Here is a 115343-nt window from a genome sequence, read left to right as displayed (position 1 = left end):
GAGCTGGGCAAGTACCCGCCCGGCCAGGCCCCGGCGGAGTTGCAGGCCCGCGCCGCGAAGGAGGTCGGGCTGCCCGGGCTCGCGACCGTGCAGAAGGCCCAGCCGCAGCTGAAGGTGCTGGAGGAGCACGGCGCCGACGTGCAGAAGGCGTCGGAGGAGGGGCCCGGCCAGTGGCGGACGTGGTGGTACGTCTGCCTGGGCGGCCAGATCGTGTTCCTGCCGTTCATCTTCATCATGACGGGACGCTGGAGCCCGAGGCGCGCCCACGAGGACGCCGAGGCGCACCGGCAGGCGATCGACAGGGAGCTGGCGGCGCTCGCCAAGGACTGATCGCGGCAGACCACCCCGGAGCGCGAGCCCCCGGCCGGGCCCTCCCCCCGGCCGGGGGCTCGCGGCGTCCGGGCCGCGGGCCCGGCCAGATTACTTAGCTTGGCAAATATATAAGCCTGTGATACACCGGAGGGCATGGAACCGCCGAACCCCGCCGGCGAGCTGGAGCTCGCCGCGGGCCTCGGGCGCGTGTACTCGCTGATGCGCTCGCTGTCCCTGCCCCGCGACCTGTCGATGACGACCGTCTCCACCCTCGCCACGCTGGAGCGGCTCGGCCCCCGCCGGGTGACCGAGCTGGCCGCGTTCGAGGGCGTCACCCAGCCCGGCATGACGCAGCTGGTGTCCCGGCTGGAGCGGGAGGGGCTGGCGGAGCGCCGCGCGCTGCCCGGTGACCGCCGGGTCGTCGCGGTGCACCTCACCGAAGCGGGACGCGCCGAGCTGGCGCGGCGGCGGGCGGCGCAGGCCAAGCGGCTGGCCGAGCTGCTCGCCGGACTCCCCGCCGCCGACCGGGAGGCGATCGCCGCCGCGCTGCCGGCCCTCGACCGGCTGGCCGGCGCGGCCCTCGGCGTCCCCGGAACCCCGAACCCCGGAGAGCACGGATGAGATCGGTCACCGAAGGGCGCGCGGCGGCGCAGAGCCCGTTCCGCCAGCCGAAGGCCGTCTGGGCCGTCGCGTTCGCCTGCGTCATCTCCTTCATGGGCATCGGGCTCGTCGACCCGATCCTGCCCGCGATCTCCGAGGACCTGAACGCCTCCCCCAGCCAGGTCACCCTGCTGTTCACCAGCTACCTGGTGGTGACGGCGGTCGCGATGCTGGTGACGGGCTTCGTGTCCAGCCGCATCGGCGCGAAGCGCACCCTGATCGCCGGCCTGGCCCTGATCGTGGTGTTCAGCGCCCTCGCCGGGACGTCCGGCAGCATCGGCGGGATCATCGGCTTCCGGGCGGGCTGGGGGCTCGGGAACGCGCTGTTCATCGCCACCTCCCTCGCCGTCATCGTGTCGTCGGCGAGCGGCGGGCTCGGCGGCGCGATCATCGCCTACGAGTCCGCGCTCGGGCTCGGCATCGCCGTCGGGCCGCTGCTCGGCGGCGTGCTCGGCGACATCAGCTGGCGCGGCCCGTTCTACGGCGTCGCCGCGCTGATGGCCCTCGCGCTGCTGGCCACCGCCGTCCTGGTCAGGCCGCAGCCGAGACCGGCGCGCAGGACCTCGATCGCCGACCCGCTCAAGGCGCTGCGGCACCGCGGGCTCCTCGTCATGAGCCTGACCGCGCTCTGCTACAACTGGGGCTTCTTCACCGTCCTCGGGTACGCGCCGTTCCCGATGGAGCTGAGCGCGATGAGGCTCGGCCTCGTGTTCACCGCGTGGGGGCTGCTCGTCGCGGTGTTCGCGGTGTTCGGCGCGCCCCGGCTGCAGCGCCGGTTCGGCCTCGCCCGCACCCTCTACGGCAACCTCGCGCTGTTCGCGGTGAACGTGGCGGTGATCGCGGTCTTCGTGGACTCGCGGGCGGTGCTGGTCGCCGCCGTGATCGTCGCCGGCGTCTTCATAGGCGTGAACAACACGGTGACCACGCAGGCCGTGATGATGGTCGCGCCGGTGGAGCGTCCGGTGGCGTCGGCCGCGTACGGGTTCGTCCGGTTCATCGGCGGCGGCCTCGCCCCCTACGCGGCGGGACGGCTCGTCGAGCACACCAACATCCACGTCCCGTTCGCGATCGGCGCGGGCGTGGTCGTCCTCGGCATCGCGATCCTGACCCTGGGCCACCGTGACCTCGTGAACGCGGAGCGCGCGCAGGCCGAGGTCGACGCGCACGCCCGCCGGGGCGAGCCCGGCGCGGAGATCACCGAGGCGGCGGAGACGGGCTCCGGATCCGGTTCGTAACGGTCCGTTTTACGCACCCGGCCACAAAAAGACTCTGATCTTTTCCGCACGCGGATGTCTAGCCGCGGCGGCGCGGCCAGGGTTGGATCGGCGCTATGAAGATCGCCGCGCGGGCGGCGACGATCGCGGCGCTGCTGGCCGCGCTCGTCGCCCACCCCCTGCCCGCCGGGGCGTCCGAGGACGCCCCCGGAACGACGAAGCACACCATCGCCATGGGCGGCTGGGACCGTCCCTACCTCCTGCACCTCCCCCCCGGCGCCCAGGCCGGCAAGCCCCTGCCGCTGATCGTGACCCTGCACGGCGGCCTGAACGACCCCGAGTACGTCCGCAAGCAGAGCGGGCTCGACGAGGTCGCCGACGAGCAGGGCTACGCCGTCGCCTACCCCGAGGGGTTCCTCGGCACGTGGAACGCCGGGGCCTGCTGCTCCTTCGCCCGCTGGGCCGGGATCGACGACATGGCCTTCCTCGACACGCTGATCGACACGCTGGTGAAGGAGGGCGTCGCCGATCCGCGCCGGGTGTTCATGACCGGCTTCTCCAACGGCGGCGGCATGGCCTACCGGTACGCGTGCCAGCGCGCGGAGCGGCTCGCCGGGATCGCCGTCGTCTCGGGCGCACTCGCCATCGGCTGCACGCCGTCGCAGCCGGTGTCGGTGCTGGCGTTCCACGGGACGTGGGACCCGTCCGTCCCCTACACGGGCGGCGGGAACATGGACGCCGACGTCCACTTCCCGTTCTTCGCCGTCCAGCTCGTCATGGAGTTCTGGCGCTGGGTGGACGGGCTGGGCCCGCTGTCGTGGCCCGTCCCGGGCGGCCCGGAGGGCTGCGTCGGCACCGGGCCCGGACGGCTCGTGGTCGCGCTGTGCACCGAGCAGCAAGGCGGGCACGAATGGCCGTCCTACGCGAGCGGGATGATCGGCCGGTTCTTCGCGGAGCGGCCGTCGCTCCCCGCGGGCTGACGAGGACGGAGGGGCGGGCGGCGCGGGGAACGCCGCCCGCCCCGGGCTCATCGGACGGTCAGCCCGCCAGGCTGCGCGGGCGGATGTCCTTCCAGTTGGCCGTCACGTAGCCGATGCAGTCGGACCGCGGCTCGGGCCCGAACACCGTCGTCCACCCCGCGGGGACGTCGGCGAACGCCGGCCACAGCGAGTGCTGCCCCTCGGCGTTGACGAGGACGCGGAACTCCGCGTCGCGGTCGTCGAACGGGTTGGTCATCATGCCTCCCTGCTTCCTGCTGACCGACACTTCCTGCTGACCGACGCTTCCTTCCAACCGACGCTTCCCGCTAGCCGACGGGGGTGACGCGGGCCGACCGCCGGGCGATGGACCGGACGATCTCCCCGGTGCGGACGGCGGTCATGGACAGCAGCGACGACGCGATCCCGTGGCTGTGCTCGGTCGCGCCCTGCAGGTAGACGCCCCACGCACGACCAGGATCGGTGGCGATGCGGTAGTCGCGCTCGACGACGGGGCGCCCGTCCGGGCCGGCGAGGCAGTCGGCGCCCGCCTCGCCCAGCAGGTCGAACGGGTCGCGCTCGCGGTAGCCGGTGGCGTAGACGACGGCGTCGGCGTCCAGGTCGGCGACCTCGCCGGTGGGCAGGAACGCCACCTTGACCCGCGCTCCCCCCGCGTCGCCGCGGACGTCCAGGACGCGCGAGACGTTGAGGATGCGCAGCCTCTCGGCGCCCGCGACCTTCTCGGCATAGGCGCGCCGGTACAGCTCGTCGATGAGGTCGAGGTCGACCACGGAGTAGTTGGTGTTGCGGGAGTACTCGAACAGCATCCGCTTCACGTCGTCGGGGGCCGCGTAGTAGTGGTCGACGGCCGCCGGGTCGAAGATGCGGTTGGCGAACGCGCTGTCGTCGGCGGGCGAGTACCCGTACCGGGCGAAGACCGCGCAGACCTCGGTCTCCGGGAAGGTGCGGTGCAGGTACTCGACCGCCTCGGCGGCGCTCTGCCCGGCGCCGACCACGACGAGCCGGCGCGGGTTCCAGTCCGCGCGCTCGCCGAGCCGGGTGAGCAGGTCCTCGGTGTGCCAGATCCGCTCGCCCGCCCGGACGCCCTCGGGCAGGACGGGTTCGAGGCCGACGCCGATGACGACGTCGCGCGCGAGGTGCGTCTCCAGCCGGTCGTCCCGCCGCACGACGACCTCGAGCGTCTCGTCGTCGCGGGGACGGAGCCCGACGACCTCCGTCCCGTAGCGGACGCGGTCGGCGAACGCGGCGGCCGTCCATTCGAGGTAGTCGTGGAACTCCACGCGCGTCGGGAACATCGTCTTGTGGTTGACGAAGTCGACGAGCCGGCCCCGGTCGTGCAGGTAGGCGAGGAACGAGTACCGGCTGGCGGGGTTGCGCAGCGACACCAGGTCCTTGAGGAAGTGGACCTGCATGGTGGCGCCGTCGATCAGCATGCCCCGGTGCCAGCCGAAGCGCGGCTGCTTCTCGAAGAACACCACGTCCACGCCGGTGCCGGTCTCCCCGGGCCCGCCGTGCTCTTCGGCGAGCGCGACGGCGAGCGCGAGGTTGGACGGGCCGAAGCCGATCCCGACCACGTCGTGGACGCGGGGCTGCATGGGCTCCTCCGGCATCAGGCGGGCTTCGCCGCGCTCGCGGCCTTGGCGATCTTCGGGACGACCTGGTCGACGACGTACGGGACGGCGAGCGGGGTCGGGGTCCGCAGCGGCCAGAACGACTTCAGGTCGAGGGCCACATAGGAGCCGCGCTTGACGGCGCCGAGGCCGGCGAACAGCTTGCCGCCCTCGATCTTCTTCTGCGTGGCCGGGTCGTCGTTGTAGTGGCTGAGCAGGACGTCCACGTCCAGGACGGACACCTTCTCCATGCTCAGCTCGGCGGCGAACCCGTCGCCGGGCAGCTTCGCGATCTGCTCGGGGAGCCGCATGCCGAACTGCCGCAGCAGCTTGACGCTGGTGTCGTCCTCGGACTTCATCACGCCGATGTTGCCGTTGGGGAAGACGCTGGTGAACGCGAAGCCCTTGCCGTTCAGCCCGGGGTACGCGGTCTTCACCGAGGCGATCTCGGCCTCGACGTCGGCGACGAGCTTCTTGCCGTCGGCCTCGCGCCCGACGGCCTTGGCGGCCTGCAGGGTGATCTGCTGCCACGTGTCCTCGGCGGGGCCGGTCTCGTACGCGACGGTCGGCGCCAGCTTGGCGAGCTTGTCGTACTCCTTGTCGATGGAGAAGTCGCCGCCCGCGAGGATGAGGTCGGGCCGCAGCGCGGCGATCTCCTCCAGGTTGAAACCGGCCTCGCCGGCCTTGAGCAGCTTCGGCTTCTCGCCGGTCAGCTCGGGCGCGGTCCAGGGGGCAAGGCCGTCGGGCTGGACGCCCGTCAGCTCCGCCATGCCGACGGGGGTGATGCCGAGCGCGAGGAGGGTGTCCTGGTCGACCTCGCCGAGCGCGACGATCCGCTTCGGCGCGGATTCGATCTTCGTGCTGCCGAGCTTGTGGGTGACGGTGACCGGGAACGCCCCGGCGGCCTCGCCGCCGGGGGAGCCGCCCGCGGGCTCGTCGTCGCCGCACGCCGCTACCGTGCCGAGGCTCAGGACGAGCGCGGCGGTGACGGCCAGGCGCCGCATCATGGTGCGCATAGAGGACCGGTGTCCTTCCGAGTCATGCAGAGATCTTCGGGGGATGTGATCAGCGATCTTAGGTTAGCCTCACCTAACTACACAATGGGCGGGCCGGTATGAGCCACCTCACCCCCGTCACCCCCCTCACCCTCGTCACCCTCGTCACCCTCGTCACCCCGCCCCGCGGGCCCGAGCCGGGCGAGGATTCCCGCCACGGTCGGCGCGCCCATCAGCGTCGCGATCTTCAACGCCTCGCAGCCGGGCTCCCTCCTGATCCGCCGGACGACCCTCATCGCGAGCAGCGAGTGGCCGCCGAGGTCGAAGAAGTCGTCGTCCGGGCCGACGTCCGGGACGCCCAGCTCCGCGGCGAAGATCCGGCACAGCACGGCCTCCCGGCCGTCGTCCCGGCGCACCGCCTCGGGAGCCGCCTCCCGCGTGACGGCGCGGGCCGTCAGCACGGCCGGCAGCGCCCCGACCCTCACGCCGGGATCGTCGGCGACGGCCTCCAGCAGCCGGATCAGCCCCTCCGCCAGGGCGGCGATCGTGCCCCGGTCGAACAGGTCGGCCGAGTAGTCCACGATGAGCCGCAGCTCGCCGGGCCCCTCGCGGAAGATGAAGTCCAGGTCGAACTTCGCCGCGCCCGGCCCGAACAGCGCCTCCCGCTGCTCCAGGCCGGGGAACCGCACGTCGCCGACGCCCTGGTTCTCGTAGCCGACCATCACCTGGAAGAGCGGGTTGCGTCCCGGCACCCGGCGCGGGCGGAGCGCCTCGACGACCGCCTCGAACGGCAGGTCCTGGTTGGCGAGGCCGGCGAGGCCGGCCTCCCGGACGCGGGCGAGCAGCTCCGCGAACGCCGGATCGCCGGACACGTCGGCGCGCAGGACGAGCGTGTTGACGAAGAAGCCGACGAGGTCCCGCGCGGCCTCCTCGGTGCGCCCGGCGACGGGGCTGCCGAGCGGGACGTCGTCGCCGGCGCCCGTCCGGTGCAGCAGCGCGGCCACGGCGGCCTGGCAGACCATGAACATGCTGGCGTTCCCGTCCCGCGCGACGCCGCGCAGCCTGCGCGTCAGGCCGGGCGGCAGGCCGGCGGACAGGGTCCCGCCGCGCTGCCCGACGGTGCCGGGGCGGGGCCGGTCGACCGGCAGCGGGATCTCCTCGGGGAGGCCCGCGAGGGCGCGGGCCCAGTGGTCGAGCTGCCGGGCGTGGACGCTGCCGGGGTCGAGCGGGTCGCCGAGCAGCTCCCGCTGCCAGAGCGCGTGGTCGGCGTACTGGACGGGCGGCGGCTCCCACGCCGGGGCGCCGCCGTCCAGCCGGGCCGCGTACGCCTCGGCGACGTCGCGGGCGAACGGCCCGAACGACCATTCGTCGAAGGCGATGTGGTGGAAGACGGCGAGCAGCAGGTGCTCGCGGTCGCCCTCCGGGAACACCGCGGCCCGCAGCGGGAGGTCCTCGGCCAGGTCGAACGGCCTGGCGATCACGTCCTCGGGCGGGCAGGTCGCGACCTCCAGGACGGGGCGCGCCTCGTCCGGGTCGAGGATCCGCTGGCAGGGCACGCCGTCGTGCTCGGCGAAGACCGTGCGGAGGCTCTCGTGCCGGGCGACGACGTCGCCGATCGCCGCCTCGAGCGCGGCGAGGTCGAGGTCGCCGCGCAGGCGCACCGCGAGCGGGAGGTGGTAGGCGCCGCGCGGCCCGTCGTCCTCGCGGAGCAGCTGGTCGAGCAGCCACAGCCGGCGCTGCGCGGACGACAGCGGGACGCGCTCGGGCCGCTCCTTCGGCTCCAGCACCGGCCGGTCGGCCGCGCCCGCGCCGCGGTGCACGCGTTCGGCCAGCTCCGCGACGGTCGGCGCCTCGAACAGGTCGCGGATCGCCAGCTCGGCGCCCAGCACCGCGCGGACCCGGCCGACGAGCCGCGTCGCGAGCAGCGAGTGCCCGCCGAGGTCGAAGAAGCCGTCGTCGATGCCGGCGCCCGGCGCGTCCAGCACCTCGGCGAACAGGGTGCACAGCAGCCGTTCGACAGGCGTGCGGGGCGCGCGTCCGGCCTTGCGCGGACCGTCCTGGCCGGGGTCCGGGAGGGCGCGCCGGTCGAGCTTGCCGTTGACGGTGAGCGGCAGCGCGTCCAGCGTCATGACGGCGCTCGGCACCATGTACCCGGGGAGGCGGGCCTTGAGGCTCTCCCGGACCCGCGCGGCGAGCACCCCGTGGTCGCGGGCGGCGACCGGGTTGCCGGCGTAGGACGCGGGCGCCCGCCCCGGCTCCGCCGGAAGGCACGCCGCTCCCCCGCCGAACACGGCGTCGTAGTACCCGACCTGCTCGGACGGCGTGAGCACGACGTCCGGGAACAGCGCGTGGAGCGTCTCCGGCTCGATCCCTTCGAGGACGTGGAGAGCCTCCCGCGCCTCGTCCGCCGACCCGCCGTCGCGCAGCACGCGCAGCGCGGCGGCCTCTCCGGAGAGCCTCGGGTCGGGAATCCCCCGCACCCGCACCCGCCCGGCCTCCTCCGTTGATCCGCGGCGTGTCGTTGTTTTCGGCGCCTCCATAAGAACGACTCGCCGCAGATCAACGAGACCGTCGAGGGTCGCCCAGTCGATGACAGGGGTGTCCGGGGCGGGTGGGGCGTCCTTGTGGAGGACGACGTCGTAGCGGTGGCGGGTCAGTTCGTTGTGGTGGGTGCCACGCTTGGTGAGGGCGTCCACGCGGGACGGTCCGTCGAGGGCGGAGAAGAAGGCCGGGTCGAGGAGGAGCTCCTTCTCCATGCGGACGGCGCGGTCGACTGCGTCCAGGTCGCCGGCGCCGCGTCCGGCCTGGATCGCGGCGTGCAGGAGGCGGATGGTGCGCAGGTCGCGGACGTCGCCGATGAACAGCGCCCCGCCCGGGGCGAGGAGCCGCATCGCCTTGCCGATGACGTCCTGGAGGTAGGCGGCGCCCGGGAAGTACTGGACGACCGAGTTGATGACGATCGTGTCGAAGTGCTCCTCCGGCAGGCCGGCGGTGTCGTGGGCCGGCCTGCAGCTCAGCCGGACGGGCGAGTCCGGGCCGAGATCGTGCCACCCCTGGGGGGACGACCCCCCAGACCCCCCGGCGGCTCCGCCGAGGTCGCGCCACCCCTGGGGGGACGACCCCCCAGACCCCCCGGCGGCTCCGCCGAGGTCGCGCCACCCCTGGGGGGACGACCCCCCAGACCCCCCGGCGGCTCCGCCGAGGTCGTGGCGGAGCTTGTCGATGACGGGCGCGGAGAAGTCGGTGCCCCAGTACTCCTCGCTCTCCGGGGCCAGGCGGGTGAGGAGGAGCCCGGCGCCGACGCCGATCTCCAGCACGCGGCGCGGCCGGAGCGCCCGGATGCGGTCGACGGTCGTCTCCCGCCATTCGCGCATGTCGTCCAGCGGGATGGGGGCGCCGTCGTAGCTGCTGTCCCAGCCGGCGAACTCCTCGGCGTGGACGACCGTGCCGACCTCGGTGTACTCGGCGTCGTAGATCTGCCGCCACTCGGCGAGCTGCTCGTCGGCGGCGCCCTCGCGGGTGCCGTCCGGGACGATGTAGCCGACGAGCCGCTTCACTCCGGGGACGCCGGTCTCGGCGGCGACGACCGCGGCCTGCCCGACGCCGGGCTCGGCGGCGAGCGCGGTCTCGATCTCCTCCAGCTCGACGCGGTAGCCGCGGATCTTGACCTGGTCGTCGGTGCGGCCAAGGAAGTCGATGTTGCCGTCCTCGCGGACGCGGACGAGGTCGCCCGTCCGGTACATGCGGCCGCCCGCCCGCGCGCCGGCGGCGAACGGGTCGGCGACGAACCGCTCGGCGGTCAGGTCGGCGCGGCCGAGGTAGCCGCGCGCGAGGCCGGCGCCCGCGATGTACAGCTCGCCCGGCGCGCCCGGCGGGACGGGACGCAGCCAGCCGTCGAGGACGTAGCCGCGGGTGTTCCAGATCGGCTTGCCGACGGTCGGGGAGGCGCTGTCCGCGGTGCCGCCGCCGAGCGTGTTGATCGTGTACTCGGTCGGCCCGTACAGGTTGTAGCCGAGGACCCCCTCGGCGCGGGCGAGCCGGTCCCAGACGGAGGTCGGGACGGCCTCGCCGCCGAGGAGGACGAGCGGCGGCCGGTGCCCGCCGTCCAGGAGGCCCTCGTCGAGGAGCTGCTGGGCGTAGGTCGGCGTCACGTTGATGACGTCGATGCGGTGCCGCCGCAGGTAGGCGGTGAGCGCTTCGGCGTCGCGGCGCAGGTCCTCGTCGCAGACGTGCACCTCGTGGCCTTCGATGAGCCAGAGGAGCTCCTCCCACGACATGTCGAAGGAGAAGGAGACCGTGTGCGCGATGCGGAGCCGCCGCCCTGCGGAGGCGACGACCGGGTCGAAGATGTTGGCGCGGTGGTTGAACTGCATGTTGGTGAGGCCGCGGTACGGCGTCACCACGCCTTTGGGGCGTCCCGTCGAGCCGGACGTGTAGATGACGTAGGCGGGGTGGTCGAGCCGGTCCTGGGAGCCAGGGGCGAAGTCGCCCAGTTCGGCGGCGGTCAGGTCGGCGCCGGGCAGGCCCGCGAGGGCCTTGGCGGTCTCCGGGTCGTCCAGGGCGAGGGTCGCGCCGCCGAACGTGAGCCCGGCGGCGATGTCGCGGTGGGAGACGAGGCAGGCGGGGGCGGCGTCCCGCAGCATGAAGTCGAGCCGGTCGGCCGGATAGTCGAGTTCCAGGGGCAGGTAGGCCGCGCCCGTGCGCAGGACGGCGAACAGCGCGACGACCATCTGCGCGGACCGGGGCAGCGCGAGGGCGACGACCTTCTCGGGGCCCGCGCCGTTCGCGAGCAGGAGGCGGGCGAGGCGGTTGACCTCGGCGTTCAGCTCCCCGTAGGTGAGGCGGACGCCGGGGAGGGAGACCAGCGCGAGGTCGCCGGACTGCTCGGCGGCGCGTTCGGCGAGCAGTTCCGCGACCGTCAGCTCGGGGACGGGGTGCAGCGCCTCGTCCCAGTCGCGCCGGAGCCGGTCGTGCTCTTCGGGGAGGAGGAGGTCGAGGCGGCCGCAGGCCGTCTCCGGGGCCTCGGCGAGCCGCCGCAGGACCGTGACGTAGCGGTCGGTGACGCGTTCGGCCTCGGCGCGGGTGAACGCGTCCCCCCGGTACATGACGCGGAGTCCGGCGCCCGGTTCGACGACCATGGTCAGGGGGTAGTGGGTGGCGTCGCGGACCTCGCGGCCGGTGACGCGCAGGTCGCCGTCCGGGCCGAAGCCGCGGCCGGTCGGCATGCCGGGGAAGTTCTGGAAGACGAACAGCGTGTCGAAGAGCGTGCCGAGGCCAGTGGCGCGCTGGACGTCGGCGAGCGCGACGAACGCGTGGTCGAACAGCTCGGACCGGGCCGTCTGGACGCGGTCGAGCACGGCCGCCAGGGTGTCCGCCGCGCCGGCCCGCACCCGGACGGGGACGGTGTTGAACAGCAGGCCGACCATGGACTCGACGCCGTCCACGTCCGGGTGGCGCCCGGAGACGGAGGCGCCGAAGACGACGTCGTCGCGGCCGGTGAGGCCCATCAGGACGAGGCCCCACGCGGTCTCGAAGAGGGTGCTCGGGGTGACGCCCCGCTCGCGGCCTGCGGCGTCCAGCCGGTCGGCGAGCCCGGACGGCAGCGGCCGGTGCAGCTCCCCGGCGTCCGCGAGGTCGGCCGGGGCGCCGACCAGGCCGGGACGCAGCAGGGCCGGCTCGTCGAAGCCGTCCAGGGCGCGGCGCCACGCGTCCGCGGCGGCGGCCTTGTCGCGGGTCGTGACCCAGTCCAGGAAGGCGCGGAACGGCCGGACGGGCCGGGCCGCCTCCGCGGCGGCGTCGGTGTACGAGCGGAGCAGCGAGGTGACGAGGAGGCCGCCCGACCAGCCGTCCAGGAGGATCAGCTCGGAGGTCAGGATCAGCCGGTGGTCGTCGGCGGAGAGGCCGGCCAGCGCGAACCGGATCAGCGGCGGCTCGCCGGGACGGAACGGCTCGGCCCGCTGGGCGTCGGTGAACGCCTCCAGGTCGTCCGGGGCCACGACGGCGTGCGTCCACGGCACCTCGAAGTCGCCGGGGACGAACTGCACGGCGCGGTCGCCGTCCGTCCGGAACCCGGCGCGGAGGTTGGGGAACTTCTCCAGGACGGCGCGCGCCGCGGCCGCCATCCGTTCCGGGTCGACCGGCCCGGACAGCTTCACCACGGCCTGCTGGACGTAGACGTCGCGGCCCTCGCCGGCGAGCATCAGGTGGAAGAGGAGCCCTTCCTGGAGCGGGGAGACTGGCAGTTCGCCGGCCGGTTCGGCCGCCTGTGCGGGTGCCGCGGCCGCGGCGGGCGCGGCGGCCGCGGCGAGGGCCTCGACCGTCCGGAGGCGGAAGACGTCGCGGACGGTGAACGACAGCCCGGCGCGGCGGGCGCGGGCGACGAGGAGCGCCGCGCCGATGCTGTCGCCGCCGGTGCGGAAGAAGTCGTCGCCGGCGCCCACGGCGTCGCGCCCGAGGACGCTCGCGGCGAGCCGGGCGAGGACGCGTTCCGGCTCGGTCGTCGGCGCCCGCCCTCCGGCGGGGCGGCCCGGCTCGGGGAGCGAGCGCCGGTCGACCTTGCCGTTCGGGGTGAGGGGCAGCTCGTCCAGGACGACCAGCTCGGCCGGGACGAGGTAGCCGGGGAGCAGCCCGCGCAGCGACGCGTGCAGCGCCTCGGGGTCGGCGTCGCCGGCGACGTATCCGACGAGGCGGGATCCGTGCGCGGCGACGGCGGCCCCCCGCACGCCGGACTGCGCCGCGAGCACGGCCTCGACCTCGCCGGGCTCGATCCGGAAGCCGCGGATCTTGAGCTGGGCGTCGGTGCGGCCGAGGAAGTCGAGCCCGCCGTCCGGGCGGCGGCGGACGCGGTCGCCGGTCCGGTAGAGGCGGGAGCCGGGCGGGCCGAACGGGTCCGCGACGAACCGCTCGGCGGTGCGGGCCGGGTCGCCGAGGTAGCCGCGCGCCAGCCCGTCGCCCGCGAGGTACAGCTCGCCGACGGGGACCTCGCGGAGCGCGGCGTCCAGGACGTGGGCGCGCGTGTTGGCGATGGGCGCCAGTCCCCCCGGCCCGTCGCCGGGCAGCGCGACGAGGCTGTCGCCCGCGGCCTCCGAGCACCCGTACAGGTTGACGAGGCGGGCCGGGACCCGCTCGGCGAGCGCGGCCGGCAGCGCCTCGCCGCTGCTGATCCAGGTGGTGACGGACGGCGGCAGCCCGTTCTCGGCGAACGCGGCGAGCAGGCTGGGGACGAGCGTGACGAGCCGGGCGTCGTGCCGGTCGATGAAGGCCGCGAGCGCGACGGCGTCGGCCGCGGTCGCGTCGTCGGCGACGGCGACCGTGTCGCCGGCGGCGAGACCGCCGAGCAGCTCGGTCGTGCCGTCGATGAACGCGGGCGAGGACTTCGCGACGCGGACGCCGGGCGCGGCGAGGTCCGCGCCCCAGGCGAGCCGGTTGGCCAGCGCGCGCTGGGTCCCGGCGACGGCCTTGGGGGTCCCGGTCGAGCCGGAGGTGAAGATCACGTAGGAGAGGTGGTCGGGCCGGACGTCCGGGCGTTCGCGGCGGGGCGCGTCCCGGGGCGGCTCGTCGCGGCCGAGGACGAGCAGCGGCCGGACGGCGTCCAGCATCGCCTCGATCCGGGCGGCCGGGTACGACAGGTCGATCGGCAGGTAGGCCGCGCCGGTCTTGAGGACGGCGAGCAGCGCGACGGCGAACCCGGCGGAGCGGGGCAGCGCGAGCGCGACGACCTTCTCGGGGCCGGCGCCGGCGGCGGCGAGCCGGTCGGCCAGCGCCTCGGCCCGGGCGTCCAGGTCGGCGTAGGTCAGGGCGGTGCCGCCGAAGACGACGGCGGTCCTGCCGGGGGTCCGGGCCGCCTGCTCCTCGATGAGCGCGGCGGCCGTCGGGGCGGGGAGGCCGCGGGCGGTGTCGGGGTGCTCGACGGGGGCGCCGAGGGAGGAGAGCCGCCGCCCCGGGTCGGCGGTGACCTGGGCGAGCAGCTCGCCCAGGCCGTCCAGGAGCCCCTCGACGGTGGCGGCGTCGAAGAGGTCGGTCGCGAACGCGGCGAACCCCTCGACCTCGTCGTCGCCCTCGGCGAAGTAGAGGTCGAGGTCGAACTTGACGCCGTCGGTCTCGGGGAGGAACGGTTCGGCCCGGACGCCGGGCAGCGCGAGGCGGACGTCGTCCAGCCTCTGGTGGACGATCATCACCTGGAACAGCGGGCCGCGCGCGAGCGAGCGCTCGGGGGCGAGGCGGTCCACGACCCGCTCGAACGGGACGTCGGCGTGGGAGAACGCGGCGAGGTCGGCGCCGCGCACCCGGTCGAGCAGTTCGCCGAACGTCGGGTCGCCGGACAGGTCGGTGCGCAGCACGAGCGGGTTGACGAAGACCCCGACCAGGTCGGCGAGGTCCTCGTCGGCGCGGCCGGCGATGGGCGAGCCGAGCGCGATGTCGTCGCCCGCGCCGGACCGCTGGAGCAGCGCGGCGACGGCGGCGTGCAGCACCATGAACACGCTGGTCCCGGTGTCGCGGGCCAGCCTCCGGACCCCGGCGGCGGGGAGCCGGAAGGGGACGAGGCCGCCGCGGTGGCTCGCCTCGGCGGGGCGCGGCCGGTCGAACGGCAGGACCGTCTCCTCGGGCAGGCCCGCGAGGGCGTCCGCCCAGAAGTCGAGCTGCGGGGCCGGGTCCGGCGCGGCCTCGCGCTGCCAGGCCGCGTAGTCGGCGTACTGGACGGGCAGGGGCTCCCAGCCGGGCGCGCGCCCGGCCAGCCGGGCCTCGTAGGCGCGCGCCAGGTCGGCCAGCAGCGGCGTGAACGACCATTCGTCGGCGGCGGCGTGGTGCAGCAGCAGGACCAGCGACCAGTCGTCGTCGCCGGTGCGCAGGAGGGTCCCGCGGACGGGCAGGTCGCGGCCGATGTCGAAGGCGTGCGCGGCGGCCTCCCGCTCCAGGGCCGCGCGGCGTTCCGGGGTCTCGTCGCGCGCGTCGGCGACGGCGAGGCGGACGCGGGCGTCCGGTCCCTGGACGCGCTGGACGGGGAGGCCGTCCGGTCCTTCGACGAGCAGCGTGCGCAGCGCCTCGTGGCGGGCGACGACGTCTTCGAACGCGGCGCCGAGCGCGTCCGCGTCCACGGGTCCGCGGAGGCGGAGGCCGAGCGGGAGCGCGTAGGACGCGGACGGGCCGCGCAGCCGCTCCTCCAGCCAGAGGCCGCGCTGCGCCGCCGACGCCGGGACGGTCTCCGGCCGCTCGACGTCGCGGACCCGCACCGCGTCGGTCCGCACGAGCCGGGGCGCGAGCGCGGCGACGGTCGGGGCCTCGAACACGTCCGCGATGGACAGCGTCCCGCCCAGCTCGGCGCGGGCCCTGGCCGCGACGCGGGTCGCCAGCAGCGAGTGCCCGCCGAGCGCGAAGAAGTCGTCGTCGACGCCGATGCCGTCGACGCCGAGCAGGTCGGCGAAGATGGCGCACAGCGCCGCCTCGCGGGCGTCGCGCGGGGCGCGCCCGGAGACGCCGGCCTCGGGGGCGGGCAGCGCGGCGCGGTCGAGCTTGCCGTTGACCGTGCGGGGCAGCGCGTCCAGGGCGATGAGGGCGGACGGCACCATGTACTCGGGCAGCGCCCTGGCGAGCCCGTCGCGGATGGCCGACTCGTCCGCGTCTTCTGAGGGGACGTAGTAGCCGGCGAGCCTGGGCTCGCCGGGACGGTCCTCGCGGACCACGACCGCGGCCTGCGCGACGCCCGGCTGCGCGGCGAGGACCGCCTGCGTCTCGGCCGGCTCGATCCGGAAGCCGCGGATCTTCACCTGGTCGTCGGTGCGGCCGAGGTACTCGATCCCCCCGTCGCGGGTGCGGCGCGCCAGGTCGCCCGTCCGGTACATGCGGGTGCCGGGCGGCCCGAACGGGTCGGCGACGAAGCGCTCCGCCGTGAGGCCGGGGCGGCCGGCGTAGCCGCGGGCCAGTTGCGCGCCCGCCAGGTACAGCTCACCGGGCACGCCCGGCGGGACGGGGCGCAGTCCCGCGTCGAGGATGTGCGCGCGGGTGTTCCAGAACGGGCCGCCGATGCCGGACGCGGGCAGGTCCGCGGACGTCGCCCAGATCGTCGCCTCGGTCGGCCCGTACATGTCGGTCGCGAGCGCCGCCGTCTCGGCGAGGGACGCGGCGAGCGCGGCGGGCAGCGCCTCGCCGCCGACCAGCACCCGGAGCCCCTTCAGCGCCGCCGGGTCGAGGCTGCCGAGCAGCGACGGCGTGCCCTGCACGATCGTGGCGTCCCGCAGCAGCCCGGCGAGGGCGGCGGGGTCGCGGACCTCGGCGCGGTCGGCGAGGACGACCGTCGCGCCGCCGATCAGGGGCGCGAACAGCTCCAGCGCGGCGATGTCGAACGCGATCGTCGTCACCGCGACCAGCCGGTCCCCGGGGCCGAGCCGCAGCTGCGCCCGGGTGCAGAGCAGGAAGTTCGCCAGCGCGCCGTGCGGGACCGCGACGCCCTTCGGACGTCCGGTCGAGCCGGAGGTGTAGACGACGTAGGCGAGCTGGTCCGCGGCCGGTTCGGCGGGAGGCGCGGCCGGCGGCCGGAGGGGGCCGTCCAGGGCGAGGAGGTCCGTGGTGTCCGGGAGGAACCGCGCGGTCTCCGGGGTGGCGATCGCGCAGAGGGGCCGGGCGTCGTCCAGCATGTGGGCGAGCCGGCCGGCGGGATGGTCGAGGTCGAGCGGCAGGTACGCGGCGCCGGCCTTGAGGACGCCGAGCAGCGCGACGACGAGGTCCGGCGTGCGGGGCAGCGCCAGCGCGACGACGCTCTCGGCGCCCGCGCCCCTGGCCCGGAGCTCCGCGGCGAGCGCCGACGACCGCTCGTCCAGGTCCGCGTACGTGAGGGAGCGCTCCCCCGCCTCGACGGCCGTCGCGCCGGGGGTGCGGGCGGCCTGCTCCGCGAACAGCGCGACGACGTTCGTGCCGGGCACCGGGTGGCCGGTGGCGTTGGCCGCCTCGACGAGCGCGCGCTCGTCCGCGCTCATGAGGTCGAGTGCGCCGATGGGGCGGTCCGGGTCGGCGAGCGCGCCGGCGAGCAGGGTCTCCAGGTGGACGAGCAGCGCGTCGATGCGCTCGTCGTCGAACAGCTCGCGCCGGAACGTGGCCTCCACCGTCATGCCCTGCGGCCGGACGAACGCCTCCAGCGAAAGGTCGAAGTGCGTGGTGCCGTTGTGGATGTGCGTCCAGCTCGACGTGATGCCGGGCAGGTCGAGCTCGCCGATCTCCTGGGCGAGGAAGAGGAGCATCGTGTCGAAGAACGCCGACCGTCCCCGTCCGCGCGCGGGGCGGAGCTCCCGGACGATGCGGTCGTAGGGCAGCGCCTGGTGCGCGAAGCCGCCGGCGACCGTCCGGCCGGTGCGCCGCAGCGCGTCCCGGAACGTGGGCGCGCCCGACAGGTCGGTGCGGAGCACGAGCGTGTTGCCGAAGTTGCCGACGAGCCGCTCGATCCCGGCGTGCTCGCGGTTCATGACCGCCGACCCGATCGCCACGTCGTCCGCGCCGGTGTAGCGGTGCAGAAGGACGGCGTAGGCGGCGAGCATCACCGTGTACGGGGTGACGTTCTCCTCGGCGGCGAGCCTGCGCATCCCCTCGGTCACGGCGGCGTCGAAGCGCCGCGCCCGCCGCCCGCCGCGCTCGTCCGCGACGGCGCCGCGCGGGCGGTCGGCGGGCAGGTCGAGCGGCGCGGGCGGCGGATCGAGGCGCTCCCGCCAGTAGGCCAGGTCGTCCTCGTCGTCGGCGCGGCGCCGCTCCCACTCGGCGTAGTCGGCGTACTGGACGTCCAGCGCGGGCAGCCCGTCCGGCTCCCCGGTGACGGCCGCGCGGTAGAGGGCCGACAGGTCGCGCGACAGCGAACCCCACGTCATCCCGTCCCACGCGATGTGGTGCACGACCAGGACCAGCGCGTGCCCGTCGTCGCCGAGCCGGAGCAGCTGGAGCCGGATCGGCCGTTCGTCGCGCAGGTCGAACGGCGTCGCGGCGAGTTCGGCGGCCCGCGCCTCGGCGTCCTCGCAGTCGAGGGGCGGGAGCTCCAGCGTGTCGTCCGCCCCGACGACCTGTACCGCCTGGACGGGGTCCCCCGTACGGTGACGCTCCGCCTCCGGTGAGGGGAGGGGCTCCGGCGCGTCCGCGTAGGTCGTCCGCAGGACGGCGTGGCGGCGGATCAGCCCGCGCAGCGCCTCCCGGAGGGCACCGGTGTCGAGCGGCCCGTCCATGCGGATGAGCAGGCAGACGTTGTAGGCGGGGCTGTCCGGAAACGCGCGGTGGTGCAGCCACATGCTCTGCTGCGCAGAAGACAGGGGCGCGGGTCCGTCCGATCCGCGAGGGGCGATCCCGGCGGCGCCGGAACCGAGCCCGGCCTCGGCCATCATCCGCCGCATCAGTTCGCGTCGCCGCTCCGTCGTCGTCTGCACGCCCGCTCTTTCGTCCGACTCCATGATCGCGAGTTAGGTTAGCCTTGCCTATGGCGAGCACACAAGGTTAGCCTTACCTAACTTGATCTTCCCGGTCGTGAGAGGGAGTTGGCTGCCTTGTCCATCGGTCTGCGCACGGATGCCGAACCCGCGGAGCACGTCCTGGAGTGCGCCGCGGAGCCGCTCGCCGCCATGGCCCGGCTGGCCGGCTCCGGCCTGTTCGGCGACTACGTCGTGTACGAGCGGCCCGGCTCCTGGACGTTCGCGGGCGGTGTGCTCGGCGAGGTCGTCCTGGAGGCCGGCACCGTCCACGCCCGCTGGCACGGGCTCCCCCCGTCCGCCCGGCCCTGGTCGGGCCGCCCCGCCGACGCGCTCCGCGACGCGTTCGCCGAGGCCCCGCCCGGCTGGAACGCCTACGGCTGGATCGCGTTCGAGTTCGCCGCGCCCCACCCCGCCGGCCGCCTCGCGCACCTGATCGTCCCGCGCACGGAGGTGCGGGTCTCCGGCGGCCGCGCCCACGTCACCGGCCCCGGCGCCGAGCGGGTCGCCGACCTCCTCGCCGAGGCCGGGCCGGTCGCCGGCGCCCCCTCCCCCGTCGACGTCCGGGTCGGCGGCGACGCCTACCGCGCCAAGGTCGCCGAGGCCGTCGCGGAGATCCACGCGGGCCGCTACCAGAAGGTCATCGTGTCCCGGCGCCTGGACGTCCCGCACCCCGTCGACGTCATCGCCACCTACGTGCGCGGGCGGGAGGCCAACACGCCCGCCCGGTCCTTCCTCCTCGACCTCGGCGGTCTCCAGGCGGCCGGGTACAGCCCGGAGGTCCTCGCGACCGTGGACGCCGGCGGCCGCGTCATGACCCAGCCCCTCGCGGGCACCCGCGCGTTCGGCGCCGGCGCCGACGCCGACGCCCGCACCCGCCGCGAACTGGAGAACGACCCGAAGGAGATCTTCGAGCACGCCGTCTCCGTCCGCACGTCCCTGGAGGAGCTCCGCCGCGTCTGCGACCCGGCCACCGTCCAGGTCACCGACTTCATGACCGTCAAGGAGCGGGGCAGCGTCCAGCACCTGGGCTCCCGCGCCGTCGGCACCCTCGCGCCGGGCCGCTCGCCGTGGGACGCCCTGTTCCCCGGCGTGACCGCGTCCGGCATCCCGAAGCCCGCCGCGATCGAGGCGATCACCCGCCTGGAGGACCGGCGCGGCATGTACTCCGGCGCCGTGGTCGCCGTCTCCCACGACGGCGCCCTCGACTCGGCCCTCGTCCTCCGCGCGCTCTACAGCGAGAACGGCCGCGCGTGGCTCCGCGCCGGCGCCGGCATCGTCGGCGCCTCCACCCCCGGCCGCGAATACGAGGAGACCTGCGAGAAGCTCTCCAGCATCGCCCCCCACGTCGTCCCCCTCGCCTGACCCGGCGCACGGGCGGGTAGGGACCCGCCATGCCGGAACTTCCCGACGTCGAGGGATTCCGCCGGGTGCTGTCCGAGCACACCGGCGAGCCGATCGTGTCGGTGTCGGTGCTCGATGGCGGCGTCCTGCGCGGCGTCACCGCCCGGCGGCTGTCCGCGGCGCTGCGCGGCCACCGGTTCGAGGAGCCGCGGCGGCACGGCAAATGGCTCCTCGCACCGGCCGGCGGCCCGGTCCTCCTGCTGCACTTCGGCATGACCGGCTCGCTCACCTGGCACGGCGCGGCCGAGCCGCAGCACCGCCACGACCGCGTCGTCTGGCGCCTCCCGGACGGCGAGCTGCGCTACCGCGACATGCGCAAACTCCAGGGCGTCCACCTGGACGACGCCGAGAGCGTGCTCGGCGACCTCGGCCCAGACGCCTTGGACGTCTCCCGCCGCGACCTCGCCCGCCTCCTCTCCCACCGCCGCGGACGGCTGAAACCGGCCCTGACCGACCAGACGGTGATCGCGGGCCTGGGCAACCTCCTGGCCGACGAGATCTGCTGGCGCGCTCGCGTCAACCCGCTGCGCGCCGCCTCGGACCTGGACGCGGACGAACTGACGGCCCTCCACCGCGCGCTCCGCCGCGTCCTGCGCGACTCGATCAGGGCCGAACGCGTCCCGCCACGCGACACCTGGCTCACCGGAGCCCGCGACAAGCCCGACGCCGCCTGCCCCCGCTGCGGCGCCCCCCTGAGCAGCCGCCGCGTCTCGGGCCGCCGGACCGTCTGGTGCCCCAACTGCCAGCCGGAATGACGCCCGGCTGGGAGCCGAGGCGCGTCGGCTCCCAGCCGGGAGCGGAGAGTGCGCTCGACGTCCCCTATGACGCAGATCACACAAAGGGTGTGCGCAGCCGCCTTCCCGCCCGTTGATCGACACCGGCAAGGCCGATTTCCCCGCACAGGCCACCGACTACGTCGACGTCCGCTGACCGGCCGCAGCCGAGGCGAGGGGATGACGCGCGTCCCTCGTCGAGGGCGTCGCTCGACGGCCCGTGTCGAGTGAGGGGACCTCCCGGAAACCTCGGTGGCACAAGGCCGGCTGGATCGGCACCGGAACCGGCCTCGCCTCCGCTGCACGGCTGCCAAGGCCGCCGTATCACGTAGGCCGGCCGAGGGAGAAGCGGTACGGGCCGGGAACGTCCGGCCTGAACGCTATGGTGCGTCTTCATGAGCACACTCCATGCCAGCCCTGATGAGAAGGTCCCGGCGTGAGCCGCTACAGAGGACCCGCCACCCTGATCGGCAGCGGCGGAGCCGAGGTCGAGGTCTACGTCGACCTGCGCTCCAAGCAGCGGGAGTGGTCGGGGACGGCGACCATCGACGGCTTCGACGCCGACGACCCGCACGACCGGACGCTGAGACTTCCCGACGGCCGCGAGGCACAGGTCACGCTCGGTGATTCCCCGGTCTGGTCTGACGTCATCACGCTGGTCGGAAGCGGTCCGCCGCCCTTCGCCTGAACCACCGTTTCGTCCGCGTCCCGGGGCCTCGACGTCATCCGCCGGCTTCCGGGGCGGGCGGCCGGGCGGGGCCGCAGAGGGCCGTGGGGAGGGCGTCGTCCATGGCCTCGTCCAGGGCCGGCCCGCCGCCGGGGTTGAGGTTGACCATGACGGTGGCCTGCCGGCCGTCCATGGTGGCCGCCGTGCGGACGCTGAAGCCGAGCATGTCGCCGTCGTGGCCCCAGAAGCCGTGCGGGCAGCCGGGACGGTCGGTGGCGGGGAGCCACTGCAGGCCCAGGCCGTACGCGGAGCCTGACGCGCGCCCGGTCGGCCGGGTGTGCAGCATCTCCCGCAGTTGCGCCGGCTTCAGCAGGCGTCCGCGCAGGAGGGCGGCCAGGAACCGGTCGAGGTCGGCGGCGCTGGAGATCATGCCGCCCGCGGCTCCGGCGACGGACGGGTTGAGGCGCGTGATGTCCACCAGATCGGACCCCGGACGCACGTATCCGCGAGGGTGCGGCCCGGGGATGCCGGGGGCGTCGCGCGGCACGAACGTGTCGTGCAGCCCGAGCGGGACGATGACGCGCCGGCGGACCTCGTCCCCGTACGGGTGCCCGGTCACCCTCCCAATGATCATCCCGGCGAGCAGGTAGTTGGTGTTGGAGTAGCCCCATCCCTCGCCCGGAGTGAACTCGCGGGGGTGCGGCAGGGCGATGTCCACGAGCTCCTGCGCGTCCCAATGCCGCAGCGGGTCCTTGAGCACCTCCAGCGGGGACAGGTGGTCCAGGACGTCCGGCAGGCCGCTGGTGTGCTGGAGCAGCTGCCGGACGGTGATCCGCCGTCCGTCGTTGTCGGCGCCGCGCACCACGCCGGGCAGGTACCGCTCCACCGGGGCGTCCAGGTGGATCCGCCCTTCGCCGGCGAGTTGGAGGACGACGGCGGCGGTGAACGTCTTGGTGGCGCTGCCGATCCGGAAGCGGCTGCGGGGGTTCATCGGCGCGCCGGTCCGCACGTCGGCGACGCCTGCGGCGGCGACCTGGCGGCCGTCCCGGCCGTCGACGCGCGCGAGCGCCCCCGGGGCGCCGTCCGGGCCGGTGAGCCGCTCCACCACCGGCCGCAGCCCGCCCCCGCCGGCCGCGACCGCCGGGCTCGCCGAAGCCGCCACCGCCGCCGCCGCGATTCCCGACACGACGGGCCCGAGCACGTTTCCTGTGATCATGGCCGTCACGATAGGGAGCGGCGCGGCGGCCGCACATCCGCCGCATGAGCCATCCCCGCCCTCACTCCCAGCGGGGAGCGGCCAGGCGTCAACCCATACTCACTACGTGCGGGCTGGTGCCGCGCCGGAGTCCGTCTCGGCGTCCCGTGCGGGATCATGTCCGGGTGACCAGCGAGATCCGCATGAGCGGCACCGGTTCCGCGGAGGCCGCCGATGCCCGAGCGTGAGCTGTACATCTCGGTCGACGTCGAGGCCGACGGGCCGATCCCGGGCCCGTACTCCATGCTGAGCTTCGGCATGGCGGCATGCGGCACCTACGACGGGCACGACTTCGCGCCGCGCGACCCGGCCGAGTCCACGTTCTACGCGGAGCTGAAACCCGTCAGCGACGACTACATCCCCGCGGCACTGGCGGTCAGCGGCCTGGACCGCGACCGGCTCGCCGCCGAAGGCCGCGAACCGGCCGAGGCGATGAACGCGGCCACCGCGTGGGTGACCGGGGTGACCGCGGCGGCGAACGCCTCCCCGGTCCTGGTCGCCTACCCTCTCGGCTTCGACTGGATGTTCCTGTACTGGTACTGGACGCGCTTCGCCGACACCGGCTCCCCGTTCGGGCATTCGCGGCACCTGGACGTGAAGAGCCTGTACGCGGCCAAGGCCGGCGCCATGGTCACCCGCTCGACCAAACGGCAGATGCCCCCCGAACTGCTCTCGGACCGGCCGCACACCCACAACGCGTTGGACGACGCGATAGAACAGGCGGAACTCGTCCAGAACCTCATCCGGTGGCCCGGACGGTGATGTCGTCGCGGGTGGCCGCCGGCCGGCCCCCAATTATGCCCGATGCCAATTCTCCTTTTATGGGCGGCTAAAAAGGAGAACCGGACCCCGCTGATCGACTTATCCGGATGCGGGACCGCCGGGCGCCCGACCGTTCGCACGAGGAGAATACCAAGGTCACCGGCATCCCAGGGCGGCGAATGAAGGACGAGGGCGGCATGCCCCGGACCGTTACCGCCTCCATTGCGGGGGTATCCCCGCCAGTGATCTTGTGTAACGATGCTACGGCCATTGGGAATGGCGGGCCTGCGTTGACGGGGACGGGGGGCTTCAGGGTGCGCACCAAAGTCCGAAGAACGATGCCTGAAACGGACAGGACGAGTGGCTTCCCAACCGTTCCCGCGATGAGGCCGCCCGAACCGGGCATCGAGGCGGCACCCGTCGAACCGCCGGGGTCACGAGGTCGTCAGCCGCTCATGCCACTTGTCCCCGCCGTACCGGCGCAGGACGTCCAGGATCTGCGCAGGCTCGACGGTCATGGCGTCCACACGGCAGAGATGGAACAGGCCGCGCCGCGCCTCCCACACCGGGGCGGGCTTCCGGGTGCGCGGCCGCCCGTATTCGGCCCGCGGTTCCACCGCGATCGTATGCCGCCCCGGATCGAATCCGATGCGTTCCACCGCGGACCACGGAATCTCGATCGTCGATTCGCGGACTCCCACCCCCAGGCCGCCGGAATCCACGGCGAGACGGTAGCCGTCCTTGACCTGAAGTACGCCGCGGCCGATGCCGATGGCCCCCGCCAACCCCACCAAACCCAAGATCAGCAGGCCCGGACTCTCGGTGAGGCCCCCGTAGATCCCGCCCGCGCCTATCACCAGCGAGAACAGCGCGGCCGCCACGCCCACGGGCAGTGTCCCGGACTTACGGGAGTGGAAGACGATTGTCTCGGACATTGCCCACCCTCTCTATGACGCCGCGATGCTAGCACGCCCGATCGGCGAGATAGGAGATTGTCGCCATGAGTGAAGAGACAAAGCACAGTGCCCAGGCGATTAACCGTGCGGCGAGCTTCGTCGCAACCGAGCCGAAAACATATCTCAACGGCGCGAAGACACTCGTCGAACAGCACACGAGCATGTCGCAGATCGCCTTCGGTGTCATCGGAATGCCGGCGATGTCGGCCTACGACTCCGCCCGGCAGAGCCAGGCGACGAATCTTCAGGACGGCGCCAAGAAGCTGGACGAGATGATCGCCGGAATGCTCGAGGTGGCGGGCCGGTTCGACGCGGCGGAGCGGGCCAACACGATCGACCCCGCACGCAAGTTCAGCGTGGACACCAGCGCACCCAAGCAGGGCACGGACGTGTCGGTGCGGGAGGCCGTCGAGTCCGCGCCGGCCACCGCGGGCGTCGGGCTGGGCGCCGCCTTCATGGCGGTGGCCGGCGCGCTCGGCGCGGCCAGCTTCCTCGCCCCCACCGCCCTGATCGCGGCCACCGCCTGGTGGCTCGTCAGACCCGACGACAACGAGATCGCCCGCGCCAAGGGTACCTGGGAGAAGGCCTCGGACTACTTGGAGAAGTTCAGCCTGGACAATTCGCTGAGCATCCTCGGCGACGAGGAATGGTCCAACGCCAGCGCGAGCAGGCACGCATTCAACGAATGGGTGAAGGCGTTCGGAACGGAAGCGGGGCAGGCCAAGGCGAATGCCGACTCGATGGCGACCACCATGGAGTCGATCACCAATTCACTGCACACGATGATGGACATGACCGCGGCGATCGCGTTCGCCGCGCTGGCCTATCTGATCTATCTGACGCTCTTCGACGCGACCCCGGCGGCGCCCGCGGCCGAGGCCGCCAAGGAGATGCTGGGCTCGGTGCTCGGGGTCACCGTGGCCGGCGGGATCGTCGTCACCATCGGCTACTTCCTCTGGCAGGCGTGGGGCGTGCTCAGCACGGCGATGCAGACCGCGCAGGGCTTCAAGAAGCTGGAGATCGGCGTGGGCGGGCCGGAGACGACGTTCATCGACCTGAAGGTCGACTGGCAGGGCCTCGATATCAAGCCTCCGAACGACTGAGCCCCAAGGAGCCGGAGATGTCAACGGGAAACCCAGAACTCGACCGCTTCATCTCGAGCGCGATGGAGCAGGCCCGCAAAGCGACGGAGATCCGCGAGCAGATCAGCGAGATCACCGGCGTCGGGGAGGCGTCCAAAGGGCAGATACGCGTCGAGGTGCAGTCGAGTGGCGCCCTGCGCGGCATCACGATCGACCCGCGTGCGATGCGCATGGGCTCCGAAGCCCTCGGCGAGGCGATCCTGGAAGCGGCCCAGAACGCGTCCCAGAACGTCCAGCAGCAGATCTCCCAGCTGATGGAGCCGATCACGGCCGCCAATCCGATGCTCCAGAAGGTGATGCGCGGCGAGACCCCGCAGATGCCGGAAGGCTTGGAGGACCTGCCCGACCGGATCGGCCGGTCCGGCGACCCCATGAAGGAGGTCACCGAGCAGCTCGAACGCGTCCGCAAGATGTTCGGCGCCTGACCGGACCGGGGCCGGTAGCGTCCGCCCCATGGACATGCCCGACCTGCCGGACCTGATCTGGCTCGTCGAGGACGAACCGGCATCGGAGTACGAGGCCTGGTCGTCCGCTTCAAGAACGACATGGACCCCTTCGCCCTGCAGGCGGGCCCCGTCACCCGCCTAACGTGGAACGTCACGTCACTCGGAATCTGGTGACCTCACGAAACGACGCGGATATTCTCCTGGTCGGCGCCGGGCTTCCGCACGGTCGACCGGGCGGGATCGTAGGTCGTCGCATGGTTGTGCGCGTTCGCGGTGAAGACCTTTTGCGGCGCGTTGCTGTGGTTGCATGTGTCCTCATGGGTTCTCCTGTGTATCTCCCGGCTGGGACTCCCCCTCGGCACGGAGAGGACGAGGATGGGCGTGGCGTTCGAGTCTTGGCGAGTACGCGGCAGCGCGTCGCGGCTCGGGCCGTCGACTTCCTTGTGGCCGTGCTGGTGCTCCTGGCGGCCGTGTCACCTGTCTACGCGTTCGTCTTTCTGGCCGAGGGCTTTTCTTCCTCGCAGATGCTGTGGGTGGCCGTTCCGGTCACGCTTCTCGCCATGGTGGGACCCGCGCTCCTACGCGTCGGGGCGATCGCGCGGTGGGGGTGCACGCTCGGGCAGCGGGTCGCCGGGATCCGGGTGGTGTGCGTGGAGGACGGGACGCGGCCGCCCGGGTGGCGGCGGTCCTTTCGCCGGTACACGCTCCCCCGGGCGTCATCGTCCGTCCCGCTGATCACGGACCCGTGGGCGCACAGGAAGGACGAGCGCCTCGGGCAATGCCTGCACGACCGCCGGGCCAAGACGGTGGTGGTCCGGGCGGAGGCGCCGCCCGCACCCGTTGAGGCCGGTGGTTTGGCGGCGCTCAAGCCTTCCGGTTCGGTCGCCTCGAGTACCGACCATGTGCGGCGCTGGGAGAGGCGGGAGCTGCGGTGGCGCGTCGCGATCGGCTCTGTTGCGGGGGTTCTCGGGGTGACCGTTCTGGCGGCGCCGGTCGGCATCCCGCTCATGGCCGCCGGATCGTCCGCCGAGGGCAGTGCGGCGTTCGAGGTGAACACCTTCTACGACGATGACGTCCGGTTCACGAACGCCTTCGGCGGGCGTTCCGAGACCTACGAGCGTACGGCGGCCGAGGTTCTGGACGATGAGGACGGCTGCCGCGCCGGTGCGACCAATGAGCGGGCCCGCGGTGTCCTGCGGCAGAGAGGGTGCGAGGGGCGGATCGAGATCGCGTTCAGGACCGCGGGCGGGGTGCTGGTCAGCAGCCACGTCCTCAGATTCGGCGACACGGCCGCGGCGCGCGACGCCGCGCGGCTGTTGCGGCACACCGATCTGCGGTTCGTGCCGGGTGGTGGCGTCGATCCGCCGGGCGGCGCCCAGGTCGGGCAGGTGGGGAGCGAGGATCGGTATGTCGTCGCGACCACCGCCGTGTCGCCGGCGCAGCCGGACGCGGCGGGGAAGGCGAAGAACGCCTTCCGGTTCATCCACGTCCCTACCCTCAACGTCATCCTCTGGCTGTGAAGGCGACGGGGATCGGGCCGGAATAGGGCGCTCGGTGCGCTCGGACGGTGAAAGCTCGTGTTCGCCTGGCGGGCCAGGTCAGGAGGGCGCCACTCGGGCCGCCAGGGTCTTCTTGCTGATCTTGCCGACGGGGGTGCGGGGGAAGGCGTCGGCGGTCTCCAGGCGGTCGGGGAACTTGTAGGCGGCCAGGCCGCGGGTGCGCAGGAACTCCTTGATCTCGGCGAGGGCCGGGGCCTTCCCGCCGTCCCTGAGGATGAGGAAGGCGCACGTCCGCTCGCCCATCATCGGGTCGGGGACGCCCACCACCGCGGCGTCGTGGACGGCCGGGTGGGCGAGCAGGTGGTTCTCCAGTTCCTCGGCGGAGACCTTGTCGCCTCCCCGGTTGATCTGGTCCTTCTCGCGGCCTTCGACGATCAGGTGGCCGGACGGGAGCCGCCGGACGAGGTCGCCGGTCCGGTAGAAGCCGTCCGGGGTGAAGGAGCGGGCGTTGTGCTCGGCGGCGCGGTAGTAGCCGCGCAGGGTGTACGGGCCCCGGGTCAGCAGTTCGCCGACGTCGCCGGGGGCCACCTGCTCGCCGTCTTCGTCGACGATGCGGATCTCGTCGGCGGGTGAGAGCGGGCGGCCCTGGGTCTGCTCGACGAGGTCGCTCGGGTCGTCCAGGCGGGTGTAGTTGAGGAGGCCCTCGGCCATGCCGAAGACCTGCTGGACCTGGCAGCCGAGGGTGCCCGGGACCTCGGCGGCGCGTTCGGCCGCGAACTTCGCGCCGCCGACCTGGAGGAGTTCGAGTGATGAGATGTCCTCCTCCTGCCAGGACACCGCGTCCAGCCAGAGGAGGGCGATCGGCGGGACCACCGCGCAGACCGTGGCGCGTTCGCGTTCGATGAGGGGGAACGCCTCGTCGGGCGAGCCGGACGGGGACAGGACGACCGTGCCGCCGGTGGCGAAGACGCCGAGGATGCCGGGGCAGGCGAGGGCGAAGTTGTGCGCGGCGGGCAGGACGACCAGGTAGACCGTGGCGGGTGTGAAGCCGCAGACCCCGGCGCTGGCCTCCAGGTTGTAGACGTAGTCGCGGTGCGTGCGGGGGATCAGCTTCGGCAGGCCGGTCGTGCCGCCGGAGAGCAGGAAGACGCCGATGTCGGCCGGTGACGGGGGCGTGGACTCGACGGGGTCGGCGTCGACGGAGGCGAGCGGGGTGAACTCCCCGGCGTCGCCGTCCACGATCACCCGGTCCACGGGGAGGGTGCGGGCCATGGCGCGGTAGTCGAAGTCGCCGTCGCGGTCGGCGCAGATGTAGGCGCGGGCCTCCGACAGCTCGCACAGGTAGCGGATCTCGCTCTCGCGGTGGGCGGGCAGGGCGAGGACGGGCGCCGCCCCGATGCGGACGAGGGCGAGGAACGTGACGACGAAGGCGGCCGTGTTCGGGAGCTGGACGACGACGCGGTCGCCGCGGCCGATGCCGAGGGCCAGGCAGCCGGCGGCGGCGCGGGCGGCGCGGGCGTCCAGTTCGGCGTAGGTGAGGCGGTCGTCGCCGGCGACGAGGGCCGTCCTGGACGGGTCGCCGCGCAGGACGTCGCCGAGGAGGCGGTCCTTCCAGTAGCCCTCGGCCTTGTAGCGGGCTTCGAGGCCGGCGGGCCAGGGGGTGAAGCCGTCCATGGTCACCGCCCGGCCAGCTGGGCTGGGGCGCCGGGGACCGGCTCGGCCGGGTCGGAGCCGAGGGCGACGATGCGGTTGCCGGCGTCGACGTGGACGACGCGGGGCTCGTGCCGGTCCCGGTCGGACTCGTCCACGGACGCGTAGGTGATGATGATGACCATGTCGCCGGGCTGGACCTGGCGGGCGGCGGCGCCGTTGATCCCGATGACGCCGCCGCCCGCCTCGCCGGTGATGGCGTAGGTGACGAGGCGGGAGCCGTTGGTGATGTCGACGACGTGGACCTGCTCCCCCTCGACGATGTCGGCCGCGGCCATGAGGTCCGCGTCGATCGTCAGGGAGCCTACGTAGTGCAGGTCCGCCTGGGTGACGGTTGCGCGGTGGATTTTTCCGTTCATCAGCATCCGCTGCACCGGTGCGTCCCCTTCTCCACGATCAACTAAGGCTAGGCTTACCTTAGCTACTCCCCCGGCAGAGGAGAACCCCGAGGATGCTCCGGCGACTGGCCATGGACATCAGTCCGCTGCGCGACAGCAGGCCGTTCCGCGACGTGTTCATCGCCCGCACGGTCTCGGTCTTCGGGATCGGGATGCTGGCCGTCGCGCTGCCCGTCCAGGTGTACGACCTCACCGGTTCCACCGTGCACGTCGGCGGGGTGTCGGCGGCGGAGGGGTTCGCGCTTCTCGCCGGGGTCCTGTGGGGCGGCGTCCTCGCCGACCGGCACGACCGGCGGCGGCTCATGCTGCGGGCGCGCGCGGCCGCGGGCGTCGGGTTCGTGCTGCTGGCGCTCAACGCCTTCCTGCCGTCGCCGTCGCTCGCCGCCCTGTACGTCCTCGCGGCGTGGGACGGCCTGGCGACCGGCGTCAGCGTCACCGCGCTCCTGGCCGCGACGCCCTCCCTGGTGAAGCCGGACAAGCTGGTCGCGGCCGGGGCGCTGAACGCGCTGACCGTCCGGCTCGGGTCGATGGCGTCGCCGGCGCTCGGCGGGCTCGTCGTGTCCGCGTTCGGCGTCGGCTGGAACTACGCGGCCGCGGCGGCCGGGACGGTCGGCACGATCGGGCTGCTGACCCGCCTCCCGGCGCTCAGGCCCGCCGCCGCCGACGAGCCGCCGGAGAACCCGCTGAAGGCCGTCGGGGACGGGTTCCGGTTCGTCGCGTCCCATCGGGTCGTCGGCTCGCTGATGCTCCTCGGGCTGCTGTTCATGGTCGCGGGCGGCATCCCCGTGCTGATGCCCGCGTTCGCGACCCGGAGCCTGGACGGCGGCGCCACCACGGTCGGGCTCCTGTTCGCCGCGCCCGCGTGCGGGGCGGTGCTCGCGTCGGTGACGAGCGGCTGGGCGGGGTCGGCGAGGGCGCCGGGGCTGGCGCTGCTCGTCGCGTCCGTCACCGGGTTCGCGGCGCTCGCCTGCCTCGGCCTGGCCCGCCATCCGGCGCTCGCGGTGGCGATCCTGTTCGTGTACGGGTTCGTCGAGTCGATCGAGGAGATCCTCCGGTACGGGCTGATCCAGTCCCATACGCCCGACTCGCATCTCGGACGCGTCAACGCGCTGTGGGCGGCGCAGGAGACGGGCGGCGGCGCCGTCGGGTCGCTGGGGGCGGGGGCCCTCGGCCGGTACCTCGCGCCGGGCGCCGCCATCGTCGTCTACGGGACGGTCAGCGCCGTCCTCGCGCTGGCGCTGGCGCTGACCCTCACCGGGCTCCGGACGGCGACCATGCGCCCGGAGCCCGAACCGGGCTGATCAGCCGAGGCGGGCGGCCAGCTCCTCCTCCGTCATCGCCTCGACCTCCAGCCAGATGGCGGCGACGGCCTCCAGGCGTCCCGGCGCCTCCTCCAGCTCGGTGAAGCGGCGGCAGGCGCGCGCGACGGTCCGCTCCGCGAACAGCACGCGGACGGGCAGCGCGGTCGTGTCGAGCGCGTCCCGCAGCCGGGCGATCACGGTGGTCGCGAGGACGGAGTCGCCGCCGAGGGCGAAGAAGTCGGCGTCGGCGCCGACGCGCTCCTCCCCCAGCACCTCGGCGACGATCCGGGCCAGGACCCTCTCCAGCGGCGTCGACGGCTCGACACGGGGCGCCTCGCCCCGCTCGGCCGCGGCCAGCGCGGTGAGGGCCTCGCGGTCGACCTTGCCGTTCGCGGTGAGCGGCAGCTCGTCGACGCGGACGAGCAGCTCCGGGACCATGTGCGGCGGCAGGAGGCCGCAGGCATGGTCGCGCACCGCGTCGAGGTCGCCGGACGCCACGAGGAGGGCGGCGAGGCGCCCGCCGGCCAGCAGCGCCACGGCCCGCTCCACGGCGGGATGGTCCCGCAGCGCGGCCTCGACCTCGCCGAGCTCGATCCGGAAGCCGCGCACCTTCACCTGGTGGTCGCGGCGGCCGAGGAACTCGAGGGTGCCGTCCGGGCGGTAGCGGGCCAGGTCGCCCGTCCGGTACCAGCGGACGCCCTCGTGCACGACGAACCGGTCGGCGGTGCGCTCCGGGTCGCCGGCGTAGCCCTCGGCGACCCCGGCGCCGCCGATCCAGAGCTCGCCTGTCACCCAGTCGGGCCGGTCGCGGCCCAGCTCGTCCACGACCCGGCATGCGACGCCGCGCAGCGGCACCCCGTACGGGACGGCGTGCCAGTCGGCCGGGACCTCGCCCGCGACCTCCTGCACCGTGGAGTGGATCGCGGTCTCCGTCGTCCCGCCCAGCGCCACGAACCGGCATCCCGGGGAGCGCTCCGCCAGCAGCGCGGGCAGGTGGGTGCCGACCCAGTCGCCGCCCAGCAGGACGAGCCGCAGGCTCTCGGGGCGGCCCGCCCGCAGCAGCATCTCCAGCACGGACGGGACGCAGTTCAGGACGGTCGCCGACCAGCGGCGCACCAGCTCGGCCCAGCGCGCGGCGTCGCGGCGCTCGTCCTCGCCGGGCAGGACGACCGCGCCGCCCGCCGACCAGGGCGCGAACAGGTCGAACACCGAAAGGTCGAAGTCGAGCGCGGAGACGGCGAAGGTGATGTCGTCCCCACCGATCGCGTACCGCTCGACGAGGTCGCCGATGGTGCTCATCGCCGCGCCGTGCGACACCTCGACGCCCTTCGGCTCCCCCGTCGACCCCGACGTGAACAGGACGTAGGCGACCTGGTCGGGACGGACGGCCACCGGTTCCGGCATCGGCTCGGCGTCGGCGGGCCCGGCGGCGAGCACCGCGCCTCCGACGCCGACGCCCACCGCGAGTCCGTCTGCCCCCGGCCGGTCACCGGGCGCTACGGGGACCAGGGACGCGGCGACGCCGGCGTTCGCGCGGATCCTGGCGCGGCGGGCGTCCGGCTGCTCGGTCCCGATCGGGACGTAGGCGGCGCCTGCCGCGAGCGCGCCGAGGACGGCGGTGACCTGCGCGGGGCCCTTAGGCAGCTCGATGGAGACGCGGTCGCCCGGCCGCACGCCGCCGGCCGCGAGCGCGGACGCGACGCGCAGGGCGCGGGAGGCCAGTTCGCCGTAGGTCAGGGTGCCGCCGTCGCCCCAGTGCAGGGCCGGGGCGTCCGGGCGGCGCGCCGCGTGCTCGAAGAACCCCCCGGTGAGCGTGCGCGGCGGCGGGGCGGGGGTCGCGTTCAGCCCGCGCCGGACGCGGAGGTGGGACGCCGGGGCCGCGAGGCCGAGGGGCTCGGACCAGTCGGCGCCCGCCGCGCCCAGGCGGGTGATCGCGGACGTGTAGGCGTCGAACATCGCGGCGGCGACGCCGTCCGGGAACGCGGGGACGCGCACGTCCCAGTTCAGCAGCAGGCCGCCGGACACCTCGGTCACCTGCGCGTCCAGCAGCACCTGCGGGCCCTGCGAGATGATCCACCCCGGTTCGCCGAAGTGCTCGCGCACGCGCTCGCCGAACAGCTCGCCCAGGTTCAGCGCGCTCGTGTAGACGATCGGGGCGAGGACCTGCTCGCCGCGCAGCCGGGACAGGTCGCGCAGCACCTCCAGGCCGGAGTAGTCGCTGTGCGCGCCCGCCGTGTGCAGGTTGGCCTGCAGGGCCCGCGCCCGCTCGACGAACGGGAGGTCCGCCGTGAGGTCGGCCTCCAGCATGATCGAGCCGGTGAAGTCGCCGACGACCGCGTCCACGTCGGGGTGGACGGGCTCGCGGTGGAACAGCGGCAGGTTCAGCAGGAAGCGCGGTGTCGCCGACCAGGCGCCGACGACCTCGGCGAACACCGCCGCGAGGGCCATGGCGGGGGTGACGCCCTCGGCGTGCGCGCGGGCGATGAAGCGGTCCTTGTCGTCCGGGGCCAGCCAGTGGTGCCTGCGCTCGACGCGGTCGCCGGGCTCGGGGACGACGAGCGGCTCGGGCGGGCCTGGCAGGTCGGCCAGGCGCTCGGCCCACCAGCGCCGGTCCTGCTCCCGTGCGGCGGCGCGCGGGTCGTCGGCGAGGTAGCGGGCGTAGCCGTAGCGGATCGGCGCGAGGGTCTCGCCCTCGTACAGCGCGGCGAGGTCGGCCAGCATGACGCGGTAGCTCATCGCGTCGGCGGCGACCATGTCGACGTCCAGGTGGAGGCGGGCGGTGCCGCCGGGCAGCAGGCTGAGGCGGGCGTCGAAGACGCGGCCGTCCTCGATCGGGAGGCGCTGCTCCGACATCTCGGCCCGGATCCGCGCAAGCTCGGCCTCGGGGGCGTCCGAGGAGCGCAGGTCGTGGACGGCCACGGCCGGTTCGGGACGCTCCGGCAGGATCCGCTGCGTGCCGTCGTCCGACACCGCGACCCGCAGCATGGGGTGCCGCCGGGCCAGGCCGCGGACGGCGTCCTCGAACCGGGCGGGATCGATCGCGCGGCCGTCCAGCTCGGCGTACAGGTGCGCGGCGACGGAGCCGAGCGACTGGCCGGAGTCGCGGCCGATCCAGTACGCGTGCTGCATCAGCGCGAGGGGGAACGGGCCGTCCGGCTCGATGTCCGACGGGTCCAGCGGGGGCGGGTCCAGCGGGGGCGGTCCGGGAGCGGGCGGCCCGTCGGCCGCCTCCACCTGGCCCTTCTCGGCGAGCAGGTCCCACCACTCGGCGAGCGTCGGGCGCTCGGCCAGCTCGGCGAAGCGGATCTCGATGCCGCGGCGGCGCAGCCGGCCGGTCAGCCGCATGAGCCGGATCGAGTCCATCCCGAGCCCGATGAGGTTGTCGTCGGCCTCCGCACGCTCGCCCAGCACGTCGGCCAGGGCGGTGTGCAGCTCGTCCCAGGTCAGCACGGAACCCCTCTCGAATTAGGTAAGGCTAACCTAAATCAGAGGGTTTTCGCCGTCAACGTCCGCCGCCCGGCCGGGACGATCAGCGGCGTCTCGGTCTCCGGATCCGGGATGACGCGGCACGGCAGCCCGAACACGCGCTCCACCAGGCCGGCCGTCACGATCTCGGCGGGCGGGCCCTCGGCGAGCACCTCGCCGCCGCGCATCGCGATCAGATGGGTCGCGTACCGGCAGGCGTGGTTGAGGTCGTGCAGCAACGGCTCGCCGTCCAGGTAGACGGTCCCCTCGCGGGGGCGCAGCAGCCGGGCGAGGGCGCGCAGCAGCGTCGACTTCCCGCACGCGTTCGGGCCGACGATGACGGTGAACGACCCGTCCGGTATCTCGACGCCGAGGCCCTCGGCGACGACGCGCTTCTCGTAGGCGAGGGTGAGGTCCTCCGCGCGCAACCGGGTCATGTCGTGCCCTTCCGTCCGGTGGTGGACAGCAGCCAGGCCAGGTACACGCCGCCGAGGACGCCGGTGACGACGCCCACCGGCACCGCGACCGGCAGGTGGAGCGAGATCAGGTCGCCGCAGGCGAGCAGCGCGGCGCCGGTCAGCGCGGCGGGCAGCAGCTGCGCGCCGGGGCGCCGGGTCAGCCGGCGGGCGACCTGCGGCGCGGCGAGCGCCACGAACGGGACGGGCCCGGCCGCCGCGGTCGCCGCCGCGACGAGCCCCACCCCGGCGACCGTGAGCAGAGCGCGGGTCCGCTGGACGGGCACGCCGAGCGCCTGCGCCGCGTCGTCGCCCAGCTCCCCCATGCCGAGCGGGCGGGCGAGCAGCAGCGCCGCCGGGACGAGCACGGCCAGCGCGATCGCGAGCGGGACGGCCTGGTCCCAGTCGCGCCCGCTGAGGCTGCCGGTCAGCCAGAACGCGGCCTCGTAGCCCTCCCGCAGCTCCGCGCGGGTGATGAGGTAGGAGTTCAGCGCCTCCAGCATCGCCGCCGCCGCGACGCCGATCAGCACCAGCCGGACGCCGTGCACGCCGCCGCCGCGCCGGTAGGCGACCAGGTAGACGGCGAGGGCGGTGAGCACCGCCCCCGCCACCGAGCTGCAGGTGATCGCGACGGCGCCGCCGCCGAACACGAGGATCTGCAGCAGCGCGCCGGACGCCGAGCCGGTGGTGAAGCCGATCAGGTCGGGGCTGCCGAGCGGGTTGCGCGAGATGCCCTGGAAGATCGCGCCGCTCAGCCCGAGCGCGAGGCCGGCGAGCAGCCCGGTGACGGCGCGCGGCAGCCGCAGCGTCTGGACAATGAACTCGGTGGCGCGGTCGCCCTGCCCGGCGACGGCGCGCACGACGTCCGGCGGCGAGATCGGGAACTCCCCCGAGCCGACGACGAGGACGGCGGCGGAGGCCGCCACGATCGCCAGCACGCCGCACACCGCGGCGGCCCGCGGCTCCCAGCGCAGCGAGACGCCGCCTGCGCGCAGCACTCTCACAGGTCGCGCGTCCTTCCCCGCCGGACCATCACGGCGAACAGCGGCGCCCCGAGGAACGCGGTGACGATCCCGGTCTCCAGCTCGCCCGGGGTGATGACGCGGCCGACGACGTCCGCGCCGAGCAGCAGGACGGGCGCGAGCAGCAGCGAGAACGGCAGGACGAGCCGCTGGTCGGGGCCCAGGGCCGTCCGTGCGATGAACGGGACGGCCAGCCCGAGGAACCAGACCGGCCCGGCCGCCGCCGTCGCCGACCCGCACAGCAGCACCACCGCGAGCGCGCCGAGCGCCCGCGTCCGGCCGGGGCTGGAGCCGAGGGCGCGGCCCGCGTCGTCGCCCATGCCGAGGGCGTTCAGCGGGCGGGCGAGCAGCAGCGCCAGGGCCGTCCCCGCCAGGACGAACGGGAGGACGCGCCAGAAGACCGCCGTCTCGCGGCCGCCGAGCGAGCCGACCTGCCAGAACCGGAAGCCGTTGAACGTGCCCGGAGTGAGCAGCATGACGCCGGCCGTCAGCGCGCTGAACACCGCGTTGAGCGCCGCGCCGGCGAGCACCAGCCGGGCGGGCGACGCGCCGCCCCGCCCGCGCGCGCCGATCATGTAGACGAGGGCCGCCGCTCCCGCCGCGCCCGCGAACGCCGCCCAGACGTAGCCGAGCACGTCGTCCACCCGGACCGCGGCGAGGACGAGGACGACCGCGAGGGCCGCGCCGCCGTTCACGCCGAGCAGCCCGGGCTCGGCGAGCGGGTTGCGGGTGAGGGCCTGCATGACCGCGCCGGCGAGGCCGAGCGCCATGCCGACGGCGATGCCGAGGAGGGTGCGCGGCAGCCGCAGCTCATGGACGATCAGGTCGGGCCGGGACCCGCCGTCCGGGGCGAACACGCCGGGCAGGACCCGCCCGAGCGGAACGTTCCCGGCGCCGATCGCGAGGCTCGCCACGACGGCGGCGAGCAGCGCCGCCGCCAGCAGCGCGAACCAGAGCCGGTGGGAGGCCCGTCCCCCCTTGGTCGAGGGGCGCGGCGGCCGTGTTCGCACGGGGGACAACACAAAGTGAGGCTAGCCTAAGCTAACTCCCCCTTCAAGGGCGGCGGGGGCGGGGTGGTCGGGGTGGGAGAGGAGCCAGGCCCAGATCTCGGCGGGGTCCTGCGCGGTGCGCCGGGCGCCGCAGTGGCAGATGCCGGTGAGGGTGTCGGAGCCCGGTGACCACTCGACCCGCAGGCGTCCCGCGCTCATCGGGGGGCCGTCTGGCGGGCCAGGATGCGGCGGGCGGCCAGGCCGCCGGTGTCGATGTTGATGGACAGCTCCTGGTAGCCCTCCGGCTCGGACGCGATGACCTTCTCCAGGACGTTCAGCGCCTCCACGTCCTGGAGGACGACCGTGCGGTTGCTCTCGGCCAGGAACGCCGAGACCTTCGCGTCGTCCAGGGCGAAGTCCCGGGCGACGAGCCAGAAGTCGTGCGTGGTCGTCTCGGTCTCGGGGGTGATGGCGTAGCCGACCTCGACGTGGAACGCGGACGAGTCGTCGCCGTCCGGAGACGGTTCCACGCCGGTGGGCGCGATGCGGCTGTGCAGGAGGTAGAGGCACGGCGGGTGGTACTCGATGTCCTGCCAGCGGTCGATGCGGCCCTTGACACCGGTGGACTCGGAGTAGAAGGACGGGCACTCCACGTCCTTCATGCGGCGGCTCACGTAGACGATGCCCGCCTCCTCGTCGACCTCCGTGTTGATGGGCGTCTGCGCCACTTCGGGCGTCCCGATGTAGCCGGCGTGCAGGTAGGTCTCGTGGGACAGGTCGAGGAGGTTGTCGACGAGCAGCTCGTAGCGGGCGGCGAGCGGCTCCATGCCGCGCACCGTCGTGTACTCCGCCGAGTCGAACCACGCCGCGCGCGGGATCGCGGCGGGGTCGCCCTCACCGTCGCCGATCCACACCCAGACGAGCGAGTCCTGCTCGACGACCTGGTAGGCGGGGACGCGGGCCGTGCGAGGGACGCGGGACTGCCCCGGCACGGCGACGCACACGCCGTCGGGCGCGTAGGTGAAGCCGTGGTAGCCGCAGACGATCCGGTCGCCGTCCCGGTTGCTCTCCGACAGCGGGAAGCGGCGGTGCACGCAGCGGTCGGCGAGCGCGACCGCCTCTCCCGCGGTGGTCCGGTACAGGACCAGCGGCTCGCCGCAGATCGTCCGGGCGAGCAGCTCGTCGCCGACCTCGCCGCCGTAGGCGGCCACGTACCACTGGTTGCGCGCGAAGACCATGGGTCGCTCCTCCATGTGCCGGGGTCACGACCGACCATCGCGGTGCGGCCGTGACGCGGGCCACACCGATTCCGTCCAGCGGAAGGACCCGCCGTCAGCGGTCGTGCCGCGCCGTCTCCGGGGAGCGCAGCGCGCGGGGCGCGCCGAGGGCCCGGGAGATGCCGCGCGCGCTGGCGCGGACGACGGGGATCAGCGCCCGCGCGTCCCACCCGTCGGACGGGACGACGATCGCGACGGCGGCGGCGACCGCGTCGTCCGGCCCGTAGACGGGCGCGCCGACCGACAGGGCGAACGTCTCGACCTGGCCGTCGCTGATCGCCACGCCGGTGCGGCGGACCTCGGCGAGGACGCGCCGCAGCTCCGCGCCGGTGGCGATCGTCCGGTCGGTGAAGCGGCGCAGCGGCGCGGCGATGGCGCGCTCCTGCACGTCGACGCCGGCGTGCGCGAGCAGCGCGAGGCCGACGCCCGTCGCGTGGGCGGGCCACCGGCCCCCGACGCGGGAGAAGACGTGCACGGCGTCGCGGGCGGAGATCCGCTCGATGTAGACGACGTCGAGGCCGTCCAGGACGGCGAGGTGCACGTTCTCGTGCGTCGCCTCGTACAGGTCCTCCAGGAACGGCATCGCCGCCGTGCGCAGGGCGGGGCCGCGCGGCGCGAGCGCGGCGACCTCGAACAGCCGCAGCCCGACGCGGTAGCGGCCGTCCGCGTCGCGTTCGAGCGCGCCCCAGCGGGCCAGCTCGCCGACGAGGCGGTGCGCGGTGGACAGCGGCAGGCCGGCGCGGCGGCCGATCTCGGTGATGGTGAGCGCGGCGCGGTCGGCGGAGAACGCCTCCAGGATGTCCAGGACGCGGCTGGTCACCGTGGGCCGCCCGCCGCCGGTCGCCGTCATGCGCCGCCGTACTCCTCCCGGAGCCGCGCCTTGAGGATCTTCCCCGCCGCGTTGCGGGGGATCTCCGCCGCGAGCACGGCCGACTTGGGGATCTTGTAGCGGGCCAGTCTGCCGGACAGGGCGGCGAGCACCTTCTCCGGGTCCAGGTCCGCGCCGGGACGCGGCACGACGACGGCGCGGCCGACCTCGCCCCAGGTGTCGTCCGGGACGCCGATCACCGCGCACTCCACGACGTCGGGACTGGCGGCGAGGATGGCGTGCTCGACCTCGGCCGGGTACACGTTCTCGCCGCCGGAGACGATCATGTCCTTGATCCGGTCGACGATGAACGCGTAGCCGTCCCCGTCCAGGCGGGCGGCGTCGCCGCTGCGGAACCAGCCGTCGCTGAACGCGGCGGCGGTGTCGTCGGGCCGTCCCCAGTACCCGCGCATGACGTGCGGGCCCTGGACGACGATCTCGCCGGTCTCGCCGGGCGCCGCGTCCGCCATGTCCGGCCCGACGACGCGGACGTCGCTGAAGAAGTGCGGCACCCCGGCCGAGCCGGCCTTGGACACCGCGTGCTCGGCGTCGAGGAAGAGCGCGCCGGGCGCGGCCTCGGTCATGCCGTAGCCCTGCAGGAACGTCAGTCCCCGCCGCTGGTAGGTCTCGATGAGGGACGGCGGGACCGGGGCGCCGCCGCATGTCAGGATGCGCAGCGACGACAGGTCGGCGCCCGCCCAGCCCGGCTCGCGGGCGACCCGCTGGAACATCGTCGGCACCCCGAACATGAACGTGACCCGGTGCTCCTCGATCAGGGAGAGCGTCGCGGCCGGGTCGAACGCGGCGACGAGCACGCACGTCCCGCCCTTGAGCAGCACCGGCAGCGTGAGCATGTTGAGCCCGGCGGTGTGGAACAGCGGCGCCGACACGAGCGCGACCTCCCCCGCGACCAGGTCGTGGTCGATGAGGACGTTGACCGCGTTCCAGGTGATGTTGCCGTGGGTGAGCGTCGCGCCCTTGGGCGGGCCCGTCGTCCCGGACGTGTACATGATCATGCAGGGGTCGTCGAGGGCGACGGGCAGGTCGAGGGGGTCGCCGTCCGCGGCGGCCAGCAGCTCCTCGTAGCCGCCGCCGAGCGCGACCCGCTCGCGGGGGCCGGGGAGGCCGTCCACCAGTTCCGCGTGCGACGGCGCGTGGACGAGGACGGACGCGCCCGAGTCGTCGAGCTGGTAGGCGATCTCCGGCCCGGCGAGCCGGGTGTTGAGCGGGACGAAGATCCCGCCCAGCATGCCGGTCGCGAACAGCGACTCCAGGAACGACGGATGGTTGGGGCCGAGGTAGGCGACCCGGTCCCCGGGCCGCACCCCGAGGCCGCGCAGCGCGCGGGCGAGGCGCGCGACGCGGCCGAGCAGGCCGGCGTAGGTGAGCGTCGTCCCGTCGTGGACGAGGGCGGGGAGCCGCGGGGTCTTGCGGGCGCGGCGTGCGGGCCACGAGCCGAGTCCTTCGTTGCGCATGCGCGTCACCCCTCCGTCGGGTCGGCCGTCGGGTCGGAGGCCCTGCGGCGATCCCACCACGCCGTGGCGGACGGCACGAGCCCCTTCGGCAGGAACAGCACGACCACGATGAGCAGCAGCCCGTAGACCGCGTAGGACAGGACGGCGGGCGCCGACGCGGGCATCCCCTCCCGCGTGCCGATGTCGTTCAGCAGCTGGAGCAGCAGCGTGATCGCGGTGGCGCCGGCGAGCGCGCCCCAGATCGTCCCGGCGCCGCCGACGACGACCATCACGACGTACTCGAACGACAGCAGGACGGGGAACGAGCCGGGCGCGACGTAGCCGATGTAGAAGGCGTAGACGCCGCCCGCGAGCCCGGCGAACCCGGCGGACAGGCTGAACACGGCCTGCTTGTACGCGGCGACCGGCACCCCGGACGACGCGGCGGCGACCTCGCTGGTCGCGAGCGCCCGCAGGCCGCGCCCGGGACGGGACGCCACGATGTTCCGGGTGATCAGCACGGCCGCCCCGAGCGCGCCGAGCGCGAGGTAGGCGTAGGAGACCTCGCCCGCGAACTCGTACCCGGCGACCTCCAGGCGCGGGACGCCCTGCAGGCCGATGTCGCCGCCGGTCCACTCCTGCCGCCCGACGAGGCTCAGCAGGATGAGCTGGATGGCGAGCGTCGCGAACGCGAGCTGGTGGCCGCGCAGCCGCAGCAGCGGGACGCCGACGAGCGCCGCGCACGCCGCCGCGGCGACCGGGGCGAGCAGCAGGCCGAGCCACGTCGGCAGGCCGTGCGTCGCGGTCAGCGCCGCCGTGTAGCCGCCAATCATGGTGAAGGACGCCTGGCCGAGGGAGACCTGCCCCGCGTATCCCATCAGCATGGACAGCCCGACGACGACGGTCGCGGCCAGCAGGAGCAGCACGTACACCGACACCTGCGTCTCCGGCAGCAGCAGCGGGACGAGCAGCGCCGCGACGGCGGCGGCCGCCGCGGCGAGCGTTCCGGGGGCGGGCCGCCGCCGCGGCGCCGGTTCCGCGGCCGAGGCCGCCGCCCGGTTCTTGCGGACGGACACGCTCATCGGGCGGCCTCCTCCTGCAGCGCGGTCCTCCGCGAGGCCCGCACCATCATGATCGCCAGCATCAGCGCCAGCGCGACGACGGTCTGGTAGGACGCCTCGCCGTAGCCCGCGACCATCGCCTCGGCGACGCCCAGGGTCAGCGCCCCGGCGAGGGCGACGACCGGGCGGTTCAGGCCGCCGAGCACGGCCGCCGCGAACCCGTTGGTGATCAGCAGGACGTCGCTGTTGTAGGAGATGGGCTGCAGCGGGGTGAGCAGCACCCCGGCGAGGCCGCCGAGCGTCCCGCCGAGCGCGAACGCGACCAGGCCCATCCGCAGCGGGTCGATGCCCATGGCGCGCGCCGCGTACGGGTTGGACGCGCACGCGGTGAGCGCCTTGCCCGTGTAGCTGCGCCCGAAGAACAGCGCGAGCAGCGCGAACACGGCCGCCGCGACCCCGATGACGAGGAACGACTGCTTCTGGACGTGCGCGCCGAACAGCGTCACGGCGCCGCCGAGCCCGGCGTGGGAGCGCGGGGTGTCGCCCCAGATCATGATCTCGACGGCGTAGGCCAGGAAGCCGACGCCGAGCGTGACGATCAGCGCCGACTGCGGCGAGGTGCCGCGCTTGCCGGTGGCGGCGATCCCGACCGCGAGGCCGGCGGCGCCCGCCACGGCGACGGCGGCCGCCTCGGCGGCGCCGTGCGGCAGCCCCGATGCCAGCATCGACCCGGCCGTCATCCCGCCGGCGACGGCGAACATGCCCTGCGCGAAGTTCACCACCCGGGTCACCCGGTGGATCACGACGAGGCCGCTGGCCAGCAGCGCGAAGCCGCAGCCGACGGCGACCCCGGAGACGAGGTACTGCAGGAAGGCGCTCATGTCCCCCCTTCCCGGCCGCCGCGCCCGCCGAGATAGGCGTCGGCGACGTCGGGGCCCGCCGCGAGCTCGGCGGCGCCGCCCTCGGCCCGGATGCGGCCGGCCTCCAGCACGTAGCCGCGCCCGCACAGGTCGAGCGCCAGCCGCGCGTTCTGCTCGATCAGCAGGACGGCGAGGCCGCGCTCGGCGTTCAGCGCGCGCAGGTGCTCGGCGAGGTCGGCGGTGACGAGCGGCGCGAGGCCGAGCGACAGCTCGTCCACGACGATCGCGTCGGGTTCGGCCATCAGCGCGCGCCCGAACGCGACCATCTGCTGCTGCCCGCCCGACAGCGACCCCGCGCGCCTCCTGCGGAGGTCGGCGAGCTGCGGCAGCACCGCGTACACGTGCGCGGTGTCGCGGGCGCCCTTGGCGCGGCGGCGGCGCCAGGCGCCGAGGGCGAGGTTGTCCTCGACGGTCAGGTCGTCGAACATCTGCCGTCCCTCGGGGACGAGCGCGACCCGGCCGCGCCGCTCCACCCGTCCCGCCGCCGGGCGCAGGACGCCGGCGATCGCGTTGACGAGCGAGGTCTTGCCCGCCCCGTTCGGGCCGATCAGCGCGACCAGCTCCCCGGCCCGCACGGTCAGCGCGACGTGGTCGAGCGCCGTCGCCGTCCCGTACCGGACGACGAGGTCCTCCACCTCGATGACGGGAGAGGTCATGCGGCCTCTTCTCCCAGATAGGCGGCGATGACCGCGGGGTCGTCGCGGATCTCGTCGGGGGTGCCCTCGGCGATGAGCCGGCCGAGGTCCAGGACGCCGACCCGGTCGGCGAGGCGCGCGACGAACGCGACGTCGTGCTCGACGAGCATCATCGTCATCCCCTCCTCGCGCAGGCTCTCGACCAGCTGGGCGAGGGCCTCCCGCTCGGCGGCGCGCAGCCCGGACGCCGGCTCGTCCAGCAGCAGGAGCCGGGGCCGCGCGCACAGGGCACGCGCCACCTGCAGCGACCGCTGCTGGCCGAGCGGCAGGACGTCCGCCGAGCGGTCGGCCCAGTCGCGCAGCCCGACCCGGTCGAGCGCGGCCAGCGCGTCCGCCCTGATCCCGGCCTCCTCGCGGCGGTGCGCGGGCAGCCGGAGCGTGGCGGACAGGAAGCCGTGCCGGGTGCGGGCGTGCGCGCCCACCATCACGTTCTCCAGCGCCGTCATCCCGTGGAAGAGCCGGGCGCCCTGGAACACGATGGCGATCCCGAGCCGGGCGCGCGCGTGCGGGGGCAGCCGGTCGATCCGCCGGCCGGCGTAGGCCAGCGTCCCGTGGTCGGCGGCCAGGTGGCCGCTGATCAGGTTGAACAGGGTGGACTTGCCCGCGCCGTTGGGGCCGATCACGGCGCGGGTCTCGCCCTCGGCGACCGTCATCGCGACGTCGCGGACGGCGTACACGCCGCCGAACGCGCGCCCGACGGCGCCGATCTCCAGCAAGGTCGTCATCCGGCGGCCTTCGCGGTCTCGGCGAGCTGCTTCACCGACCACTCGGTGGGGACGAGCCTGCCGTCCTTCACCTGGTTCATCGAGATGTCGGTGGGCTTCAGGCCGGAGTGGTCGGTCTTGGAGTAGGTGTACTTCCCGCACGGGGTGACCAGGGTGAGGCCCTCCAGCGCGTCCCGGATCTTCTCCCGGTCGGCGCCGGCCTTGTCGATGGCGGCGGCGAGCAGCTTGACGCCCGCGTAGCCGTCCATCGCGAACTGCGGCGGCTCGTAGCCGTACTTCTGCTTGAAGGGCCCCGACATCTCCTGGACGGACTGCTTGAGCTTCCCGTCCGGCAGGGAGTCGGCGACGACGCCGATCGCGGACTGCACGTACACGCCCTCGGCGGCCTTGCCGACGGGGTCGATCCACAGCTTGCTGGCCTGCGCGCCCGTCATGTACAGCGGCAGCTTCAGCCCGGACGACGGGAACTGCTTGGCCAGCGTCACGCCGGGCGGGCCGCTGGCCCACGCGACGAGGGCCTGCGCGCCCGAGTCCCGGACGTGGGTGAACAGCGGGCTGAAGTCGGAGGCCGTCGTCTCGAACGTCTCCTCCTTGATGATCTGCACCCCGTGCTGGCCCGCGTACTTCCGCATGCCCGCGAACCCGGCCTTGGCATAGGCGCTCTTGGTGTCGTAGGCGACCGCGACCTTGGTGATGCCGTGCGCCTCGAAGTACGCCAGCATCGCCTGCGCGTAGGTGGAGGAGATCGCGGGGACGACGAACGTGTACGCGCGGACCGGGTCCACCTGCTCGTCCGCCGGGCTGAGCGAGATGTAGGGGATCCGCTCCCGCTCGGCGAGCGGCTCCACCGCGAGGCCGACGTTGGAGAACGTCGAGCCGATGATCGCGGTGACCTTCTCGGACTTGAGCTTGTTGAAGTGCAGCACGCCCTGGTCGGGGGCCGTCCTGTCATCGAGGGTGATCAGCTTGAGCTTGCGGCCGTCGATGCCGCCGGCGGTGTTGATCTGGTCGACGGCGAGCTCGACGGTCTTCTTCGCCTCGCCGCCGAGCGGAGCGTAGTTGCCGGTCAGCGACTCGATGAAGCCGATCTTGAGGGTGGAGCCGCCGTCGGACCCGCCGGACGAGCCGCACGCCGCGGCAGTGAGAAGGGCGGCGGCCAGAAGCGGGACGAGTTTGCGCACTTGGGACCTCCCGGGGTGGGCGTAGCCCGAAGTTAGGCGTATTCTTCACGGCAGTCAATGATTTGCCCAACATCAGCCACGACGCGGGTCCGGAGAATCCCGGCGCCGTCGTTACGCTGACGGGATGACGGGAGCCGAACGGGTGAGTGCACAGAGCGGGGGCGGGGCGGGGCCGGCCGGCGATCCGTCCCCGAGGCTCCGGCCGCAGTCGCTGATGCTGACTTACCTCGGCAACTACGTGCTGGGCCGCGACATCGCGGTGTTCTCCGGCAGCTTCATCGACACCTTCGCCCGGCTCGGGGTGGGCGAGCACGCCGTCCGGTCGACGCTCACCCGCATGGTCGGCCGGGGGCTGCTGGCGCGGCACCGCGAGGGGCGCCGCATGCACTTCGGGCTCACCCCCCGCTCGGAGGGCATCCTCCACGACGGCGAGGACCGCGTCTGGCGGCGCGGCGTGCTCAACACCGACTCGGACGGCAGCTGGACCGTCCTCGCCTTCTCCATGCCCGAGTCGTGGCAGCGCGTCCGGCACGACCTGCGCGCGCGGCTGACCTGGGCCGGGTTCGGGTCGCTCGGCAACGGCACGTGGATCGCGCCGTCCCGGGTGGACGTCCGCCCGATCGTCGCGGGCCTCAATCTGAACGGGCACCTGAAGGTCTTCGCGGGCCCGGCCGAGGAGCCGACGGACGTCCCGCACATGCTCCGCGAGGCGTTCGACCTCGACGGGCTGGCCAACGGCTACCGGGCGTTCCTGGAGCGCTGGGACCGCCCGGACCCGCTCCCCCACGCCCCCGACGACCTCGCCCGCTACCTGTGGATGACGACCGAGTGGCTGCAGCTCGTCCGCACCGACCCCCGGCTGCCGGTCGAGCACCTGCCCGCCGGGTGGCCCGCCGTGCGCGGCCAGCAGGTGCTGCTGGAGCTGCGCGACCGCTACGAGGCCACCGCGCGCCGCCTCGCCGACGCCGCGATCGAGTACGTCCGGGTGGGCTGACCACCTGGTCAGGCGGCATGACCCGCCCTTTCGGGGGTACGCCGGGTGCCCGGCGACCAACGGAAGGTGATCACCATGTCTCTCGGCGCAGGCGACCCGGCGGACCCTCCGGCCGACGCGTTGCACGTCAGCAGCGAGGTCCGCGGCCCCTGCCTGCTCGTGGAAGCGGACGGGGATCTCACCATCCTCACCGCCGACCTGCTGCGCGAGCGCGTCCTCGCCGACATGCGCGAGGCGGCGGCGCCGCCGCTGGTCGTGCTGGACGTCGGCGAGGTCGGCTTCTGCGACTCCTCCGGCCTCAACGCGCTCATCATCCTCTGGAAGGCCGCGCACCGGGCCGGCGGCGAGTTCGTCCTGGCCCGGCTGGACCGGCGGTTCCGCACGATCATCGAGCGCAGCGGCCTGGACCGCCACCTCGTCTCCCACGCGACCGCCGAGCAGGCCCTCGACTCGCTGGCCGCGCACTAGCGCTCCCGCCGCCGCACGGATACGGTGATACGGAATTCGTATTGTCGTCTCACGAGGGCGAGGGTCCATGCCACACCTCGACACCGCCGCCCCGGCCCGTCCGGCCGGCGCCATCCCCGGCCCGTCCTCGCTCACCTGGCGGTACGCGGGCGACTGGCGCGGCGTGTTCTCCAGCCGCTCCACACTGCTGCTGCAGGTCGCCCACCCCGTCGTCGGCGCCGGCGTCGCCGACCACTCCGACTTCCTCAACGACCGGTGGGGGCGGCTGGTCCGCACGATGGAGTCCACGTTCGCCTTCCTCGGCTACCGGGGCGAGGACCGCGGCCGCACCGAGGCGGCCCGGCTCCGCGAGATCCACAAGGGCATCAAGGGCGTGGACGCCGAGGGCCGCCGCTACCACGCGCTGAACCCGGAGGCGTACCTGTGGGTCCACGCGACCCTGTACCACGGCATGGTCGAGACCCAGCGGGTCTTCGGGCGCGCCCTCGGCCCCGTCAAGGAGGCGGCGCTCTTCGGCGAATGGCGGGACCTCGCGCTGGCCCTCGGCATCACCGAACGCCACCTCCCGGACTCCCCGGCCGCGTTCCGCGCCTACTTCGACGGCATGGTCGAGGACCGGCTGGAGCGCAACGAGACCGTCGACCTGCTCATCCGGCTCGACCGGGAGCCGCTGCCGCCGCCCCCGAACTGGCCGCTGCCGCGGGCCGCCTGGACCGGCCTCGCCCTCCCCCCGGGGCGCCTCCTGCGCAAGACCGGCATCGGCACGCTCCCGGCCGTCCTGCGAGACCGGTTCGGCCTCCCCTGGACGCCCGGCGACCAGCGGCGCTTCGCCGTCTTCGCGCGCGGTGTGCGGCTCGCCGGGACGGTGACGCCGGAACCGCTGCGCTACTCCCCCGTCGCCGCCCGCGCCATGCGCAGGGCCCGGCGGTCCGGCGGCGGCTAGAGTCGGCCGCACGATGAAGAGCGACGACGAACTGCTGCGCAGCCTTCTCACCGGCGGCCCGGAGAACGAGCCCCAGACCGACCGCATCCTGGACGCGGCCCTGCGCTCCTTCGAGACCTACGGGCCGCGCCGCACCACGATGGACGACGTCGCCCGCGAGTCCGGGCTCGGCCGCGCCACCATCTACCGCCGCTTCCCCACCAAGGGCGACCTGGTCACGGGCGTCCTGCTGCGCGAGGCGCGGCGCTTCTTCGCCGAACTGGACGACGCGGTCGCCGCGCTCTCCACCCTGGAGGAGCGCCTCGTCGAGGGCTTCGCCGTCACCCTGCGCATCAGCCGCGAGCAGCGGCTGCTGTCCCGCCTCATGGTCGTCGAGCCGGAGCTGTTCCTGCCGCACTCCACGATCAAGGCCGGCCCCCTGCTGGCCGCCGCCCGCGGCTACCTCGCCGGCCGCCTGCGCACCGCCCAGCGCCTCGGCGCCGCCCCCGCCGGCGTCGACCCCGAGGTCGTCGCCGAGATCCTCGTCCGCCTCACCCACTCCCTCGTCCTCACCCCCGAAGGCCACATCCCCCTCGACGACGAGGGCGCGCGCACCTTCGCCCGCCACTACCTCCTCCCCATCATCCGCGGCGGCGGCCCGGGCTAGGGCCCGGCGGGGAGGGTGATGGTGAGGGTGGTGCCGGCGCCGGGCGGGCTCTGGATCGTCACGTGGCCGCGGAGGGCCCGGACCCGGTCGGTGAGGCCGGCGAGGCCGCCGCACGGGGACGGGGACGCGCCGCCGGCCCCGTCATCGCGGATCTCGGCCACGATCTCGGCGGGGCCGGAGCGGACGGTCAGCGCGATGGAGCCGGCCCCGGCGTGCTTCACGGCGTTCGTGAGGGCCTCGCAGAGGGCGAAGTAGAGGGTCGACTCGATCTCGGGGCGGAAGCGGCCCGCGGGGAGGTCGAGGTGCACGGGCACGGGGGCGCGGGCCGCGACCATGTCCATGGCGGGGGCCAGGCCGGCGTCGGCGAGGATGGCGGGATGCACGCCGCGGGCCAGGTCGTCCAGTTCGGCCACGGCCTCGGCCAGCTCGCGGCGGATGGTCCGGGCCTGCTCGCGGGCCGGCGGGTCGGCGGCGGCCTCCTCCAGGCGGGCGAGGGTCAGCTCCAGCGAGCGGAGGCGGGCCCGGGCGCTGCGCTGCAGCTCGGCGGCGAGCCGCTCGCGCTCGGCCGCCTGGACGCGGACGAGGCGCTCCTGCGCGTCGCGGGCGCGTTCGAGGTTGGCCTGCGCGGCGGCCTGCAGCCGGACGGTCTCCAGCGCCCGGCCGCCCGCGGTCAGCGCCGCCTCCACGAGCGCCTCGTGGTCGCGGAGCGCGGCCGCGACGTCGATGGTGGCGAGGGGCTCCCCGGTGGACGTGCGCACCCGGTTCCGCCAGCGGCCCGCCTCCAGCGGGACGTCCATCGGGCGGCCGTCCACGCCGACGTAGCCGCCGTCGGCCCACAGCCACAGGTCGAGGGTGTCGTCGCCGAGGACGCTGCGCAGGGCGTCGCGGACCTTTCGCACGGAGACGGGGGCGGCCAGGCGGTGCATCCGCTCGACCACGGTCAGCTCCGACAGACGGGCGCGCAGCGCCGTGAAGAGGAAGACGATCGGCAGGGTCGTGGCGCAGAAGCCCTGCACGAAGTAGACGCCGAGGACGTCGTCGAGGGTGACGGCGGTGCCGAGGAGGGTGCCCTGGACGGCCAGTGCGGTGCTGACGCCGACCGTCACGGCCGCCGCGACGGGCACGGTGAACGCGCGGTCCAGCCGCCCGGTCCGCGGCAGCCGCGCCAGTAACAGGATCACCAGCGCGCCGGCGAGCACGACCATCGCGACCGTCACCGCCCGCTGGGCCCAGCGGAAGACCTCCTCGTCGGGGTGGACGGACGGCCATACCGCCGAGGCGGCGAAGCCGTTCCAGCGGGGCCGCGACACCGCGCACAGCAGCGCCTGCCCGCCGACCATGATCACGGCGGCGGCGGCGGTCCAGGTCCGGGCGGCGGCGCCCACCAGCCGTCCGCCCGGGTAGAGCACGACGCCGACGCCGATCGCGACGAAGAACACCGACTGGGCGAACACCGACAGCAGCGGCGCCGCGCCAGTGTTCCAGGCCGCCGACCAGGTGACCGCCCAGGCCGCGGCGGCGAGGACGAACGCCGCGCCGGTCCGCCGCCCGAGCCGGCCGGCGGCGAGCAGGCCGCCCGCGAAGGCGAACCCGCCGCAGCAGGCCAGCGTGATCACGGCGGCGGCCGGATGCCCGCGCCAGTACGGCCAGCCGCACGCGAGCACGGCCGCCGCGACCGCGGCGCCCGTGCCGAGAGCGCGGCGGACCCGCGCGCCCAGCCACAGCGGCCAGCGGGGGACGGCCCTCAAGGCGCTCCCTCCGTGTCGTCCCGGGAAACCACCGTCCGGGAGTGGGGTTTTCCCGGATGTGCGCGGACCGCGTCACCGGGAGCATGGGAGCGTGCCGGACGCGGCGCCCCGCACGGGACGGCGGCGCGTCCCGGTGGCGTGCGGGGGCCACCACCGGACCGGCCCGCGCGACCCGACTCCCGCGGTCAGTTTTCCGCACCCGGAGCAGAAAGCGGGAGGGCCCGTTACCCGATTGATGCGCGCGGAACGGGGCCGTCAGCGGGTCTCGGCGGCCCGCAGCCACGTGAGGACGGCCAGCACCCGCTTGTTGCTGTCCTGCGGCCCCGGCGGCGCCCCCGTCGAGGCGATCTTCAGCTTGGTGAAGATGGCGCGGACGTGGTCCTCGACCGTCCGGGCGGACAGGTGCAGCCGCTTGCCGATCCCCGCGTTGGAGTGCCCCTCGGCCATCAGCGACAGGACCTCGCGCTCGCGTCCGGACAGCCGGGAGAGCTCCTGCTCGCGGTGCCGGGCCTCGACGAGCCGGCTCACCACGTCCGGGTCGATGACGACCTCGCCGCGCATGACCCGCTCCAGCGCGGAGCGCAGGTTCTCCACGTCGGTGACGTGGTCCTTCAGCAGGTAGCCGACGCCGCGCGGCTGGTCGCGGAACAGCTCCATCGCCTGCGGGGTCTCGTTGAAGGCCGACAGCACGAGGACGCCGAGGCCCGGGTGCCGCTCCAGCAGCCGGCGGGCGGCGACGACCCCCTCGTTGGTGAACGTCGGCGGCATGTGCAGGTCGACGATCGCCACGTCGGGCGGATCGCCGGCGACGCGGGCGAGCAACTCCTCGCCGGAGCCCGCTGACGCGACGACCTCGATGCCGACCGTGGTGAGCAGGGTGACCAGCGCCTGCCGGAAGATCCCGCTGTCCTCCGCCACGGCTACTCGCATGGAAGGTCCATCCTTACCGTCGTCCCCACGCCGGGGCCCCCGGCGACTTCCACCCGTCCGCGCAGCGCCCTGGCCCGGCCGGACAGCCCGGCGAGGTCGGCGGCGGGGTCGCAGGGCCCCGTGCCGTCGCAGGTCATCTCCGCGGCCAGCCGGCCGTCCTCGTGGCCGACCCGGACGTGCACCCGGGTCGCGTGCGCGCGGTCGACAGCGTACGACAACGACTCGCACAGCACCGAGTAAAGCGTGGACTCCACCTCTCGGGAGAACCTGCGTTCGGGGACGTCGAGCCTGACGCGGACGCCGATCCGCTCGGCGAGGACCTCCAGCGCCGGCCCGAGGCCGTCCTGGACGAGCAGCGCGGGCTGCACCTCGCGGGCGAGCGCGCGCAGCTCGGCGAGCGCCTCCATCAGCTCGGCGCGGCAGGTGCGGGCGTGCTCCTTCACCGCCGGGTCGCCGGACACGGCCTCCAGCGTGCCGAGCATCGCGCCGAGCGCGAGGAGCCGCTGCTGCGCGCCGTCGTGCAGGTCGCGGGCGAGGCGCTCGCGCTCGGCCGTCTCCGCCCGGACGAGCCGGCGGTAGGCGGACCTGACCTGCTCCAGGCCCGCGTGCACGCTGGCCTGCAGGCGCGCGGTCTCCAGCGCCCGGCCGCCCGCGGCGAGCGCCGCCTCGACCAGCGAGCCGTGGTCGCGCAGCGCGCCGCCCAGCTCCACGACGGCGAGCGGGTCCCCGGCGGCGCTGCGCACCCGGCGCCGCCAGCGCCCGGCCTCGTCCGGCGCCGGGTCCTCCGGGTCGTCGTCCAGGGCGCCGTCCGGGCCGAGGTCGACGGGGCGGCCCGCGGTGTCGACGTAGGTCCCCTCCATCGGCGCCCAGAACCACAGCTCCAGCGTCGGGTCGTGCAGGACGTCGCGCAGGGCGTCCCGGACCCGCTCGACCGACACCGGCGCGGTCAGCCGCAGCATCCGGCCGGCGACGGTCAGCTCGCTGATGCGGACCCGCAGCCCGGACGCCAGCAGGGTCAGCGGGACGAGCACGACGACCGCGCCCTGCACCACGTAGACGTGCAGGAGGTCGTCCAGCGGGACCGCCTCCGTCATGACCGACTTCTGGGTGAACGCGGCGGAGATGCCGACGAACCCGATGGCGAGGGTCACCGGGAGGGTGAGCAGCCGCCGCATCCGGCCCGTCCGCGGCAGCCGCATCATCAGCACGAGGGCGAGCGACAGGGCGACGGCGACGTACAGCGCGGCGGAGAGGGGCAGGACGATCCGGAAGACCGCCAGGTTCGTGAACGGCGACGGCCACCACACCGACTCGCCGCGGAACGCCGCCCACTCCGGCTCGGAGGTGCACAAGATCGCGGTCGGGCAGCCCCACAGGACCGCACACGCCGCGACCGTCCAGATCCGGTCGGCCCGGTACTCCAGCCGCCCGGCCGGGTACATCAGGACGCCCACGGCGAGCGCCAGGTAGAAGGTGGCCTGCGCGTACTGGGAGACGAGCGGCCAGACGGACGCGTCCCGGCTCGCGGCCCAGGTGACCGCCCAGCACAGCGACGCGGCCGTGAACAGCAGCCCGGTGCGGCGGGTTCGCGTCCCGGTCGCGAGCAGCACGCCCGCCAGGGCGATGGCGGCGCAGCCGACCAGTGTGAGCACGGCCGCGGCCGGGTGGTCCCGCCAGTACGGCCAGCCCGCGAGGAGCGCCAGCCCCGCGACCGCCGTCCCGGCAGCGAGGGCGCGCCTCGTCTCCGTGCCGAACCACGGTGGCGACCGGCGCCGCCGCGGGGCGGAAATCACCACGACCACCCTCTCCATGCTCGGACCTCGGCGGACGTCCTGCCACCGGGAACCCACGGGGCGCGGGTCCGTGCTTTCCCGGACGCCGCGCGGGGCGCGGCGGCGGGCCGGGCGCCCGGCGGCGGCCGCACCGGAAGTCTCCCCGACTCCGGGACCGATTTCCCAGCGGTGTTATCCGATCGATGCGCACGCCTTTCCGGCGTTTCCGTCCCGATCTTGCCGGGCCGGAGTCCCACGGGACCGGGACCATTCGGGACGCGCACCCCTTGACGCGGGACGGCCGTCCGGCGTGCGGCTGGTCAGCGGTCCTTTCACCAGCCGATGAAAGGAGTTCACATTAACCGGGAAACCCCGGTCGAAGGTCCGGGTTCGCCTGGGTTGCCGGACATGGTGGGCAATGCCAGTATCTTTCCCCGGGAACAATGGGGGGCATGCGGAGAAAGGGGCGCGGGGGAAATGAACCATGAGACGGCCGTGCGCGGCGGGGGGCCGGGGACCGGGCGGCCCGTGCTCGTCGACGTGTCCGGGCCGGCACGCCCGGCAGCCGCCGACCGGACGGGGGTACGGCCGCGGTACCGGGCGATCCTGGCGGTGGACATCGAAGGCTCGACGACGCGCACCGACCCCGTCAAGGCCGAACTCCGCCGGACGCTGTACCGGCTCCTGGAGGAGGCGTTCAACCGGGCCGGGATCGGCCGCGGATACCGGGAGGAGTACGTCGACCGGGGCGACGGGGCGCTCGTGCTGGTGCACCCTTTCGACGAGGTCCCGAAAACCCTGCTGCTGCATCCGGTCGTGCCGATCCTGTCCGGCCTGCTGGCCGAATACAATGCGCTCGCCGAATGCAATTCGGGGCCGGCGGTCACTTCCGGCGGCGACCGGCGAATTCGGGTGCGCGTGGTCGTGCACGCCGGAGAGGTGCAGAGCGACGGCCACGGCGATTTCGGGGAGGCGCTCGACGTCGCCTGCCGGCTGCTGGACTCGCCGGAGGCGAAGAGCGCGCTGCGGCGCACCCGCGGGCCGCTGGTGCTCGTCGTGTCCGAGGACATCTACCACTCGATCGTCCGGCACGGGTACGAGGGGATCCGCGCCGACCGCTACGTCCCGCTCGTCCGGGTGCAGGTCACCGGCCGCAGCCACCAGGGCTGGGTGCTGGACGCCGGCGCCGCGCTCGTGCCCGCCCACCGGTGGACCGCCCTCCCCGCGTGGACCCGCCGCCTGCGCGGCCTCGCGGTCAGCGGCGGCCCACGCCCGCCAGGGTGAAGGTGCGCTCGGCGTCCGCGAGCGCCGGCGCGGGCCCGTCGGGCCGCCACTGCGAGGTGTAGGCCAGGCCCGGCTCCACGAGGTCGAAGCCCGCGACGATGCCGAGGATCTCCGCGCGGCTCCGGCCCCAGAAGTGGCCGCTGGTGGGCTTGAACACCTTTCCGACGTCGCCGCCGGACTCGGGCTCGGGCTCCTGGGTGATGTGCGTGAACACCAGGTGGCTGCCCGGCGCGAGGACGCCGCGGGCACAGCCGGCGCGCCTGCCCGCCGCTCATCGCCGTCCGGACGCCCTGGGCCTTGGCCTCGTAGCTGGCGGCCAGCACCACTCCCCCGCCCACGATCACCGGCCGCCCGCGCAGGGCGGGATCGTCGCGCTGCTCGACCGACGCGTAGAACGCGTCCAGGTCGGCGTGCAGGATCGTGGCATCACCGGACACGAACATATGTTCGCATAGTCGCGCGGTAGCCTCCTCGGGTGGCCGAGGACCGGTACGTGAGATCCAAGGACGGCAGCGTCATCGGGTTCAGGGTCTCCGGCGCGGGGCCGCCCCTGCTGCTCGTGCACGGCGCGGCGGTCGACGGGCGCTCCTGGGCGCCCGTGGTGCCGCACCTCGCCGAGCGCTTCACCGTGCACGTCATGGACCGCCGGGGGCGGGGCCTCAGCCTGCGGGAGGGCGGGCCGTACCGGATCGAGCGCGAGGGCGAGGACATCGCGGCCGTCGCGGAGGCGGCGGGGCGCGGCGTGTTCCTCGTCGCGCACTCCTTCGGCGCCCTGTGCGCGCTGCGGGCGTCGCCGTTCCCCGCCACGGTGGGACGGGCCGCCCTCTACGAGCCGCCGCTCTCCTCGCCGTGGCGGGCGCCCACCCCGCCGGAGGTGATCGTGCGGCTCCGCGGCCTGGCGCGCGCCGGGGACCACGACGGGGTGCTCGCGGCCGTGATGCGCGAGGTGCTCGGGCTCTCGGCCCGCCAGGTGGACGCGCTGCGCGGCGCGCGGCGGTTCTGGCGGACGTCCCTGGACAACGCCCCGCCGCTCGTCCGGGAGACCGAAAGCGTGGGGAGCGTCGGGGACCTCGGGCCGCTCAACGGGATCGGCGTGCCGGTGCGGCTGCTGGTCGGGGAGCGGAGCCCCGCCTACCAGCGGCCGACGGCGGACGCGCTCGCCGCGCTGATCCCCGGCGCCGGCGTCACCGTCCTGAAGGGTCAGGGCCACATGGCGATGCTGGAGGATCCGGCGCTGCTGGCCGCGACGCTGTCCGCGTTCGCGGCCTGAGGGCCCGCGGCGGCGGTCCGCCGCCGCGGGCCCCCGCCGGATCATTCGTTGAAGAGGCGGCCGTAGTCGGCCATGGCGAGGGCGACGTCGGCCTGCGCCCAGAACCGGTGGTAGTTGAACACCGGCGCGGTCGAGCTGGAGCCGTCCGCGTAGGCCATGACGCGCTGGTAGTCGGGGTCGCTCTTGTAGAAGGAACGGATGGACATGAAGGTCGAGCCGGAGTTGATCGGGTCGCCGTTCGGCATCTCCCCGGACCAGCCGGACGGGATGTAGACCGGGTCCGTGACGCGCTTGTAGTCGGACTTGGTCTCCGGCACCGACACGCCCTTGGTGTCGGCGTGCTTCCAGATGGCGTCGAGCAGGTCCTTGGCCATCTGCCTGGCGTCGGCGTCACCGGACTTGGCGGCGTAGTACGCCAGGGTCTTGGCGTACGCGGCGGCCACGCCGACGTCGTTGGTGTAGTCCTGCACGGAGACGTGCAGGCCGCTGTTCGCCGGCGGCATGCCGCTGGCCGAGGACCAGTTCGCGTCCGGCTGCCCGGTCCACTTGAGCGTGGACGGGATCTGCATGGCGCCCGTGGACGGGTCGACCGTCGTGTTCGCCAGCGCCCAGTCCACCCACTTGTCCAGGATCGCCTTGGCGTTCGCGTCCCCGGTGACCTGGTAGTACTCGGCGACGCGCTCCATCGACCACGCCTGGAACCCGAACCACTGGTTGCTGGGCGGGTCGTGGTAGACGGGCTGCCAGTCATAGGCCATGCCGAAGAACTCGGTGAGGCCGGTCGGCGGGGTGCTGTAGCTGCCCTCCCAGCTGTTGGTGACGCCGCCGGCGATGCCGCCCTCGGCGGACTGCAGCCACTTGTAGAGCTGCAGCTGCCGGGTGAGGCTCTTCTCCCAGTCGGCCTTGGCCGTCGCGCCCTTGGGGGCGAGCGCGGCGTCGTTCACCAGCGCGTAGGCGGCCAGGGGGTTCTGGTACCCGAAGTGCGAGGCGCCGTCGCCGATTCGCCAGGACCAGCCGGCGCTGGTGTCGGTCGCGCCGCCCCAGGCGTAGTACCAGGACAGCAGGTAGTGCTCGCTGTCCTTGCCCGTCCCGGCCGGGCAGGACGTGGAGTGGCAGTCGCCGATCTTCTTGAAGTACTTGTCGAAGAACGAGTACCGCAGGTAGTCGCCCATCTTCCCGGCCTTGGCCACGGTGCCGGAGACGGCGCCGGCCTTGCCCTGGTCCCCGGCCCAGACGTTCGCCCAGTACGCGGCCTGGATGGCGCGCGCGTCGGCGTCCGGTGCGTCGGTGAACTTCCACTGCTTTGCGTAGGACGAGTCGCCGATGAACAGGTCGAGGTAGCCGTTGGGGCCGCCGAAGGCGAACTTGTCGCAGGTCGGCTGCGGGACGGTCTCGAACACCGACTCCTGGGAGCCGCGCTGGTAGGTGTTGATGTAGGACGGGCCGTCGGCCCCGGGGCCCTCCTCGCAGCCGCCGCCCGGCGTGTTGCCGTAGCCGTACACATTGTCGACGTCCTGCAGCCAGTGCATGCCGTAGATGTCGTCGGTGCCGTAGGCGGACTTCAGCTCACTCGCGATCGGGTCCTGACCGACCGGGACGCTGCCGTCGATCTGCGACGGGTAGTCGCTCGGCAGCGGGTGCTCGGCGGCGTAGGTGGCGGGCTTGGACGCGTCGTAGAAGGAGTTCGTCGGCTGGTCCGCGTGCGTCGGGACCATGTACTTCTCCATCAGCGCCCAGGAGGCGTTGAAGGGGGCCCAGTTCTGCGTGACCTTGCCGTACATGGCCTCCAGCCAGATGAGGTAGCTGTAGGCCTCGGACGTCGTCTCGTGCCCGTGGTCGGGGGCCTCGACCATGAACGTCTCGACCGAGTGGTACGGGATGCCCTCGGGGCTGAAGTACCCGTTCGCGGGGTCCTTGATCTTATTGTACTGGTCGAGGAACCGCTGGGTGTAGGTGTCGCCGCCGGTGGCCACCTCGGTCGCGGTGACCTCGGCCGCCGCGTAGCCGTCGGCGGACGAGGTGAACGTCGCCTCGCCGGTCCCGGAGTCGTCCGCGGTGATCGTCACGTTCTGCGCGGTGGACCAGTTCTGCGGCGTGAACGCGAGCGTCCCGCCGCCGGTCACCGACAGGCCGCTGTTGCCGGAGGTGCGCGCCGTCGTCACGGTGACGTCCGAGGACGGCGCCTCCGACAGCTTCACCGCGTAGGTGGCGGTGGACCCTTGCGCCACGGTCAGGGTGGCGGGGCTCGCGACGATGCTCGCCTCGGCCGTGACGGTGATGCCGACGGGCGCGGACTCGGCCGTCCCGCCGGCGCTGTCGGTCACCCTGGCGTAGATCGAGTGGTCGCCCGCCGCCGACGGCGTCCAGCTGAGGCCGTAGGGAGCGCTGGTGTCGGCGCCGAGCGAGCCGTTCTGGTCGAAGAACTCGACCTTGGACACGGTCGCGCCGGTCCCGGCCGTCGCGGTCGCGGCGAGCGGCACCGAGGCGCCCACCGAGTACGTCGCCCCGGCCGCCGGGCTGGTCAGCGCGACCTTGGGGGCAGAGGTGCCGCCGTTGCAGGTCGTGCCGTTCAGGGTGAACGACGCCGGATCGGTGTTCGTCCCGCTGTAGGTGAACTGCCCGCCGACGCTCACGGTCGCACCGCCGGCCAGCGACCCGTTCCAGCTCTCGTTCTGGACGGTGACGTCCTGGCCCGACTGCGACCACTTGCCCGACCAGCCGTTGGTCAGCTTCTGGTTTCCCGAGTAGGAGTACTTCAGCGTCCAGCCGTTCAGCGCGTCGCCCTGGTTGGTGATGTCGATGGTCGTGGTGAAGCCGCCGCCCCAGTCGTTCTTCTTGTAGACGACCTTGCACGCGGCGGCCGCCGCGGCCGTGGGCGCCAGTACGCCGAGGCCGCCGCAGAGCAGGGTCAGCGTCGCGCTAACGGCGGTGAGCGCGCGCCATCGTTGCCGTCTTCTCACTTCGGGTTCCTTCCTGAGTCGCCCGCCGTGCGGGCATGGCGGGCTCCACCGCCGGCGGACTCCGGCGGTGGCTTCCCGCAGGGGGCGCGCCCGGGACGGGACGCGCGTCAGGCCGGGGCCGTCAACCGGACTCCCGGATGATCAACTTGGTGCGCAGCACGACGCCGCGCTCGGTGCTGGGCCTGCCGCCGGTGCAGGCGCGCAGCTCGCGGGCGAGCCGGGCGCCGAGGTCCTCGGCCGGCTGCCGGACGGTCGTCAGCCGGGGCCGCACCTGCCGGGCGACGGGGGCGTCGTCGAAGCCGACGACGGCCACGTCGTCGGGGACGCGGCGGCCCGCCCGGCGCAGCGCGCTGAGCGCGCCGACCGCCATCTGGTCGGACGCGGCGAGCACGGCGTCGACGTCCGGGCGGCGCTCCAGCAGCCGGCGCATCGCCCGCTCGCCGGACAGCCGCCCGAAGTCGCCCTGGCAGACCAGCCCGTTGACGCCCATCCCGGCCTCGCGGGCGGCGAGCCGGTAGCCGGCCAGCCGGTCGACGGCCGCGCCCGTGTCGGCGGGCCCGGCGATGGTGCCGATGCGGCGGCGGCCGGTGGTGAGCAGGTGCCGGACGGCGGCGTGCGCGCCGCCGCGGTTGTCGACGTCGACGTACGGCAGCGCCACCTCGTCGAGGGGGCGGCCGGCCAGCACGACGGGGGCGCCGGCCGCGGCCTGCACGAGCGGGGCGACCTGGTCGCGGCGGGCGCCGACGAGCAGCACGCCCTCGGCCCGGCCGCCGCGCAGGTAGCCGGTGGTGGCGCGCCACTCGTCCGGCCGGCCGGCCATGAGGACGACGAGCGGCGCGCGGCCGTCCAGATCGCGCCGCACGCCCCACAGCAGGCGCGCGAAGTACGGGTCGCCGAGGACGCGGCAGGCGTCCTCGCAGACGACCGCCGCGATCGTGCCGGACGACTCCCGGTCGGGGGAGCCGCCGCGGCGGCGGACGTAGCCGAGCCGTTCGACGGCCGCCTCGACCTGGAGGCGGGCCGTCCGGCTGACCCTGGCGGAGCCGTTGAGGACGCGGGACGCGGTCGCGGGCGACACTCCGGCGAGCTCGGCGACGTGGGCGAGGGTCGGGGGCCGGTCGGGAAGGGCGGGGTCTTCTGGGGGGTGGGTGATGGTCACGCTTCGGCACTCCCTTCGGGGGTTCCCGGCCATGTGCGGGAGGACCGGGTCGGGAGTAGTGGGAGCGCTCCCAAGAATGTGATCGGACGCCGATCGTGTCAAGGGTCATAGGCCGATCGGACAAAGGGAAGCGGCCCCGGTCCCTCACCGCGCGCGCGAGGCGGCGTGAAAAGTCGTGAAAGGAATGGAACGGGGGTTCCATGTCGCGTCCGACCCGTTCTACGTTCACCGCAGTCCAGGAGTGGGAGCGCTCCCAAGCTGACAGATCCGACGTGAAAGCGGAGAGCCCATGAGACCGCCTTCCCCGCGCACCGCCGCGGTGGCCGCGCTCGCCGGCGCCGTGTGCGCGGCCGGCTCGCTGGCCGCCGGCGCCGGAGCCGTGCTCGGCGCGCCCGCCGCCAACGCCGCCGTCGCCTGCGAGGTCGACTACACCACCAACGACTGGGGCACGGGCTTCACGGCCGCCGTCACCATCACCAACCGCGGCCCGGCCGTGAACGGCTGGACGCTCACGTACTCCTACACCGGGAACCAGCGGCTGGCGAACGGCTGGAACGGCCGGTGGTCGCAGTCCGGCCAGGCCGTCACCGTCGTCAACGAGAGCTGGAACGGCTCCCTGGCCACCGGCGCCGCGGTGCAGGCCGGAGCCCAGTTCACCTATAGCGGGGACAACGCCGACCCGACCGGCTTCGCCGTGAACGGGACGGCCTGCAACCGAGACGAGGAGCCGACCGAAACCCCGACGACGCCCACCACTCCCCCGCCCGGCGGACCCGCGCCGAAGCTGAGCGTCTCCGGCGACACGTTCGTCGACGCCGCCGGCGAGACGGTCCGGCTGCGCGGGGTGAACCGGTCCGGCGGCGAGTTCGCCTGCGTCCAGGGCAACGGCATCTGGGACGGCCCGATGGACGCCGCGTCGGTCGCGGCGATCAGGAGCTGGAACGCCAACGCCGTCCGGGTGCCGCTCAATTCCGACTGCTGGCTGGGGCTGGACAACGTCGATCCGGCCTACCGCGGAGCCGCGTACCAGAACGCGGTGAAGAACTACGTCGGGCTGCTTGAGGAGAACGGCATCACGCCCATTCTTGAACTGCACTGGAGCCACGGCCTGTGGACCGGCAATGACAACCATTGCGACACGGCCGCCGCCGAATGTCAGAAGCCGATGCCGGACGCCGAATACGCGACCGAGTTCTGGAGGCAGGTGGCCGGCGCGTACAACAACGACACGGCCGTCGTGTTCGACCTGTTCAACGAGCCGTATCCGAACAACCTCCAGGTCATGGACTACGGCCAGTCGTGGAAGTGCTGGCGCGACGGCGGCCCGGACTGCACCGGCCTCACCTACGAGGCCGCCGGGATGCAGGACCTGCTCGACGCCGTCCGCTCCACCGGGGCCGAGAACGTCGTCATGGTGGCGGGCAGCAGCTACTCCAACGACCTGTCGCAGTGGCTCGCGCTGAAGCCGTCCGACCCGGCCGGGAACCTCGCCGCCGCCTGGCACTCCTACAACTTCAACTACTGCAAGGACGCGTCCTGCTGGGACCGGCAGCTGGCGCCCGTCGCCGCCGAGGTCCCGCTCGTCGCCGGCGAGATCGGCGAGAACACCTGCGGCCACTCCTACGTCGACACGCTGATGGCCTGGCTCGACGCGCGCGGCGCGTCCTACCTCGGCTGGACGTGGAACACCTGGGACTGCTCCAGCGGCCCCTCCCTGATCAGCTCCTACGACGGTACTCCCACCGCGTACGGAGCCGGGCTCCGCGACCACCTGCGGTCGGCCCGCTGACCACCCGGAAGAAGTCCACCCCAACCAGATGGAGGAATCCGGATGAAACACCCCCATGCGCGCAGGAGGCCCGGCGCCCGGCGCCGCGGCGCCGCGACCGCCGCGGCGGTCGTCCTGCTCGCCTCAGGCACGGTCGCGCTGGCCCAGGCCCAGGCCAGCGCGGCCGCCGGCTGCAAGGTCGACTACAGCACCAACGACTGGGGCTCCGGCTTCACCGCCTCCGTGACCGTCACCAACCTCGGCGACGCCATCAGCGGCGGCTGGACGCTGGAGTGGGACTTCGCCGGCAACCAGCAGGTGACCTCGGGCTGGAACGGCACGTTCAGCCAGTCCGGACAGCACGTCACCGTGAAGAACCCGAGCTGGGCCCCGGCGCTCGGGACGAACGCGTCGGCCAACCCCGGGTTCCAGGGCACCTACTCCGGCTCGAACTCGGCTCCCACCCAGTTCAAGCTCAACGGGACCGTGTGCGACGGGTCGACGGGCGACCCCGGAGACCCCGGCGATCCCGGAGACCCGGGTGGCGGCGACCGCGTCGAGAACCCGTACGCGGGCGTGCAGCAGTACGTGAACCCCGAATGGTCCGCGCACGCCGCCGCCGAGCCCGGCGGCAGCGCGGTCGCGAACCAGCCGACCGGCGTGTGGCTGGACCGGATCGCCGCGATCGAGGGCGTCAACGGCGGGATGGGGCTGCGCGACCACCTCGACGCCGCCCTCGAGCAGGGCGCCGGGCTGGTCAACCTCGTCGTCTACGACCTGCCCGGCCGGGACTGCTCGGCGCTCGCCTCCAACGGCGAGCTGGGCCCGACCGAGCTCGACAAGTACAAGACGCAGTTCATCGACCCGATCGCGGAGATCCTCGGCGACGCGAAGTACGCCGACCTGCGGATCGCCGCGGTGGTGGAGATCGACTCGCTGCCCAACCTGATCACCAACGCGGGCGACCGGCCGACCGCCACCGAGAACTGCAACGTCATGAAGGAGAACGGCAACTACCAGAAGGGCATCGCCTACGCGCTGCAGGAGCTCGGCGCCCTGTCCAACGTCTACAACTACATCGACATCGGCCACCACGGCTGGATCGGCTGGGACGACAACTTCGGCCCGACCGCGCAGCTGCTCGCCCAGGTGGCCGACATGTCCGGCTCGAAGGGCAACGTCGCCGGGTTCATCACCAACACCGCGAACTACGGCGCGACGACCGAGCCCTACTTCACCATCAACGACAGCGTGAACGGCACGTCCGTCCGCGAGTCGGACTGGGTGGACTGGAACCGGTACGTGGACGAGCAGTCCTACGCGCAGGCGTTCCGCCAGGAGCTCATCGGCGAAGGGTTCGACTCCGGGATCGGCATGCTCATCGACACCAGCCGCAACGGCTGGGGCGGCTCCGAGCGTCCGACCGGGCCCGGCCCGAAGACGGATGTGAACGCCTACGTGGACGGCGGCCGGACCGACCGCCGCATCCACCTCGGCAACTGGTGCAACCAGGCGGGAGCGGGCCTCGGCGAGCGGCCGAAGGCGGCCCCCGCGTCCGGCATCGACGCCTACGTGTGGATGAAGCCTCCGGGCGAGTCGGACGGGGCGAGCTCGGAGATCCCGAACGACGAGGGCAAGGGCTTCGACCGGATGTGCGACCCGACCTATGAGGGCAACCCGCGCAACAACAACCACATTAGCGGCGCCCTGCCGGACGCGCCCCTGTCCGGCCACTGGTTCTCCGCCCAGTTCCAGGAACTGCTGCGGAACGCCAACCCGCCCGTCCAGTAACCACCCCAAGGGAGGAAACGGCCCCGTGACCCGCTCCCGGTCACGGGGCCTCTCCCTGTCCGGGGCGGCCGGCCCCGCCCGCGGTCCGGCCGGAACGGGAGCGGCCCGCGGCGTCCCCTGTCGGACGCCGCGGGCCGTGTTCTGGTGGAGCCTGTCTCCGGTGGTGCCGCGTTCTGGTGGGAGCAGGAATCCGTCGGGAGCGGTCAGGAGGTCATGCAGTGCGCTTCGAGGTCCGTCGCCGAGCCCGGGGCGTTCGCGGTGAACCCGAACGTCGTCGAGGCGCCGACGGCCAGCGAGCCGTTCCAGTCCGCGTTCTTCACCGTGACGTCCGGACCGGACTGCGTGTAGGTGCCGTTCCACAGGCTGCCGACCGTCTCGCCGTTGGCGAAGGTGAAGTGGGCCGTCCAGCCGTTCAGCGGGAGCGTGCCGGTGTTGGTGACCTTGACCTCGCCCTGGTAGCCGCCTCCCCAGCCGTTGATGGAGCGGTACTCGGCGGTGCACACCTTGCCGGGCGTGCCGGGCGGGTCGGTGGGGTCGGTGGGCGGGTCGGTCGGGTCGCCGTCGCCCTCGCCGACGCCCGTCACCTCGCCGTTCCCGCCGTCGAACACGACGTCGGAGCAGCCGTAGAACGTCTCGTTGCTGTCCGAACGCTGCCACACGGTGTAGATGATGTGGCGGCCGGTCTTGCCGGACGGGAGCCGGGCGTTCCAGTGGTAGTACGCGTCCTCGCTGCCGGGCGAGCCGACGCTCGGCGGGTCGGTGGCGCTGTAGAACGGCTGGGCCTCCAGGTCGTCCCAGCTGAGCGGGCGGGTCGGGCTCCAGGTGTCCTTGGTGATGTAGGTGCGGAACGTCCCCGGGTGGGCCGCCCACTTGTTGTACCTGAACTCGAGGTCCGCGCCGGACGTCAGGTGCGTGACCGGCCAGTCGTCGCGGGCCAGGTCGTAGCCGCTGAAGTCGTACACGACCGCGCCGCCGCTGCACAGCTCCCCGTCGGGGATGAAGCCGCGGGTGCGGCCCGCGCCGTCCGAGCGGAGCACCGCGAACCAGTTGTAGAGCGAGTTCGAGCCGCTCTGCGCGACGGCCGCCGCGCACGCGGGGTTGTGCGGGACGATCTGCCCGGTCGAGGACAGCCCGTCCTTCCAGCACAGGTACGTGCGGCTGCCCGGCACCATCATCGCGCCGTGCGCGGACGCCGGCACGGCCGTGACCAGGGCGCCCGCCAGCATGGCGGGGCCGAGCACCGACCCCGCCAGCAGCGCTCTTCGTCTTCGCTTTCCCATCGTCCTCCCGTCCAGGGGCCGAGGAAGGTCCTGTCCAAGCGGACGCTAGCTCCGTGGCGGCGGGGCCCGGAACGGTCCTTTCACCCTTTCACCCGAAGGGCGCGGCGGCAGGACCGAGCGGCCCGGACGATGCCGTCCGGGCCGTGCCGCGGCGGGGCTCAGCCCTTGGTGGCGCCGGCCGTCAGGCCCCCGATCAACTGGCGTTCGGCGACGGCGTAGAAGGCGATCGCGGGCACCATCGCCAGCACGATGTAGGCGATGACGAGCGCGTAGTTCGTCGAGTACTGCCCCTGGAACTGCTGGATGCCGACGGGGATCGTCTGCCATTTCGGGTCGGCGAGCACCAGCAGCGGCAGGAAGAAGTTGTTCCAGCTCGTCACGATGGCGAGGACCGACACGGTGCCGAGGGCGGGCCGCGCCATCGGCAGCAGGATGCGCCAGAAGAACCCGAGGCGGGTGCAGCCGTCCATGATGGCGGCCTCCTCCAGCTCGGCGGGGATCGTCCGGAAGAAGGACCGCAGGATGATGATCGTGATGGGCAGCGCGAACGCGGCCTGCGGCAGGATGATGCCGAGCGGGTTGTCCAGCAGCCCGAACGAGCGCAGCAGGACGAACAGCGGCAGCACCGCCACCGCGGGCGGGAACATCAGCCCCGCCGCGAACAGCGTGAAGAAGAACTCGCGGCCCCGGAAGGCGTAGCGGGCGAACGCGAACGCCGCCAGCGCCGACACCGCGACGGTGATCAGCGTGGTGGCGACGGCGATCAGCACGCTGTTGGCGATCTGCCGCCAGAAGTCGCCGGACGACAGGATGCCGGTGTAGTTGGACACCTTCCACGGGTGCGGCAGCCCCAGCGGGTCCGCGGTGAGGTCGCCGGTGGTCTTGAAGCCGGAGATCACCGCGTACAGCAGGGGGACGACGACGAAGGAGCCGAGTACCCACACCAGCGTGTGCCGGGACAGGCTCCGCGCCATGCCCGCTCTCATGCCCGCTCTCATCGGCGGCCCCCCGCGTTGGTGACCGCGCCCTGCAGGTCGCGGCGCAGCGCGTACCGCTGGTACAGCAGGGAGAAGACCAGGCAGATGAGGAACATGACGACGCTGATCGCGCCCGCGTAGCCCATCTGGTAGCGCTTGAAGCCGAACTGGAACATGGTGACGGCCATCGTCTCCGTGGAGTGCGTCGGCCCGCCCGTCGTGGTGACCCACACGAGGTCGAACAACTGGAGGGAGCCGATGACGGACAGGAACACGCTGATGCGCAGCGTCGGGCCGAGCAGCGGCAGCGTGACGCTGCGGAAGCGCCGCCACGGGCCCGCCCCGTCGATCGCGGCGGCCTCCAGCACCTCCGTCGGGATGCCCTGCAGCCCGGCGAGGTAGATCATCATGTGGAAGCCGAAGTACTTCCACGTCATGACGGCGAACAGGGTGGGGAGCGCGGTGTCGGGGTCGGCGAACCACCTGCCGGCGAGGTCGCCGAGCAGCGGCAGGTCCTCGACGATCTTGTCGGCGAGTCCGCTGCCGGGCAGGAAGATGATGCCGAACAGGACGCCCGCGATCACCTCGGACAGGATGTAGGGCGCGAAGAAGATCGCCCGGTAGACCGCCCGCCCGCGCATCCGCTGGTTCAGCAGGACGGCCGCGCCGAGCGCGATCGGGAGCTGGACGGCGATCGAGAACACGATGATCAGCAGGCCGCGCCACAGGTCGCCGCGGAAGACGGGGTCGTCGGCCAGCTTGCGGTAGTTGCCGAGACCGGTGAAGTCCTCGGGCCAGCCGAAACCGCCCCAGCGGAAGAAGCTCGTGTAGAACGCGACGAAGATCGGGATCAGGACGAAGAAGAAGAACAGCAGCAGGGCGGGGAGCAGGAACCAGGTGCTGGACGCCCAGCCGCGCAGCCGCTCCCCGGTCGACGCCCTGGGGCCCCGCCTGCGCGGGGCCCGTGCGGCGTGCCGCGGCCGGTCGTCGGTCGTGGCGGACAGGGTCATTGGCTCTTGGCCACCTTGGTGACCGACTCGGTGACCTGCTGGGGCGTCTTCTTGCCCCCGATCAGCGCCGCGACGCTGTCATTGACCTCCTGGCCGACCGCGGGCGGGAACGCCTGGTCGAGGTAGAGCTGGAACCCGGTGGAGGAGTTCAGCGCGTCGGCGACCAGCTTGCGGTTCTTGTCGAGCTCGTTCTCCGCGCCCTTGACGACCGGCATGAAGGCGCCCGAGGAGACGAGCTTCTTCTCGTTCTCCATGTTCATCAGGAACGCCAGGAAGTCGATGGCCTCCTTGGGGGCGTCCTTGCTGAGCGCGTGCCCGTTGCCGCCGCCGAACACCTCGGTGGCCTGGCCCTGGCCGCCCTCCACGCTCGGGAAGGGGAACCAGCCGAGGTCGTCGCCCAGGTCCTTGCCGGAGGCGTCCTTCTCCACCGCGGGCGCCCACTGCCCCATCAGCTCCATGGCGGCCTTGCCGCCGCCCATGGTCGCGGCCTGTCCGCCGGGCGTGTCGTAGCCGGCGTTCTGGAAGCCCTTCTGGAAGGGATCCAGGTCGGCGAGCTCCTTGAGCTTCTGGCCTGCGGAGACGAACGCCGGGCCGCTGAAGTCGTTGGCCTTCTCGGCCTGCTGCAGTGCGGGCAGACCGCCGATGCGCATCGCGAGGTAGGCCCAGTAGTACATCTCGGGCCACTTGTCCTTGCCGGCGACGGCGATGGGGGTGATCCCCGCGGACTTGAGCTTGCGGACGGCGTCCAGGTACTCGGTCCAGGTCTTCGGGGTGTCCTTGATCCCGGCCTTCTCGAAGTGCGCCTTGTTGTACCAGAAGCCCACGCCGCCCATGTCGTACGGGATGGCGTAGGTCTTGCCGTCGAACTGGTACGGCTTCTGCGACACCGGCGTCATGGTGCCGAGGATGGCGGAGCCGTCGGAGGTGACGTCCTTGACCAGGCCGGCGTCGATCTGCTGCTTGAGGACGCCGCCGCCCCAGGTGACGAAGATGTCCGGCAGCTTGCCGGAGGCGGTGAGCGCCGTCATCTTCGACTTGAACGCCTCGTTCTCCAGGTTGGTGAGCTTGATCCGGACGTTCGGGTGCGCGGCCTCGTAGGCCTTGGCGATCTGCGGATAGAGCGTCTTGGACGGCTCGGTGGTCGCGATGTCCATCCACTCGACGGTGACCTTGCCGCCGCCCCCCGAGTCGCCGTCGCCGCAGGCGGCGAGGAGGGGCGCGGCGGTGATCGCCACGGTGCCCGCGGAGACCGCGGTCAGGAACGAACGGCGCGACAGGTGTGGGATGCCCATGGTGGCCTCCTGGATCGGGGGGTGGGCTGGCCTGGACCGGCGGGCGGGTGACCGTCCCGCGTCGAAAGCTTTTCGAAACTCTTCGAGCTTGCCGTTGCCGTGGAACTCTAAGAAAGGGCCACCCCAGGGTCAAGACTTCGACGCTCGTTGACCTAAATGAAATGTTGAGAAGTCCGACTCGGGGGCTAGGAGCGAGCGAAACATTGCGATACTGTTCGCAATCGTTTCCTCGGGGAGGAGTGAAGCGTGCCCGTGCGCACCACCGATGAGATGCCGGACCCCCCGGCCCGGCCCACCCTGGCGCTGATCGCGGCGGAGGCGGGAGTCTCCCCCGCCACGGTCTCCAAGGTCCTGAACGGCCGCACCGACGTGGCCGCCGCGACCCGCGAGCGGGTGGAGGCGCTGCTGCGCACCCACAACTACCCCGGTCCGGGCGGCTCCCGCCGGGCCCGCAGGTCCGGCCTGATCGACCTCGTCCTCGCCGGGCTCGACAGCCCGTGGGCGGTGGAGATCCTGCGCGGTGTGGAGGCCGAGTGCGCCGAGCACGGCACCGGCGTCGTCGTCTCGCTCGTCCGCGACGACGACGCCCGGCCGCCGAGCTGGCAGAACCTGCCCGCGCTGCACCACAGCGACGGGGTCATCCTGGTGACCTCCCGGATGACGCGCCGCCAGCGCGAGCAGCTGGAGCGGGCCGGTGTCGGGCTCGTCCTGGTCGACCCGGTGAACCTGCCGGACACCGACATCGCCAGCGTCGGCGCCACCAACTGGGCCGGCGGGATGGCCGCCACCGAGCACCTGATCGAGCTCGGCCACCGCCGCATCGCGATGATCGGCGGCCCCGCCGACATGCTCTGCACCCAGGCCCGGGTGGACGGCTACCGGACGGCGCTGGAGCGCGCCGGTATCGAGGTCGACAAGGACCTCGTCCGCTACGGCGACTTCCACCACCAGGGCGGGTTCGCCCGCACCCGCGAGCTGCTGGAGCTCCCCGAGCCGCCGACCGCGATCTTCGCGGGCAGCGACGAGCAGGCCATGGGCGCCTACCAGGCGGCGCGGCTCGCCGGGCTGCGCATCCCCGAGGACCTCAGCGTCGTCGGCTTCGACGACCTGCCCACCTGCGAATGGCTCTCGCCGCCGCTGACGACCGTCCGGCAGCCGCTGGAGGAGATGGGGCGCGTCGCGGCCCGCACCCTGCTCCAGCTGCTGGACGGCCGGCCGCCGCTGACCCCGCGCGTGGAGCTGGCCACCGACCTGCGTGTCCGCGCCTCCACCGCACCGCCGCACCCCACCGCACCGCCGCACCCCACCGCACCGCCGCACCCCACCACACCGCCGCACCCCACCGCGCCGCCGCACCCCACCACGCCGGTCCACACGGAGGAACGATGACCGAAGCCGTCCCGGCCGCGAGCGCGACCCGCGAGCCCTGGCAGGACCGCGGGTCGCCGGTCGCCGAGCGGGTCGCCGACCTGCTGGCCCGGATGACCCTGGAGGAGAAGGCGGGGCAGCTCGCCGGGTTCTGGGCGATGCCCGCCGAGCCGGGCGAGCCGGTGGCCCCGATGGAGGACGACTCGCACGAGACCGCCCCGTCCCTGGACGAGGTCGTCGACCGGGGCCTCGGCCAGCTCACCCGCGTGTTCGGGACCGCTCCCGTCCCGGCCGCCGAGGGCGCCGCCCGGCTCCGCGAGCTGCAGCGGCGGATCGCCGCCGGCAACCGGTTCGGCATCCCGGCGATCGCGCACGAGGAGTGCCTCAACGGCTTCATGACGTGGGGCGCGACCGTGTTCCCGAGCCCGCCCGCGTGGGGCGCCGCCTTCGACGCCGAGCTGGTCGGCGAGATGGCCGCCGCGATCGCGGCGAGCATGCGCGCGGCCGGCGTCCACCAGGGCCTCGCGCCCGTGCTGGACGTCGTCCGCGACGCGCGCTGGGGCCGCACGGAGGAGTGCATCGGCGAGGACCCGTACCTCGTCGGGGTCCTCGGCACGGCCTACGTGAAGGCCATGGAGCGGGCCGGCGTCGTCACGACCCTGAAGCACTTCGCCGGCTACTCCGCCTCCCGCGCCGGCCGGAACATGGCGCCCGCGCCGGTCGGGCCGCGCGAGCTGGCCGACGTCATCCTCGAACCGTTCGTCATGGCGCTGCGCGAGGGCGGCGCCCGCTCGGTCATGCACTCCTACACCGACGTGGACGGGATGCCGTCCGCGGGGGACGAGCGGCTGCTGACCGGGCTGCTGCGCGACGAGCTGGGCTTCACCGGCACCGTCGTCGCCGACTACTTCGGCATCTCGTTCCTGGAGACCCGGCACCGGGTGGCCGGGTCGCGGGGCGAGTCCGGCGCGCTCGCGCTGCGCGCCGGGATCGACGTGGAGCTGCCGACCGTCCGCTGCTACGGCGACCCGCTGATCGAGCTGGTCCGGGCGGGCGCCGTCCCGGAGGAACTGCTGGACCGGGCGGCCGGCCGGGTGCTGGCGATGAAGGCCGAGCTGGGCCTGCTGGACGGCGTGCCCGGCGACGGGGACGGCGCGGCGCTGGACTTCGACCCGCCGGAGCACCGGGCCCTGGCCCGGCGGCTGGCCGAGGAGTCGGTCGTGCTGCTGTCCAACGACGGTGTGCTGCCGCTGCGCACCGGCGGCGGGGTCGTGGTGACGGGCCCGCTCGCGGAGGACCCGTTCGCGATGATGGGCTGCTACACGTTCCCGAGCCACGTCGGCCGCCAGCACCCCGAGCTGCCCCTCGGCGTGGAGATCCCGTCGGTGGCGGACGCGCTGCGCGCCGAGCTGCCCGGCGTCCGCGTGGCGGGCTCGAAGGACGTGTTCGTCGCCGACGACGCCGACATCGAGGCCGCCGCCGCGGCCGCCCGGGACGCCGAGGTGTGCGTGCTCGTGCTCGGCGACCGGGCGGGGCTGTTCGGCCGCGGCACGTCCGGGGAGGGCTGCGACGTCGAGACGCTCGCGCTGCCGGGGCGGCAGGCCGAGCTGGCCGAGGCGGTCCTGGACACCGGCACGCCGACGGTCGTCGTGATGCTGTCGGGCCGCCCCTACGCCATCGAGGGCGTCGCCGACCGGGCCGCCGCCGTCGTGCAGGCGTTCTTCCCCGGCGAGGAGGGCGGCCCGGCGGTCGCCGGCGTCCTCGCCGGGCGGGTCGACCCGTCCGGGCGGATGCCGATCAGCGTGCCGCGCCGCGCGTCCGGCCCGCCGACCACCTACCTGCGCGCGCCGATGGACGGCGGGCACGACTGGAGCACGGTCGACCCGGTCCCGCTGTACCCGTTCGGCCACGGCCTGACCTGGACGACGTTCGAGTACTCCGATCTGGAGGTCGGCGAGCGCGCGGCCACGGACGGGGCGGTCACGGTCAGCGCCGTCGTCCGCAACACCGGGGACCGCGCGGGCACGGAGGTCGCCCAGCTGTACCTGTCCGACCCGGTCGCGTCGGTGGTGCGGCCGGTGCGCTGGCTCGCCGGGTGGGCCCGGGTGCGGCTGGAGCCGGGCGAGGCGGCCCGGGTCGCGTTCGAGGTGCACGCCGACCGGACCTCCTTCACGGGGGCCGCCCTGCGGCGCGTCGTCGAGCCCGGCGCCGTCGGGGTCGAGGTCGGGCGGTCGAGCGCCGACCTGCCGCTGCGCGGGTCGTTCACCCTGGAGGGACCCGTCCGGGAGCCGGGCCCCGACCGCGTGATGACCGTCCCCGTGGAGGTGACGCCGCTATGACCCGGTTCGGGAACCCGGTGCTGCCCGGCTGCCATCCCGACCCGTCGATCTGCCGCGTGGGCGGCGACTTCTACCTCGTGACGTCCACGTTCGAGTGGTTCCCCGGGCTGCCGGTCTTCCACAGCCGCGACCTGGTGCACTGGCGGCCGGCCGGGCACGCGCTGGACCGGCCGGACCAGCTGCCGCTGGACGGGGTGCCCGCGTCCGGCGGCCTGTACGCGCCGACCCTGCGCCACCACGACGGGACCTTCTACCTGGTGTGCACCCTCGTGGACGGGACCGAGTGGTCCGGGCACTTCGTGATGACCGCGTCCGACCCGGCGGGGCCGTGGTCGGACGCGCACCGGCTGGACGGCGCGGGCATCGACCCGTCGCTGTTCTTCGACGACGACGGCCGCGCCTGGTGCACCGGCACGCGGCTGACCGGGCGGTACGAGGGGCACACCGAGATCTGGCTGCGCGAGTTCGACCCGGCGGCCCTGGCGCTGACCGGGCCCGAGCACGTGATCTGGGACGGCGCGGTGAAGGGGTCGATCTGGTCGGAGGGCTCCCACCTCTACAAGATCGGCGGGCGGTACCACCTCCTCACCGCGGAGGGCGGCACCGCGCTCGACCACGCCGTCATGATCGCGCGGGCCGACGCGGTGACCGGCCCGTACGAGGGCAGCCCGCGCAATCCGGTGCTGACCCACCGGAACTTCGGCACCGGGCACCCCGTCGTCGGCACGGGGCACGCCGACCTGGTGGAGACGCCCGGCGGCGAATGGTGGATGGTCCTGCTGGCGATGCGCCCGCACGGCGGGGACCGGTGCGTCCTCGGGCGCGAGACCTTCCTGACCCCTCTCGCCTGGGAGGACGGCTGGCCCGTCACCGGCGGGCGCGTCGAGCCGAGCCATCCGGCGCCGTCGCTGCCGCCGTGCCCGTGGCCGGCCGTCCCGCGGGGCGGGCCGTTCGACGGCCCGGAACTCGGCCCGGAGTGGACCATGCTGCGGCCGCCGCGCGAGCGGTGGTGGAGCCTGGCCGAGCGGCCGGGGCAGCTGCGGCTGCGCGTCCGCCCGGAGAGCCTCTCGGACGTCGCCAACCCGTCGTTCGTGGGCCGGCGCCAGCAGCACCACGACTTCGCCGCCTTCACCGCGCTGGACTTCACACCGGCGGACGAGGAGTGGGCGGGGCTGGCGCTCGTCCAGAACAACGACTTCCACGTCCTGCTGGTGTCGGCGGCCGAGGGCGTGCTCCTGGTGAAGCGCGAGCAGGGCGTCGAGACGGTGCTCGCCAAGGCGCCGCCCGCTCCCGGGCGGGTCGGTCTCGGCTTCGAGGCCCGCGGGCGCTGGTACCAGGCGTCCTACAGCCCGGAGCCGGGCGTCTGGGCCCCGCTCGGCGACCCCGTGGACGGCGACCTCCTGACCAGCCAGGTCGCGGGCGGCTTCACCGGCGCCCTGATCGGCCTCTACGCCACCTCCAACGGGCGGGCGAGCGCGAACCACGCCGACTTCGCCTGGTTCGAGTACACCCCGGACCCGGGGACGCCCTAGAGCAGCAGCGCGGGGTCGGCGATCACGCGCTCCACCACCAGGCCGGCGGCGCCGAGGACGGCGGCGCCCTCGGCGAGGCCGGAGACCTCGACCGGCGGGACGCCCCGCCGCAGCGATCCCGGGCCGCCCGCGAGGACCTCCTCCAGCGGCGGGCGCACCCAGGCGGCCAGCGGGGAGAAGACGCCGCCGAGGACGACGGTGTCGGGGTCGATCAGGTTGACGACGGAGGCGAGCGCGCCGCCGAGCGCCCGCCCGGCCCGGGACACCGCGCCGAGGGCGGCCGCGTCGCCCGCCTCCAGCCGCTCGACGAGCCGGCCGACCGAGCCCCCGGGGCCGCCGGCGGGCCGCGTCGCCGGCAGGCCGGCCGCGCGCAGCATCGCCTCCTGCCCGGCGACCTGCTCCAGGCAGCCGCGCCCGCCGCAGGAGCACACCGGGCCGGCCGGCTCGGCGACGAGGTGGCCGAGTTCCCCGGCGAAGCCGTGCGCGCCGCGGAAGACCCGCCCGTCCACGACGATGCCGGCGCCGATCCCGATCTCACCCGACACGTGCACGAAGTCGCCGAACCGGGCGCCGCCGCCGAACCACAGCTCGCCGAGCGCCGCGAGGTTGGCCTCGTTGTCGTACTCGGCGGGCAGCGCCGCCGCGAGGCCGGGCGCGCCGGCGACGGGGACGTCGGTCCACCCGAGGTTCGGGGCGTGCCGCACCACCCCGCCCTCGCGGTCGAGCAGGCCGGGGAGGGCGATCGCGGCGCCCGCGACGGCCAGGCCCTGCCCGGCGGCGGCCGCGACGGCCTCGTCCGCGAGCGCGGACAGGGCGGCGAGGACGGCGCCGGGCTCCCGCCCGCGGTTGTCCGCGCTGACCACATGCCGGTACCGGACCTGCCGGGCGAGGTCGACGACGCAGGCGGCGAGGTAGTCGACGTTGACCTCCAGGCCGAGCCCGGCGGCGCCGTCGCCGCGGACGGACACGCCCACGCCAGGGCGTCCGCGCTCCCCCTCGTGCACGGGCGCGCCGTCCCGGACCAGCCCGGCGCCCTCCAGCAGGGCGACGAGGTTGGACACGGTGGTTTTGGTGAAGCCGGTCAGCTCGGCGAGCCGCGCCCTGGTCACGGGCTGGTGCCGGGCCACGTGCTCCAGGACGACGGCGAGGTTCCGCTCGCGCATCGTCGCGTGCCGGACGGGGGCGTTCGCGGACTTTGTCATGAATTAACCCTAAATGAAGCGCGTCTCTAGGCAGGACCGGGGCCCTCTGCTACGTTAATTAGTCCAAGCTGTTTACGAAAGGGGGCGGAATGGCCGAGATCCTGGTCGCGGGCGTCGACTCCTCGACGCAGTCGACGAAGGCGGTGCTGTGCCGCGCCGCGGACGGCACCGTGGTCGCGAAGGCGTCGGCACCGCATCCCGACGGCACCGAATGCCACCCGGACCACTGGTGGGACGCCCTCTCCCGGGTCCGGGGGCTGCTGGAACGGGCCGACGCGGTCGCCGTCGCCGCCCAGCAGCACGGCATGGTCGCGCTCGACGGCGCGGGCGAGCCCGTCCGGCCCGCCCTGCTGTGGAACGACACGCGCTCGGCGCCGCAGGCCCGCGCCCTCGTCGCGGAGCTCGGCGGCGCGAAGGCGTGGGCCGAGCGGACGGGCAGCGTGCCGGTCGCCTCCTTCACCGTCACCAAGCTGCGGTGGATGGCCGAGAACGAGCCGGAGAACGCGCGCCGCACCGAGCGCGTGATGCTCCCGCACGACTGGCTGACACTGCGGCTCGGCGCGTCCGGGCCGGTCACCGACCGGGGCGACGCGTCCGGCACCGGCTACTGGTCCCCCGCCACCGGCTCCTACCTGCCCGACGTGCTGCGCGCCGCGCTCGGCCGCGACGCCGAGCCGCCGCGCGTCGCCGCCCCCGGCGAGAACGTCGGCAAGACCGCCTGGGGCGCGGCGCTCGGCCCCGGCACCGGCGACAACATGGGCGCCGCGCTCGGGCTCGGGCTCCGGCCGGGCGACGTCGTCGTGTCGATCGGCACGTCCGGGACGGCGTTCGCGGTGGCGGACGAGCCCGCCGCCGACCCCTCCGGCCTCGTCGCCGGGTTCGCCGACGCGACCGGCCGGTTCCTCCCGCTCGTCTGCACGCTGAACGCCGCGCGGATCCTGTCCGCCGCCGCCACGATGACCGGCGCCGCGCTGGACGAGCTGTCCCTGCTCGCCCTCGCCGCCGAGCCCGGCGCCGGCGGCGTGACGCTGCTGCCCTACCTGGACGGCGAGCGCACCCCCGACCGTCCCGGCGCCACCGGCGTCCTCGCGGGCCTGACCAGCGCGAACGCCACCCGCGAGAACGTGGCGCGGGCGGCGGTCGAGGCGCTGCTCTGCTCGCTCGCCGACGCCGTCGACCACCTCACCGCGCAGGGCGTCCGGCCGCGCCGCACCCTGCTGATCGGCGGCGGCGCCCGCTCCGCGGCCGTCCGGGCGCTGGCCCCCGCCATCCTCGGGACGCCGGTGACCGTGCCCGAGCCCGCCGAGTACGTCGCGCTGGGCGCGGCGCGCCAGGCGGCGTGGGCGCTCGCCGGGACGCCCGAGCCGCCCGAGTGGCCCGCACCGCCCGCCACCGAGCACACCAGCGACCGCACCGAGCCGGAGATCCGCGAACGCTACGCCGCGCTGCGCGACTCCGCCCCGGAGATCTGAGGAGGAACCATGAGCGACTACACGCCCACGCCCGAGGACCGCTTCTCGTTCGGCATCTGGACGGTCGGCTGGCAGGGCGTCGACGTGTTCGGCCCCGGCACCCGCCCGCCGATGCCCGCCGACCGCGCCGTCCGCAAGCTCGCCGAGATCGGCGCCTACGGAGTCAACTTCCACGACAACGACGTGTTCGACTTCGACGCCTCGCCCGGCGAGCGGCAGGAGAAGGTCGGCGCGTTCCGCAAGGCCCTCGACGAGACCGGCCTCGTGGTCACCACCGCCACGACGAACCTGTTCAGCCACCCCGTCTTCAAGGACGGCGCGTTCACCGCCAACGACCGCGGCGTCCGCCGGTTCGCGCTGCGCAAGGTCATGGACAACCTCGACCTCGCCGCCGAGCTCGGCGCGAGGACCTACGTGTGCTGGGGCGGGCGGGAGGGCGCCGAGTCGGGCGCCGCCAAGGACGTGCGGGCCGCGCTGGACCGTTACAAGGAGGCGTTCGACGTCCTCGGCGCCTACGTCGCCGACCAGGGCTACGACCTGCGCTTCGCGATCGAGCCGAAGCCCAACGAGCCCCGCGGCGACATCCTGCTGCCCACCATCGGCCACGCCCTCGCCTTCATCGAGACCCTGGAGCACTCCGAGAACGTCGGCCTGAACCCCGAGGTCGGGCACGAGGAGATGGCCGGGCTCAACTACGCGCACGGCCTCGCCCAGGCCCTGTGGCAGGGCAAGCTGTTCCACATCGACCTCAACGGCCAGCACGGCCCCCGCTACGACCAGGACCTCCGCTTCGGCGCCGGCAACGCGCGCGGCGCTTTCTGGGTCGTCGACCTCATCGAGAACAGCGACTACAGCGGCCCCGTCCACTTCGACTTCAAGCCGCCGCGCACCGAGGACGACGAAGGCGTCTGGGAGTCGGCGGCGGCGTGCATGCGCAACTGGCTGATCCTGCGCGAGAAGTCCCGCGCCTTCCGCGCCGACCCCGACGTCCAGGACGCCCTCCGCCAGGCCAAGGTGGAGGAGCTGGCCCAGCCGACCCTCGCCGACGGCGAGGACTGGCGCTCCGTCCGCGACGCCACCGCCGACGCCGACGCCCTCGGCGCCCGCCGCACCGCGTTCGAGCACCTCGACCAGCTCGCCCTGGAGCACCTCTACGGCGTGCGCTCCTGACGCGCCGCCCGCTCCGGAAGCCCGCCCCGCCTCCCCGGGGGCGGGCTTCCGCCGCGCCGCCTCCTCGCCGGCCGGCGAGGAGGCGGCGGCTTCCCGCGACTACGGCGCGGCCAGCGCCTCGGTGGGGGCGAGGCGGGCCGCCCGGATGGCCGGGTAGAGGCCCGCGACGCCGCCGATGAGCAGCGTCGCGAGGATCCCGCCGGCCATCGCCCACACCGGGACGACGGTCGGCCAGCCCTGCGTCACCGCGAAGACCGCCGTCACCACGATGCCGATCGCCACGCCGCCGACGCCGCCGAGCGCGGCCAGCAGCTGCGACTCGGTGAGGAACTGCGTCCGGATCTGCCCGCGGGTCGCGCCGAGCGAGCGGCGCAGCCCGATCTCCGCGCGCCGCTCCAGGACGGAGATCACCATCGTGTTGGCGACGCCGACGCCGCCGACCAGCAGCGCGACGCCGCCGAGGCCGAGCAGCAGCCCCGTGAACGCCTTGTCGGAGGCGTTCTCGGCGGCCAGCGCGTCCGAGGGGCGGCTCACCTCGACCTCGTTCGGCGCCTGCGGGTTCGCCGTCGCGGCCAGCAGCTCCCGCACCTTCCCGACGGCGTCCTTGCGGGCCCGGGTGTAGACGGTGGTCGGGTGGCCGTCGAAGCCGAGGTGCGCCGCGGCGGACTCCCAGCCCACCAGCGCGGCCGAGTCCAGCTCCGGCGCGAGCTCGTTCGGCTCCAGGACGCCGACGACGGTGAACCACTGCGAGCCGAGCCACACCTGGACGTTCGGCGCCGACACGCCGAGTCGTCCCGCCGTGTCCGCGCCGAGCACCACCGCCGGGTACCTCGCCGTCCCCGCGTTCAGCCACGTGCCGGCCGCCATCGCCAGGCCCACGGTCTCCGGCAGGTCGAGGCGGGCCGCGGCGACGGTGATCCCGCCGCTCTCGCCCTCCGGGATGTGATCGTTGCGGTAGACGGCGGTGTCGGCCAGCTTCGCGGTCGCCGACGCCGAGTCCACGTCCGGCATCCGCGCCACCATCCCGACGGACTCCTTCGGCAGCTTCGCGTCCTCCCCGAAGAAGTCCCGGCCCGGCCCGACCGTGAGCAGGTTGGTGCCGAGCCGGTCGAGGGTCGCCTGGAGCTGGGCGCGGCTGGACGTCGAGATGCCGACCACGCCGATCATCGCGGCGATGCCGATCGCGATGCCGAGGGCGGACAGGAACACCCGCATCGGGCGGGACCGCAGGCCGGCGGCGCCGACGCGCAGCACGTCGCGCGGGCCGAGCCGCGCCGGCCCGTCCCCCGGCGGGGCCGCGCCCGCACCGCTTCTCTTCACGCCGCCCCTCATCCTGCCGCCCCTCACCGTGCCGCCTCCGCCCGTGCGTCGTCGTGGACGATCCTGCCGTCGCGCATCCGCACCTGCCGGGGCAGCAGCGAGGCGATGTCCCGGTCGTGCGTGATCAGCACGACCGTCGTGCCGGCGCCGGACAGCTCGCGCAGCAGGTCCAGCACGCCCGCGCCGGACGCCGAGTCCAGCGCGCCGGTGGGCTCGTCCGCCAGGAGCAGCGCGGGCTCCCCCACCACCGCGCGGGCGATCGCGACGCGCTGCCTCTCCCCGCCGGACAGCTGGTGCGGCCGGTGCGCGAGCCGGTGCCCGAGCCCGACCCGCTCCAGGGCGCGGCGGGCCCTGCGGCGCCGCTCGGCGAGCGGCACGCCCCCGTAGAGCAGACCGTCCGCGACGTTGTCGAGCGCGCTCACGCCGGAGGCGAGGTGGAACTGCTGGAACACGAACCCGATCCGCCGCGCCCGCAGTGACGACAGGCGCCGGTCCGGCAGCCGGGACACGTCCGTGCCCTCCACCAGGACGGTGCCCGCGCTCGGCCGGTCCAGCGTGCCGAGCAGGTGCAGCATCGTCGACTTCCCTGACCCGGACGGGCCAACGATCGCGACCAGCTCACCGGCCTCGACCGTCAGCGACACCGAGTCCAGCGCCGTGACCCCGCCCGGGTAGGTCTTGGTGACCTCGCGGAGCTCGACCACCGCGCTCCCCGCGCCTTGTGAGGGGGCGACCCCCCACACCCCCCGGTGCGCTTCGCCGCTCATGAGGGCACCCCGACCTTCATCCCCTCGGACAGGCCCGATCCGGAGATCTCGACCTGGCCCTCGGTGAACACGCCCGTCTCCACCGGCACCGTGCGGACCCGCCCGCCCTCCACGACCTGCACGGCGTAGCCGCCGTCGCCCTGGGCGAGCAGCGCACCGACCGGCACGGCGAGGACGCCGGGGTGCTCGTTCGCGGTCACGTGCACGACCACGGGCGCCTTGTCGTAGGACCTGATCTCCTTGCCGGCCGCCACCGCGATCTGCACCTCGACGGTCGCGGGCTGGTCGTCCCGCGCCGCCGAGGCGACCTTCCCGACCGACGCGATCCTCCCCTTGACGGTGCCGCCGGACGGCAGCTCGATCTCCACCGCGCGGCCCTTCTTCACGAGCCGCTGGTACTCCACGTCCAGGTCGACGCTCACGACGCGGTTCGTTCCGGTGTAGGTGAGGACGGGCCCGCCCGCCCGGTCGCCGACGCTCGCCTTGCGTTCGGCGACCCGGATCCGCCCGGGCGCGACGACGGCGGCGCCCGGCTCCACCCGGCCGGTCTCGCGCACGCCGAGGTCGTCCTGCCAGCGCTTCACCGCCGCTGCGGTGGACGCGCCGAAGGTCCTGTCGACGGTGAACCCCGTGTAGCCGAGCGCCCGCAGGTTCCGTTCGAGCTGCAGGACGTCCGAGCCCTCCGTCCCCTCCGCGAGGGTCCGGTACAGGGGCAGCCTCCCGTACAGCAGCGGGACCGGCTTGTTGTCGACCCGGTACACCGATCTGCCCCGGGAGACCACCGACCCGGCGCCCGCCAGCCACGTGAGGGTGCCGTTCCCGGTGCCGGCGATGGTGCGGCTGCCGCCGTAGCCGAGGGTCCCGTCGACGTCCTGCGTCTCCACCAGGGTCGTCCGCTCGATCGACGCCGTGGCGGGCGGCGGCGAGCCGTGCGCGGCGCCGGGCTCGCCGCCGCCGAGCCCGACGGTGGCGAGCCCGGCGCCGCCGGCCACGACCACTCCGGCCGCGCCGAGCACGATGGTGCGCGTCCTGGCCACTAGTCCCTGCCGATCGTCGTGGAGGGGCCGTCCTTGCCGCCGTCCGGCGAGTACTCCGCGCAGGCCCGCTGCGCCTTCTTGAACCGCGGGCTCTCCGGGTGCAGGCCCGTGCCCTTCCCGGCCCGGATCTTGATGCCGCCGTCGGGTTCGGGGTCGGGGAACGTGCTGATGCCGTTGTCGCGCATGCACGTGGAGAAGGCGCGCATCTTCGCCAGCTCCTCCGGCTTCGGCTTCGGCGGCCTGCCGCCGTTCGGCATCAGATGCCGGCACTTCTTCTGCGCCGCCTCGATCGTGCCGTCCGCCTTCGGCGCCTTGCCGGGGCCGGCCGGGCCGGGCTTGGCGGACGCGTGGATCTCCACCCGGCCGTCCGCTTCCGGATCCTTCATGTCCACCCCGTTCTCGCGCATGCACTGGGCGAACTCGCGCATCTTCTCCTGGTCGCCGGACTTCTTGGAGGTGCTGCTCGCGTTCGCGCCCTCACCCCCGGTCCCGCAGCCCTGTATCCCGAGGGCGAGCGCCGGAACCAGCGCCAGCGCCGCGAGCGCCTGTCGTCGCATCGGTCGGTCTCCTTCGTCGCTTCCGCCGGACGGACCGCCGGCGGCGACCGCAAGTCCAGCGCCGGACCGATAACCCCGGCGTAACCGGATCGCGTTATGCCGGCGTTACCCCGGTTGCCGCAAGCTGGGTCGGTGGGAACGGCAGGGCGGGACAGGGGGCGGCAAGCGTGCGGGTACTGATCGCCGAGGACGAGCGGATGCTCGCCGATTCGATCGCCGAGGGGCTGCGGGCCGAGGCCCTCGCCGTGGACGTCGTCTACGACGGGGACGCCGCGCTCGAACGCCTCGGCGTCAACGACTACGACGTGCTCGTCCTGGACCGGGACCTGCCCGTGGTGCACGGCGACGACGTGTGCCGCGCCGTCGTGGAGTCCGGCGCCCTCGTCCGGGTGCTGATGCTGACCGCCGCGGTCACCGTCCCGGCGCGCGTGGACGGGCTGCGGCTCGGCGCGGACGACTACCTCACCAAGCCGTTCGCGTTCGAGGAGCTGGTCGCGCGGATCCAGGCGCTCGGCCGGCGGTCCCGCCCGGCGGCCCCGCCCCGGCTGGAGCGCGCCGGGATCCGGCTCGACCCGTCCCGCCAGGAGGTGGTCCGCGACGGCAGGTACGTGCAGCTGGCCCGCAAGGAGTTCGGGCTGCTCGCCGAGCTGATGCGCGCGGACGGGACGATCGTGTCCGCGGAGCGGCTGCTGGAGAAGGTGTGGGACGAGCACACCGACCCGTTCACCAACACCGTCCGGGTGACGCTGATGAAGCTGCGCCGCAAGCTCGGCGATCCCCCGGTCATCGAGACCGTCCCGGGAGTGGGGTACCGGATTCCATGACGTCCACCATGCGCGCGGGGCTCGCCGAGCGGTTCCGGCCGACGATCCGGCTGCGGCTGACGCTTCTGTACACCGGCCTGTTCCTGTGCACCGGGATCGTCCTGCTGGGCCTGACGTACCTGCTCGTGCAGAACACGCTGGCGCGGCCGGGCGACCCGAAGGGCGACGCCGACCGCGTCTTCGCCAGCACCGCGGAGCCCGGGACCAGCGTGGACGCCCCGCCGCCGGACGGGGCGGCGATCACCGTCCAGAAGGTGCAGGGCGCGCTGGTCAAAAGCCGCAGGGACGTGCAGCACGAGACGCTCAACGCGCTGCTCACCCAGGGCGGCATCGCGCTCGGGCTGGTGGGCGCGGCCGGGCTCGGCTTCGGCTGGCTGCTCGCCGACCGGGCGCTGCGCCCCGTCCACGCGATCACCGAGACGGCGCGGCGGGTGGCGCGCAGCCACGACCTCACCGAGCGGATCGCCTACGAGGGGCCGCGCGACGACGTCAAGGAGCTCGCCGACACCTTCGACACCATGCTCGGCCGGCTGGCGCGGGCGTTCGACGGGCAGCGGCGGTTCGTGGCGAACGCCTCGCACGAGCTGCGCACCCCCCTCGCCATCAACCGGACGCTCGTCGACGTCGCGGTGCGCCGCCCGGACGCCACCGACGACGTCAAGCGGCTCGGCGAGTCGCTGCTGGTCGTGAACGGCCGGCACGAGCGCCTCATCGACGGCCTGCTCACCCTCGCCGACACCGAGAACGCCGTGATGGACACGGCGCCGCTCGACCTCGCCGACGTCGCCGGCCACGTCCTGGAGCAGGCCGGGCCCGAGTCCCGCGCCCGCGGCGTGACCACCGACCGGCGGCTCGGCCCGGCGCCCACTTCCGGCGACCCCGTGCTGATCGAGCGGCTGGTGCAGAACCTGGTCGAGAACGCGATCCGGCACAACCACGACGGCGGCGCGCTGTCGGTCGCCACCCGCGGCCGGGACGGCTGGGCGGAGATCGCCGTCACCAACACCGGGCCGGTCGTGCCCGGCTACGAGGTCGAGACGATCTTCGAGCCGTTCCGGCGGCTCGGCAACGACCGGGTGCGCTCCGACCGCGGCTCCGGGCTGGGGCTGTCGATCGTCCGGGCGACGGCGACCGCCCACGGCGGCGCGGTGGCCGCGTCCCCGCGCCCGGGCGGCGGTCTCACGGTCACCGTCCGCCTGCCGTCCCGCGTCCCGGCCGGGGAACACGCCGCGCCCGGGCCGAGAGATCCCGCCAGATCGGGGTAGCGTCCGTCCAATGACCAGTGCGCAACTGCTCACCGACGCGTTCGGCAGGATCAGGGAGGCCGTCCACGGGGCGGCGGGCGGGCTCACCGCCCGGCAGCTCGCCCACCGGCCCGCCGACGGGGCCAACTCGATCGCGTGGCTCGTCTGGCACCTGACCCGCATCCAGGACGACCACGTCGCCGGCGCCGCCGGGACCGGCCAGGCGTGGACCGAGGACGGCTGGGCCGGCCGGTTCGCCCTGCCGCTGGACGCGTCCGACATCGGGTACGGCCACACCGCGGACGAGGTCGCGGCCGTCCGGGTCGAGTCGGCGGACCTGCTGACCGGCTACCACGACGCCGTGCACGACAGGACCGTCGCGTACGTGTCCACGCTGGACGACGGCGACCTGGAGCGCGTCGTGGACCGCTCGTGGGACCCGCCGGTCACCCTCGGCGTGCGGCTGATCAGCGTGATCTCCGACGACCTGCAGCACGCCGGCCAGGCCGCCTACGTCCGCGGCCTCATCGAGCGCGGCTGACGCCGGGCCGCTACAGGCCCTTCAGCGGGACCCGCCAGACGAGGACGGTGCCGCCGCCCGGCCGGGCGCGCGTGCTGAAGGAGCCGCCGTGGTCCTCGGCGCGCTCGCGCATGTTGCGCAGGCCGCTGCGGCGGCCGCCCTCGGGGATGCCGACGCCGTCGTCCTCGACCCGCAGGGTGAGGTCGTCGCCGACGTCGATGACCACGACCGCCTCGCGGGCGCGGGCGTGCCGGGCCACGTTCGACAGCGCCTCCTGGACGACGGCGAGGAGCTGCTCGCCGACCGCGTCGTCGACCGCGGTGTCCAGCAGCCCGGCGAGCCGCACGGACGGCGCGAACCCCAGCCGCTCCGCCGCGGCGTCGACCAGCGCGTGCACCCGGCTGCGCAGCGACTCCTCGTCCGGCGGCGCCTGCAGCGCGAAGATGGTGGAGCGGATCTGCCGGATGGTGTCGTCCAGGTCGTCCACCGCGCGCTGCACCCGCGTCGCGACCTCCCGCTTCTGGGTGATCTTGATGGCGGCCATCAGCGTCATCGCGGTCGCGAACAGCCGCTGGATGACGGTGTCGTGCAGGTCCTTGGCGATCCGGTCGCGGTCCTCCAGCAGCGCCAGCCGCTCGGTGTCGCGGCGGCGGTCGGCCAGCTCCAGCGCGACCGCCGCCTGCCCGGCGAACGCCTCCAGCAGCCGCCGGGTGCCGTCGCTGAACACCGCGCCGCCCGGCGGGTTGATGACCGTGATCGCGCCGCGCGCGGACGCGCCGGTGCCGAGCGGCACCACGAGCAGCGGCCCGACGGGCAGGTCCACCGGCACCCCGGCCTCCCGCACCGCCGGCGCGCCGTCGGCCAGCCGCAGCGCCACCCCCTCGGCGAAGACCTTCCCCGACACCGAGTGCTCCAGCGGCAGCCGCTTCCCCCGCAGGCGGTGGGCGTCCTCGCCGTCGGCCGCCTCCAGCACGGCCTCCCGGCCCGTCTCGTCCACCAGCGTCACGCTGCTGAGCCGCGCGTCGGCGATCTCCCGGGCGCGCCGCGCGACGAGGTCGAGGACCTCGCCGGTGCCGGTGCCGGACAGCAGTGCCGTGGAGATCTCCGCGGACGCCTCCAGCCACCGCTCCCGGCGCCGCGTCTCCTCGTACAGCCGGGCGTTTTCGATGGCGACGCCCGCCGCGGTGGCGAGCGCGGTCACCACGACCTCGTCCTCCTCCTCGAACGGGCCGCCGCCGGCCTTCTCGGTCAGGTAGAGGTTGCCGAACACCTCGTCCCGGACCCGGATCGGCACGCCGAGGAACGATCGCATCGGCGGATGGTTCGGCGGGAACCCGGACGAGTCGGGGTGCTCGGTGAGGTCCGGCAGCCGCAGGGGGCGCGGCTCGCGGATCAGCAGCCCGAGGATGCCGTGCCCGTACGGCCAGTGCCCGATCGCCTCGATCTCCCCGTCGCTCACCCCGGTGGTGACGAACCGGACGAGGTGCTCGCCCTCCTCCCCGATGACTCCGAGGGCGCCGTACCGGGCGTCGACCAGCGTGGTGGCGGCCTCGGCGATGCGCCGCAGGACCGTCTCCAGATCCAGTTCGCCGCCGATCGAGACGACGGCCTCCAGCAGCGCGTGCACGCGGTCGCGGGTGGCGCGCGCGGTGTCCAGCCGCGACTGCAGCTCGGCCAGCAGGTCGTCCAGCTTCAGCTCCGGCAGGACGAGCCGCGCGCGTTCCGCCCCGGAACGAGACTCCTCACTCACACCGCCAGTATTCCCACTATGCGGCCGATCTCGGAATCAGGGTCGGCGCAGCGTCCCGGACGGCACCGGCGGGACGGCGCCGCCTCCGGCGTCCGCACGCCCGGCCGCGCGGCCCCCGGAGCCGCGTCCCCCGGTGCCCGCGCCCCCGACGTCCGCGATCAGCCGGGACCAGCGGGGCCCGATGCGGTCCAGATCATGGCGGCGCACGGAGCGCAGCGCCTGTTCGCCGAGGCGGTCGCGCAGGTCCGGGTCCTCGATCAGCTTGCGGAGCGCCGCGGTGAGCGCCTCGACGTCCCCGGCGGGGACGAGCAGCCCGTCCTCGCCCGAGGTGATCAGCTCGGCGGGGCCGTGCGGGCAGTCGAACGACACGACCGGCAGGCCCATGCCCATCGCCTCGATGACGACCATCGGCATGCCCTCGCGGCGCGACGACAGGACGTAGACCGACGCGCGCCGCATCTCGGCGGGCAGGTCGGGCGTCCTGGCGCGCAGCTCGACCGCGCCGGTCAGGCCGAGGTCGCCGATCATCGCGCGGAGCCGGTCGCGCCGCGCCCCGGAGCCGAAGATGCGCAGGGTCCAGTCCGGGTGCTCGGCGGCGATCGGCGCGTAGGCGCGCAGGAGCAGGTCGAACCCCTTGGTGCGGACGAGCCGGCCGGCGGCGAGCACCACCGGGTGCTCGCGCCGCGACGGCGGGCCCGGCAGCGGCGGCGCCGCGTTCGGGATCCGGACGATGCGGACGCCGGACCCGGCGAGCGCACGCGCGTAGTCGGCGCGGGCGGCCTCGGTGAGCGTGGCGAGGACGGTGAGCCGCCGGTACGCGCGGACGACCTGCCGCCGCAGCGCCGGCCGGTAGGAGCCGAGGCTCATGTGGTCCTGCCCGATCGTGACGGTGCCGCGCGGGGCGAGCTCGGCGGCCAGCAGGACGAGGGACGGCCGGGTCGCGATGAGGACGTCGGCCGGCGCGCCGTACAGGACGCGCAGGAGCCGGACGTCCGTCCAGAGGCTCATGTGGCGGAACGACGCCTCGTCGGCCGGTGTCAGCAGGCTCGGCAGCCGGGCCAGGAGGCGGGCGCGCCGGTTCCCCGGGGCGTACCGGTCGTCGGCGTAGGTGACGGCGACGCCGGGCGGCACCGGGAAGAACGGCTTCCTGCTCCGCCTCAGCGCGCTGACGATCTCGACGTCGTGGTCGCGGGCCAGATGCCCGGACAGGTTGAGCACCGTTCGGATCGTCCCGCCGGTCCCGTGGGCGTTCTGCAGGAGGACCCGGACGCGCAGCCGCTCACCGGGCGTGGGGGGCCGCCGCCACCGCAGCGGGCGCAGCGTCCACAGCGCCCCGCGGCGCACGGCCCGGTGTGCCGCGCGCCGGACGCGGCGGCGCAGTCTCAGCGGTCGCGCCGACTCGTTCACCAGGCCCCCGATCGCAGACGGACGTGTCTCGCGTCCTTCCCGTCCGGGGCCTGGTCAACGCCAACCGGTGGTCAAGTACGGCCGGTGGTGGAGTCGGCCGGTGGTCAAGTACGGCCGGTGGTGGAGTCGGCCGGTGTTCGGTCAGCCGGTGGTGACGGTGCGGTCGAGGGCGCCGCCCTTGACCCACCGGCTCCACGACATCTCGTAGTAGCTCCAGCCGTTGTTCCAGTCGAGCCCGCGCTTGCTGCCGGTGATGATCACCGGGTCGCCGCGGTAGGAGAAGTTGTAGAACCACCGGGCGTCCTTGGGCGGGGAGTTGACGCAGCCGTGGCTGACGTTCTGGCGCCCCTGCGCCCACACGGTGGCGGCCATGGAGTGGACGTACTCGCCGCTGTTGGAGATCCGCACCGCGAACGGGATGACCTCCTTGTAGCCGCCGTTCTTCTTGTCCTTGGGGTCGACGCCCATCCACTCCGACGTCATGATCGCCGGATTCTCCTTGCCCATCGTCAGATGGACGCCGCTGGTGGTGAGGAAGGTGTCGACGCCGTTGACCACGCGGCCGCCGCGCCCCGCGCTGATGGGCCAGGTCCGGACCGTCTTGCCGTTCTTCTTGACGACGGCCTTCTTCTTCTTGGTGCTGATGTGCGTGATGTGCGAGTCGCCGATGCGGAAGGTGCGGGTGAAGTCGGCCACGCCGTAGGTCCGCTTGCCGGACTTCACCCCGGCCAGCCTGGCCTTGAGGGACACCGTCTGGTTGGGCTGCCAGTACTGCCCGTTCTTCGTGCGGAAGACGACCGTGGTGTCGTTCATCCAGAACCAGGCGCCGGTGGCCGGCTTGGCGGACTTGACCTCCAGGGCCTTCTCCACGGCCTTCTTGTCGCCGACGGCGCGGTTGAAGACGACCTGGATCGGCATGCCGACGCCGACCTTCTCGTTCTTGCTCGGCGTGACGTCGGCGATCTGCAGCTCGTTCGCCGCCTTCAGCGTCGCGAACGTCGCGTTGACCGTGGTCGACTTGCCCTGGGGGCTCTTGGCGACCGCGGTGACCTGGTACCTGGCGCCGGGGCGCAGCGTGCGCGACTTCCAGCGCGTCTTGTCGGCGCCCATCGCGCCGGCCACCGGCTTGCCCCTGAGGGTCACGGTGACCTGCTCGAGCGTGCCGCCCGCGGCCGTGACGACGACGCCGTCCTCCGGCTTGGCCTTGGTGTTGCCGTTGCCGGGGTCGATCGTCACCTGCGGAACGCTCGAGTCGCCCTTCTCCCCGACGGTCACGCCGGCGTCCTTCTCGCCCCCGCTGCAGGCGGTCGTGAGGAGGAGGACGACCCCCGCCATACCCGCGCCTGCCCGGACTCCTGCGGAAACCCTCCGCTGCACCACGACCTCCAGTACCCCGCCGTCTATCTGGAAGACATTAGCGACAAAATCCGTCGATCATGCCACGACCGGGGGTTTTGGCGAACGTCCGAGATCAAAGCGTTGCATCAGCGGAGGGCGCTCCCCTCGCTCCACTTGGCGAACGGCATCTGCCAGAAGCTCCAGCCGTTGTCGTACTCGACCTCGCGGTCGCTGCCGGTCAGCTTGATGACGTCGCCGCGCTGCATGGTGTCGTAGTACCACTTGGCGTTGGCGGGGCTGACGTTCAGGCAGCCGTGGCTGACGTTCGCCGACCCCTGCGACCCGACCGACCAGGGCGCCGAGTGGACGTACTCGCCGCTGTTGGAGAAGCGGACCGCGTAGTTGACGACCGTCTTGTAGTAGCCGGGGTCGCCCTCCTGGCGGCCGGGCGACGTCATCGTGACGGGGTTGCCCTTCTCCATCAGCAGGTGGACGCCGCTGGTGGTGGTGAACTCCCGGGTCTGCCCGTTGCCGGCGCTGAACGGGATGGTGCGCAGCTTCTTGCCGTCGCGCGTCACGGTCATGCTGTGACCGCCGATGTCGCCGGTGGTGATCTGCGCGGCGCCGATGCTGAGGGTGGCCTCGGAGTCCTTGGCGCCGTACACGCCGCCGCCCGCGTTCACGCCGGCCAGCGAAGCGTGGAAGCGGACCGTCTGGTGCGGCTGCCAGTACGTCTTCGTCCGGTAGACGACCTGGTCGGGCGCCAGCCACCGCCACGCGCCTTCGACCGGCTTGTCCGGGGTCACCCGCAGCGTCCGCTCCACGGCGGCCTTGTCGGTGACCGGGCGGTCGAACCGGACGAAGATCGGCATGCCGACGCCGACCTTCTCCCCCGTCACGTTCGGGGTGACGTCCACGATCTTCAGCGTCTCGGCCGGCTTCAGCGTGGTGAACGAGCTGGTGACCGTGCGGGTCTCGCCGCCGGCGCGGGCGTGCGCGGTGACGGTGTAGGACGTCCCGGGCGTCAGGGTGCGGGTGGAGCGCCACGTCTTGCGGCCGTCGTCGAACCGGCCGCCGACGGCGGCGCCCTCGCCCTGGACGGTCACGTCCTGCAGCTTGGCGCCGGAGGACTTCACCTCGATGGTGCCGTCCGGCTTGACCTGGGCGGTCCCGTTGGCCGGGGTGATCGTCACCGCGGTCTCGGACTCGCCCGAGGCGAGCTTGCCCGCGCCGCCGATCGAGCAGCCGGTCGCGAGCAGCGCGACCGCTCCCGCGCCCCCGGCCAGCACGAGCCCCATACGACCCTTGATCGCCACAAATCCCCCAAATCCGTCAATTCACCCCGTGTCAGTGAATCTACCTACACATGAAGACGCCCCGAACCTCGGGGAAGTTCGGGGCGTTCGACGGGGAACCGCTGCTCAGGCGGTCGTGCCGGACGAGGCGGGTTCGCGGTTGATGCGCCGCAGCAGGCGCTTGAAGCCCCACACCGAGACGCCGATGCCGATCGCGCCCAGCCCGGTCACGATGCCGGTGCGGATCCACAGGTACATGCTGATCGACTGGTTGAACAGCATCCAGAGGCTGACGCCGACGTTGGCGAGCAGGACCGCCGACCACAGCAGCGAGATCTTCAGGAAGAAGCGGTGGACCCTGTCGTGCTTGTAGAAGGCGTCCGGGATCGGCGCCATGTCCTTGGCGAGCTTCATGGCGAGCGGCTTGCCGAGCGGCACCGAGGCCAGGAAGGCCATGCTCACGCAGAGCGTGCCGAGCGTCGGCTGCAGGAAGTAGATGACCGCGCTGTGCGTGGCGGCCGCCAGGCCCGCGCGGACGGTCACGCCGACCGCGGCCAGCATCAGCATCCCCGACACCGGGTGGCCGCGCACGTAGCGGTAGATGATGCCGCCGTAGACCCAGGCGACGGCCGCGACCAGCGCGCCGTTCAGGCCGAGGAGCATGAGCGCGGCGTAGAACACCGCCACGGGGGCGATCACGCCCTCCACGAACCGCGGGAGCGCGTGCATGAGCAGCGCGGTCACCCGCGGCAGCTCGAAGACGTGGTGCCCGTCGTGCTCCTTGGGCGCCCTGGTGAGGCCGCCCTGCGTCGCGGGGGAGGATGCCTCCGCCGCGGGCGCGGTCGCCGTTGGTTCCATCGAGCGCTGCGCTCCCCGATCGGTGTGCATGGACTCGGATGTGCTCACGATTCGCCCCACCGTACGTGATGAGCCGTGGCCGTCCGTCCGTTTTCGAACGATCCGCGCCGAGCGGCTTGTTCCCTCCTTAGTTCGGCTCCTGGACCCGCCGGGTGCGGGCCGCGGCCGGATGCGGCCAGAGTCGAACCGATTGCTTCGGGGCTTATTTCCGACTTTAAGCCTCCCTCACCTCGCTGCTCATCCGGGGTGCGGCTCACCTTGGGGCGACTGCGAGACCCCCCGGGGAGCCGCTGGACTCAACATGCTCAGTCCGCCGGCGCCCCGCCGCTGCGCCCCTCCGCTCCCCCTTCGGGCGGGGTCGGCTGGACGTCCCTGGCCGCCGCGTAGATCGCCCGCAGGGTCACCGCGACCGACGGCCTGCGGACGCTCGCGGTCCGGGTGACGGCGTACACCTCGCGGGCCAGCGTGCACTCGGGGATGCGCCGCACCGCCACGCCCCGGTCGCCCGCGGCGAGCGCCAGCGCCGGCACCGCGGTGATGCCGATGCCCCGCGCCACCAGGCTCAGGATCGTGTGCAGCCCCTCGAACTCCCACGGCACCGGGCGGGCGCCGCCGACGGTGTCGAGCAGCCGCTCGACGGCCTGCCGGGACGGCTCGCCGGGCGGCGCGGCCATCCACGGCTCCTCCCGGAGCCGCTCCAGGTCGACCGGCCGCCCCGGGTCCGACATCGGGTGCGCCTCCGGCACCACGAGGACGAGCGGGTCGCGGCGCAGGTGGAAGAACTCCAGCGCGGCGGGCGCCTGGTCGGGGACCTTGCCCGTCCAGTCGTCGATGAGGGCGATGTCGACCTCGCCGCTCTGCACCTGGCGGATGCCGGTGCCGGGCGCGGTCTGCCGCAGCACGAACGTCAGCCCGGGATGCTCCCCCAGGCTGCGCGCCAGTGCGGGCGCGAAGGCGACGGCGGCGGTCGGGAAGGCGGTCACCACGATGCGGCCCGAGGGGGCGTCGGCCTGCGCCGACAGCTCCGCCTCGACCGTCTCGACCAGTCCGAGGATCTCCTCGGCGCGCTCGGCGAGGCGGCGCCCGGCGTCGGTCAGCTCGGCGCTGCGGGCGGTCCGGTCCAGCAGCGGGACGCGGGCCTCCCGTTCGAGCGCGGCGAGCTGCTGGGAGACCGCGGACGGGGTGTAGCCGAGGGCGGCGGCGGTCGCGGCGATGCTGCCGCGGCGGGCGAATTCGGCGAGCAGCCGCAGGCGGCGCAGTTCGAGCATCAGTCCATCTTATGGTCAGCATCGATGAGACTCGCTTGTAATGATGCTTGCATCGGGCAAGAGTGAGGCGAGCCCGGCCGGGTCGCACACGGGGATTCCACGGTCACCCACCGTCTGTTTCGCCATGCCCTTTTCACCTTCGGGAGCACTGATGCCTGCCCAGAACGAGTACGCACCCGTCCGGCCGCTGTCCTTCGCGCCGCGCCCGGTTCCCCTGTCGGCGACCCTCGCGGTCAACGAGGCGATCGCCCGAAAGCGCAGGGAGGGCGAGCGCGTGCTCCCCCTCGGTTTCGGGGAGGCCGGGATCCCCATACATCCCGCGCTGACCCGGGAGCTGGAATCGGCGGCGGGCCGCGGCGCCTACGGCCCGGTCGCCGGGTCGGCCGCGCTGCGCGCCGCCGCCGCCGGGTACTGGGCCCGGCGCGGGCTGCCCACCGACCCGGCCGCGGTCGTCGCCGGGCCCGGCAGCAAGCCGCTGCTGTTCGCGCTGCTGACCTCGCTCGGCGGCGACGTGGTCGTGGCGGCGCCGAGCTGGGTGAGCTACGCGGCGCAGGCGTCCCTCGCCGGCGCCGAGCCGATCCGCGTGGCCACCCCGCCGGGCGAGGGCGGCGTGCCGAGCCCGGCGCTGCTCGCCGACGCCGTGGTGCGGGCCCGCGCGCGGGGACGCGAGGTCCGCGCGGTCGTGGTGACGCTGCCCGACAACCCGACGGGGACGATCGCCTCCGAGGAGACCGTCCGGCGGCTGTGCGCGGTGGCGCGCGAGCATGACCTCGTCGTCATCTCGGACGAGATCTACCGCGACCTCGTGCACGCGCCGGGACGGCCGGTGCCGAGCCCCGCCCTGTACGCGCCGGAGCGGACCGTGGTGACGACCGCGCTGAGCAAGAGCCTCGCCGCTGGCGGCTGGCGGCTCGGCGTCGCGCGGCTGCCGGACGGGCCGTTCGGCCGCGCGCTGCGCGACAGCCTGCTCGGGGTGGCGAGCGAGATCTGGTCGAGCGCCCCGGCCCCGATGCAGCACGCCGCCGCCTACGCCTTCGCCGAGCCGCCCGAGCTGGTCGAGCACGTCGACCGCAGCCGGCGGCTCCACGCCGCGGTCACCGGCGCGGTCGCCGACCGGTTCGCCGCCGCCGGCGCGCGCCTCCGCCGTCCGGAAGCGGCCTTCTACGTCTACCCCGACTTCGGGCCGCTACGGGACGTGCTGCGCGAGCACCACGGCGTCCGCACGGCCGCCGACCTCACGCACCTGCTGCTGGAGCGGTACGGGATCGGCGTCCTGCCCGGCAGCTCGTTCGGGGACGCGCCCTCGGCGCTGACCATGCGGGTGGCGCCGAGCCTGCTCTACGGGGAGGACGACGAGCAGCGCCGCACGGCCCTGGCCTCCCCCGCGCCCGCCGCCCTGCCGTGGATCGCGGGCGCGCTGGACCGGCTGGGCGAGGTGCTCGGCGACCTCACGGTGAGCATCACGGCAGGCGAGCCCGCGCTCGCCTGAGGGCGGTGCGCGGGGCCGCGGCCCGTCCGATCACCGGGCGGGCCGCGGCCCTCTGCGTGAGGGGGCGGGCGCGCACCGTCACCCCTGGCGGGGACGGCCGGGAAAGACCGCGCGAAGGTTCCCCGCCCGGCCCGACCGGGGCGGATAAGGGTGGTGTAAGGTCCAACGACGCACGGGGCGAACGTCACTAATCGACCAGCGGCAGGGCAACGGGACGCCCCGTCGCCCTTACCCGTGGTAAATCCAGGACGAGCGCGAAGTCACGCGAGTGATGAAAGAAGGCGAGGGGGCCCGTCATGAGGCATGCACGGGACGGGGCTGCCGCGGCGATGAGCGCCGCCTCCAGGATTCTGGTCGCACGGGGCAAGAACGAGCCGCAGGAGATGGAGAACCCCGACGTCGCGTGGGGCCAGCGGGCCCGTGACGGGGTGTGGGTGCCGACCAGGGACGGGCAGCGCATCCACCTCGGCATCGACGCCACCGCCGCCGACACGGTCGCGCAGGTGCTGCGCCCCAGCCTGCGGGTGTTCGTCGGCGTGGACGTCGACACCGACATCGTCGCGCAGACCACGGCCGGCGGGGTGCGGCTGCTCACCGTGATCCACGGCCCCGACGCCCCGACGGAGTTCCGCTTCGCCGTCTCCCTCGCCGACGGCCTCGCCCTGGAGTCGATGCCGTCCGGCGGCTACGACGTCGTCCACCTGCGCTACGGCGCCACCGTGGGACGGCTCTACAACCCGTGGGCGAGCGACTCGATGTTCCGCCAGGTGAAGGCCGACTACACGCTGGACGGGACGGCCGTCACGATGCGGGTCCAGCACACCGACGCCTACTACCCCGTCGTCGCCGACCCGCACTACGAGCGCTGAGCCGCGCCCCTGGGACGGCGGCCCGCGGGCCCCGAAGGGGCTCCCCGAAGTCGAGTTCCCGGCGGATGTAGCCGGAGCGTCTCGATACCGATCCCCCCTCGCCGTACAGCACCGCCTCGGGCGGGGTCCTCCACCACGCCGCGATCCGCACCGCGAGCGGGGCCGGGTACGCGTCGCGGGCGGCGCCGGCCGGTGGAACGTTCCGGCCGGATCAGGCCGCCGGGCACGCCGGCACGTGCCGCCGGGGCGGACCCCGGCGCGTCCGGCCGCCGTCATATGGTGGGGGCCACGGGCCGCGTTCCGGCCCCGGCGACGGCGCCGGGAGCACGACCGCCCCGGTCCCCCGAGACTGGAGTCATCGTGATCTTCACTCATGACACCGAGCACGCGCTCGCCGTCGTCGTCGACCTGATCAACACCGGCGCGGGGACGTCCGGCGCCGAGGAGCTCGGCGGGCTGCCCGGCCTGCGCGCCTTCGTGGACCGCAACGCCTTCAGCGACGTGGGCGAGCTGACCGAGGCCGACCTGGTCCGGGTGCTGGACCTGCGCGAGCGGTTCCACGCGGTGTTCCGCGCCGGCGACGTGCCGGCCGCGGTCGCCCGGATCAACGAGATCGTCGGCGAGGTCCGCACCACCCCGCACCTGACTGACCACGACGGCTACGACTGGCACGTGCACTTCTTCGCGCCCGGCGCGCCGCTCGGCGAGCACCTGGCCGCCGACTGCGGCATGGCGCTGGCCTACGTCGTGGCCGCCGGCGAGTTGGACCGGCTGCGCACCTGCGAGGCGCCGGACTGCTCGCGCGTCCTGGTCGACCTGTCCCGCAACCGCTGCCGCCGCTACTGCGACAGCCGGACGTGCGGGAACCGCATGCACGTGGCCGCCTACCGCGCACGCCAGCGCGAGGCGGCCCACTAGCCGGTCAGGGCGGACACCGCGTCCAGGGCCCGGCGGGCCGCGGGAACGTCGTGGACGCGGAAGACGCGGGCGCCGAGCAGGGCGGACACGCCGAGGACGGCCATGGTGCCGACGCCGCGCCTGTCCACGGGGCGGCCGAGCGTCTCCCCGATGAAGTCCTTGTTGGACACCGCGACCAGTACCGGCCAGCCGGTGGCGGTCATCTCGCCGAGCCGCCGGGAGATCTCCAGCGACTGGCGGGTGTTCTTGCCGAAGTCGTGGGCGGGGTCGATGAGGATCGCGTCCCGCCGCACCCCGAGCGCGACGGCGCGCTCCGCCTCGGCCGTCACGTGACCGATCACGTCCGCGACCACGTCGCCGTAGCCGATCCGGTGCGGGCGGGTGCGGGGGCCGAGGGGGCCCGCGTGCGCGCAGACCAGGCCGATGCCGTGCGCGGCGGCGACCTCGGCCAGCCGCGGGTCGGGCCCGCCCCAGGTGTCGTTGAGCAGGTCCGCGCCGGCGCGGGCGACGGCCTCGCCGACCTCCGCGCGCCAGGTGTCGACGCTGATCACCACGCGGGGGTGCCGCTCGCGGACGGCGGCGACGAGGTCCACCACCCGGCGCAGTTCCTCGTCGACGCCGACGTCCTCGCCGGGACCGGCCTTCACGCCGCCGATGTCGACGATGTCGGCGCCGTCCGCAACGGCCCGGCCGACGGCGTCCAGGGCCGCGCCGAAGCCGTAGGTGGCGCCCCTGTCGAAGAACGAGTCGGGCGTGCGGTTCACCACGGCCATGATCGCGTGGCGGCCGATCTCGCGCCCGTTCAGCCGCAGCGGCGGCGCGTCCGGAGAGCTCATGATGGGTCCCACGTTGGCACAGGGGCGCCCCGGCGGGCGAACCAGAAGTGAATTCGGTTCAAACGGTGCCCTCCCTCGTCATCACCCCGGCGTGGTCGGTAATCTCATAAATCACGCTCGTTACGGGTTCACCCGTGGTGGGCCCACATCGGACTTTTTTCAGCCATGGAGGATCCGCTGTCCAGGCGAGCACTCATCACCGGCATCACCGGACAGGACGGCTCGTACCTGGCCGAGCATCTGCTTGAGCTGGGATACGAGGTCTGGGGCCTGGTGCGGGGGCAGGCGAACCCCCATGTGTCGCGGCTGCGCAAGCACATCGGCGACGTGCAGATCACCACCGGCGACCTGCTGGATCAGGGCAGCCTGATCTCGGCGGTGGAGCGGGTGCAGCCCGACGAGGTCTACAACCTGGGCGCGATCTCCTACGTCCCGATGTCGTGGCAGCAGGCCGAGCTCACCGCCGAAGTGACCGGGATGGGCGTGCTGCGGACGCTGGAGGCGATCCGCGTCGTGTCGGGCATCAGCCCGTCCCGCACGCCGGACCGCGAGCAGATCCGCTTCTACCAGGCGTCGTCGTCGGAGATGTTCGGCATGGTCCGGGAGACGCCGCAGAACGAGAAGACCCCGTTCCACCCGCGCAGCCCCTACGGCGTCGCGAAGAGCTACGGGCACTACATCACGCAGAACTACCGCGAGTCCTACGGGATGTTCGCGGTCAGCGGGATCCTGTTCAACCACGAGTCGCCGCGCCGGGGCGCCGAGTTCGTGACCCGGAAGGTGTCGCTGGGCGCGGCGCGCATCAAGCTGGGCCTGGCCACCGAGCTGCGCCTCGGCAACCTGGACGCGCGGCGCGACTGGGGTTACGCGGGCGACTACGCCCGCGCGATGCGGCTGATGCTCGCCCAGGACGCCCCCGAGGACTACGTCATCGGAACGGGCCAGACGCAGTCGGTGCGGGAGCTGGTGGAGTTCGCGTTCCGCACGGCGGGCCTGAACTGGGAGGACCACGTCGTCCTGGACGCCAAGTACACCCGGCCCGCCGAGGTCGACCTGCTGTGCGCCGACCCCAAGAAGGCCCGCGAGCAGCTCGGCTGGGAGCCGGAGATCACCTTCGAGGGCCTGGTGACGATGATGGTCGAGTCGGACCTGCGGCTGCTGTCGGAGTCCGCGCGCCCCGAGGACGAGCCGTTCAGCCCCGACCATTGGTGATCCGCTGACCGTCCGCGTGGCACGATGCAGATATGGGCAATTGTGAGCATGTGCAGTCGGTTCCGGCGGTGGACCCGGCCCCGAACACCCCGCAGGGATGCGAGGAGTGCCTGGCGGAGGGCACGCGCTGGGTCCACCTGCGGCTGTGCCTCGGCTGCGGCCATGTGGGCTGCTGCGACTCCTCCCCCATGCGGCACGCGACCGCGCACTACCGGAAGGAGGGGCACCCGATCGTCCGGTCGTTCGAACCGGGCGAGGACTGGCGCTGGTGCTTCGCCGACGAACTGATCGTCTGATGCCGGACGTCCCGCTGCGCAGCGGGCCCGGCCGCTGGATCCTGCTGGCGACGGTGCTCGGGTCGGGCGTGGCACTGCTCGACTCCACGGTCGTGAACGTCGCGCTGCCCGCCCTGGGCCGCGACCTGCACACCGACGTGGCCGGCCTGCAGTGGACGATCAACGCCTACACGCTGACGCTCGCCGGGTTCATCCTGCTCGGCGGGTCGCTGGGCGACCGGTTCGGGCGCCGCCGGGTGTTCCTCATCGGCGTCGTGTGGTTCGCGGCGGCGTCGGTCCTGTGCGGCGTGGCGCAGAACATCGAGATGCTGATCCTGTCGCGGGCGCTGCAGGGCGTCGGCGGGGCGCTGCTGACCCCGGGATCGCTGGCGATCATCCAGGCGTCGTTCGCCGCCGACGACCGGCCCCGCGCGGTCGGCGCCTGGTCGGGGTTCGGCGGCGTCGCGGCGGCGGTCGGGCCGTTCGCCGGCGGCTGGCTGGTGGAGGCGGCCGGGTGGCGGTGGGTGTTCCTGCTGAACGTGCCGCTCGCCGCCGTCGTGGTGCTGGTGTCGCTGCGGCACGTCCCCGAGACCGTCGACCCGGACGCCCGCGGCCGCTTCGACGTGCTCGGCGCCGTGCTGGCGGCGCTCGCGCTGGCCGGGACGACGTACGCGCTCACCGAGGCGCCGGGCGGGGGCGCCCCGCCGCCGGTGATCGGGACCGCCGCCGTGCTCGGCCTCGCCGCGGCCGTCGCCTTCGTGCTGCTGGAGCGGGCGCGCGGCAGGGGCCGCCGCCTGCCGGGCGCGCGGCCGGGACGGGAGGCGCCGCAGCCCATGCTGCCGATGGGCGTGTTCTCCTCGCGGCAGTTCTCCGCCGTCAACGTCGTCACGTTCCTCATGTACGGCGGGATGGGCGTGCTGTTCTTCCTGGTCGTGGTGAACCTCCAGGTCGTCTCCGGGTTCTCTCCCATCGCGGCGGGCACGGCGCTGCTGCCGGTGACCGTGCTGATGCTGCTGCTGTCGTCGCGGGCGGGCGCACTGGCGCAGAAGATCGGGCCCCGGCTGCCGATGACCGCCGGGCTGCTGGTCGCGGCCGCCGGGATGCTCCTCGTCGGCCGGATCGGGGAGGACGCGTCCTACGTGCGGGACGTGCTGCCCGCCGTGCTGGTGTTCGGGCTCGGGCTGTCGGCGGTCGTCGCGCCGCTCACCGCCACCGTCCTCGCCACCGCCGACGCCCGGCACGCGGGCGTGGCCAGCGGCATCAACAACGCGGTGGCGCGGGCCGCCGGGCTGCTGGCGGTGGCGGCGATCCCGCCGCTGGCCGGGCTGACCGGCGACGCCTTCGACGATCCCGCGAAGTTCTCCAGCGGTTTCTGGATCTCCATGGCGGTGTGCGCGGCGCTGCTCGCCGCCGGGGCCGTGCTGAGCTTCCTCACCATCGGCGACGACGCGCTGCGCACCCCGTCCGGGGAGACGGTGGCGCCGGAGTGCAGGAGCCACTGCGCGGTCGGCGCCCCGCAGCTGCAGCCGGAGCCGGAGACCGTCCCCTCCGCCGGAGGCCCGGCGGAGGGCCCGCGCGCCTGACCGCCCGCCCGCCCGTCCGGGACGATTCCGCGGGCCGATTCCGGCTATGTCCAGGACCGCAGCGGTTCGGTGGCATACGGTCGGCACATGAATCTGCGGCAGCTGCGCTATGTCGTGGCGACCGCCGACCACGGCACGATGACGTCGGCGGCCCAGGCTCTCTACGTCGCCCAGCCCGCGCTGTCGCGGGCCGTCCGCGAGCTGGAGCGCGAGCTCGGCGTCGAGCTGTTCGCCCGGTCCGGCCGCGGCGTCGTCCTCACCCCCGTCGGCGAGCAGGTCGTCCGGCAGGCCCGTGTCGCGCTGGACGCCGTCGAGGCGATCGAGGGGCTGTCCGTCGCCCGCGCCAACGGCCGCGGCGCGGAGCTGCGCATCGCCGTCACCGCGTCGCTGGAGCCGGAGCTGACCGGCCGGCTCGTCCCCCGCTTCGCCCGCCACCAGCCGGCCGTCCGGGTCCGGGTGGTCCGCTGCGACGACCGCGACCAGGTCGCGTCGGCGCTGCGCACGGGCCGCGCCGACCTCGCGCTCACCGACCTGCCGGTCCCCGGCGACATGTCCGCGCACCCGTTCGAGCAGCGCGAGGTCGTGCTGATCTCGCCGCCCGCGCTGCAGGTCCGCGAGCCGGTGCCGCCCGCCGCGCTGCACGGCATGCGGCTCGTGCTGCCCGCCCGCGGCACCGCCCGGCGCGCCGAGATCGACGCGGTGCTGCGCCGCGCCGGCGCCACCCCGGTCGCCGCGATCGAGTCCGACGAGCGGGGCGCGTGGCTCGGCTGGGTCCGCGCGGGGATGGGCTCGCTGCTGTGGTACCGCAACCAGATCGAGGACACCGAGGGCGTGACGGTCCGCTCGTTCATGCCGCCGATCACCCGCATGATCGGGCTCGTCCACGCGCACCGCAAGCTGCCGCCCGCCGCCCGCGACTTCCTGACCTTCGCCAAGGAGGCCGGGCGCGACGCCCACTGACCGGCGCCGCACACCGACCCGCGCCGCACACCGGCCCACGCCGGTCATGTCATGATCTGGCGAGTGGAGACGACGCACGCACTCTGGCTGCTGGCAGTACCGGTGGCGGCCCTGATGGTGGCCGCGGGGGCGCGGCGCATCGGGCTTCCGGCGCCGCTGATCCTGGTGATCGCCGGGCTGGGCCTGTCGTTCGTCCCGGGGGTCCCCGAGTTCGAGCTCGACCCGGAGTTCGTGCTGTACGTGTTCCTGCCGCCGCTGCTGTTCGCGGCGGCCTGGCAGAGTTCCTACAGCAATTTGCGCGACAACGTCTGGTCGATCGGGCTGCTGTCGGTGGGGCTCGTGCTGTTCACCACGTTCGCCGTGGGCTACGCGGCGCACCTGCTCGTCCCCGGCCTGCCGCTGTCCGCGGCGTTCGTGCTCGGCGCGATCGTGGCGCCGCCGGACGCGGTCGCGGCGGTGAGCGTCGCGCAGCGCCTCGGGCTGCCGCGCCGGACGGTGACGGTGCTGGTCGGCGAGAGCCTGTTCAACGACGCGACGGCGCTGACGGCGTTCCGGGTGGCGCTGATCGCGGCGACCGGCGCCGGGTTCACGCTCACGGAGGGCGTGGGCAGGTTCCTGTTCGCCGCGGCCGCCGGGACGGCCGTCGGGCTGCTGCTGGGGCCGCCGCTGCACTGGCTGCGGACGCGGCTCCGCGACCCGCTGGTGGAGAACGGCGTCGCGCTCGTGGCGCCGTTCGCCGCCTACCTGATCGCCGAGAGCGTGCACGCCTCCGGCGTGATCGCGGTGGTCGTGAGCGGCCTGTACCTCGGGCACCGGGCCACCGAGTCGGCGGCGGTGACCCGGCTGATCGGGCACTCCTTCTGGAAGGTCATGGTCTTCCTGCTGGAGTCGGTCGTCTTCCTGCTCATCGGCCTGCAGCTGCCGCCGGTCGTGCACGGCCTGTCGGACCGCAGCTGGCAGCAGCTGGCCTGGTGGGCCGTCGCGGTCTTCGCGGTCACCGTCGCCGCGCGCTTCGCGTGGGTGTTCCCCGCCTCCCGGCTCCCGCGGCTGCTGTCGCGGCGGGAGCGGTCGCGCGAGAGCCTCGGCTGGCGCGGCCTGACGGTGGTGTCGTGGGCGGGGATGCGCGGGGTGGTGTCGCTCGCCGCGGCGACCGCGATCCCGTTCAGCGCGGCCGGCGGCCCGTTCCCCGGACGCGACCTCATCCTGTTCCTGACGTTCACGACCGTCCTCGGGACGCTGCTGGTGCAGGGGCTGACCTTCCCGGCGCTGATCCGCGCGCTGCGCATCGGCGGCGAGCGGGAGCGCTACACCGACACCGTCGCGGAGGCCGGCGCCCAGCACGCGGCGGCCCAGGCGGCGCTGGACCGGCTGGAGGAGCTGAACGCCGAGGAGCGGCTGGACGAGGCGGTGGTGGAGCGGCTCCGCCAGCTCGCCGAGCACCGCCAGCTGCGCGCCTGGGAGCGGCTCGGCGGCGGGACGGGCCCGGAGGGCGAGGAGGTCCCGACGGCGACGTACCGGCGGCTGCGGCGGGAGATGCTGATGGCCGAGCGGGTGGTGTTCGTCCGCATGCGGGACGAGCGGCGCATCGACGACGAGGTCCTGACCCGCGTCATGCACGAGCTGGACCTGGAGGAGGTCGCCCTCAACCGCGATTAGCGGCGCCCCCGCGGGCGGATGCCGTCCCGGCCACGGCGGGCGCCGTGGCCGGGACGCCGGGACCGGTCAGACCGACCCGTTGAGGGGGTGCTCGGGCAGCTCGACGGCGTAGGACTCCTTCACCACGTCCAGGTGGTGCCAGGACTCCAGTACCGTCGCGCCGGGCACGGACCTGATGGCGTCGAGCACGGCCACCAGCTCGGCGCGGGAGGCCGCCTCCGCCTGCCCGACGATGTCGTAGCGGCCGAAGCCCGTCGCCAGGTAGCGGACGCCGTCCTGGGCGGCGACGGCCTCCGCGACCTTGCGCAGCCCGCCGGTCACCACCAGGCCGAACCCGCCGAGCTCGGCGGCGCCGAGGGCGAGCGGGTCGGCCAGCCCGGTGACCTGGATGACGCCGGTGCGCATGAGCCGCACCACCCGGGCGCGGGTGGCCGCCTGCGACAGGCCGATGACGTGCGCGAGCCGGGTGTAGGGGGCGCGCCCGTCCCGCTGCAGCTCGTGCAGGAGCCGCCAGTCGATGCCGTCGAGGCTGACCTCGCCGAGCTCGCGCACCACCGAGTGCGTGTCGCGCACGGTGGCGACCGAGCGGAACACCTCCGCCGCGCGCACGCCGGGGACGGACCGGATGTGGTCCACCTCGGCCGCGAGCGCGGCGTCGTCGCGGGTGCGCACCTGCGCGACCAGGTCGTGCGGGCCGGCGGTCAGCGCGGTGAAGCTGACGGCGGGCCGCTCGGCGATGGCCGCGGCCACCTCCCGGGCGGAGCCGTCCACGGTGACCGACACGTGCCCGATCGCCTCCGCGCCGACCACGGCGGCGTGCACGATGCCGACGACGCGGACGACCTGCGTTTCGAGAAGGTGCTGCACCCGTGCCCGCACGGCCGTGCGGGAAAGCCCGACGCGATCGGCGAGCGCCTGGAACGTCGCCCTGCCATCCCGCTGGAGCTCGCGGACGAGCACGGCGTCGACCGCATCCAGCACGGCTCTCCTCCTCGACATGTGATGAATCGTTTTGCCAGCAACTGCAAGATCATTCCATTTCAGGACGGTATGACGTCAAATATTGATCTTGCTCGTGTTCGCCCTGCCCGTCGGCCGTCGAAGCGTCGGCGACCGGTTCGGCGCGGCGACGTTTCCGACGCCGCGAAAACCGCTGCGGCAACACAACGCTGCCGCGCGGGCCGGGCCGCACCGCGGGGCGGCGGGCGGGCGGGGTGGCGCCGGTCACCCCGGCGGGCGCCCGGGCGGGGACCGGGCCCCGCCGCACGCCCGGCGCCGCGCGGCCGGCACGGCGGGCGGCGCGGGCGGGCATGGCTGACCGGGCCCAAGTGCGTGACCTGCATGCGCTTCTCCCGGTGTTCTGCTGTCACGCCCGTTACGGCGGTTCCGCCGTCCGCGTGAGACACATGTAAAAAAAGTGCATCGTGGGCGCAGTTACGTCAAGAGGTAACTTTACAGAGAGCCAAGCCCTACGTTGCACCGTTTTCCACCGGGTCCGGCGGTTCACTTTCGTTATGCCAGGAAGAAGGCGGGAACATCGCCGCGGACCGGCCGGTCGCGCCGGGGGGACACACAGTCATCACCCCTGGGTACGGCCCGGTGCGGCCTTTCCGGGAGGGCTTGTCCGGACCATCGCCGGGTATGGCCGACAATGTACGGTGGCCCAGCCACTCCGGATCCGCGATTGGTGTGTAGTACAGCCGTGCACCTGCTGAACGGTGAGCGTTCCGCTCACGACCTCACCTACAACGACGTCTTCATGGTCCCCCGCCGTTCCTCGGTCGGGTCGCGCCTGGACGTCGACCTGTCCACCGCGGACGGCAGCGGGACGACGATCCCGCTCGTAGTCGCCAACATGACGGCCGTGTCCGGCCGGCGGATGGCCGAGACCGTCGCCCGGCGCGGCGCGCTCGCGGTGCTCCCGCAGGACATCCCGGCCGAGGTCGTCGCCGAGGTCGTCGGCTGGGTCAAGGGGCGCGACCTGGTCGTGGACACCGCGATCCGGCTGGACCCGGGCAGCACGGCCGGGGACGCCCTCGCGCTGCTGCCCAAGCGCGCCCACAACGCCGTGATCGTCGTCGAGGACGACCGCCCGGTGGGAGTGGTCACCGAGGCCGACTGCCAGGGCGTCGACCGGTTCGCGCAGCTCCGCGACATCATGTCGCGCGACCTGGTGACGCTGCCCGCCGGCGTGGACCCGCGGGCGGCGTTCGACCGGCTGCACGACCGCGGCCACCGGCTCGCCCCCGTCGTCGACGCCGAGGGCCGGCTCACGGGCGTCCTCACCCGCACCGGCGCGCTGCGCGCCACCCTCTACCAGCCCGCCGTGGACGGCGCCGGCCGGCTGCGGATCGCGGCCGCGGTCGGCGTGAACGGCGACGTCGCCGGCAAGGCCAAGGCGCTGCTGGAGGCGGGCGCCGACCTCCTCGTCGTCGACACCGCGCACGGCCACCAGGCCAAGATGCTGAGCGCGCTCGCCGCCGTCCGCGGCCTGGACCCGGCCGTCCCCGTGGTGGCGGGGAACGTGGTCACCGCCGAGGGCACCCGCGAGCTGATCGAGGCGGGCGCCGACATCGTCAAGGTCGGCGTCGGCCCCGGCGCGATGTGCACGACCCGGATGATGACGGGGGTGGGGCGCCCGCAGTTCTCCGCCGTCCTGGAGTGCGCCGCCGAGGCGCGCCGGCTCGGCCGGCACGTGTGGGCGGACGGCGGCGTCCGGCATCCGCGCGACGTGGCCCTGGCCCTCGCGGCCGGCGCGGCGAACGTGATGGTCGGGTCCTGGTTCGCCGGCACCTACGAGTCGCCGGGCGACCTGCAGCGCGCCGCCGACGGGCGGCTCTACAAGGAGAGCTTCGGGATGGCGTCGGCGCGGGCCGTGCGGCTGCGCACCGCCGAGGACTCCCCGTTCGACCGCGCGCGCAAAGCCCTGTTCGAGGAGGGCATCTCCACGTCCCGGATGTTCCTGGACCCGCGGCGCCCCGGCGTGGAGGACCTGATCGACCAGATCGTCGCGGGGCTGCGCAGCTCGTGCACCTACGCGGGCGCCCGCACGCTGGAGGAGTTCCACGAGCGGGCCACGGTCGGCATCCAGAACCCGTCCGGCTTCGTCGAGGGCATGCCGCTGTCCACGAGTTGGTAAAGCCCCGCCGGACGGTTTTCGATCATCGCGGGCTCCCCAAACGAGGCCGGATTCCCTATCCTGGGCACTATCTGTCCCAGAGGCATCACCCGCTCGCATGCGGTCGACTCCCACGCAACCTTTGCCCGGTTCCGCGCGTCCATAATGTGAGCCGGGGCTTAAATCACCGTGGGTGGGAATCGGAGCGTACATGGGTCGGTCGTCGAGTCGGCATGCCCGGGACGGGGGCGGGGACGGTCCCTCCGGCGGGGCGCGGGGTCTCCCCCGCGCTCTGGCGCTGACGCTCGCGTCCGCGCTGGTCTGGGGCGTCGCCCACTTCGTCACCGGCCGCCGGGTCGCCGGCTCCCTGCTGCTCGCCCTGTACGTGGCGCTCGCCGCGGTGGCGGCGGCCGCCGTCACCGTGTACCGCTCCGACCTGCTGCACCTCGCCGTCCAGCCGGACGTGCTGCAGCGCCTGTCGGCCGCGCTGGTCGCGCTCGGCGTGCTGTGGGTCCTCGTGGTGATCCGCTCGTACCAGATCCTGCGGCCGCTGCGGATGTCGATCAGCGCGAGGGCGCTCGGCGCCGCCTCCGTCGCCGTGCTGTGCTTCGCGGTCGGCGTTCCGGTGGCGTGGTCGGCGCACAGCACCTACGTCTACCGGGACGCGCTGACCAGCATCTTCCGCACCGGCAGCGAGAACGGCAAGCACGTCGACACCGAGGACCCGTTCAACGGGCAGGCCCGCGTCAACATCCTGCTCCTCGGCGGCGACTCCGCCTCCGACCGCACCGGGGTGCGCACCGACAGCATGACGGTCGCCAGCGTCGACACCGAGACCGGCGACACGGTGCTGCTGAGCCTGCCGCGCAACCTGGAGCGCTTCCCGATGCCGCCGGGCCCGGCCCGCGACCGGTTCCCCTACGGCTTCACCGGCGACGGCCCGCTGAACCCGGGCCTGCTGAACGAGGTGTACGAGTACGCCGAGCAGCACCCGGACGTGGTGCCCGGAGTCCCGAAGAACCACCGCGGCCCCGAACTGCTGAAGGCCACCATCGCGGGCGTCCTCGGGCTGCGCGTCGACTACTACATCCTGGTCGACATGTTCGGCTTCGCCGACATCGTCGACGCCATGGGCGGCGTCAAGATCAAGGTCACCGAGCCGATCCCGTACGGGCTGCAGGGCGCCGTCCTGCAGCCCGGCTACCGGACCCTGAAGGGCAAGGAGGCCCTCTGGTACGGCCGGTCGCGCACCAACAGCAGCGACTACGTCCGGATGAGCCGGCAGAAGTGCCTGATGCGGGCGATCGCCGAGCAGGCCGACCCGCAGACCGTCCTCACCAGCTTCGACAAGCTCGCCGCCGCCGCCAAGCGGACCCTCGCCACCGACATCCCGCAGGAGCTGCTGCCCGCGCTGGTGAAGCTGTCCAACAAGGTCAAGAACGGCGCGGAGATCAGGAGCCTGCAGTTCGTGCCTCCGCTGATCTACACGGGCAACCCCGACTTCAAGCTGATCCGCAAGCTGGCGTCTGAGGCCGTCAACAGCGACCCGCGCGCGGTGAGCGCGCCCCCGAGCGGCGGCGCGAGCGGATCCCCGAGCGCCTCCCCGGACCCGACGCGCAGCGAGTCCCCCGGCGCGCCGGACGGGACGTCGTCCCCCAAGCCCGACACCAAGCCGGTGTCGCTGGAGGCCAGCTGCCCGTGACGGGGCGGGTCCGGCCGGGTGGATCATAGAGGGAGACGACCTCTGCGAAAGGGCGGGTGCGGGTGCCTCTGATCCAAGGCTGCGACGCCTACCTTGTGGCGATGCCGCGCGGCCGGCGGCCGGAGAGCGTGCTCGTCCGCGTCACCGGCGTCGACGCGGTCGGCTGGGGCGAGATGGCCGTCCCGGGCGGGGCGGCGGACCCGGGCGCGGCGTGGGCGGATCTCGAGACGCGGATGGCCCCCGCCCTCATCGGGCTCGACTGGGACCGGCCCGAGGACGTGTCCGCCGCTGCCGACCTCGGCGCCAGCGAGGCCGCCGCGGCCGTCGACACGGCCTGCTGGGACCTGTGGTGCCGGGCGCGGGGCCTGCCGCTCGCGCACGCGCTCGGGGGCACCCGCACGTCCATCGTGACGGGCGCGCGGATCAGCCCGGAACCGGCGCTCGACACGATCACGGCCCGCGTCAACAAGGTCGTTGGAGCGGGCCACACCCGCGTCACCCTGGACGTCCGCCCCGGCTGGGACGTCGAGCCGGTCCGGGCGATCAGGCAGGTGTACCCGGCGCTGGCGCTCGTCGCCGACGCGGGGCACGCCTACACCGAGTCGCCCGAGCACCTCGCGGCCCTGGAGGCGCTGGACGCCTACGGCCTGGCGGCGGTCGAGCGCCCGTTCCCGGCGGGCGACCTGGCCGCGCACGCCCGCCTCCAGTTGCGGGTGGGCACCGCCGTCGCCCCCGCCGTCGGCGACCTGGAGACCCTGGATGCCGCCCTGTCGCTGGACGCGGGCCGCGCCCTGCATCTGCGGCTGGACCTGCTCGGCGGGCTGACCGCGGCGCGCAGCGCCCACGACCTGGCGTACGCGGCGGGCTGGGACGTGTGGTGCAGCGGGACCGGCGCGTTCGGTATCGGGCAGGCCGCGGCGGTCGCGCTCGCCGCGCTGCCGGGCTGCACCCTGCCGAGCGACGTGTCCGACCCGGCGGGCGGGCCGGTGTTCGTGACGCCGCCCGTCCGCTCGTCCGGCGGCGTCGTCGGCGTCCCGCTCACCCAGCCGGGCCTCGGCCACGAGATCGACGACGAGCGCATCGAGCGGCTGGCGACCCGCCGGATGCGCCTGACGACGTGACGCCCGCCCCCGTGTGGGTGGTGGCGGGCCCGCCCGGCTCCGGCAAGTCGACCGTGGCCGGGCTGCTGCTGCGGCGGCTGCGTCCCGTCCCCGCGCTGCTGGACAAGGACACGATGTACGGGCCGTTCGTGGCGGCGACCCTCGCCGCGGCCTCCCGCGACCCGGGCGAGCGCGAGGGCGCCTGGTACGACGAGCACGTCAAGCGGTACGAGTACGCGGGCATGACCGCCACGGCCGGGGAGATCCGGGCGCACGGCTGCCCGGTGCTGCTGAGCGGGCCGTTCACCGGGCACATCAGGGACGCGTCCCGCTGGGCGGAGTGGACCGCGGAGCTGGGCGGGCCGCCCGTCCGGCTCGTCTGGATCCGGTCGGACGCCGGGACGCTCCGCCGCCGGCTGGAGGAGCGCGGCTCGCCTCGCGACACCGCCAAGCTGGCCGCGTTCGAGGCGTTCACGGCCCGGATGCGCCCGGACGAGCCGCCCCCGGTGCCGCACATCGCCCTGGACAACCGCGTCTCGGCGCCGGTGCCGCTCGAAGCCCAGCTGGACGCCCTGCTCGCATGAGCGTCCGGCGGAGGCCCGGCACGGGCCTCCGCCGGGACGTCGCGGGGTCAGCGGGACGGAGCGGCGGGCGGTTCTCCGGGGTCGGCGGGAGGCTGCCACGCGCCGTACGGCTGCGCATGCGGATCGGGCTGCGCGTATGGGCCGGGCTGCGCATGCGGGCCAGGCTGCGCGTATGGGTCAGACTGCGCGTATGAGCCGGGCTGCGCGTACGGGTCAGGCTGCCCGGGCTGCGCGTACGGGTCAGGCTGGCCGGGCTGCGCGTACGGGGCGGGCTGGCCGGGCTGCGCGTACGGGGCGGGCTGGCCGGGCTGCGCGTACGGATCAGGCTGCGCGTACGGGTGCTCGCCGAACTGCGGCTGGGGCGGCGGCAGGGCCGCGGGCCGCGGCGCCGGCGGGAGCGTCTCGGGCCGGCCGCGGGCGGCCCGCCGCTCCTGGTAGGCGTTCTTGAGGCGCCCGCCCACGCGCCGCCCCACGTCCTGCGCCTGCCGGGCCCGTTCGCCGGTCACCGCGCCGCGCAACCGTTCCGCGGACTGGCGGCCGACGTCCTGGATCTGCCGGGCGCGCTCGGACTCCACGGCGCGGCGCACCTGCTCGGCCTGCGCCAGGCGGAGGGCGTTGTCGCGGACGGCCTGTCCCGCGACCTGTCCGGCGGCCTGGGTGCCGTCCCAGGCGGCGCCGACGCCCTGCCGGGCGGCCTCGGCGGCGCGCCGGTACGCGCCGGCGCGGACCAGGGCGGTGCCCGCCACGACGTCGGCGAGCGTGCGGCGGCGGGCACCGACGAGAGCGGGCGCGCTGTTGGCCAGGAACACCGCCACGGCGGCCAGCCACATCACGAGGGCGAGGAAGAACAGGCCGTGCAGCAGCAGGATCCAGGCGGTGCAGTACAGGCCGGTGCCGCCCGCCGTGGTCATCAGGGAGCGGCGCAGCGCGCGGGACTTGGCCGACCTCACGTTGTCCACGCGCAGGTCGAGGGCGGCCTTGCCGACGGTCCTCCCGGCGAGGGCCTGACCGGCGAACTGGTGGAGGAACTCGATCAGGACGAGCAGGAGCAATGCCTGCTCGACAGCGGCGACGACGTCCCGCCACAGGCCCATGCCGAAGTCCTCCGCGGCCTTCTGGACGTCGCCGCCGGACAGCAGGAGCCCGCCGGTCGCCGACAGGGCGTCGCCCCATAAACCGTCCCCGAGGAGGCCGTTCAGCCGCCCCCAGGTCATCATGCCGAGGAGGACGGCGGCGCCGGCGAGCAGGGCGGTGTCGATGCCCCAGGCCGCGAGGCGCCGCCCGCGGGGCGGGGCGCCGGGCGGCTCCACGAGCGCGCCGGGCGGGGGCAGAGCGGGCGGGGGGACGGGCGGAGGACCGTACACGGGAGTCCCTCGGGTTCGCGCTGTGGTGTTGATCTAGCTCGGACCGTCAGGAGTGTAGGACGCGCGGTCCCCCGCCGCCACCGCTCCGCTCAGTAGGACTTGGGCAGGCCCAGCGAGTGCTGCGCGACGAAGTTGAGGATCATCTCGCGGCTGACCGGGGCGATGCGCATCAGCCGGACGACGCCGGCGAGCATGCCGACGCCGTACTCGGTGGTGAGGCCGTTGCCGCCGTGGGTCTGGATGGCCTGGTCGACGCAGTGGATCGCGGCCTCCGCGGTGGCGTACTTGGCCATGTTCGCGGCCTCGCCCGCACCCGTGTCGTCGCCCTCGTCGTACAGCCAGGCGGCCTTCTGCCCCATCAGCCGCGCCAGCTCCAGCTCGATCTTGGCGGCGGCGAGCGGGTGCGCGAGGCCCTGGTGCGCGCCGATGGGCGTCCTGAACACCTGCCGGTCGCGGGCGTAGGAGATGGCCTTGCCGAGAGCGAGGCGCCCGATTCCGGCGCCCATCGCGGACGCCATGATCCGCTCGGGGTTGAGGCCGGCGAACAGCTGCAGCAGGCCGCCGTCCTCGTCGCCGACGAGGGCGTCGTACGGCAGCCGGACGTCGTCGAGGTGGCAGATGAACTGCTTCTCCGGCGAAACGATCTCCATGTCGATGGGGGTGTGGGCGAAGCCGGGCGCGTCCGCCGGGACGATGAACAGCGACGGCCGCAGGTTGCCCTTCTGGTCCTCGGTTCGGGCGACGAACAGGACGGCGTCCGACTCGTCGACGCCCGAGATGAACGTCTTCTGCCCATTCAGCACCCAGCCGTCGCCGTCGCGGCGCGCGGTGGTGGTGATGCGGTGCGAGTTGGAGCCCGCGTCGGGCTCGGTGATCGCGAACGCCATCTTGACCGAGCCGTCCGCGAAGCGCGGCAGCCACCGCTCCCGCTGCTCCGCGGTGCCGGACCGGGCGATGATCGTCGCGCAGATCGCCGGGGACACGACCATCAGCAGCAGCGGGCATCCCGCGGCGGCCAGCTCCTCGCACACGGCGGCGAGGTCGCCGATGCCGCCGCCTCCGCCGCCGTACTCCTCGGGCACGTTGACGCCGAGGTAGCCGAGCCGCCCGGCCTCGGCCCACAGCTCGTCGGTCTTCTGCCCGGCCTTGGCCTTCTCCACGTAGTACGAGGCGCCGTACTTCGCGCCCAGCTCGGCGACGGCCGCGCGCAGTGCCCGCCGCTCCTCGGTCTCGACGAAGCTCATCCGGTGGTCCCTTCGATGACGGCGAGGACGGCGCCCGACTCGACCTGCTGCCCCGCGGCGACGTTGAGTTCCGCGACCGTCCCGGCGGACGGCGCGGCGATGCGGTGCTCCATCTTCATCGCCTCCAGGACGACGAGGGTCTGCCCCTCGGCGACGCCCGCGCCCGGTTCGGTCTCGACGCGGACGACGGTCCCTGGCATGGGGGCGAGGAGCGATCCGGGGGCGATCTGATCGCTCGGGTCGGCGAAGCGCGGGACGGCCGTGAGCGTCACCGGGCCGAGGCGGGAGTCGACGTGCACCGCGTCCCCGTCCACGGTGACGGCGAAGGTCTCGCGGAGGCCGCCGGCGTCGAGGACGACCCGGTCGGGCGTCGCGCCGATCAGCGACGTGCCGGGGCACAGCTCGGAGGCCAGGCCGTCCCGGCGCAGGTCGTAGTCGACGTCGATCGTCCCGTGGGGGCCGTCGAACGTCCGGCGCTGCGGCTGGGACCGGACGTTGCGCCATCCGGACGGCAGCCCGCGCTGCACCGTGGCGGCGGACCGGTCCGCCGCGGCCAGCGCGAGCGCGGCGGCCAGCGCGGACACGCGCACCGCGGCCTCGTCGGCCAGCGGCGCGGCCAGCGTGCCGAGGCCGACGCGGTCGAGGTAGCCGGTGTCGGTGCCGCCGTCCAGGAAGCCCGGCTCCTCCAGGATCCGGACGAGCAGGTCCCGGTTGGTGGTGAGGCCGTGGACGCGCGCGCCGCGCAGTGCGGCGGCGAGCCGGCGCGCGGCGCCGGCGCGGGTCGGCGCCCACGCGATGACCTTGGCGAGCATCGGGTCGTAGTGGACGCCGACCTCGGCGCCGCTCTCCACGCCGCTGTCGAGCCGCACCCCGTACGCCGCGGGGACGGCGAACTCGGCGTCCACGCCGGGCACCTCGAAGGTGCGCAGCGTGCCGCTGGCGGGGCGCCAGTCGCGCGCGGGGTCCTCGGCGTACAGCCGGACCTCGATGGCGTGGCCGCGCGGCTCGGGGACGCCTCCGTCCGGGAGGGCGCCGCCCTCGGCGTACTCGATCTGCATGCGGACGAGGTCCACCCCGTACACGCATTCGGTGACCGGATGCTCGACCTGCAGGCGGGTGTTGACCTCCAGGAAGTAGAACCGGCCGTCCGGCGCGAGCATGAACTCGACCGTCCCGGCGCCCACGTACTCGATGGCGCGGGCCGCGTTCTCGGCCGCCTCGCAGAGTTCGGCGCGCAGCGGGGGCCCGACGGCCGGTGACGGCGCCTCCTCCACGATCTTCTGGTGCCGCCGCTGGATCGAGCATTCGCGCTCGCCGAGCGCCCAGACGACGCCGTGCGCGTCCGCGATGATCTGCACCTCGATGTGGCGGGCGTCCTCCAGCAGCGGCTCGCAGAACACGGTCGGGTCGCCGAACGCCGACTCGGCCTCGCGGCGGGCGCCGGCGACGGCGTCCGGAAGCTCGGGCAGGGTCCGGACGATCCGCATGCCGCGTCCGCCGCCGCCCGCGGACGCCTTGACGAGCAGCGGCAGGTCGGCGGCGGTGACCCGGGCCGGGTCCAGTTCGGGCAGCACCGGGACCCCGGCGGCCGCCATGAGCTTCTTCGCCTCGATCTTGGAGCCCATCGCGGCGATCGCGGCGGGCGGCGGCCCGATCCAGGTGAGGCCGGCGTCGGCGACGGCCCGCGCGAACGCCGCGTTCTCCGACAGGAACCCGTAGCCGGGGTGGACGGCGTCGGCGCCGGCGCGGCGCGCCGCGTCCAGGACCTTCTCCACCGACAGGTACGTCTCGGCTGGGGACGCGCCGGGCAGCCGCACCGCCGCGTCCGCCTCCCGGACGTAGGGCGCGCCCGCGTCCGGGTCGGAGTGGACGGCGACCGTCCCGATGCCGAGGTCCCGGCAGGCCCGCAGGACGCGGCGGGCGATCTCGCCGCGGTTGGCGACCAGCACTCTTTTGATCATCTGCGCTCTCACATCCGGAAGACGCCGAAGCCGTCGGCTCCGCGCACGGGCGCGTTGTGGACGGCGGACAGGCACAGGCCGAGGACGGTGCGGGTGTCGCGCGGGTCGATCACGCCGTCGTCGTAGAGGCGCCCCGACAGGAAGAACGGCAGTGACTCGGCCTCGATCTGCGCCTCGACCATCTCCCGCATCGCGCGGTCCTGGTCCTCGTCGTAGGCCTGGCCGCGCGCCTCCGCCGCCTGCCGCGCCACGATCGACAGGACGCCGGCGAGCTGCTGCGGACCCATCACCGCCGACTTCGCGGACGGCCAGGTGAACAGGAACCGGGGGTCGTACGCGCGGCCGCACATGCCGTAGTTGCCCGCCCCGTACGAGGCGCCCATCACGATCGTAATGTGCGGGACCCGGCTGTTGGCCACCGCGTTGATCATCAGGGCGCCGTGCTTGATGATCCCGGCCTGCTCGTACTCCTTGCCGACCATGTAGCCGGTGGTGTTGTGCAGGAACAGCAGCGGGGTGTCGCTCTGGTTGGCGAGCTGGATGAACTGCGCCGCCTTCTGGGCCTCGTCCCCGAACAGGACGCCCTGCGCGTTGGCCAGCACCCCGATCGGGTAGCCGTGGACGCGCGTCCAGCCGGTGACGAGGCTCGTCCCGTAGAGGGGCTTGAACTCGTCGAACCGCGAACCGTCCGCGATCCGGGCGATGACCTCGCGCGGGTCGAACGGGACCTTCAGGTCCTCGGGGACGATCCCGGCCAGCTCCTCCGGGTCGTAGAGCGGTTCCTCGGCCTTCCCGGGGGCCGGGCCCAGCTTGCGGTGGTTGAGGTTCTTGACGATCTGGCGCCCGAGGCGGAGCGCGTCGGCCTCGTCCGCGGCCATGTAGTCGGCGAGGCCGGACGCGCGGGCGTGCATCTCCGCGCCGCCGAGCTCCTCGTCTCCGGCCTCCTCCCCCGTCGCCATCTTCACCAGCGGGGGCCCGCCGAGGAACACCTTCGCGCGCTCCTTGACCATGACGACGTAGTCGCACATGCCCGGGATGTACGCGCCGCCGGCCGTGGAGTTGCCGAACACCAGCGCGATCGTCGGGATGCCCGCCGCGGACAGCCGGGTGAGGTCCCGGAACATCCGCCCGCCCGGGATGAAGATCTCTTTCTGCGTCGGCAGGTCCGCGCCGCCCGACTCGACCAGGTTGATGAGCGGCAGCCGGTTCTCCAGCGCGATGTCGGACGCCCGGAAGCTCTTCTTCACCGTCCACGGGTTGCTGGACCCGCCCCGCACCGTCGGATCGTTCGCCACGATCACGCACTCGACGCCCTCGACGACGCCGATGCCGGTGACGACGCTCGCGCCCACGGGGAAGTCGCTGCCCCACGCGGCGAGGGGGCTCAGCTCCAGGAACGGCGAGTCGGGGTCGAGCAGCAGCTCGATGCGCTCCCGCGCCAGCATCTTGCCGCGCTTGCGGTGCCGCGCGACGTACTTCTCGCCGCCGCCCTCGAGGGCCTTCGCGTGCTCGGCGTCCAGCGCCGCCAGCTTCTCCAGCATGGCGGCGCGGCGTTCCCGGTACTCGGGGCTCCGCGCGTCCAGGGTGCTCTTCAGGGTCAAAGGACTGCCTCCGGGATGTCGACGAGGCGGGACCGCAGCCACTCCCCGAGGGCCTTGCCCTGCGGGTCGAACCGGGTCGAGGCCGATACGCCCTCCTGCAGCAGCCCTTCGACGACGAAGTTGACCGCGCGGAGGTTGGGCAGGACGTGCCGGTGGACGGTGTGCTCCCTGGTCTCGGGCATCAGCTCGTACAGCCGTCCGACGGTGAGGAAGGGCTCCAGCCAGCGCCACTGGGCGTCCGTCCGGGCCCAGACGCCGATGTTGGCGTCCCCGCCCTTGTCCCCGCTGCGCGCACCCGCCACGCGTCCGAGGGGGAGGCGGGCGCTCGGGCCAGGTGGGACGGGACGCGGGTCGTCCGCGGTCACGGGGGCGGCGGGCAGCGCGGCCGTGACCGGCGCGGGCGGGATGCGGGTGCGCGCGCCGCCGGCGGTGACGGCGACGTGGTCGACCGCCTCGTTCGCGACGTACGCGGGCGTGTACACCCCGTACGGTCCGCCCTTGCCAGGCGGGGACGTCATGGTGAAGCCCGGGTAGCCGGCCAGGGCCAGTTCCACCGCCGCGTCGCTGAAGGCGCGGCCGACCTTGTGCGGGTCCGGGTCGAGGACGGCGCACCGGAGCAGGGCCGTGGCCTCCCCCTGAGTGGCGGCGTCGGGCGCGGCCGTGCCGATGAGCGTCCACTCGACGCGGGCCGGCGCGGCGTCGCCGAACGCGGCCGCCATGTGGGCCTTGACCGACTCCGCCTTGGCCTCGACGCCGAGTCCGGTGAGGACGAAGGTCATCTCGTTGCGGTGGCCGCCGAGGTGGTTCAGGCACACCTTGGTGGCCGGGGGCGGCGGGGTCCCGCGGACACCGCTGATCCGCACGCGGTCGGGCCCGTCCTGCGCCAGCTCGATCGTGTCGAAGCGCGTGGTCACGTCGGGCCCGGCGTAGGACGGCCCCCCGATCTCGTACAGGAGCTGCGCCGTGACGGTCTCGGTGGTGACGGCGCCGCCCGTCCCGTCGTGCTTGGTGATCACGCTGGAGCCGTCGGCATGGATCTCGGCGATCGGGAAACCCGGGTCCTTTACATTGTAGATCTCTTCAAAGAAGGCGTAGTTGCCGCCGGTGGCCTGCGTCCCGCACTCCAGGACGTGCCCGGCGACGGTCGCGCCGGCCAGCGCGTCCCAGTCGTCCCGCGCCCAGCCGAAGTGCGCGGCGGCCGGGCCCACCACCAGCGAGGCGTCCGTGACGCGGCCGGTCACCACCACGTCGGCGCCGGCGCGCAGGCACTCGGCGATCCCCCAGGCGCCCAGGTAGGCGTTCGCGGTGAGCGGCGCGCCGTGGCGGGAGTCCGCCAGGCCGAGCTCCTTGGCCCGCCCCAGCAGGTCGTCGCCCTCCACGTGGGCGACCCGCACCTCGATGCCGAGCCGGGACGCCAGCTCGCGCAGCCGCTCCGCGAGCCCGCGCGGGTTGAGCCCGCCGGCGTTGGCGACGATCGCGGTGCCGTGCTCCACGGCGAGCCCGAGGGACTCCTCCATCTGCCGCAGGAAGGTGGCGGCGTATCCGGCGTCCGGGTCCTTCATCCTGCCGCGGCCCAGGATCAGCATCGTCAGCTCGGCGAGGTAGTCGCCGGTGAGGACGTCGAGCGGCCCGCCCTCCAGCATCTCCCGCACCGCCGAGAAGCGGTCGCCGTAGAAGCCCGAGGCGTTGCCGACCCGCAACGGTTGGCTCATGGCTGAACCCTGCCAGCCCGGACCGAAAAAATCAATCGCGCATGATTGTTTTCTGCGGGGGCCATTTGGTTCACTGGAGTATCCGTCGAGCCAAGGAATCCATGACCGCCCAGGCACTCCCCCGCGAACCGCAGCAGGACCGCAGCCGCGCCACCCGGCGCCGGCTCCTGGAGGCCGCCATCGACTGCCTCGCCTCCGTCGGCTGGGCGGGGACGACGGTCGCCGTGGTCGCCGAGCGCGCGGGCGTCTCCCGGGGCGCCGCCCAGCACCACTTCCGGACGCGGGAGGAGCTGGTGACCGCGGCGGTCGGGTACGGCTCGGAGGTGCGGATGGCCCAGATGCGCGAACGCCTCGCCGTCCGCGCCGGCCGCCGCCCGTCCACCCTGGACGTCGTCACGCTGCTCGGCGAGATGTACACGAGCCCGCTGTTCCGCGCCGCGCTGCAGCTCTGGGTCGCGGCCGCCTCCGACGAGCAGCTCCGCGCGCAGGTCGTGCCCCTGGAGACCCGCGTGGGACGCGAGGCGCACCGGCTCACCGTCGAGGCCCTCGGCGCGGACGAGCGCGTCCCCGGCGTCCGGGAGACCGTCCAGGCGACCCTCGACCTGGTCCGCGGCCTGGGGCTCGCCGATCTCCTCACCGACGACTCGGCCCGCCGCACCCGCCTCCTGAACCAGTGGGCCGCCACCCTCGACACGGCCCTCGCCGCGGCCCGCTGACGCCCCCCGCAACCGGCCGGGCGGATGCGCCGCCCACCTCCATCCCAGGTCCTTGTACAGGTGAAATGAGGAAGGGCCCCGCCGGTGTCGGCGGGGCCCTTTCTGCAATATGAGTCCGGCGGTGTCCTACTCTCCCACACAGTCTCCCATGCAGTACCATCGGCGCTGAAGGGCTTAACTTCCGGGTTCGGGATGGGACCGGGTGTTTCCCCTTCGCCAAAACCACCGAACGTCT

90 protein-coding genes, 1 rRNA gene and 1 pseudogene (1 of these 92 running past the window's edge) are annotated in these 115343 nt (G+C 73.9%); 41 read left to right on the top strand and 51 right to left on the bottom strand.

Annotated elements, in window-relative coordinates:
- From SM611_RS29910 to SM611_RS29895, 4 genes are all read left to right on the top strand, one after another.
- On the top strand, positions 1–330 hold the final stretch of the coding sequence (locus SM611_RS29910) for an MFS transporter (protein ID WP_371953652.1). Its footprint begins 1353 nt before the window's first position; 330 of the gene's 1683 nt are visible here — the last part of the coding sequence; the start codon falls outside the window, past its left edge; it ends in the stop codon at positions 328–330.
- 135 nt (positions 331–465) lie between these two features.
- Positions 466–933, top strand: a complete 468-nt coding sequence (locus tag SM611_RS29905; protein ID WP_371953651.1) for a MarR family winged helix-turn-helix transcriptional regulator — start codon at positions 466–468, stop codon at positions 931–933.
- Positions 930–2207 carry an MFS transporter gene (locus SM611_RS29900; RefSeq protein WP_371953650.1) on the top strand — a complete coding sequence of 426 codons (1278 nt, stop codon included), beginning with the start codon at positions 930–932 and terminating at the stop codon, positions 2205–2207. The genes SM611_RS29905 and SM611_RS29900 overlap by 4 nt, the downstream gene beginning before the upstream one ends.
- Positions 2208–2302: 95 nt before the next feature.
- Complete coding sequence (locus tag SM611_RS29895) at positions 2303–3166, top strand: CE1 family esterase (RefSeq protein WP_371953649.1); 864 nt, start codon at positions 2303–2305, stop codon at positions 3164–3166.
- A 58-nt stretch (positions 3167–3224) separates the two neighbouring features.
- Here SM611_RS29895 and SM611_RS29890 read toward each other — a convergent pair whose 3' ends face one another.
- The 4 genes from SM611_RS29890 to SM611_RS29875 form a co-directional block, all read right to left on the bottom strand.
- On the bottom strand, positions 3225–3422 hold the full coding sequence (locus SM611_RS29890) for an MbtH family protein (RefSeq protein WP_371953648.1): 198 nt from the start codon (positions 3420–3422) through the stop codon (positions 3225–3227).
- 70 nt (positions 3423–3492) lie between these two features.
- On the bottom strand, positions 3493–4779 hold the full coding sequence (locus tag SM611_RS29885) for a lysine N(6)-hydroxylase/L-ornithine N(5)-oxygenase family protein (RefSeq protein ID WP_371953647.1): 1287 nt from the start codon (positions 4777–4779) through the stop codon (positions 3493–3495).
- Between the two features lie 14 nt (positions 4780–4793).
- Positions 4794–5810: an iron-siderophore ABC transporter substrate-binding protein gene (locus SM611_RS29880; protein WP_371953646.1), complete on the bottom strand. Its 1017-nt coding sequence runs from the start codon at positions 5808–5810 to the stop codon at positions 4794–4796.
- 77 nt (positions 5811–5887) lie between these two features.
- On the bottom strand, positions 5888–18184 hold the full coding sequence (locus tag SM611_RS29875; protein WP_371953645.1) for a non-ribosomal peptide synthetase: 12297 nt from the start codon (positions 18182–18184) through the stop codon (positions 5888–5890).
- 117 nt (positions 18185–18301) lie between these two features.
- Here SM611_RS29875 and SM611_RS29870 point away from each other — a divergent pair, with 117 nt between their 5' ends.
- The 3 genes from SM611_RS29870 (at position 18302) to SM611_RS29860 (ending at position 21088) form a co-directional block, all read left to right on the top strand.
- Positions 18302–19588 carry a salicylate synthase gene (locus SM611_RS29870; RefSeq protein ID WP_371953644.1) on the top strand — a complete coding sequence of 429 codons (1287 nt, stop codon included), beginning with the start codon at positions 18302–18304 and terminating at the stop codon, positions 19586–19588.
- A gap of 29 nt (positions 19589–19617) precedes the next feature.
- Complete coding sequence (locus tag SM611_RS29865) at positions 19618–20382, top strand: Fpg/Nei family DNA glycosylase (protein ID WP_371953643.1); 765 nt, start codon at positions 19618–19620, stop codon at positions 20380–20382.
- A 454-nt stretch (positions 20383–20836) separates the two neighbouring features.
- Positions 20837–21088, top strand: a complete 252-nt coding sequence (locus SM611_RS29860) for a DUF4873 domain-containing protein (RefSeq protein ID WP_371953642.1) — start codon at positions 20837–20839, stop codon at positions 21086–21088.
- 34 nt (positions 21089–21122) lie between these two features.
- Here the strand turns inward: SM611_RS29860 and SM611_RS29855 are convergent, their stop codons facing one another.
- On the bottom strand, positions 21123–22283 hold the full coding sequence (locus tag SM611_RS29855) for a serine hydrolase domain-containing protein (protein WP_371953641.1): 1161 nt from the start codon (positions 22281–22283) through the stop codon (positions 21123–21125).
- Between the two features lie 213 nt (positions 22284–22496).
- Here SM611_RS29855 and SM611_RS29850 point away from each other — a divergent pair, with 213 nt between their 5' ends.
- Complete coding sequence (locus SM611_RS29850; RefSeq protein ID WP_371953640.1) at positions 22497–23084, top strand: exonuclease; 588 nt, start codon at positions 22497–22499, stop codon at positions 23082–23084.
- A gap of 434 nt (positions 23085–23518) precedes the next feature.
- Here the strand turns inward: SM611_RS29850 and SM611_RS29845 are convergent, their stop codons facing one another.
- Positions 23519–24019, bottom strand: a complete 501-nt coding sequence (locus SM611_RS29845; protein ID WP_371953639.1) for a hypothetical protein — start codon at positions 24017–24019, stop codon at positions 23519–23521.
- A gap of 65 nt (positions 24020–24084) precedes the next feature.
- On the opposite strand from SM611_RS29845, the gene SM611_RS29840 reads away from it, so the two are divergent.
- The 3 genes from SM611_RS29840 to SM611_RS29830 all read left to right on the top strand — a co-directional run bounded on the left by SM611_RS29840 (position 24085) and on the right by SM611_RS29830 (position 27148).
- On the top strand, positions 24085–25143 hold the full coding sequence (locus SM611_RS29840; RefSeq protein ID WP_371953638.1) for a hypothetical protein: 1059 nt from the start codon (positions 24085–24087) through the stop codon (positions 25141–25143).
- A 17-nt stretch (positions 25144–25160) separates the two neighbouring features.
- Complete coding sequence (locus SM611_RS29835; protein ID WP_371953637.1) at positions 25161–25607, top strand: YbaB/EbfC family nucleoid-associated protein; 447 nt, start codon at positions 25161–25163, stop codon at positions 25605–25607.
- A gap of 416 nt (positions 25608–26023) precedes the next feature.
- Positions 26024–27148 (top strand): RDD family protein, encoded by a 1125-nt coding sequence (locus SM611_RS29830; protein WP_371953636.1) that lies wholly within the window; start codon positions 26024–26026, stop codon positions 27146–27148.
- A 78-nt stretch (positions 27149–27226) separates the two neighbouring features.
- Here SM611_RS29830 and SM611_RS29825 read toward each other — a convergent pair whose 3' ends face one another.
- Both SM611_RS29825 and panD read right to left on the bottom strand, forming a co-directional pair.
- Positions 27227–28801, bottom strand: a complete 1575-nt coding sequence (locus tag SM611_RS29825) for a (2,3-dihydroxybenzoyl)adenylate synthase (RefSeq protein WP_371953635.1) — start codon at positions 28799–28801, stop codon at positions 27227–27229.
- 2 nt (positions 28802–28803) lie between these two features.
- Positions 28804–29211 (bottom strand): aspartate 1-decarboxylase, encoded by a 408-nt coding sequence (panD, locus tag SM611_RS29820; RefSeq protein WP_371953634.1) that lies wholly within the window; start codon positions 29209–29211, stop codon positions 28804–28806.
- A 77-nt stretch (positions 29212–29288) separates the two neighbouring features.
- Between panD and entS the strand changes: the two genes are divergently transcribed.
- Positions 29289–30536 (top strand): enterobactin transporter EntS, encoded by a 1248-nt coding sequence (gene entS, locus SM611_RS29815; RefSeq protein WP_371953633.1) that lies wholly within the window; start codon positions 29289–29291, stop codon positions 30534–30536.
- On the opposite strand, the gene SM611_RS29810 is transcribed toward entS, so the two are convergent.
- From SM611_RS29810 to SM611_RS29750, 13 genes are all read right to left on the bottom strand, one after another.
- On the bottom strand, positions 30537–33986 hold the full coding sequence (locus SM611_RS29810) for a non-ribosomal peptide synthetase (RefSeq protein ID WP_371953632.1): 3450 nt from the start codon (positions 33984–33986) through the stop codon (positions 30537–30539).
- Positions 33987–34021: 35 nt separating this feature from the next.
- Positions 34022–34438 carry an ATP-binding cassette domain-containing protein gene (locus tag SM611_RS29805; protein ID WP_371953631.1) on the bottom strand — a complete coding sequence of 139 codons (417 nt, stop codon included), beginning with the start codon at positions 34436–34438 and terminating at the stop codon, positions 34022–34024.
- Positions 34435–35460 carry a FecCD family ABC transporter permease gene (locus SM611_RS29800; protein ID WP_371953630.1) on the bottom strand — a complete coding sequence of 342 codons (1026 nt, stop codon included), beginning with the start codon at positions 35458–35460 and terminating at the stop codon, positions 34435–34437. The genes SM611_RS29805 and SM611_RS29800 overlap by 4 nt, the downstream gene beginning before the upstream one ends.
- A complete protein-coding gene (locus tag SM611_RS29795; protein WP_371953629.1) occupies positions 35457–36488 on the bottom strand; it encodes a FecCD family ABC transporter permease in 1032 nt (343 codons plus the stop codon). The genes SM611_RS29800 and SM611_RS29795 overlap by 4 nt, the downstream gene beginning before the upstream one ends.
- Before the next feature lie 21 nt (positions 36489–36509).
- The gene (locus SM611_RS29790) at positions 36510–36686 is read right to left on the bottom strand and encodes a hypothetical protein (protein WP_371953628.1); all 177 of its coding nucleotides are present in this window, start codon (positions 36684–36686) and stop codon (positions 36510–36512) included.
- Positions 36683–37705 (bottom strand): Rieske 2Fe-2S domain-containing protein, encoded by a 1023-nt coding sequence (locus SM611_RS29785; RefSeq protein WP_371953627.1) that lies wholly within the window; start codon positions 37703–37705, stop codon positions 36683–36685. The genes SM611_RS29790 and SM611_RS29785 overlap by 4 nt, the downstream gene beginning before the upstream one ends.
- 94 nt (positions 37706–37799) lie before the next feature.
- Positions 37800–38594 carry an IclR family transcriptional regulator gene (locus SM611_RS29780; RefSeq protein ID WP_371953626.1) on the bottom strand — a complete coding sequence of 265 codons (795 nt, stop codon included), beginning with the start codon at positions 38592–38594 and terminating at the stop codon, positions 37800–37802.
- Positions 38591–40087 carry an acyl-CoA synthetase gene (locus SM611_RS29775; RefSeq protein WP_371953625.1) on the bottom strand — a complete coding sequence of 499 codons (1497 nt, stop codon included), beginning with the start codon at positions 40085–40087 and terminating at the stop codon, positions 38591–38593. Before SM611_RS29775 ends, SM611_RS29780 begins: the two co-directional genes overlap by 4 nt.
- Positions 40088–40092: 5 nt before the next feature.
- Positions 40093–41148: a branched-chain amino acid ABC transporter permease gene (locus SM611_RS29770; protein ID WP_371953624.1), complete on the bottom strand. Its 1056-nt coding sequence runs from the start codon at positions 41146–41148 to the stop codon at positions 40093–40095.
- Positions 41145–42008: a branched-chain amino acid ABC transporter permease gene (locus SM611_RS29765; protein WP_371953623.1), complete on the bottom strand. Its 864-nt coding sequence runs from the start codon at positions 42006–42008 to the stop codon at positions 41145–41147. The genes SM611_RS29770 and SM611_RS29765 overlap by 4 nt, the downstream gene beginning before the upstream one ends.
- Positions 42005–42703, bottom strand: coding sequence for an ABC transporter ATP-binding protein (locus SM611_RS29760; protein ID WP_371953622.1), 699 nt, complete (start codon positions 42701–42703; stop codon positions 42005–42007). Before SM611_RS29760 ends, SM611_RS29765 begins: the two co-directional genes overlap by 4 nt.
- Complete coding sequence (locus SM611_RS29755) at positions 42700–43467, bottom strand: ABC transporter ATP-binding protein (protein ID WP_371953621.1); 768 nt, start codon at positions 43465–43467, stop codon at positions 42700–42702. Before SM611_RS29755 ends, SM611_RS29760 begins: the two co-directional genes overlap by 4 nt.
- Entirely contained in the window at positions 43464–44648 is a 1185-nt protein-coding gene (locus tag SM611_RS29750; protein ID WP_371953620.1) for an ABC transporter substrate-binding protein, read from the bottom strand. The genes SM611_RS29755 and SM611_RS29750 overlap by 4 nt, the downstream gene beginning before the upstream one ends.
- Positions 44649–44790: 142 nt before the next feature.
- Between SM611_RS29750 and SM611_RS29745 the strand changes: the two genes are divergently transcribed.
- The 4 genes from SM611_RS29745 (at position 44791) to SM611_RS29730 (ending at position 47699) form a co-directional block, all read left to right on the top strand.
- Positions 44791–45642 carry a PaaX family transcriptional regulator gene (locus SM611_RS29745; RefSeq protein WP_371953619.1) on the top strand — a complete coding sequence of 284 codons (852 nt, stop codon included), beginning with the start codon at positions 44791–44793 and terminating at the stop codon, positions 45640–45642.
- 75 nt (positions 45643–45717) lie between these two features.
- Positions 45718–46110 carry an STAS domain-containing protein gene (locus SM611_RS29740; RefSeq protein WP_371953618.1) on the top strand — a complete coding sequence of 131 codons (393 nt, stop codon included), beginning with the start codon at positions 45718–45720 and terminating at the stop codon, positions 46108–46110.
- 67 nt (positions 46111–46177) lie between these two features.
- Positions 46178–47053: an oxygenase MpaB family protein gene (locus SM611_RS29735; protein ID WP_371953617.1), complete on the top strand. Its 876-nt coding sequence runs from the start codon at positions 46178–46180 to the stop codon at positions 47051–47053.
- Positions 47054–47066: 13 nt separating this feature from the next.
- Positions 47067–47699, top strand: a complete 633-nt coding sequence (locus tag SM611_RS29730; RefSeq protein ID WP_371953616.1) for a TetR/AcrR family transcriptional regulator — start codon at positions 47067–47069, stop codon at positions 47697–47699.
- Here SM611_RS29730 and SM611_RS29725 read toward each other — a convergent pair.
- The 3 genes from SM611_RS29725 to SM611_RS29715 form a co-directional block, all read right to left on the bottom strand.
- Entirely contained in the window at positions 47696–49447 is a 1752-nt protein-coding gene (locus SM611_RS29725; protein WP_371953615.1) for a sensor histidine kinase, read from the bottom strand. The genes SM611_RS29730 and SM611_RS29725 overlap by 4 nt on opposite strands.
- A gap of 255 nt (positions 49448–49702) precedes the next feature.
- Positions 49703–50377, bottom strand: a complete 675-nt coding sequence (locus tag SM611_RS29720) for a response regulator transcription factor (RefSeq protein ID WP_371953614.1) — start codon at positions 50375–50377, stop codon at positions 49703–49705.
- The gene (locus tag SM611_RS29715; RefSeq protein ID WP_371953613.1) at positions 50368–52188 is read right to left on the bottom strand and encodes a sensor histidine kinase; all 1821 of its coding nucleotides are present in this window, start codon (positions 52186–52188) and stop codon (positions 50368–50370) included. Before SM611_RS29715 ends, SM611_RS29720 begins: the two co-directional genes overlap by 10 nt.
- A gap of 438 nt (positions 52189–52626) precedes the next feature.
- Here SM611_RS29715 and SM611_RS29710 point away from each other — a divergent pair, with 438 nt between their 5' ends.
- Entirely contained in the window at positions 52627–53433 is an 807-nt protein-coding gene (locus SM611_RS29710) for a hypothetical protein (protein WP_371953612.1), read from the top strand.
- Here SM611_RS29710 and SM611_RS29705 read toward each other — a convergent pair.
- Both SM611_RS29705 and SM611_RS29700 read right to left on the bottom strand, forming a co-directional pair.
- On the bottom strand, positions 53405–53647 hold the full coding sequence (locus tag SM611_RS29705; RefSeq protein ID WP_371953611.1) for an SAM-dependent methyltransferase: 243 nt from the start codon (positions 53645–53647) through the stop codon (positions 53405–53407). The two genes, SM611_RS29710 and SM611_RS29705, sit on opposite strands and share 29 nt — an antisense overlap.
- Positions 53648–53732: 85 nt before the next feature.
- Positions 53733–53876: pseudogene (locus tag SM611_RS29700) on the bottom strand (Y-family DNA polymerase); the annotation flags it as partial.
- 32 nt (positions 53877–53908) lie between these two features.
- Between SM611_RS29700 and SM611_RS29695 the strand changes: the two are divergent.
- Entirely contained in the window at positions 53909–54703 is a 795-nt protein-coding gene (locus tag SM611_RS29695) for an alpha/beta fold hydrolase (RefSeq protein ID WP_371953610.1), read from the top strand.
- Between the two features lie 41 nt (positions 54704–54744).
- On the opposite strand, the gene SM611_RS29690 is transcribed toward SM611_RS29695, so the two are convergent.
- The gene (locus tag SM611_RS29690; protein WP_371953609.1) at positions 54745–57663 is read right to left on the bottom strand and encodes a glycoside hydrolase family 48 protein; all 2919 of its coding nucleotides are present in this window, start codon (positions 57661–57663) and stop codon (positions 54745–54747) included.
- 121 nt (positions 57664–57784) lie between these two features.
- Positions 57785–58822: a LacI family DNA-binding transcriptional regulator gene (locus SM611_RS29685; RefSeq protein ID WP_371953608.1), complete on the bottom strand. Its 1038-nt coding sequence runs from the start codon at positions 58820–58822 to the stop codon at positions 57785–57787.
- Between the two features lie 289 nt (positions 58823–59111).
- On the opposite strand from SM611_RS29685, the gene SM611_RS29680 reads away from it, so the two are divergent.
- Both SM611_RS29680 and SM611_RS29675 read left to right on the top strand, forming a co-directional pair.
- Entirely contained in the window at positions 59112–60611 is a 1500-nt protein-coding gene (locus SM611_RS29680) for a cellulase family glycosylhydrolase (RefSeq protein WP_371953607.1), read from the top strand.
- Between the two features lie 42 nt (positions 60612–60653).
- On the top strand, positions 60654–62381 hold the full coding sequence (locus SM611_RS29675) for a glycoside hydrolase family 6 protein (protein WP_371953606.1): 1728 nt from the start codon (positions 60654–60656) through the stop codon (positions 62379–62381).
- 203 nt (positions 62382–62584) lie between these two features.
- On the opposite strand, the gene SM611_RS29670 is transcribed toward SM611_RS29675, so the two are convergent.
- From SM611_RS29670 to SM611_RS29655, 4 genes are all read right to left on the bottom strand, one after another.
- On the bottom strand, positions 62585–63661 hold the full coding sequence (locus SM611_RS29670) for a lytic polysaccharide monooxygenase auxiliary activity family 9 protein (protein ID WP_371953605.1): 1077 nt from the start codon (positions 63659–63661) through the stop codon (positions 62585–62587).
- 158 nt (positions 63662–63819) lie between these two features.
- A complete protein-coding gene (locus SM611_RS29665; RefSeq protein WP_371953604.1) occupies positions 63820–64647 on the bottom strand; it encodes a carbohydrate ABC transporter permease in 828 nt (275 codons plus the stop codon).
- An 8-nt stretch (positions 64648–64655) separates the two neighbouring features.
- Complete coding sequence (locus SM611_RS29660; protein ID WP_371953603.1) at positions 64656–65648, bottom strand: carbohydrate ABC transporter permease; 993 nt, start codon at positions 65646–65648, stop codon at positions 64656–64658.
- On the bottom strand, positions 65645–66940 hold the full coding sequence (locus SM611_RS29655) for an extracellular solute-binding protein (RefSeq protein WP_371953602.1): 1296 nt from the start codon (positions 66938–66940) through the stop codon (positions 65645–65647). Before SM611_RS29655 ends, SM611_RS29660 begins: the two co-directional genes overlap by 4 nt.
- 270 nt (positions 66941–67210) lie before the next feature.
- Here SM611_RS29655 and SM611_RS29650 point away from each other — a divergent pair, with 270 nt between their 5' ends.
- Genes SM611_RS29650 through SM611_RS29640 form a run of 3 tightly spaced genes read left to right on the top strand, consistent with a single transcriptional unit; the run spans position 67211 to position 72179 of the window.
- The gene (locus SM611_RS29650) at positions 67211–68329 is read left to right on the top strand and encodes a LacI family DNA-binding transcriptional regulator (protein ID WP_371953684.1); all 1119 of its coding nucleotides are present in this window, start codon (positions 67211–67213) and stop codon (positions 68327–68329) included.
- Positions 68326–70647, top strand: coding sequence for a beta-xylosidase/alpha-l-arabinosidase (locus SM611_RS29645; RefSeq protein WP_371953601.1), 2322 nt, complete (start codon positions 68326–68328; stop codon positions 70645–70647). Before SM611_RS29650 ends, SM611_RS29645 begins: the two co-directional genes overlap by 4 nt.
- The gene (locus SM611_RS29640) at positions 70644–72179 is read left to right on the top strand and encodes a glycoside hydrolase family 43 protein (RefSeq protein ID WP_371953600.1); all 1536 of its coding nucleotides are present in this window, start codon (positions 70644–70646) and stop codon (positions 72177–72179) included. The genes SM611_RS29645 and SM611_RS29640 overlap by 4 nt, the downstream gene beginning before the upstream one ends.
- On the opposite strand, the gene SM611_RS29635 is transcribed toward SM611_RS29640, so the two are convergent.
- Positions 72176–73381 (bottom strand): ROK family protein, encoded by a 1206-nt coding sequence (locus tag SM611_RS29635; protein ID WP_371953599.1) that lies wholly within the window; start codon positions 73379–73381, stop codon positions 72176–72178. The two genes, SM611_RS29640 and SM611_RS29635, sit on opposite strands and share 4 nt — an antisense overlap.
- A gap of 89 nt (positions 73382–73470) precedes the next feature.
- Here SM611_RS29635 and xylB point away from each other — a divergent pair, with 89 nt between their 5' ends.
- Both xylB and xylA read left to right on the top strand, forming a co-directional pair.
- Positions 73471–74853: a xylulokinase gene (gene xylB, locus SM611_RS29630; protein ID WP_371953598.1), complete on the top strand. Its 1383-nt coding sequence runs from the start codon at positions 73471–73473 to the stop codon at positions 74851–74853.
- Positions 74854–74862: 9 nt separating this feature from the next.
- Complete coding sequence (gene xylA, locus SM611_RS29625; protein WP_371953597.1) at positions 74863–76023, top strand: xylose isomerase; 1161 nt, start codon at positions 74863–74865, stop codon at positions 76021–76023.
- Positions 76024–76122: 99 nt separating this feature from the next.
- Here xylA and SM611_RS29620 read toward each other — a convergent pair whose 3' ends face one another.
- Genes SM611_RS29620 through SM611_RS29605 form a run of 4 tightly spaced genes read right to left on the bottom strand, consistent with a single transcriptional unit; the run spans position 76123 to position 79704 of the window.
- The gene (locus SM611_RS29620) at positions 76123–77355 is read right to left on the bottom strand and encodes an ABC transporter permease (RefSeq protein ID WP_371953596.1); all 1233 of its coding nucleotides are present in this window, start codon (positions 77353–77355) and stop codon (positions 76123–76125) included.
- An 11-nt stretch (positions 77356–77366) separates the two neighbouring features.
- Complete coding sequence (locus SM611_RS29615; RefSeq protein ID WP_371953595.1) at positions 77367–78110, bottom strand: ABC transporter ATP-binding protein; 744 nt, start codon at positions 78108–78110, stop codon at positions 77367–77369.
- A complete protein-coding gene (locus SM611_RS29610; RefSeq protein WP_371953594.1) occupies positions 78107–79147 on the bottom strand; it encodes a peptidoglycan-binding protein in 1041 nt (346 codons plus the stop codon). Before SM611_RS29610 ends, SM611_RS29615 begins: the two co-directional genes overlap by 4 nt.
- Positions 79147–79704: a hypothetical protein gene (locus SM611_RS29605; RefSeq protein WP_371953593.1), complete on the bottom strand. Its 558-nt coding sequence runs from the start codon at positions 79702–79704 to the stop codon at positions 79147–79149. The genes SM611_RS29610 and SM611_RS29605 overlap by 1 nt, the downstream gene beginning before the upstream one ends.
- 167 nt (positions 79705–79871) lie before the next feature.
- Here SM611_RS29605 and SM611_RS29600 point away from each other — a divergent pair, with 167 nt between their 5' ends.
- The 3 genes from SM611_RS29600 to SM611_RS29590 are packed head-to-tail and all read left to right on the top strand — an operon-like array spanning position 79872 to position 82313.
- Positions 79872–80528 (top strand): response regulator transcription factor, encoded by a 657-nt coding sequence (locus tag SM611_RS29600; protein ID WP_371953592.1) that lies wholly within the window; start codon positions 79872–79874, stop codon positions 80526–80528.
- Positions 80525–81793, top strand: coding sequence for a sensor histidine kinase (locus tag SM611_RS29595; RefSeq protein WP_371953591.1), 1269 nt, complete (start codon positions 80525–80527; stop codon positions 81791–81793). Before SM611_RS29600 ends, SM611_RS29595 begins: the two co-directional genes overlap by 4 nt.
- Positions 81794–81803: 10 nt before the next feature.
- The gene (locus SM611_RS29590) at positions 81804–82313 is read left to right on the top strand and encodes a mycothiol transferase (protein WP_371953590.1); all 510 of its coding nucleotides are present in this window, start codon (positions 81804–81806) and stop codon (positions 82311–82313) included.
- Positions 82314–82323: 10 nt separating this feature from the next.
- On the opposite strand, the gene SM611_RS29585 is transcribed toward SM611_RS29590, so the two are convergent.
- The 6 genes from SM611_RS29585 to SM611_RS29560 form a co-directional block, all read right to left on the bottom strand.
- Complete coding sequence (locus SM611_RS29585; protein ID WP_371953589.1) at positions 82324–84042, bottom strand: sensor histidine kinase; 1719 nt, start codon at positions 84040–84042, stop codon at positions 82324–82326.
- 36 nt (positions 84043–84078) lie between these two features.
- Positions 84079–85449, bottom strand: coding sequence for a glycosyltransferase family 4 protein (locus SM611_RS29580; RefSeq protein WP_371953588.1), 1371 nt, complete (start codon positions 85447–85449; stop codon positions 84079–84081).
- 141 nt (positions 85450–85590) lie between these two features.
- Positions 85591–86784, bottom strand: coding sequence for a L,D-transpeptidase (locus SM611_RS29575; RefSeq protein ID WP_371953587.1), 1194 nt, complete (start codon positions 86782–86784; stop codon positions 85591–85593).
- 149 nt (positions 86785–86933) lie between these two features.
- Entirely contained in the window at positions 86934–88085 is a 1152-nt protein-coding gene (locus tag SM611_RS29570) for a L,D-transpeptidase (protein ID WP_371953586.1), read from the bottom strand.
- Positions 88086–88208: 123 nt separating this feature from the next.
- Positions 88209–88988 (bottom strand): VC0807 family protein, encoded by a 780-nt coding sequence (locus tag SM611_RS29565; RefSeq protein WP_371953585.1) that lies wholly within the window; start codon positions 88986–88988, stop codon positions 88209–88211.
- A gap of 257 nt (positions 88989–89245) precedes the next feature.
- Entirely contained in the window at positions 89246–90208 is a 963-nt protein-coding gene (locus tag SM611_RS29560) for a LysR family transcriptional regulator (protein WP_371953584.1), read from the bottom strand.
- A gap of 151 nt (positions 90209–90359) precedes the next feature.
- On the opposite strand from SM611_RS29560, the gene SM611_RS29555 reads away from it, so the two are divergent.
- From SM611_RS29555 to SM611_RS29545, 3 genes are all read left to right on the top strand, one after another.
- Positions 90360–91697, top strand: coding sequence for a pyridoxal phosphate-dependent aminotransferase (locus tag SM611_RS29555; protein ID WP_371953583.1), 1338 nt, complete (start codon positions 90360–90362; stop codon positions 91695–91697).
- A 296-nt stretch (positions 91698–91993) separates the two neighbouring features.
- Positions 91994–92566, top strand: a complete 573-nt coding sequence (locus SM611_RS29550) for a hypothetical protein (RefSeq protein ID WP_371953582.1) — start codon at positions 91994–91996, stop codon at positions 92564–92566.
- 360 nt (positions 92567–92926) lie between these two features.
- The gene (locus tag SM611_RS29545; protein ID WP_371953581.1) at positions 92927–93484 is read left to right on the top strand and encodes a CGNR zinc finger domain-containing protein; all 558 of its coding nucleotides are present in this window, start codon (positions 92927–92929) and stop codon (positions 93482–93484) included.
- On the opposite strand, the gene folP is transcribed toward SM611_RS29545, so the two are convergent.
- Positions 93481–94320, bottom strand: coding sequence for a dihydropteroate synthase (gene folP, locus SM611_RS29540; RefSeq protein WP_371953580.1), 840 nt, complete (start codon positions 94318–94320; stop codon positions 93481–93483). The two genes, SM611_RS29545 and folP, sit on opposite strands and share 4 nt — an antisense overlap.
- A 177-nt stretch (positions 94321–94497) precedes the next feature.
- Between folP and SM611_RS29535 the strand changes: the two genes are divergently transcribed.
- The 5 genes from SM611_RS29535 (at position 94498) to SM611_RS29515 (ending at position 100006) form a co-directional block, all read left to right on the top strand.
- Positions 94498–95532: a GDP-mannose 4,6-dehydratase gene (locus tag SM611_RS29535; RefSeq protein ID WP_371953683.1), complete on the top strand. Its 1035-nt coding sequence runs from the start codon at positions 94498–94500 to the stop codon at positions 95530–95532.
- A 32-nt stretch (positions 95533–95564) separates the two neighbouring features.
- The gene (locus SM611_RS29530; RefSeq protein WP_371953579.1) at positions 95565–95828 is read left to right on the top strand and encodes a ubiquitin carboxyl-terminal hydrolase 14; all 264 of its coding nucleotides are present in this window, start codon (positions 95565–95567) and stop codon (positions 95826–95828) included.
- Positions 95828–97390 carry an MFS transporter gene (locus SM611_RS29525; RefSeq protein ID WP_371953578.1) on the top strand — a complete coding sequence of 521 codons (1563 nt, stop codon included), beginning with the start codon at positions 95828–95830 and terminating at the stop codon, positions 97388–97390. Before SM611_RS29530 ends, SM611_RS29525 begins: the two co-directional genes overlap by 1 nt.
- 87 nt (positions 97391–97477) lie before the next feature.
- Positions 97478–98350: a LysR family transcriptional regulator gene (locus SM611_RS29520; protein ID WP_371953577.1), complete on the top strand. Its 873-nt coding sequence runs from the start codon at positions 97478–97480 to the stop codon at positions 98348–98350.
- 63 nt (positions 98351–98413) lie between these two features.
- A complete protein-coding gene (locus SM611_RS29515; RefSeq protein ID WP_371953576.1) occupies positions 98414–100006 on the top strand; it encodes a Na+/H+ antiporter in 1593 nt (530 codons plus the stop codon).
- Positions 100007–100072: 66 nt separating this feature from the next.
- Here the strand turns inward: SM611_RS29515 and SM611_RS29510 are convergent, their stop codons facing one another.
- Positions 100073–100987, bottom strand: a complete 915-nt coding sequence (locus SM611_RS29510) for an Lrp/AsnC family transcriptional regulator (protein ID WP_371953575.1) — start codon at positions 100985–100987, stop codon at positions 100073–100075.
- Positions 100988–101708: 721 nt separating this feature from the next.
- Here SM611_RS29510 and SM611_RS29505 point away from each other — a divergent pair.
- From SM611_RS29505 to SM611_RS29490, 4 genes are all read left to right on the top strand, one after another.
- Entirely contained in the window at positions 101709–103145 is a 1437-nt protein-coding gene (locus tag SM611_RS29505; protein ID WP_371953574.1) for a GuaB1 family IMP dehydrogenase-related protein, read from the top strand.
- Positions 103146–103335: 190 nt separating this feature from the next.
- Positions 103336–104826 (top strand): LCP family protein, encoded by a 1491-nt coding sequence (locus tag SM611_RS29500; protein ID WP_371953573.1) that lies wholly within the window; start codon positions 103336–103338, stop codon positions 104824–104826.
- Between the two features lie 62 nt (positions 104827–104888).
- Positions 104889–105947 (top strand): enolase C-terminal domain-like protein, encoded by a 1059-nt coding sequence (locus SM611_RS29495; RefSeq protein ID WP_371953572.1) that lies wholly within the window; start codon positions 104889–104891, stop codon positions 105945–105947.
- Positions 105944–106510 carry a P-loop nucleotide/nucleoside kinase family protein gene (locus SM611_RS29490; RefSeq protein ID WP_371953571.1) on the top strand — a complete coding sequence of 189 codons (567 nt, stop codon included), beginning with the start codon at positions 105944–105946 and terminating at the stop codon, positions 106508–106510. Before SM611_RS29495 ends, SM611_RS29490 begins: the two co-directional genes overlap by 4 nt.
- Positions 106511–106557: 47 nt before the next feature.
- On the opposite strand, the gene SM611_RS29485 is transcribed toward SM611_RS29490, so the two are convergent.
- The 5 genes from SM611_RS29485 to SM611_RS29465 form a co-directional block, all read right to left on the bottom strand.
- Positions 106558–107874, bottom strand: coding sequence for an RDD family protein (locus SM611_RS29485; protein ID WP_371953570.1), 1317 nt, complete (start codon positions 107872–107874; stop codon positions 106558–106560).
- 89 nt (positions 107875–107963) lie between these two features.
- On the bottom strand, positions 107964–109118 hold the full coding sequence (locus tag SM611_RS29480; protein WP_371953569.1) for an acyl-CoA dehydrogenase family protein: 1155 nt from the start codon (positions 109116–109118) through the stop codon (positions 107964–107966).
- Positions 109115–111079, bottom strand: coding sequence for an acetyl/propionyl/methylcrotonyl-CoA carboxylase subunit alpha (locus SM611_RS29475; protein WP_371953568.1), 1965 nt, complete (start codon positions 111077–111079; stop codon positions 109115–109117). Before SM611_RS29475 ends, SM611_RS29480 begins: the two co-directional genes overlap by 4 nt.
- An 8-nt stretch (positions 111080–111087) precedes the next feature.
- The gene (locus tag SM611_RS29470) at positions 111088–112680 is read right to left on the bottom strand and encodes an acyl-CoA carboxylase subunit beta (protein WP_371953567.1); all 1593 of its coding nucleotides are present in this window, start codon (positions 112678–112680) and stop codon (positions 111088–111090) included.
- The gene (locus tag SM611_RS29465; RefSeq protein WP_371953566.1) at positions 112677–114392 is read right to left on the bottom strand and encodes an acyclic terpene utilization AtuA family protein; all 1716 of its coding nucleotides are present in this window, start codon (positions 114390–114392) and stop codon (positions 112677–112679) included. Before SM611_RS29465 ends, SM611_RS29470 begins: the two co-directional genes overlap by 4 nt.
- Positions 114393–114493: 101 nt before the next feature.
- On the opposite strand from SM611_RS29465, the gene SM611_RS29460 reads away from it, so the two are divergent.
- Positions 114494–115108 (top strand): TetR/AcrR family transcriptional regulator, encoded by a 615-nt coding sequence (locus SM611_RS29460; protein ID WP_371953565.1) that lies wholly within the window; start codon positions 114494–114496, stop codon positions 115106–115108.
- Positions 115109–115221: 113 nt separating this feature from the next.
- Here the strand turns inward: SM611_RS29460 and rrf are convergent.
- A 5S ribosomal RNA gene (gene rrf, locus SM611_RS29455) occupies positions 115222–115338 on the bottom strand.
- Between the last annotated feature and the right edge of the window lie 5 nt (positions 115339–115343).

This window comes from Actinomadura monticuli (assembly GCF_041463655.1).
Lineage (GTDB): Bacteria > Actinomycetota > Actinomycetes > Streptosporangiales > Streptosporangiaceae > Spirillospora > Spirillospora monticuli.
Note: the sequence above shows the minus strand (reverse complement) of the source record. Positions and strands in the feature narration are given on the sequence as shown.

What these genes read in the sequence shown, in the direction of transcription:
- SM611_RS29905 (WP_371953651.1), top strand. Translation starts at nt 466, where the DNA reads ATGGAACCGCCGAACCCCGCCGGCGAGCTGGAGCTCGCCGCGGGCCTC.
- SM611_RS29900 (WP_371953650.1), top strand. Translation starts at nt 930, where the DNA reads ATGAGATCGGTCACCGAAGGGCGCGCGGCGGCGCAGAGCCCGTTCCGC.
- SM611_RS29895 (WP_371953649.1), top strand. Translation starts at nt 2,303, where the DNA reads ATGAAGATCGCCGCGCGGGCGGCGACGATCGCGGCGCTGCTGGCCGCG.
- SM611_RS29890 (WP_371953648.1), bottom strand. Translation starts at nt 3,422, where the DNA reads ATGACCAACCCGTTCGACGACCGCGACGCGGAGTTCCGCGTCCTCGTC.
- SM611_RS29885 (WP_371953647.1), bottom strand. Translation starts at nt 4,779, where the DNA reads ATGCAGCCCCGCGTCCACGACGTGGTCGGGATCGGCTTCGGCCCGTCC.
- SM611_RS29880 (WP_371953646.1), bottom strand. Translation starts at nt 5,810, where the DNA reads ATGCGCACCATGATGCGGCGCCTGGCCGTCACCGCCGCGCTCGTCCTG.
- SM611_RS29865 (WP_371953643.1), top strand. Translation starts at nt 19,618, where the DNA reads ATGCCGGAACTTCCCGACGTCGAGGGATTCCGCCGGGTGCTGTCCGAG.
- SM611_RS29855 (WP_371953641.1), bottom strand. Translation starts at nt 22,283, where the DNA reads ATGATCACAGGAAACGTGCTCGGGCCCGTCGTGTCGGGAATCGCGGCG.
- SM611_RS29850 (WP_371953640.1), top strand. Translation starts at nt 22,497, where the DNA reads ATGCCCGAGCGTGAGCTGTACATCTCGGTCGACGTCGAGGCCGACGGG.
- SM611_RS29845 (WP_371953639.1), bottom strand. Translation starts at nt 24,019, where the DNA reads ATGTCCGAGACAATCGTCTTCCACTCCCGTAAGTCCGGGACACTGCCC.
- SM611_RS29840 (WP_371953638.1), top strand. Translation starts at nt 24,085, where the DNA reads ATGAGTGAAGAGACAAAGCACAGTGCCCAGGCGATTAACCGTGCGGCG.
- SM611_RS29835 (WP_371953637.1), top strand. Translation starts at nt 25,161, where the DNA reads ATGTCAACGGGAAACCCAGAACTCGACCGCTTCATCTCGAGCGCGATG.
- SM611_RS29825 (WP_371953635.1), bottom strand. Translation starts at nt 28,801, where the DNA reads ATGGACGGCTTCACCCCCTGGCCCGCCGGCCTCGAAGCCCGCTACAAG.
- entS (WP_371953633.1), top strand. Translation starts at nt 29,289, where the DNA reads ATGCTCCGGCGACTGGCCATGGACATCAGTCCGCTGCGCGACAGCAGG.
- SM611_RS29805 (WP_371953631.1), bottom strand. Translation starts at nt 34,438, where the DNA reads ATGACCCGGTTGCGCGCGGAGGACCTCACCCTCGCCTACGAGAAGCGC.
- SM611_RS29790 (WP_371953628.1), bottom strand. Translation starts at nt 36,686, where the DNA reads ATGAGCGCGGGACGCCTGCGGGTCGAGTGGTCACCGGGCTCCGACACC.
- SM611_RS29785 (WP_371953627.1), bottom strand. Translation starts at nt 37,705, where the DNA reads ATGGTCTTCGCGCGCAACCAGTGGTACGTGGCCGCCTACGGCGGCGAG.
- SM611_RS29780 (WP_371953626.1), bottom strand. Translation starts at nt 38,594, where the DNA reads ATGACGGCGACCGGCGGCGGGCGGCCCACGGTGACCAGCCGCGTCCTG.
- SM611_RS29775 (WP_371953625.1), bottom strand. Translation starts at nt 40,087, where the DNA reads ATGCGCAACGAAGGACTCGGCTCGTGGCCCGCACGCCGCGCCCGCAAG.
- SM611_RS29770 (WP_371953624.1), bottom strand. Translation starts at nt 41,148, where the DNA reads ATGAGCGTGTCCGTCCGCAAGAACCGGGCGGCGGCCTCGGCCGCGGAA.
- SM611_RS29765 (WP_371953623.1), bottom strand. Translation starts at nt 42,008, where the DNA reads ATGAGCGCCTTCCTGCAGTACCTCGTCTCCGGGGTCGCCGTCGGCTGC.
- SM611_RS29760 (WP_371953622.1), bottom strand. Translation starts at nt 42,703, where the DNA reads ATGACCTCTCCCGTCATCGAGGTGGAGGACCTCGTCGTCCGGTACGGG.
- SM611_RS29755 (WP_371953621.1), bottom strand. Translation starts at nt 43,467, where the DNA reads ATGACGACCTTGCTGGAGATCGGCGCCGTCGGGCGCGCGTTCGGCGGC.
- SM611_RS29740 (WP_371953618.1), top strand. Translation starts at nt 45,718, where the DNA reads ATGTCTCTCGGCGCAGGCGACCCGGCGGACCCTCCGGCCGACGCGTTG.
- SM611_RS29735 (WP_371953617.1), top strand. Translation starts at nt 46,178, where the DNA reads ATGCCACACCTCGACACCGCCGCCCCGGCCCGTCCGGCCGGCGCCATC.
- SM611_RS29730 (WP_371953616.1), top strand. Translation starts at nt 47,067, where the DNA reads ATGAAGAGCGACGACGAACTGCTGCGCAGCCTTCTCACCGGCGGCCCG.
- SM611_RS29720 (WP_371953614.1), bottom strand. Translation starts at nt 50,377, where the DNA reads ATGCGAGTAGCCGTGGCGGAGGACAGCGGGATCTTCCGGCAGGCGCTG.
- SM611_RS29715 (WP_371953613.1), bottom strand. Translation starts at nt 52,188, where the DNA reads ATGGAGAGGGTGGTCGTGGTGATTTCCGCCCCGCGGCGGCGCCGGTCG.
- SM611_RS29710 (WP_371953612.1), top strand. Translation starts at nt 52,627, where the DNA reads ATGAACCATGAGACGGCCGTGCGCGGCGGGGGGCCGGGGACCGGGCGG.
- SM611_RS29680 (WP_371953607.1), top strand. Translation starts at nt 59,112, where the DNA reads ATGAGACCGCCTTCCCCGCGCACCGCCGCGGTGGCCGCGCTCGCCGGC.
- SM611_RS29675 (WP_371953606.1), top strand. Translation starts at nt 60,654, where the DNA reads ATGAAACACCCCCATGCGCGCAGGAGGCCCGGCGCCCGGCGCCGCGGC.
- SM611_RS29670 (WP_371953605.1), bottom strand. Translation starts at nt 63,661, where the DNA reads ATGGGAAAGCGAAGACGAAGAGCGCTGCTGGCGGGGTCGGTGCTCGGC.
- SM611_RS29665 (WP_371953604.1), bottom strand. Translation starts at nt 64,647, where the DNA reads ATGAGAGCGGGCATGGCGCGGAGCCTGTCCCGGCACACGCTGGTGTGG.
- SM611_RS29660 (WP_371953603.1), bottom strand. Translation starts at nt 65,648, where the DNA reads ATGACCCTGTCCGCCACGACCGACGACCGGCCGCGGCACGCCGCACGG.
- SM611_RS29655 (WP_371953602.1), bottom strand. Translation starts at nt 66,940, where the DNA reads ATGGGCATCCCACACCTGTCGCGCCGTTCGTTCCTGACCGCGGTCTCC.
- SM611_RS29650 (WP_371953684.1), top strand. Translation starts at nt 67,211, where the DNA reads ATGCCGGACCCCCCGGCCCGGCCCACCCTGGCGCTGATCGCGGCGGAG.
- SM611_RS29645 (WP_371953601.1), top strand. Translation starts at nt 68,326, where the DNA reads ATGACCGAAGCCGTCCCGGCCGCGAGCGCGACCCGCGAGCCCTGGCAG.
- SM611_RS29640 (WP_371953600.1), top strand. Translation starts at nt 70,644, where the DNA reads ATGACCCGGTTCGGGAACCCGGTGCTGCCCGGCTGCCATCCCGACCCG.
- SM611_RS29635 (WP_371953599.1), bottom strand. Translation starts at nt 73,381, where the DNA reads ATGACAAAGTCCGCGAACGCCCCCGTCCGGCACGCGACGATGCGCGAG.
- xylB (WP_371953598.1), top strand. Translation starts at nt 73,471, where the DNA reads ATGGCCGAGATCCTGGTCGCGGGCGTCGACTCCTCGACGCAGTCGACG.
- xylA (WP_371953597.1), top strand. Translation starts at nt 74,863, where the DNA reads ATGAGCGACTACACGCCCACGCCCGAGGACCGCTTCTCGTTCGGCATC.
- SM611_RS29620 (WP_371953596.1), bottom strand. Translation starts at nt 77,355, where the DNA reads ATGAGGGGCGGCGTGAAGAGAAGCGGTGCGGGCGCGGCCCCGCCGGGG.
- SM611_RS29615 (WP_371953595.1), bottom strand. Translation starts at nt 78,110, where the DNA reads ATGAGCGGCGAAGCGCACCGGGGGGTGTGGGGGGTCGCCCCCTCACAA.
- SM611_RS29605 (WP_371953593.1), bottom strand. Translation starts at nt 79,704, where the DNA reads ATGCGACGACAGGCGCTCGCGGCGCTGGCGCTGGTTCCGGCGCTCGCC.
- SM611_RS29595 (WP_371953591.1), top strand. Translation starts at nt 80,525, where the DNA reads ATGACGTCCACCATGCGCGCGGGGCTCGCCGAGCGGTTCCGGCCGACG.
- SM611_RS29590 (WP_371953590.1), top strand. Translation starts at nt 81,804, where the DNA reads ATGACCAGTGCGCAACTGCTCACCGACGCGTTCGGCAGGATCAGGGAG.
- SM611_RS29575 (WP_371953587.1), bottom strand. Translation starts at nt 86,784, where the DNA reads ATGGCGGGGGTCGTCCTCCTCCTCACGACCGCCTGCAGCGGGGGCGAG.
- SM611_RS29570 (WP_371953586.1), bottom strand. Translation starts at nt 88,085, where the DNA reads ATGGGGCTCGTGCTGGCCGGGGGCGCGGGAGCGGTCGCGCTGCTCGCG.
- SM611_RS29560 (WP_371953584.1), bottom strand. Translation starts at nt 90,208, where the DNA reads ATGCTCGAACTGCGCCGCCTGCGGCTGCTCGCCGAATTCGCCCGCCGC.
- SM611_RS29555 (WP_371953583.1), top strand. Translation starts at nt 90,360, where the DNA reads ATGCCTGCCCAGAACGAGTACGCACCCGTCCGGCCGCTGTCCTTCGCG.
- SM611_RS29550 (WP_371953582.1), top strand. Translation starts at nt 91,994, where the DNA reads ATGAGGCATGCACGGGACGGGGCTGCCGCGGCGATGAGCGCCGCCTCC.
- folP (WP_371953580.1), bottom strand. Translation starts at nt 94,320, where the DNA reads ATGAGCTCTCCGGACGCGCCGCCGCTGCGGCTGAACGGGCGCGAGATC.
- SM611_RS29530 (WP_371953579.1), top strand. Translation starts at nt 95,565, where the DNA reads ATGGGCAATTGTGAGCATGTGCAGTCGGTTCCGGCGGTGGACCCGGCC.
- SM611_RS29525 (WP_371953578.1), top strand. Translation starts at nt 95,828, where the DNA reads ATGCCGGACGTCCCGCTGCGCAGCGGGCCCGGCCGCTGGATCCTGCTG.
- SM611_RS29520 (WP_371953577.1), top strand. Translation starts at nt 97,478, where the DNA reads ATGAATCTGCGGCAGCTGCGCTATGTCGTGGCGACCGCCGACCACGGC.
- SM611_RS29500 (WP_371953573.1), top strand. Translation starts at nt 103,336, where the DNA reads ATGGGTCGGTCGTCGAGTCGGCATGCCCGGGACGGGGGCGGGGACGGT.
- SM611_RS29480 (WP_371953569.1), bottom strand. Translation starts at nt 109,118, where the DNA reads ATGAGCTTCGTCGAGACCGAGGAGCGGCGGGCACTGCGCGCGGCCGTC.
- SM611_RS29475 (WP_371953568.1), bottom strand. Translation starts at nt 111,079, where the DNA reads ATGATCAAAAGAGTGCTGGTCGCCAACCGCGGCGAGATCGCCCGCCGC.
- SM611_RS29465 (WP_371953566.1), bottom strand. Translation starts at nt 114,392, where the DNA reads ATGAGCCAACCGTTGCGGGTCGGCAACGCCTCGGGCTTCTACGGCGAC.
- SM611_RS29460 (WP_371953565.1), top strand. Translation starts at nt 114,494, where the DNA reads ATGACCGCCCAGGCACTCCCCCGCGAACCGCAGCAGGACCGCAGCCGC.